Annotated in this window: 109 protein-coding genes and 1 tRNA gene (1 of these 110 running past the window's edge); 17 read left to right on the plus strand and 93 right to left on the minus strand. The window is 58.6% G+C overall.

What is annotated here, in order from left to right; translation table 11 throughout:
* Nucleotides 1-74: 74 nt before the first annotated feature.
* The 4 genes from EKM88_RS06170 to EKM88_RS06185 all read right to left on the minus strand — a co-directional run bounded on the left by EKM88_RS06170 (nucleotide 75) and on the right by EKM88_RS06185 (nucleotide 4,302).
* On the minus strand, nucleotides 75-2,825 hold the full coding sequence (locus tag EKM88_RS06170) for a DNA methyltransferase (RefSeq protein ID WP_125704269.1): 2,751 nt from the start codon (nucleotides 2,823-2,825) through the stop codon (nucleotides 75-77).
* Nucleotides 2,826-3,006: 181 nt separating this feature from the next.
* Nucleotides 3,007-3,327, minus strand: a complete 321-nt coding sequence (locus EKM88_RS06175; protein WP_125704271.1) for a helix-turn-helix transcriptional regulator — start codon at nucleotides 3,325-3,327, stop codon at nucleotides 3,007-3,009.
* Nucleotides 3,324-3,695: a type II toxin-antitoxin system RelE/ParE family toxin gene (locus EKM88_RS06180; RefSeq protein ID WP_060417023.1), complete on the minus strand. Its 372-nt coding sequence runs from the start codon at nucleotides 3,693-3,695 to the stop codon at nucleotides 3,324-3,326. Before EKM88_RS06180 ends, EKM88_RS06175 begins: the two co-directional genes overlap by 4 nt.
* Nucleotides 3,696-3,783: 88 nt before the next feature.
* Nucleotides 3,784-4,302: a helix-turn-helix domain-containing protein gene (locus EKM88_RS06185; protein WP_060417024.1), complete on the minus strand. Its 519-nt coding sequence runs from the start codon at nucleotides 4,300-4,302 to the stop codon at nucleotides 3,784-3,786.
* A 192-nt stretch (nucleotides 4,303-4,494) separates the two neighbouring features.
* Between EKM88_RS06185 and EKM88_RS06190 the strand changes: the two genes are divergently transcribed.
* The 3 genes from EKM88_RS06190 to EKM88_RS06200 all read left to right on the plus strand — a co-directional run bounded on the left by EKM88_RS06190 (nucleotide 4,495) and on the right by EKM88_RS06200 (nucleotide 7,352).
* Nucleotides 4,495-4,695 (plus strand): DUF3173 family protein, encoded by a 201-nt coding sequence (locus EKM88_RS06190; protein WP_060417025.1) that lies wholly within the window; start codon nucleotides 4,495-4,497, stop codon nucleotides 4,693-4,695.
* 213 nt (nucleotides 4,696-4,908) lie between these two features.
* Nucleotides 4,909-6,135, plus strand: coding sequence for a replication initiation factor domain-containing protein (locus EKM88_RS06195; protein WP_060417026.1), 1,227 nt, complete (start codon nucleotides 4,909-4,911; stop codon nucleotides 6,133-6,135).
* Nucleotides 6,136-6,233: 98 nt separating this feature from the next.
* Nucleotides 6,234-7,352, plus strand: coding sequence for a tyrosine-type recombinase/integrase (locus tag EKM88_RS06200; RefSeq protein WP_164512021.1), 1,119 nt, complete (start codon nucleotides 6,234-6,236; stop codon nucleotides 7,350-7,352).
* Between the two features lie 180 nt (nucleotides 7,353-7,532).
* On the opposite strand, the gene EKM88_RS06205 is transcribed toward EKM88_RS06200, so the two are convergent.
* Nucleotides 7,533-7,620 (minus strand) — tRNA-Ser (locus EKM88_RS06205).
* Between the two features lie 435 nt (nucleotides 7,621-8,055).
* On the opposite strand from EKM88_RS06205, the gene EKM88_RS06210 reads away from it, so the two are divergent.
* Nucleotides 8,056-8,463, plus strand: coding sequence for a hypothetical protein (locus EKM88_RS06210; protein ID WP_125704275.1), 408 nt, complete (start codon nucleotides 8,056-8,058; stop codon nucleotides 8,461-8,463).
* Between the two features lie 94 nt (nucleotides 8,464-8,557).
* Here the strand turns inward: EKM88_RS06210 and EKM88_RS06215 are convergent, their stop codons facing one another.
* From EKM88_RS06215 to recJ, 4 genes are all read right to left on the minus strand, one after another.
* Nucleotides 8,558-8,872 (minus strand): DUF960 domain-containing protein, encoded by a 315-nt coding sequence (locus EKM88_RS06215; RefSeq protein ID WP_125704277.1) that lies wholly within the window; start codon nucleotides 8,870-8,872, stop codon nucleotides 8,558-8,560.
* Nucleotides 8,873-8,888: 16 nt separating this feature from the next.
* The gene (ybaK, locus tag EKM88_RS06220) at nucleotides 8,889-9,404 is read right to left on the minus strand and encodes a Cys-tRNA(Pro) deacylase (protein ID WP_125704279.1); all 516 of its coding nucleotides are present in this window, start codon (nucleotides 9,402-9,404) and stop codon (nucleotides 8,889-8,891) included.
* Nucleotides 9,405-9,504: 100 nt separating this feature from the next.
* Nucleotides 9,505-10,032 (minus strand): adenine phosphoribosyltransferase, encoded by a 528-nt coding sequence (locus tag EKM88_RS06225; protein ID WP_125704281.1) that lies wholly within the window; start codon nucleotides 10,030-10,032, stop codon nucleotides 9,505-9,507.
* A 9-nt stretch (nucleotides 10,033-10,041) separates the two neighbouring features.
* On the minus strand, nucleotides 10,042-12,315 hold the full coding sequence (recJ, locus tag EKM88_RS06230) for a single-stranded-DNA-specific exonuclease RecJ (RefSeq protein WP_125704666.1): 2,274 nt from the start codon (nucleotides 12,313-12,315) through the stop codon (nucleotides 10,042-10,044).
* A 133-nt stretch (nucleotides 12,316-12,448) separates the two neighbouring features.
* Between recJ and EKM88_RS06235 the strand changes: the two genes are divergently transcribed.
* The 8 genes from EKM88_RS06235 (at nucleotide 12,449) to EKM88_RS06265 (ending at nucleotide 19,867) form a co-directional block, all read left to right on the plus strand.
* Entirely contained in the window at nucleotides 12,449-12,775 is a 327-nt protein-coding gene (locus EKM88_RS06235; protein WP_125704283.1) for a hypothetical protein, read from the plus strand.
* Between the two features lie 228 nt (nucleotides 12,776-13,003).
* Entirely contained in the window at nucleotides 13,004-14,788 is a 1,785-nt protein-coding gene (locus EKM88_RS06240; protein WP_125704285.1) for a helix-turn-helix domain-containing protein, read from the plus strand.
* 334 nt (nucleotides 14,789-15,122) lie between these two features.
* Entirely contained in the window at nucleotides 15,123-15,641 is a 519-nt protein-coding gene (locus EKM88_RS06245) for a hypothetical protein (protein ID WP_125704287.1), read from the plus strand.
* A gap of 46 nt (nucleotides 15,642-15,687) precedes the next feature.
* Nucleotides 15,688-16,575 (plus strand): DUF6574 domain-containing protein, encoded by an 888-nt coding sequence (locus EKM88_RS06250; protein ID WP_125704289.1) that lies wholly within the window; start codon nucleotides 15,688-15,690, stop codon nucleotides 16,573-16,575.
* 102 nt (nucleotides 16,576-16,677) lie between these two features.
* The gene (locus EKM88_RS06255) at nucleotides 16,678-18,228 is read left to right on the plus strand and encodes a zinc ribbon domain-containing protein (protein ID WP_164512022.1); all 1,551 of its coding nucleotides are present in this window, start codon (nucleotides 16,678-16,680) and stop codon (nucleotides 18,226-18,228) included.
* A 49-nt stretch (nucleotides 18,229-18,277) separates the two neighbouring features.
* Nucleotides 18,278-18,454 (plus strand): hypothetical protein, encoded by a 177-nt coding sequence (locus EKM88_RS13285; RefSeq protein WP_164512023.1) that lies wholly within the window; start codon nucleotides 18,278-18,280, stop codon nucleotides 18,452-18,454.
* 249 nt (nucleotides 18,455-18,703) lie between these two features.
* A complete protein-coding gene (locus EKM88_RS06260; RefSeq protein WP_164512024.1) occupies nucleotides 18,704-19,483 on the plus strand; it encodes a hypothetical protein in 780 nt (259 codons plus the stop codon).
* A 69-nt stretch (nucleotides 19,484-19,552) separates the two neighbouring features.
* The gene (locus tag EKM88_RS06265; protein WP_164512025.1) at nucleotides 19,553-19,867 is read left to right on the plus strand and encodes a hypothetical protein; all 315 of its coding nucleotides are present in this window, start codon (nucleotides 19,553-19,555) and stop codon (nucleotides 19,865-19,867) included.
* Between the two features lie 472 nt (nucleotides 19,868-20,339).
* Here EKM88_RS06265 and lepA read toward each other — a convergent pair whose 3' ends face one another.
* The 27 genes from lepA to EKM88_RS06400 form a co-directional block, all read right to left on the minus strand.
* Nucleotides 20,340-22,178, minus strand: coding sequence for a translation elongation factor 4 (gene lepA, locus EKM88_RS06270; RefSeq protein ID WP_125704297.1), 1,839 nt, complete (start codon nucleotides 22,176-22,178; stop codon nucleotides 20,340-20,342).
* 159 nt (nucleotides 22,179-22,337) lie between these two features.
* A complete protein-coding gene (gene dnaJ / locus EKM88_RS06275) occupies nucleotides 22,338-23,492 on the minus strand; it encodes a molecular chaperone DnaJ (protein WP_125704299.1) in 1,155 nt (384 codons plus the stop codon).
* Nucleotides 23,493-23,598: 106 nt separating this feature from the next.
* The gene (gene dnaK, locus EKM88_RS06280) at nucleotides 23,599-25,452 is read right to left on the minus strand and encodes a molecular chaperone DnaK (RefSeq protein WP_125704301.1); all 1,854 of its coding nucleotides are present in this window, start codon (nucleotides 25,450-25,452) and stop codon (nucleotides 23,599-23,601) included.
* Nucleotides 25,453-25,491: 39 nt separating this feature from the next.
* A complete protein-coding gene (grpE, locus tag EKM88_RS06285; protein ID WP_263853029.1) occupies nucleotides 25,492-26,052 on the minus strand; it encodes a nucleotide exchange factor GrpE in 561 nt (186 codons plus the stop codon).
* Between the two features lie 14 nt (nucleotides 26,053-26,066).
* The gene (gene hrcA / locus EKM88_RS06290) at nucleotides 26,067-27,110 is read right to left on the minus strand and encodes a heat-inducible transcriptional repressor HrcA (RefSeq protein WP_125704305.1); all 1,044 of its coding nucleotides are present in this window, start codon (nucleotides 27,108-27,110) and stop codon (nucleotides 26,067-26,069) included.
* A 200-nt stretch (nucleotides 27,111-27,310) separates the two neighbouring features.
* Entirely contained in the window at nucleotides 27,311-28,456 is a 1,146-nt protein-coding gene (gene hemW / locus EKM88_RS06295) for a radical SAM family heme chaperone HemW (RefSeq protein ID WP_125704306.1), read from the minus strand.
* Entirely contained in the window at nucleotides 28,456-29,403 is a 948-nt protein-coding gene (ribF, locus tag EKM88_RS06300; protein ID WP_125704308.1) for a riboflavin biosynthesis protein RibF, read from the minus strand. Before ribF ends, hemW begins: the two co-directional genes overlap by 1 nt.
* A 1-nt stretch (nucleotide 29,404) precedes the next feature.
* Complete coding sequence (gene truB / locus EKM88_RS06305; protein WP_125704310.1) at nucleotides 29,405-30,319, minus strand: tRNA pseudouridine(55) synthase TruB; 915 nt, start codon at nucleotides 30,317-30,319, stop codon at nucleotides 29,405-29,407.
* Nucleotides 30,319-30,993 (minus strand): TerC family protein, encoded by a 675-nt coding sequence (locus tag EKM88_RS06310; RefSeq protein WP_404819964.1) that lies wholly within the window; start codon nucleotides 30,991-30,993, stop codon nucleotides 30,319-30,321. Before EKM88_RS06310 ends, truB begins: the two co-directional genes overlap by 1 nt.
* 227 nt (nucleotides 30,994-31,220) lie before the next feature.
* Nucleotides 31,221-31,568, minus strand: coding sequence for a 30S ribosome-binding factor RbfA (rbfA, locus tag EKM88_RS06315; protein WP_125704312.1), 348 nt, complete (start codon nucleotides 31,566-31,568; stop codon nucleotides 31,221-31,223).
* A gap of 25 nt (nucleotides 31,569-31,593) precedes the next feature.
* Nucleotides 31,594-34,368, minus strand: coding sequence for a translation initiation factor IF-2 (gene infB, locus EKM88_RS06320; RefSeq protein ID WP_125704314.1), 2,775 nt, complete (start codon nucleotides 34,366-34,368; stop codon nucleotides 31,594-31,596).
* A gap of 22 nt (nucleotides 34,369-34,390) precedes the next feature.
* A complete protein-coding gene (locus tag EKM88_RS06325) occupies nucleotides 34,391-34,690 on the minus strand; it encodes a L7Ae/L30e/S12e/Gadd45 family ribosomal protein (RefSeq protein ID WP_125704316.1) in 300 nt (99 codons plus the stop codon).
* Nucleotides 34,687-34,986, minus strand: coding sequence for an RNase P modulator RnpM (gene rnpM, locus EKM88_RS06330; protein ID WP_125704318.1), 300 nt, complete (start codon nucleotides 34,984-34,986; stop codon nucleotides 34,687-34,689). Before rnpM ends, EKM88_RS06325 begins: the two co-directional genes overlap by 4 nt.
* An 11-nt stretch (nucleotides 34,987-34,997) precedes the next feature.
* A complete protein-coding gene (gene nusA, locus EKM88_RS06335) occupies nucleotides 34,998-36,149 on the minus strand; it encodes a transcription termination factor NusA (RefSeq protein WP_125704320.1) in 1,152 nt (383 codons plus the stop codon).
* A gap of 47 nt (nucleotides 36,150-36,196) precedes the next feature.
* Nucleotides 36,197-36,670, minus strand: a complete 474-nt coding sequence (gene rimP / locus EKM88_RS06340; RefSeq protein ID WP_125704322.1) for a ribosome maturation factor RimP — start codon at nucleotides 36,668-36,670, stop codon at nucleotides 36,197-36,199.
* A gap of 178 nt (nucleotides 36,671-36,848) precedes the next feature.
* The gene (locus EKM88_RS06345; protein WP_125704324.1) at nucleotides 36,849-41,189 is read right to left on the minus strand and encodes a PolC-type DNA polymerase III; all 4,341 of its coding nucleotides are present in this window, start codon (nucleotides 41,187-41,189) and stop codon (nucleotides 36,849-36,851) included.
* A gap of 130 nt (nucleotides 41,190-41,319) precedes the next feature.
* Nucleotides 41,320-43,029 carry a proline--tRNA ligase gene (locus EKM88_RS06350; RefSeq protein WP_125704326.1) on the minus strand — a complete coding sequence of 570 codons (1,710 nt, stop codon included), beginning with the start codon at nucleotides 43,027-43,029 and terminating at the stop codon, nucleotides 41,320-41,322.
* A gap of 34 nt (nucleotides 43,030-43,063) precedes the next feature.
* Nucleotides 43,064-44,305: an RIP metalloprotease RseP gene (rseP, locus tag EKM88_RS06355; protein ID WP_125704328.1), complete on the minus strand. Its 1,242-nt coding sequence runs from the start codon at nucleotides 44,303-44,305 to the stop codon at nucleotides 43,064-43,066.
* A gap of 19 nt (nucleotides 44,306-44,324) precedes the next feature.
* Complete coding sequence (locus EKM88_RS06360; RefSeq protein WP_125704330.1) at nucleotides 44,325-45,113, minus strand: phosphatidate cytidylyltransferase; 789 nt, start codon at nucleotides 45,111-45,113, stop codon at nucleotides 44,325-44,327.
* A gap of 17 nt (nucleotides 45,114-45,130) precedes the next feature.
* On the minus strand, nucleotides 45,131-45,880 hold the full coding sequence (locus EKM88_RS06365; protein ID WP_125704332.1) for an isoprenyl transferase: 750 nt from the start codon (nucleotides 45,878-45,880) through the stop codon (nucleotides 45,131-45,133).
* A 179-nt stretch (nucleotides 45,881-46,059) separates the two neighbouring features.
* Complete coding sequence (gene frr, locus EKM88_RS06370) at nucleotides 46,060-46,617, minus strand: ribosome recycling factor (protein WP_125704334.1); 558 nt, start codon at nucleotides 46,615-46,617, stop codon at nucleotides 46,060-46,062.
* Nucleotides 46,618-46,619: 2 nt separating this feature from the next.
* On the minus strand, nucleotides 46,620-47,336 hold the full coding sequence (gene pyrH, locus EKM88_RS06375; RefSeq protein WP_125704336.1) for a UMP kinase: 717 nt from the start codon (nucleotides 47,334-47,336) through the stop codon (nucleotides 46,620-46,622).
* Between the two features lie 94 nt (nucleotides 47,337-47,430).
* Nucleotides 47,431-48,150, minus strand: coding sequence for a GNAT family N-acetyltransferase (locus EKM88_RS06380; protein WP_125704338.1), 720 nt, complete (start codon nucleotides 48,148-48,150; stop codon nucleotides 47,431-47,433).
* Nucleotides 48,151-48,225: 75 nt separating this feature from the next.
* Nucleotides 48,226-49,098: a translation elongation factor Ts gene (gene tsf, locus EKM88_RS06385; RefSeq protein WP_125704340.1), complete on the minus strand. Its 873-nt coding sequence runs from the start codon at nucleotides 49,096-49,098 to the stop codon at nucleotides 48,226-48,228.
* 137 nt (nucleotides 49,099-49,235) lie between these two features.
* Complete coding sequence (gene rpsB, locus EKM88_RS06390) at nucleotides 49,236-50,018, minus strand: 30S ribosomal protein S2 (RefSeq protein WP_125704342.1); 783 nt, start codon at nucleotides 50,016-50,018, stop codon at nucleotides 49,236-49,238.
* A gap of 316 nt (nucleotides 50,019-50,334) precedes the next feature.
* Nucleotides 50,335-50,607: a GIY-YIG nuclease family protein gene (locus EKM88_RS06395; protein WP_125704344.1), complete on the minus strand. Its 273-nt coding sequence runs from the start codon at nucleotides 50,605-50,607 to the stop codon at nucleotides 50,335-50,337.
* Complete coding sequence (locus tag EKM88_RS06400) at nucleotides 50,600-51,331, minus strand: tRNA1(Val) (adenine(37)-N6)-methyltransferase (RefSeq protein ID WP_125704347.1); 732 nt, start codon at nucleotides 51,329-51,331, stop codon at nucleotides 50,600-50,602. The genes EKM88_RS06395 and EKM88_RS06400 overlap by 8 nt, the downstream gene beginning before the upstream one ends.
* Nucleotides 51,332-51,457: 126 nt before the next feature.
* Here EKM88_RS06400 and EKM88_RS06405 point away from each other — a divergent pair, with 126 nt between their 5' ends.
* Together EKM88_RS06405 and EKM88_RS06410 are read left to right on the plus strand one after the other, a co-directional pair.
* On the plus strand, nucleotides 51,458-52,111 hold the full coding sequence (locus EKM88_RS06405; RefSeq protein WP_125704349.1) for a lysophospholipid acyltransferase family protein: 654 nt from the start codon (nucleotides 51,458-51,460) through the stop codon (nucleotides 52,109-52,111).
* Nucleotides 52,112-52,145: 34 nt separating this feature from the next.
* Nucleotides 52,146-53,525 (plus strand): APC family permease, encoded by a 1,380-nt coding sequence (locus EKM88_RS06410; RefSeq protein WP_125704351.1) that lies wholly within the window; start codon nucleotides 52,146-52,148, stop codon nucleotides 53,523-53,525.
* Between the two features lie 169 nt (nucleotides 53,526-53,694).
* Here EKM88_RS06410 and EKM88_RS06415 read toward each other — a convergent pair whose 3' ends face one another.
* The 19 genes from EKM88_RS06415 to EKM88_RS06500 all read right to left on the minus strand — a co-directional run bounded on the left by EKM88_RS06415 (nucleotide 53,695) and on the right by EKM88_RS06500 (nucleotide 71,697).
* Entirely contained in the window at nucleotides 53,695-54,144 is a 450-nt protein-coding gene (locus tag EKM88_RS06415) for a GNAT family N-acetyltransferase (protein WP_125704353.1), read from the minus strand.
* Between the two features lie 103 nt (nucleotides 54,145-54,247).
* Nucleotides 54,248-54,664: a GNAT family N-acetyltransferase gene (locus EKM88_RS06420; protein ID WP_164512026.1), complete on the minus strand. Its 417-nt coding sequence runs from the start codon at nucleotides 54,662-54,664 to the stop codon at nucleotides 54,248-54,250.
* Between the two features lie 57 nt (nucleotides 54,665-54,721).
* Nucleotides 54,722-56,359 (minus strand): ABC transporter transmembrane domain-containing protein, encoded by a 1,638-nt coding sequence (locus EKM88_RS06425; RefSeq protein ID WP_125704357.1) that lies wholly within the window; start codon nucleotides 56,357-56,359, stop codon nucleotides 54,722-54,724.
* A gap of 13 nt (nucleotides 56,360-56,372) precedes the next feature.
* Nucleotides 56,373-58,043, minus strand: coding sequence for an ATP-binding cassette domain-containing protein (locus EKM88_RS06430; protein WP_164512027.1), 1,671 nt, complete (start codon nucleotides 58,041-58,043; stop codon nucleotides 56,373-56,375).
* A 337-nt stretch (nucleotides 58,044-58,380) separates the two neighbouring features.
* Entirely contained in the window at nucleotides 58,381-60,126 is a 1,746-nt protein-coding gene (locus EKM88_RS06435; RefSeq protein WP_225418452.1) for an ABC transporter ATP-binding protein, read from the minus strand.
* Between the two features lie 31 nt (nucleotides 60,127-60,157).
* A complete protein-coding gene (locus EKM88_RS06440; protein WP_125704363.1) occupies nucleotides 60,158-61,912 on the minus strand; it encodes an ABC transporter ATP-binding protein in 1,755 nt (584 codons plus the stop codon).
* 146 nt (nucleotides 61,913-62,058) lie between these two features.
* Complete coding sequence (locus EKM88_RS06445) at nucleotides 62,059-62,277, minus strand: YneF family protein (protein WP_125704365.1); 219 nt, start codon at nucleotides 62,275-62,277, stop codon at nucleotides 62,059-62,061.
* 81 nt (nucleotides 62,278-62,358) lie between these two features.
* Entirely contained in the window at nucleotides 62,359-62,604 is a 246-nt protein-coding gene (locus EKM88_RS06450) for a DUF896 domain-containing protein (protein WP_125704367.1), read from the minus strand.
* Between the two features lie 21 nt (nucleotides 62,605-62,625).
* Nucleotides 62,626-62,799: a hypothetical protein gene (locus tag EKM88_RS13290; protein WP_164512028.1), complete on the minus strand. Its 174-nt coding sequence runs from the start codon at nucleotides 62,797-62,799 to the stop codon at nucleotides 62,626-62,628.
* Between the two features lie 58 nt (nucleotides 62,800-62,857).
* A complete protein-coding gene (gene rplS / locus EKM88_RS06455) occupies nucleotides 62,858-63,205 on the minus strand; it encodes a 50S ribosomal protein L19 (RefSeq protein WP_125704369.1) in 348 nt (115 codons plus the stop codon).
* A 122-nt stretch (nucleotides 63,206-63,327) separates the two neighbouring features.
* Entirely contained in the window at nucleotides 63,328-65,421 is a 2,094-nt protein-coding gene (locus EKM88_RS06460; protein WP_125704371.1) for an ABC transporter ATP-binding protein, read from the minus strand.
* A complete protein-coding gene (locus tag EKM88_RS06465) occupies nucleotides 65,418-67,160 on the minus strand; it encodes an ABC transporter ATP-binding protein (RefSeq protein WP_125704373.1) in 1,743 nt (580 codons plus the stop codon). Before EKM88_RS06465 ends, EKM88_RS06460 begins: the two co-directional genes overlap by 4 nt.
* A 190-nt stretch (nucleotides 67,161-67,350) precedes the next feature.
* Nucleotides 67,351-68,115: a tRNA (guanosine(37)-N1)-methyltransferase TrmD gene (gene trmD, locus EKM88_RS06470; protein ID WP_125704375.1), complete on the minus strand. Its 765-nt coding sequence runs from the start codon at nucleotides 68,113-68,115 to the stop codon at nucleotides 67,351-67,353.
* Nucleotides 68,105-68,623 carry a ribosome maturation factor RimM gene (gene rimM / locus EKM88_RS06475; protein WP_125704378.1) on the minus strand — a complete coding sequence of 173 codons (519 nt, stop codon included), beginning with the start codon at nucleotides 68,621-68,623 and terminating at the stop codon, nucleotides 68,105-68,107. Before rimM ends, trmD begins: the two co-directional genes overlap by 11 nt.
* 69 nt (nucleotides 68,624-68,692) lie before the next feature.
* Nucleotides 68,693-68,941: a KH domain-containing protein gene (locus EKM88_RS06480; protein WP_125704380.1), complete on the minus strand. Its 249-nt coding sequence runs from the start codon at nucleotides 68,939-68,941 to the stop codon at nucleotides 68,693-68,695.
* Nucleotides 68,942-68,949: 8 nt separating this feature from the next.
* A complete protein-coding gene (gene rpsP, locus EKM88_RS06485) occupies nucleotides 68,950-69,225 on the minus strand; it encodes a 30S ribosomal protein S16 (protein ID WP_125704382.1) in 276 nt (91 codons plus the stop codon).
* A 98-nt stretch (nucleotides 69,226-69,323) separates the two neighbouring features.
* Nucleotides 69,324-69,779, minus strand: a complete 456-nt coding sequence (locus tag EKM88_RS06490; RefSeq protein ID WP_125704384.1) for a hypothetical protein — start codon at nucleotides 69,777-69,779, stop codon at nucleotides 69,324-69,326.
* 116 nt (nucleotides 69,780-69,895) lie between these two features.
* Nucleotides 69,896-71,332 (minus strand): signal recognition particle protein, encoded by a 1,437-nt coding sequence (gene ffh / locus EKM88_RS06495; protein ID WP_125704386.1) that lies wholly within the window; start codon nucleotides 71,330-71,332, stop codon nucleotides 69,896-69,898.
* A 23-nt stretch (nucleotides 71,333-71,355) separates the two neighbouring features.
* Nucleotides 71,356-71,697 (minus strand): putative DNA-binding protein, encoded by a 342-nt coding sequence (locus EKM88_RS06500; protein ID WP_125704388.1) that lies wholly within the window; start codon nucleotides 71,695-71,697, stop codon nucleotides 71,356-71,358.
* Nucleotides 71,698-71,863: 166 nt separating this feature from the next.
* On the opposite strand from EKM88_RS06500, the gene EKM88_RS06505 reads away from it, so the two are divergent.
* On the plus strand, nucleotides 71,864-72,178 hold the full coding sequence (locus tag EKM88_RS06505; protein WP_125704390.1) for a hypothetical protein: 315 nt from the start codon (nucleotides 71,864-71,866) through the stop codon (nucleotides 72,176-72,178).
* A gap of 118 nt (nucleotides 72,179-72,296) precedes the next feature.
* Here the strand turns inward: EKM88_RS06505 and ftsY are convergent, their stop codons facing one another.
* The 13 genes from ftsY to EKM88_RS06570 all read right to left on the minus strand — a co-directional run bounded on the left by ftsY (nucleotide 72,297) and on the right by EKM88_RS06570 (nucleotide 90,231).
* Nucleotides 72,297-73,298: a signal recognition particle-docking protein FtsY gene (gene ftsY / locus EKM88_RS06510; RefSeq protein WP_125704391.1), complete on the minus strand. Its 1,002-nt coding sequence runs from the start codon at nucleotides 73,296-73,298 to the stop codon at nucleotides 72,297-72,299.
* Nucleotides 73,299-73,315: 17 nt separating this feature from the next.
* Nucleotides 73,316-76,870 carry a chromosome segregation protein SMC gene (smc, locus tag EKM88_RS06515; protein WP_125704394.1) on the minus strand — a complete coding sequence of 1,185 codons (3,555 nt, stop codon included), beginning with the start codon at nucleotides 76,868-76,870 and terminating at the stop codon, nucleotides 73,316-73,318.
* Nucleotides 76,871-76,880: 10 nt separating this feature from the next.
* On the minus strand, nucleotides 76,881-77,585 hold the full coding sequence (gene rnc, locus EKM88_RS06520) for a ribonuclease III (RefSeq protein ID WP_125704396.1): 705 nt from the start codon (nucleotides 77,583-77,585) through the stop codon (nucleotides 76,881-76,883).
* Nucleotides 77,586-77,740: 155 nt separating this feature from the next.
* Complete coding sequence (locus tag EKM88_RS06525; protein ID WP_125704398.1) at nucleotides 77,741-79,531, minus strand: oligopeptide ABC transporter substrate-binding protein; 1,791 nt, start codon at nucleotides 79,529-79,531, stop codon at nucleotides 77,741-77,743.
* Between the two features lie 286 nt (nucleotides 79,532-79,817).
* Nucleotides 79,818-80,738: an ABC transporter permease gene (locus EKM88_RS06530; RefSeq protein ID WP_125704401.1), complete on the minus strand. Its 921-nt coding sequence runs from the start codon at nucleotides 80,736-80,738 to the stop codon at nucleotides 79,818-79,820.
* 18 nt (nucleotides 80,739-80,756) lie between these two features.
* Nucleotides 80,757-81,719, minus strand: a complete 963-nt coding sequence (gene opp4B, locus EKM88_RS06535; protein WP_125704403.1) for an oligopeptide ABC transporter permease — start codon at nucleotides 81,717-81,719, stop codon at nucleotides 80,757-80,759.
* Nucleotides 81,720-81,722: 3 nt separating this feature from the next.
* Entirely contained in the window at nucleotides 81,723-82,673 is a 951-nt protein-coding gene (locus EKM88_RS06540) for an ABC transporter ATP-binding protein (RefSeq protein WP_125704405.1), read from the minus strand.
* 3 nt (nucleotides 82,674-82,676) lie between these two features.
* Nucleotides 82,677-83,696, minus strand: coding sequence for an ABC transporter ATP-binding protein (locus tag EKM88_RS06545; RefSeq protein WP_125704407.1), 1,020 nt, complete (start codon nucleotides 83,694-83,696; stop codon nucleotides 82,677-82,679).
* A gap of 814 nt (nucleotides 83,697-84,510) precedes the next feature.
* On the minus strand, nucleotides 84,511-84,753 hold the full coding sequence (acpP, locus tag EKM88_RS06550; protein ID WP_125704409.1) for an acyl carrier protein: 243 nt from the start codon (nucleotides 84,751-84,753) through the stop codon (nucleotides 84,511-84,513).
* A gap of 84 nt (nucleotides 84,754-84,837) precedes the next feature.
* Entirely contained in the window at nucleotides 84,838-85,839 is a 1,002-nt protein-coding gene (gene plsX / locus EKM88_RS06555) for a phosphate acyltransferase PlsX (protein WP_125704411.1), read from the minus strand.
* A 73-nt stretch (nucleotides 85,840-85,912) separates the two neighbouring features.
* Nucleotides 85,913-87,952: an ATP-dependent DNA helicase RecG gene (gene recG, locus EKM88_RS06560; RefSeq protein WP_164512029.1), complete on the minus strand. Its 2,040-nt coding sequence runs from the start codon at nucleotides 87,950-87,952 to the stop codon at nucleotides 85,913-85,915.
* Between the two features lie 186 nt (nucleotides 87,953-88,138).
* Nucleotides 88,139-89,806 carry a DAK2 domain-containing protein gene (locus tag EKM88_RS06565; RefSeq protein WP_125704413.1) on the minus strand — a complete coding sequence of 556 codons (1,668 nt, stop codon included), beginning with the start codon at nucleotides 89,804-89,806 and terminating at the stop codon, nucleotides 88,139-88,141.
* 59 nt (nucleotides 89,807-89,865) lie between these two features.
* Complete coding sequence (locus tag EKM88_RS06570) at nucleotides 89,866-90,231, minus strand: Asp23/Gls24 family envelope stress response protein (protein ID WP_125704415.1); 366 nt, start codon at nucleotides 90,229-90,231, stop codon at nucleotides 89,866-89,868.
* A gap of 256 nt (nucleotides 90,232-90,487) precedes the next feature.
* Here EKM88_RS06570 and rpmB point away from each other — a divergent pair, with 256 nt between their 5' ends.
* Nucleotides 90,488-90,673: a 50S ribosomal protein L28 gene (gene rpmB / locus EKM88_RS06575; RefSeq protein WP_125704417.1), complete on the plus strand. Its 186-nt coding sequence runs from the start codon at nucleotides 90,488-90,490 to the stop codon at nucleotides 90,671-90,673.
* A 47-nt stretch (nucleotides 90,674-90,720) separates the two neighbouring features.
* Here rpmB and EKM88_RS06580 read toward each other — a convergent pair whose 3' ends face one another.
* The 14 genes from EKM88_RS06580 to EKM88_RS06645 all read right to left on the minus strand — a co-directional run bounded on the left by EKM88_RS06580 (nucleotide 90,721) and on the right by EKM88_RS06645 (nucleotide 105,598).
* A complete protein-coding gene (locus EKM88_RS06580) occupies nucleotides 90,721-91,581 on the minus strand; it encodes a hypothetical protein (protein ID WP_125704419.1) in 861 nt (286 codons plus the stop codon).
* 71 nt (nucleotides 91,582-91,652) lie between these two features.
* Complete coding sequence (locus tag EKM88_RS06585) at nucleotides 91,653-92,270, minus strand: hypothetical protein (RefSeq protein ID WP_125704421.1); 618 nt, start codon at nucleotides 92,268-92,270, stop codon at nucleotides 91,653-91,655.
* A 71-nt stretch (nucleotides 92,271-92,341) separates the two neighbouring features.
* A complete protein-coding gene (locus EKM88_RS06590; RefSeq protein WP_125704423.1) occupies nucleotides 92,342-93,007 on the minus strand; it encodes a thiamine diphosphokinase in 666 nt (221 codons plus the stop codon).
* A complete protein-coding gene (rpe, locus tag EKM88_RS06595; RefSeq protein WP_125704425.1) occupies nucleotides 93,007-93,651 on the minus strand; it encodes a ribulose-phosphate 3-epimerase in 645 nt (214 codons plus the stop codon). Before rpe ends, EKM88_RS06590 begins: the two co-directional genes overlap by 1 nt.
* Before the next feature lie 134 nt (nucleotides 93,652-93,785).
* The gene (rsgA, locus tag EKM88_RS06600) at nucleotides 93,786-94,694 is read right to left on the minus strand and encodes a ribosome small subunit-dependent GTPase A (RefSeq protein ID WP_125704427.1); all 909 of its coding nucleotides are present in this window, start codon (nucleotides 94,692-94,694) and stop codon (nucleotides 93,786-93,788) included.
* Entirely contained in the window at nucleotides 94,687-96,696 is a 2,010-nt protein-coding gene (pknB, locus tag EKM88_RS06605) for a Stk1 family PASTA domain-containing Ser/Thr kinase (RefSeq protein ID WP_125704429.1), read from the minus strand. The genes rsgA and pknB overlap by 8 nt, the downstream gene beginning before the upstream one ends.
* Complete coding sequence (locus tag EKM88_RS06610) at nucleotides 96,693-97,436, minus strand: Stp1/IreP family PP2C-type Ser/Thr phosphatase (RefSeq protein ID WP_125704431.1); 744 nt, start codon at nucleotides 97,434-97,436, stop codon at nucleotides 96,693-96,695. Before EKM88_RS06610 ends, pknB begins: the two co-directional genes overlap by 4 nt.
* A gap of 28 nt (nucleotides 97,437-97,464) precedes the next feature.
* Nucleotides 97,465-98,832 carry a 16S rRNA (cytosine(967)-C(5))-methyltransferase RsmB gene (rsmB, locus tag EKM88_RS06615; RefSeq protein WP_125704433.1) on the minus strand — a complete coding sequence of 456 codons (1,368 nt, stop codon included), beginning with the start codon at nucleotides 98,830-98,832 and terminating at the stop codon, nucleotides 97,465-97,467.
* On the minus strand, nucleotides 98,795-99,745 hold the full coding sequence (gene fmt / locus EKM88_RS06620; RefSeq protein WP_125704435.1) for a methionyl-tRNA formyltransferase: 951 nt from the start codon (nucleotides 99,743-99,745) through the stop codon (nucleotides 98,795-98,797). The genes rsmB and fmt overlap by 38 nt, the downstream gene beginning before the upstream one ends.
* 68 nt (nucleotides 99,746-99,813) lie before the next feature.
* Nucleotides 99,814-102,228, minus strand: coding sequence for a primosomal protein N' (gene priA, locus EKM88_RS06625; RefSeq protein ID WP_125704437.1), 2,415 nt, complete (start codon nucleotides 102,226-102,228; stop codon nucleotides 99,814-99,816).
* Complete coding sequence (coaBC, locus tag EKM88_RS06630; protein ID WP_125704440.1) at nucleotides 102,225-103,406, minus strand: bifunctional phosphopantothenoylcysteine decarboxylase/phosphopantothenate--cysteine ligase CoaBC; 1,182 nt, start codon at nucleotides 103,404-103,406, stop codon at nucleotides 102,225-102,227. The genes priA and coaBC overlap by 4 nt, the downstream gene beginning before the upstream one ends.
* A 561-nt stretch (nucleotides 103,407-103,967) precedes the next feature.
* Nucleotides 103,968-104,213 carry a DNA-directed RNA polymerase subunit omega gene (gene rpoZ / locus EKM88_RS06635; protein ID WP_125704442.1) on the minus strand — a complete coding sequence of 82 codons (246 nt, stop codon included), beginning with the start codon at nucleotides 104,211-104,213 and terminating at the stop codon, nucleotides 103,968-103,970.
* 28 nt (nucleotides 104,214-104,241) lie between these two features.
* Nucleotides 104,242-104,850, minus strand: a complete 609-nt coding sequence (gmk, locus tag EKM88_RS06640; protein WP_125704444.1) for a guanylate kinase — start codon at nucleotides 104,848-104,850, stop codon at nucleotides 104,242-104,244.
* A gap of 58 nt (nucleotides 104,851-104,908) precedes the next feature.
* Nucleotides 104,909-105,598, minus strand: coding sequence for a patatin-like phospholipase family protein (locus EKM88_RS06645; protein WP_125704446.1), 690 nt, complete (start codon nucleotides 105,596-105,598; stop codon nucleotides 104,909-104,911).
* A 91-nt stretch (nucleotides 105,599-105,689) separates the two neighbouring features.
* On the opposite strand from EKM88_RS06645, the gene EKM88_RS06650 reads away from it, so the two are divergent.
* Nucleotides 105,690-105,992, plus strand: a complete 303-nt coding sequence (locus tag EKM88_RS06650) for a hypothetical protein (protein ID WP_125704448.1) — start codon at nucleotides 105,690-105,692, stop codon at nucleotides 105,990-105,992.
* Between the two features lie 102 nt (nucleotides 105,993-106,094).
* Here EKM88_RS06650 and recN read toward each other — a convergent pair whose 3' ends face one another.
* From recN to EKM88_RS06705, 11 genes are all read right to left on the minus strand, one after another.
* On the minus strand, nucleotides 106,095-107,795 hold the full coding sequence (gene recN / locus EKM88_RS06655) for a DNA repair protein RecN (RefSeq protein WP_125704450.1): 1,701 nt from the start codon (nucleotides 107,793-107,795) through the stop codon (nucleotides 106,095-106,097).
* Nucleotide 107,796: 1 nt separating this feature from the next.
* Nucleotides 107,797-108,249: an arginine repressor gene (locus EKM88_RS06660; protein ID WP_125704452.1), complete on the minus strand. Its 453-nt coding sequence runs from the start codon at nucleotides 108,247-108,249 to the stop codon at nucleotides 107,797-107,799.
* Nucleotides 108,250-108,481: 232 nt separating this feature from the next.
* Nucleotides 108,482-109,306, minus strand: coding sequence for a TlyA family RNA methyltransferase (locus EKM88_RS06665; protein WP_125704454.1), 825 nt, complete (start codon nucleotides 109,304-109,306; stop codon nucleotides 108,482-108,484).
* Nucleotides 109,307-109,315: 9 nt separating this feature from the next.
* Nucleotides 109,316-110,173 (minus strand): polyprenyl synthetase family protein, encoded by an 858-nt coding sequence (locus EKM88_RS06670; RefSeq protein ID WP_125704456.1) that lies wholly within the window; start codon nucleotides 110,171-110,173, stop codon nucleotides 109,316-109,318.
* Nucleotides 110,166-110,390, minus strand: a complete 225-nt coding sequence (locus EKM88_RS06675; protein ID WP_125704458.1) for an exodeoxyribonuclease VII small subunit — start codon at nucleotides 110,388-110,390, stop codon at nucleotides 110,166-110,168. Before EKM88_RS06675 ends, EKM88_RS06670 begins: the two co-directional genes overlap by 8 nt.
* The gene (gene xseA, locus EKM88_RS06680) at nucleotides 110,383-111,735 is read right to left on the minus strand and encodes an exodeoxyribonuclease VII large subunit (RefSeq protein ID WP_125704460.1); all 1,353 of its coding nucleotides are present in this window, start codon (nucleotides 111,733-111,735) and stop codon (nucleotides 110,383-110,385) included. Before xseA ends, EKM88_RS06675 begins: the two co-directional genes overlap by 8 nt.
* On the minus strand, nucleotides 111,728-112,579 hold the full coding sequence (folD, locus tag EKM88_RS06685; RefSeq protein ID WP_125704462.1) for a bifunctional methylenetetrahydrofolate dehydrogenase/methenyltetrahydrofolate cyclohydrolase FolD: 852 nt from the start codon (nucleotides 112,577-112,579) through the stop codon (nucleotides 111,728-111,730). The genes xseA and folD overlap by 8 nt, the downstream gene beginning before the upstream one ends.
* Before the next feature lie 111 nt (nucleotides 112,580-112,690).
* On the minus strand, nucleotides 112,691-113,086 hold the full coding sequence (gene nusB, locus EKM88_RS06690; protein WP_125704464.1) for a transcription antitermination factor NusB: 396 nt from the start codon (nucleotides 113,084-113,086) through the stop codon (nucleotides 112,691-112,693).
* Nucleotides 113,087-113,530, minus strand: a complete 444-nt coding sequence (locus EKM88_RS06695) for an Asp23/Gls24 family envelope stress response protein (protein WP_125704466.1) — start codon at nucleotides 113,528-113,530, stop codon at nucleotides 113,087-113,089.
* A gap of 41 nt (nucleotides 113,531-113,571) precedes the next feature.
* Nucleotides 113,572-114,129: an elongation factor P gene (efp, locus tag EKM88_RS06700; RefSeq protein ID WP_125704468.1), complete on the minus strand. Its 558-nt coding sequence runs from the start codon at nucleotides 114,127-114,129 to the stop codon at nucleotides 113,572-113,574.
* Nucleotides 114,130-114,271: 142 nt separating this feature from the next.
* A protein-coding gene (locus EKM88_RS06705; RefSeq protein WP_125704672.1) for a M24 family metallopeptidase crosses the window boundary here: on the minus strand, nucleotides 114,272-115,343 show its 3' portion. It continues 8 nt past the right edge of the window; 1,072 of the gene's 1,080 nt are visible here — the last part of the coding sequence; the start codon falls outside the window, past its right edge; its stop codon occupies nucleotides 114,272-114,274.

Raw genomic sequence — 115,343 nt, forward strand, 5'->3', positions numbered from 1 at the left:
CGCCGACCTTGGGCAATTTCTTCGCCGAGTGGTGTCAAAAACTTCGCATTACTTGGTAAAGCTATATGCCGTCTTCAATCTTCTTCCGATGGATCCGATAATCCATAAATGGAATCAACGAACTTATCATTTCTCATGTGTGCTTTTCTCAAAGTAGCAGGCATGATAACAGGATCGTAGAGAGAGGCCAAACTTGTCTCGTTTGAACTATTCTCATCACGAGCAGCTAAGATAAGCTCTGCGTATCTATCCAGATATCCTCGTTCATGAGCATTAAGTGGCGGTATTGGAAACGTATTATAAACCAACGTGTTCGAATACCGAAAATCACTCTTTAATCTTCCTCCAACCATCCGAAGCCACGCTGTATGCATTTTGGATTCCAGCAACGCAAATATTGCTAGACTAGCATTAGATAGTTGAAAAGTGGCATCTGCCATGATGACGTTGCCTGTAAAATAACCCATGGGAACATACTCTCTTTGTATTGAAGAAACACGGGGAATTGCCATAAGTGGCCCAAGGTCAACTCTGTCTTCATCAAATTGAGCCGGGTAGTCTGACAAAGCTATTGTGCTTTTTTTAGAGCTTTTCTTCCGAAACTCTCTAATTCGTTCCAGCCTAGATTTAATTAGTGGAGTCGCAAGAACCGAGAGAGGTGCACCTTTGAGGTACAGAATTCGCCGCGGTGTGTTATGCAAAAAATCCTTAGCACCGTAGTAGTCAAAAATATAGCGAGAGCTATCCGCACACACTTGAGTAAGTTGTTGTTCTTCTTCCTGAGTTAAAATAAAATTTCCATCATCAGTGGGTGAACTACCTTTCGTCATCTCTGGGAGACCAGATAGCTGAATCCTACTAGCCTCGATGATTGTTTGAGGAAGGTTGAGCAGATACTGATTGATGTGTGGAACTATTTTCTCGATTGGATCCGAATTGATAGACTCATAAGTGAACAGATGTGAAGCATCTACTGTTGACTTCCTAAATCCGATGATAACAACATGCACCGCAGCACCATTGTTATCCCATTTGAAAGTTTGATGAGCAAAATTGATGTTAATTCCTTGTGCGAATAATGCTTTCCACAAAATTGTGGCTTGTTCGCCTTGACTAATTGAATTTGTCGCAACCAGTGCTGCTTGAATATTAGGGTTAGCTTGCATTGCTGATGCGGACTTAATAAACCAGCCACTTGCAAAATCAAGCTTTTTGTACCCTTTAATAGATTTAGTTGCGACTTCGTGTGACTTTTTCTGGTCAGCTGACTCAAGAGTATAGCCGAGGAACGGAGGATTACCAAAAATAAAGTCCAACTCATTAGAGTAGAGTGGCTTCATGTGAAGCTCTTTACCTTTTTGTGAGAATACTTCAAACCAATCATTGGTTAAAGAATCGGCCCTAATGATGTTGGCACCGGCATGAAGCGGTATGCGGCGTACTAGTTCTCCAAAAAGTTCACTCGCTTCAACATTCATGAGATGATCCATCAACCACATTCCAACTCTGGCAATAGAAACGGCGTAAGCCTGAATTTCAATACCATAAAACTGGCTTACTTCGACTTTTATGTTCGTTGTGACAAAGTCAAATGATAGCTGCATACCACCTTGAACCTGATCCTTGATTAGTGCGTCAAGAATTTCATGTTCAAGTCGTCTTAGTTCACGGTATGCAACGATTAGAAAGTTACCTGATCCACAGGCTGGATCCAAGAACTTTAGGTCGAGAATTTTTGAGTGTAACCGATTCAATGCCTTAGTTCGTGCGCCACCCGCGTTAGATGTGTGGCGGGCTACATCAAACTCACGTCGGAGATCGTCCATGAACAATGAGTCGATAACCTTAAGAATATTCTTCTCCGAGGTAAAGTGTGCGCCTAGGTCATGTCGTTTCTCTGGATCCAATGCACCCTCAAACATTGAGCCAAAGATAACAGGGCTAATAACTGACCAGTCTTGATGCGAGGCATCAATCAGCGATTGACGAACGTCTGCGTTAAATGTAAGTCCTAAATCAGTTGTGAATTTCGCAATGTCTAACGCAAACAAACCACCATTGATGTATCCAAACTCACGCTTCTGGCCAATCCAATCGTGATCACTAGTATTAAGCTGGCGGAATAATACCGTCAACTTCGATAGCAAATCGCTACCGTCTTCGGCTGTGTTCTCTAAAAATTCCTGAAAGACACCGTTACGTTCAAAGATGCTGGTGTCGTCAGCAAAGAGGCAGAAAACAATTCTAGTCATCAGCAGACTAGCCGCGTTAGGCTGAACTCCAACATCTAAGATATGCCTGTAGATTGTTGAGATTTTACCAGCGGCTTTCGCGTTGACGACAGCTTGGTCTTCTTGCAGCTTCTGTTCATAGCCAAGCAGGAATGAGAATTCATCAATGTCTTTGACAAAGTCTTGCAGTGTTGTCGTCCAAAAATCCTTCGTTGCTGGATCACGTAAATAAAAGTGTTCAAAATCACACGCCAAAATGTACTTGGGCTTGTTCGCATCGTCGAGAGCGTATGCATAGCGGGCTGCTTGTTCGTATCCAGCATTGGGATTGTTGACAATCTTCACGCCTTGAGATTCCATTTCAATAATCAGCAGTTTTGGTAGTAGCGAGTCAATCCGCTTATCGTGTCCGTCAATTTTTACCCGCCATTCATATCCAGCACGACTAACAGAACGTGAGATTCCAAAGACCTCATAAAAATCGGCCATAAATTCACGATCATGCTGCCGTTCGGTCACATGTCCCTGTTCCACTAAGGAAAGCCAGTTCTTTTGAAACGTTAGTGCTCGCTGTAATAATGCATTCTTTTCCATTTTCCATACCCCAATACTCTGGTTTGATGTTGCTGATGAACTGTCTGCGCAAAAAAGCCAGTGAGTGCTCAAGATGGTTTTACCACCTCTCCTAATCCCTGGCCTCAAGCGCCTGCCAAACAGGGACGCCGTAATCATAAGTTTATGACGTTGGTGCCGTCAATCAAATTAGGCATAGATTCTACGCCATGCTCGCCGGGCCAATCGTCAAGTTGAGTGGGCGACCCAGCGCATTTGCAAGTTTTGTTAACGTGTCAATGGAAGTGTTGTTACCATTTTCAATACGAACGATCGTTGTCTTAGGAACCCCGGACTTGTCCGCCAGCTTCTGTTGGGATAAACCAGCTTCCTCGCGCGCTTCGAGCAACGCCATTGCACTTGCCATTTTGTTTTTTTCTTCATTGTAGACTTCACGGTACGAGGAATCTTTCATCATTTCCGCGAAGTAGGCGTCGAGATTAGCGGTGTGTTCCATTGTGAATTCGTGCATGTCTTTACTCATTTGTCGTCTTCCTCCTTGTAGGTTTGATAGAACTCAGCTCGTAGGTCGATTGCATGATCAATTTCTCGCTGTGGCGTCTTGTTTGTCTTCTTAGAGAAGCCGTGGGTGATGACATAATCACCGCCAGATACGTGAAAATACAAACCGCGCTGATAGGTTTTTCCTTGTCGTGAACGCAACTCATATAAATTAGTTGTGAGCTTCTTGACCAGCAACCGTTGAGCTGCTTTTTGTAAGCCGAGCTCTTCCGTAGTATGGATGGCTAACTGTAGTTTTGCTCGTTCCTTGAGTGGCAGCGAGTCGAGAAATTCAATGAATTCCATGTGGCCGTTCGGCCGCTTGTAAGGTCTAAATTTTGGCTTTTCCATAATTATATTGTACCATATATTGAACCGGAAAACAAATATGTGACCGTGCTGTGGCGAATCAGATTACTTGCAAGAAACCACGAAAGTTCTATTTTTGACTGTTGATGATCGATTCGCGAGTTTCCTTTTCCATCTTGTCGAGGTACTCGGTCACATATCGCCGATCGAGCAAGTGCGCGACGTCACGGAAATGGTCGTTAGTCCACATGTACATCTGAATGATTTGATCCAGAGTAGCGCGCTCCAGTTTCTCATCTCCGGCTTTGCGGGCGAGTTCTGCTTCCGCAAACATCTTCTGAACCATTTCGACGTGATCGACCAAGCCGTTAACGGAATGGTCTTGGTGTTCAAGCTTCTCTGATTGCCAGCTACGCCAGTCCGCGTCATTGAGATATAAGTCGTTGGGAGTGACTTGCAATGCCTTACACAGCTGCATGATGGCTTTAGCAGACGGTGCCGAAATCGCCCGCTCAAACTTAGACACGCTTTGCTCGATGCTACCCATTGCATCAGCAAGTTCTTTTTGCGTCATGCCGCGTTCCATACGAATACGCTTAATATTTCTAGCGAGCTTCTTGTCGATACCTTCTTCACTTTTTCCGAACATGGGTTGATTTCTCCTTTGTGTGGCCTTACTTGAAGCTTAATGAAACCCATTGAAAGTGTCAAGAAAGAATTAAACGAAACCTGTTTGCAATTTACCTAAAGAGGTTGATAAGTCTCTTAGAAGATGGTATGATTCAGCCATAGCAGGTTATAAACCTATACATGTTAAATACAAACCAAAGAAGGTGATTATATGTTAGTCGACAAGAAGATGCTTATGCAGCTTGGTTTTTCCGGTTACAAAGCCGGTCAGATTATTCATCAATGCAAACTTAACTTGGTTGCAGACGGCCACTGCTTCTATGCAAACCGCAAGTGCGGCCAAGTCCCACTCCACGCTATCGTCAGTCTGTTAGGCTTCAATCCATTTGAAGATTTGGCAATGGTCACGTAACACCACGCCGCCGCGCGCGGCGTGCAGCGCAAAAGCCGCTAGCGCGAGCGGCGGCGGTCGGCGTTAGCCGGACGCCCAAGCCCCCGTATTCTAACAGGGGGGCACAAAATGACAATCACAATCCGAAACGAGGCAGAAAACACACGCGATTCGCCGCCCAACGCGGTAATCTACCGTTCACAGCTGGCGAAATCAGAGCACATGAGGTGAGCAATGGATAAAACAATGATGAATGGCCGCGATTACACTGGACACGGCTGGTTGGTGGAATTTTGCCGACAAATGAAAGCTGCTGGTATCAACCAGACGCAACTTTCGGCACAATTAGGCATGACACGATCTTACGTCAATCGACTATTAAATGGACGCTGCGTAATTACAGAAGAAATGCAACGGCGCCTGGGCCACGCACTTCTAGGCCTAACAAACCGTGATTCGATGTTTATTTTAGTCGATTACGTGCGAGTGCGATTCAATACACAAGACGCCGAGTATGTGTTCAAGAAACTATTTCCAATGAACAGAGATTTCTTCTCCTTAACGGAAAAGGCGTTTTACGGGTTCGACTACACGATTCAGCGTGGCGATATTTCGATCATGAGTACACGTCCGGGTGGCCCAAACGCCTATCTGGGAACAATGGTTGAAATGCACGGCTCAGGTTGCCGCCAACTAGAGGCGGTGCTTGTTCGAGATGGGCTAACTTGGTTCGACTTTTTTCAAGCCTGCGATGACCTAACCGGGATCTACAAACGGGTTGACTTCGCCATCAATGATACCGTCGGGATTATCGACATTCCCCACTTGATTCAAAAAGTCGAAAAAGAAGAGCTAGTGAGCTTGTTCAAAAGTAAAGGCGCAATCGAAACTATTAAGAAAGGTTGCGTTGGTAAAACCGTTCAATTCGGTTCGCCGCAAAGTTTGGTGCAAATGATTGGCTACCAAAAGGACATTGAGCAATATTTCAAAAATAAAATCGACTATCCAGAGGATTCTCCAATCCTCAACCGGTTCGAAGTCCGGCTTCGCGACCAGCGTGCTCAAAAAGCCATGAAAGAATTGCTGGCCTGCCAAGACGCCGAAGCAGTCGTCTTCGGGATCATCAACCATTACTTGCGGGTCGTCACGCCAGAAGGCTCAAAGAAATTGGCCGATTGTCCACTCGATCCAGACTGGCAAACGTTTATCGGCGATAACCGTAATCGCTTGAAGCTGGCAATGCGGCCAGAACCGATCACGATGGATAGCGTGCTGAACTGGCTGACCAAGCAAGTTGCCCCTAGCCTAAAAATGGTTCAGCAAGTCGATTCGTTCAACGGTACCGATATGATCGCGGACATGATCAACGATGCGGAATTATCGCCGCAACAAAAGACCCTACTCAAGGAGGTACTCGAACAAGCGCAACATGAAAACGAAAAAAAACAAAGCAACGAATGAACGTGATTGCACGCACCCGATACTTTGCCCTAGACAAGCCAAGTATATCATGGTCAACGACCAAAGCAAGCGTGCCTTCAATTATTTGGAGGTATGAAATGAGCATTACCCAAGCACCTAATGGCACGTATGTTGTCAGTGTCTCCTTTGGCACTGATCCCGTCACCGGCAAGCGCCGCCGCAAGAAGAAACAAGGCATTCATTCAATGACGGCTGCCCGCGAAGTTGAAAAGGAGATGATGCGAACTAGCGTCGACCGGCTGTTCAATCAAGAAACGGTCACCTTCGACGAATTGTTCGAGCGTTACGTGAATCGCGTGAAGATCCACATTAAACCGTCCTACTTGCAGTCGCAGCGTGCTGTGTACAAGCGCTATATCCAGACGTTCTTCGTCAATGCCGATATTAAGCGCCTGACCAGCGAGCATATCCGCGACTTTCAAGAATGGCTCACCGAAGAACGTGATTTGAGCAACAACACCAACAACAAGACCTTGATTGAGTTGAAGCTGATACTCGACGTCGCCGTTGAGGAGAAAGTGATCATCGAAAATCCTTGTGTTGGCGTGAAGAAGCTCAAAATTGAACGCAAGAAAATGGAGTTCTACACGCCAGATGAATTTCATGCCTTTACCAAGCTGATTCATCTGCCAGAGGAATTCGACTGGTATGTATTGTTCTCGCTGCTATTCTTCTCCGGCTTGCGAGTCGGCGAACTCTGTGCGCTGGATTGGTCAGATCTCGACTTCAAACGCAAAGAGCTGACTGTCAGCAAGTCGGTGTTCCGACGCGGCGGCGTGGATATCATTACCCCGCCGAAGTCCAAGGCAAGCAATCGTCGTATTAGCCTCAACCAAGGCATGATTGCTTTGCTCCTGCAATGGCGTGAACAGCAACAGGAACTCTTCAAGCACGACTTAGCCCTCGACTGGAGCGAAGATACGCCGATGTTCCAAGCAACGCTGATACGCCGCAACAAGCACACGATTCGCATGCGCTACAAACGTATCTGCAAGCGTGATCCCACGATGAAGCAGATTCGGATTCACGATTTTCGGCACTCGCACGTCGCCTTGCTGATCGACCAAGAAACAGAGTACACAATCATCAAGGAACGACTGGGGCATGCCAGCATCGTCACAACGATTGACACTTACGGGCATCTTTTCCCAAATAAGCAACGCGAAACCGCCGATGCCCTCGATAAATTCTTCTAAAAGAAAGGTCTGATTATATGAAATTCCGTACACGTTTACCACCAAAAACGGCGGTCTGATTTTTCGAACTGGTACTGCACTGGTACTGGAAGGCCGATTTCGACCCAAACAAGTGTTTGAAAGCAACAAAAAACCGCAACCCAGAAAGGCTGCGGAACGCTGATATACCAACGTTTATGAAGGAGAGTACGAGATTCGAACTCGTGCGCCGGTATTAGCCGGTTCGACGGATTTCGAGTCCGTTGCATTACCACTCTGCCAACTCTCCATAACAACAATGATGAGTATAGCAAAAATCACCGCCCCTTGCAACGCTAAACCGCGGCCGGGCGCACTTGATCACACCACGAAGATCAAATTCGCAAAGTCCTCGTGCCAATCAAAGGGATGGTCGCAACGCCACAAAGACTGATTGTCGCTTCAATCGACCATTTGGGCGACGCCTTCGTTGAGATGTTCCACGCCAAAAATATTTTCGGCGAACTGACTACTCGCCTCACCCACAACGGTTCACCCTGTTCATTAACGCGAGTGTTCTCAGTCCGCAAACACTTGATAGCGGATACAAGTCTGTTTTTTAATAATCTAAAACATAACAAACGAATTTTTATTTTTCTGTATTAATTATATTGACGATTAGTTTTGCAAACGCTACAATTAGTCTCGTAAGTTAAGTTAATTCGTGAGCAAGGGGGAGCAGCTGATGTTAACAAACCAATATGTCGCTTGTGTCAACCAGGAACTAGAACGCCTTCTCGTTTTTGAGACGGTTTTCAAAGAATATTTACACACCTGTAAGAACATCGAAAAAGGCAATTGTTATGCGAGTGAAAACTTCGACCGGCTGCGGCTGTATCTCAGCAAGAACATCCTGCGTTACAACCGCTTCGTTGAGCAGTGCGCACGGATCACTGCCCCAAGCGGCTACGAAACCTTTAACCAGCGCTTGATCGAAGGCCTGCGTGGCATCAAGAACGGTGTGACCATGACCCTGCGCGCGATCGAGCCTGACCGACTTAACACGCGATTGTTCGATGCCGGCATGGCCCAACAAGTCGAAGCGCGGGCCGATATCGATGCCGCCTTCGCCCAGATCGAGGTCTGCGTTTAACGCAACCTGTGTTCGCCTGCTTCGGGGGACGCAAGCAAACACCTGACACCCAAAAGAACCGGCCCAGACGTGAACGTCTGAGCCGGTTTGTCAGTTAGTCGCCTTCTGCCTCGCTTGGCAGAAGAATGGTTTGCGCCGTACCATCATCGTACGCCATCACCGTACTCGGAAAATCGGTGCGGTAATCGAACGGCAAATCGATGGCCATTTGGGTGTCGCTGCCGTCTTGGGAGAACGCGATGGTCAGCTTTCCTTTGGTGTTCAGCAGGTCAAAGCGTAGGAGCTTCCCCAGTGGGACCACGCCAGTGAGGTTCTGATCGATGATCATCCAGATGCTATCAATGATCTCCCCCGGAAGTTGGGCGATCACCCCGTAAGTGGCGAAGCGGCTGTGAGTGGATGCAAACATGTGCGTATCCCCCTTCTTATTCATCTGTAGTCGGCTCAAGGGCCGTGATATCCACGAATTTGGCGCCGACAAACTTGGCGAGCGCTTTGGGCGCGAGGCCGACAGAACGCCCAATTTTCCCCGCCGACACCAGGATCTCGGTTTCGTGCTCGGCTTCCGCCCCGATAAAAATCGGGTACTTGTGGCGCGCATGAATGCCGATCGGCGTGTTGGCCCCGTGTTCGTAGCCGGTCGTTGCGACCAAGTCTTTCAGTGGGACCATCCCCACCTTCTTGTTACCGGAGACCGCACTGAGCTTCTTGTAATCAATGTGGCGATCAAGCGGCACCACCCCGACCACCGGGCCGGTTTTGTTGCCGATCAGCACCAGCGTCTTGTAGATGCGGTGCTCAGGCACGCCGAGGTGCTCGACGGTCAGCTGGGCCACATCCCCTTCCGCGTGGGTCGGGAACTCATAGGATTGATAGGCGATGTTGGCCTTGTCGAGCATTTTCTCGACGAGCGTCTTATCGTCTTTTTTCTTCTTGGTCATGTCGCGCCCCTCCATATCCCTATCATCTCACTTGCCGAGAACCCACGCAAATCAAAGGGTCGTGGCAATGAAAAGGCCCAGCTCGCCGCCAGGCCCTAGATTACTTCCCTTGGTACGTTGTCAGCGTGAAGACGTCGTAGCCCTTGATCTTGTCGCGGCCGTGCAGGTCGGATAACTCCACCAAAAACGCGGTGCCAACCACGATACCCCCGAGCTTCTCGACTAGCTCGATGGTGGCCGCCAGCGTCCCGCCGGTCGCGAGCAGATCGTCACAGACCAACACGCGCTGGCCCGGCTTGATGGCATCCTTGTGCAAGTACAGGGTCGCTTGGCCGTATTCTAGGTCGTAGCTGGCGCTCACGGTTGCGCGCGGTAACTTGCCCTTTTTGCGCGCGGGGGCGAACCCCACACCGAGCTTGTAGGCCACGGGGCAGCCAACGATGAACCCACGGGCCTCGGGCCCAACCACCATTTCGACGCCCTTGTCCTTGGCGTAGTCCACGATTTCGTCGGTGGCAGCGGCGAATGCCTTGCCGTCTTGCATCAAGGGCGAGATGTCCCGGAAGACGATCCCGGGCTCCGGAAAGTCCGGGACACTTGCAATGTAGTCTTTAAAGTTGATTGTCATGTTATTGCCTCACATTCTGGTGGCCGTCAAGACCTGTTCAAGCGCTGGGCGCGCAGCAGTCTGCAGCGTCTTGGCCAGCGCCAGGAACGCCACGCGCTTTTGATACGCCACAGCATTGGTCAGCGGCTGCTTGGTTGGCGCCGGTGCGACGCGAATCAGCGCACCCTCTATTGTAACAAACCCGAGTTCAAAAAACACCTGCACGGCAAAGATTGCCTGGGTCGTGGTCAAGTGCACCGCCTTGGCCAAAGCCGGCAGGTGGTGCTTGTCAAAATCGGGGTGAGCGGTCAGAAAATGGAGCACCTGTCCGCACTCCTGTCGCGTTGGCAGCGCGACTAGTGCGGCGGGATCGGCGGTGAACACCACCCGCACTGGCCGCGCGACATGGACCATCACCGCTGTCAGGGTCGCCTCATCCGGCGGTAGGTCCACCAGCACCACGTCATGGGTCGCACTTGTCAGATCCTTGGCGGCCACCACTGGCCCCCCGAACTGGAACTGGCGCGTCAGTTGCGCCTGCACGCGTGCATCAAAAAAGACGTAGGTGAACGCACCACGGAACTGCTCGGCAGACGGTCGCGGCAGGCGCAGATCGATCACGGCCGGCGCCTGAAGTTGCCAGTCCGCCAGCCGCAGCTGTAAGCTAGTGCGGCCCTGCCAGGTATTGGCATCTAGGCGCACCGCCAGCTTTACCTGACTGGCTTCGCTGAGCGCAGCAGCCTGATCCCCGTAACCAAAGGCGATCACCGGGTTCCCGTCCGCCTGAAAACGCAGGTGGGCGCCGGTCTTGCCGATCGGTTTCACGTCACCCAGCGTCTCCGGGCGCAGACTGAAGGTCGGCTCCGGGTTGCCACTGCCAAACGGCGCCAGCTGGCGCAACAGCGTGTAGTTGGCCATCGTCAGCTCCGCCGGGCTCAACCGCGCGGCAATGGCGAGCACGGGCTTGGGCGTCTCCTTAAGGCTGACCGCCGCAGCCGCTTCCATCGCGGCTTCAAGCGCCGGAATGTTGGCGGTCGGCACAGTCAGCCCACACGCCATGTGGTGGCCGCCGAAGTGCGTCATCTCATCCCGGACAGCGTCTAGGGCGTTAAACAAATGGTACGCGTCGACCGAGCGGCCGGAGCCCTTGGCGCTGTCCCCGTCTTTGCTGATGTTGAGCACGAGCGTCGGCTTGCCGGTTGCCTCGACGATGCGGCTGGCCACAATGCCGAGCACGCCTTCATGCCAGCCTTGGTGAGCCAAAATCAGCGTGCGCCGCGCCGCATTTTCCGGTGTGTGCGCCAGCGCCAATGCCTCGTCCGCAATGGTCTGCACCAGCGCCTGGCGCTTCGTGTTCAGGTCATTGACGTTGGCCGCCAGCACCGCCGCTTCCTCATCGTCAAACGTCGTCAACAGCGTCACGCCAGGCGTCGCGTCACCCAACCGCCCCAACGCGTTCAACCGGGGCCCGAGGGCAAACCCGATGGTCGCCTCGTCCACGGTTGCCGGATCGACCTTGGCCACAGCCAACAACGCCGCGATCCCAGCCCGCGGTTGCGTGCGGATCATGGCCAGCCCCATCTGCACGATGATGCGATTTTCGTCGGTCAAGCCGACCAGATCCGCCACCGTGCCCATCGCGGCCAGGTCAATGCTTTCCACCGGCGCCGCCCCCAGCAAGGCCGTGGCCACCTTGAAGGCCACCCCCGCCCCGCTGAGGTCCCCGAATGGGTACGCCCCTTCCGGGTGGCGCGGGTGCACCACCGCCACCGCCTGCGGCAACACCTCAGGCAGCTCGTGGTGGTCCGTCACCACCACATCCATGCCCGCGGCCATTGCGGCATCGATCACATCCGCCCCGGCCACCCCGTTATCCACGGTGATGACCAGCTGCGTGCCGCTGCTTTGCAGGTAACGGTACACCGCGGCGTTGGGGCCGTAACCATCGGTGAAGCGATCGGGAATGAAAACCATCGGCTCGGCGCCCATGCTTTGGAGCGTCTCCTGCATGATACTCGTCGCGGTCAGGCCGTCCACATCGTAGTCGCCGTAGATGGTGATTTTTTCCTGCTGTTCGATCGCCTGCTGAATGCGGCTCACCGCGTTGGCCATGTCGTGTAGCAAAAATGGGTCGTGCAGTCGGCTGAGGTCCGGGTTGACGTACCCTTCGAATGCTTCCTGGGTCGTGATGCCCCGCTGGATCAAAAGCCGCGCCAAAAATGGCGGCACTTTCAAATCGGTCGCCACCTGCGTGATCTGCTCTGCCTCGGGTTGGGTTGCCAGTTGCCAGTCGTAATGCGCCACAGTCATCGTCCTTTCATACTAACTGGACTAGTATACCAGAAAATGCGGCGACCCACCGATTCGGTGTTATAATGAGGGCGTAATCACACCAGCCCGACTCCAATCAGCGACTGAGCAGATAGGAGAGATGAATATGGCAGCTACTGCCGAAGCACTGCGCGTCGCAGAAGACGCGATCAACACCCAAGGATTCGTCACCGAAAAGGAATTGCCCGACTTGAAGGACCGCGACTACACGCGCGAATTGTCCGCCGAGCTGACCAAGGCCCGCGAAAAGAAGCAGGAAAAAGGCTACATCTACGCGGAACCCTTCGATTTTGCCGGTGGCGAAATTGAAAATATCGTCTGGAACATGGACCAAATCAAGACCCGTGCCGACGCCAAGCAAACACTGGCCACCGACATGGGGCTGAAGATGCCGGAGACCACGCTGTCCGAGGTGGACAAAACTGAATTTTGATTTCTGAAGGCGGCTGTGGGGCCGCCTTTTTATTACGCCAGAACATTTTTGTCGCATTTCGCGCTCGCAAACCCGCCGCTTAACGACCCACTGCTCGCCAGCAAGGGCGCTGAGTTGACAGTGGATTTGCTTGGGGCGTTATAATGGGACCATAATTTTTATCTGCACCGGTTGCGTCGTTGCCGCCAAGCCCTGAATGCTTAGCCGATAACAACGGAGGAATGCTTGATGACAGAATCAATTGGCGCGTTTTTTCAACAGTTTCGCAAAGAACGGCATCTGACCTTAGATCAGGCCGCAAATGGCCTCAACCCTGCTTCGATCTCGTACTTTGAGCGCGGCAAAAGCGACATCAGTCTGAGTAACGCTACGAAGTTGATGTTCAACATCGGCATGGGTCCGTACGACCTCAACGACTTCCTCGCATCATCCGGCCAGTGCTTTCCGGTCATTTTATCCGATGTGATCGCAGACGACCGGGCGGCGATCCAAGCCAAGGTCGCGGCTTACCTCGCTGATTCCCCGTTTGCCCCCAACTTGCAGGCGCAGTACCAAGCGGCATTGCCTTGGCTGAACTGCACCTTAACTGACGACAAGCCGCTTCCGCCTGCCTACGAACAGCACCTAGCGCAACTGCTGGCATATCCGGCCTTTTGGCATGCGCCGGAGCAGTTTCTCGTTGTCGCCACCTTACCGTTTGCTAGCTATGAGCTTCTGAGCAGCGTCTGGGCGCAATTGGCCGCGTTGACCGGGAAGCAGCTCGGCTTCCAAAATAATAACCTTTGGCTGGTCGGTAGCATCGCCATCAGCCGTAACGATGCCGCCCTGCGGCAGCAAGTGGCCTCGGACCTACAACGAATCATTGAGATCCCTGCACTCGTTGCACACTTCAATAACGCGATGCCGCAACTCCAAGCAATCATTGACTTGGCTAAGGGCGAATCGATCGACCCCATCACTGATGCACTCGCACGGATGCAAGCCGCACCACTGGCCAGTTGGCTGACCCGCCTGGCAGCGCGTTGTCAGCGCGATCAGCCCTGCCACTACAACACGGCACTCAAACCAACGGACAAGGCCGCGCTAGCCGTCCCAGCAGACCACGCGCTCCTAGTCGGGCCGACTCTAGCACTACGGCGCAAGCAACTCGGGCTCACCCTGGCTGATGTCGCAGATGGCTGGTCCACGCCGGCCCAGTCCCGCTTCGAGCAAGGCAAGACCCAGCTGGCCTTTCTCAACACGCTGACGCTGTTGCGCCACCTTGGGCTACCCTTATCCTCACTTGAAATGAGCAGCGACTCGGTCAGCCTTTTTCGCCAGTACCACATCAAGCTCGAATACATGGGTCGCCAGGCCGATACCGCCGGCTATACCCGACAAGATTTCTTTACGGTCCTCGCCGAGTTCGCCGCCCTGGCGGCTGATTTCCCCGCCGGCTTGCGGATCATGCTCAATCGCGGGTTACGAACCGTGCTTCAGTGGCAAGACTTGGCCCTTTTTCCAGCAGACGACCCGATGTTTGCCGATCTGTCCGATGAAGAACAGACCGCCATCATCACCTACCTTCAATCGCTCGATCACCTCGGGTCACTGGAAGCTGAGGGCGTCTCATTTGCCGTCAACAGCATCACCCAACCATTCCTGATTCCATTTTTCCAAGCGGTAACCGCCGCCTTGCCGCGTCATACCTGGGCGGAACAAGCCATCTATGACATGGCTGCTAGTTTCGTCTTTGGTGCGGTGTTCTTCTCGGTGCCGGCAATAATCCCATTGGCGCGCAACTTCTTCACCCCGGATAAATGCCAGCCGTACTCCTGGTGGTCATACGGCGATATTGCGACGATCCGTACCTTGGGCGACAGCTACCTCACGGACTCACCAGCCGTGCGCGCTCAGGCCGCGCAACACCTTGCAGATGTTCGCCTGCTCAACCCATACGATGGCGCCGCAGCGCACCAACGCTGGTGGTTTGAAACATACGCCGGCAAGGGGCGGCAGGACATACAAGCATAAGCCTCCCCACCATTAGTTGTTCGGGGTAACAAATCACGCACTAGTATTGCATCAAACTGTAATACACGGTACAATGTCGGCGTATACAAATCGAAAAAAATCGGTTAGCTAACCAATTGGATAGAACGATGCAAGCACGAGTTGCATATTCCTAAGATTTTAGGAGCATGTAGACCAGGCGCGTCATTCCTCCTCACGGTTGGCTATTTTTATGCCTTCCGAACAATCCGGATTGTCGTTGCCGACACACATCGCATTTGGGTAATGCCTGTGACGCCAGAACCGCGTGCCATTATCAATTCACACTGGGTGAGAACAAGGAGAGGGTTGGATTATGGAGAAGAATACAAGCATTTATCAGAAGTTTCGGCTTTGGGTATGGCTAGCCGCTGCCGTCATTCTGCTGGCCATTGGTTTCGGGGTGTGGCGGAGCAATGCGAAGACGGACGTCTTGGCGGACTATCAGATTGGCTTTACCGGGAGTAACAAGGATGGTTCGGTGGAACTTTCCAAAAAAACGACGTACAAATTCATGAAGAACGTCATCGTCGCCGTGGCCAAGACGGATAAATTAAACAAAGATTTGATCAAGTACATGGATAAAACCGATTATGACAAATGGGACGAGGACACCTTTGACTCATTAGTTGGCAGCAGCAAAGCCGAGGGCACCAAATTCAAAACCAGCGTGACCACGGCATTGAAAATGGCGGAAAAACTGGCAATCACGCCTAGAGAGTCCCTTAAAAATGGCGACACCGTGACCGTCAAATTGAATATCACGCAAGCCCAGGCCGATCACTACAACATTGCGCTCAAGCCGCATACCTTCAAAGTCCAAGGCCTGAAGTAGAAGCAGCCAGCGCGCGCAGTAGCGCGTCAAGGAAAGGAAGATTTTTATGAAAACATGTCCACAATGTGGCTCTGAGCAGGCACTCGCCGCAAAATTCTGCACCAACTGCGGCTTTAATTTCGCCGAGGCGGCGGCAGAAGCCAAGCCTGTTGAAGCCAAGACCCAGCCGGTAGCCAAACCAGACGCAGCGTCGACTACGGCCGCCGCGCCGACCACCCCATCGTCAACAACGCGGTCGAATGAGTCACTTGATAAGGTCAAGCAGGCGGGGCTGAATTACTGGGCCTGGCTGCTTGCCGGAATCAAGAAGCCTAGCCGCTCCGATGGCACCGGGCACCCGTACTTTGGGCTCGCGTCACTGGCTTTGGTCACCCTCTTCACCACCATCGCGTTCCTCAAGCCGCTCGTTAGCGGCGCGAACATGGCCAACAACGCCTCCAGCTCGCTGGAGAGTCTCTTCGGGGGATCGGCCAGCGGCTTCTCCGAGTCCGTCAGCCAGACGACCGGTTCATTGGTCTTCGGCACCGGCTTCCGGCTGTTCATTCTGCTCGCCGCCATTCAATTCGTCTCCTTTCTCGGAGCCTATCTGGTGCACCGGACGTTGAGCAAGACCAAGACGCCGTTTCTCGCTAGCCTGAACAACTACGAACAACGCCTTTCCATCACCGTCCTGATTAGCGCCGCGGCCGCCCTTCTCAGCCTCATCGGTGGCGTCAGCATCATCTTCTTGTTGGTCCTGATGATTGCGCTGAACTTACTTTTCCAATCGGTTGCCTTTTATCAGTACGGCTTATCTTCTCCGGCTAAAAATGGCCTCGATTCGCTGTACCTGCTGGTGCTGATCACCTTGGGGATGACGCTGATCAACCTCATCCTCTTTGGGATTTTCGGCAGCTCACTGTTTTCAATGCTTTCGAGCACGCTCGGCCTTTAACGGTAATCGCCTGCAGCGTCAGATTGGACGCTGCGGATAAGGAAAGGAGTAGGTGGGCAATTCACCTTTTTGGCTAAAGGCGGAAAAGGTGAATTCCACTTGATGATGATCATGACAACGAGGTTCTATTACATGGCAGATCGCGGGGCCGGCGCCACCCCGAATCAATTTTGCCCTAACTGTGGCGCGCCGGTCGCGGCGACCGACACCTTCTGTCCGAACTGTGGGTTCGATTTGCGTCAAAGTAAAGCCGAAACGCCTACACCCAGTCAGACCAGCGCAAAATCGACCGCTACGCCAAAGCAAGCCGCACCACTGTCACAGACACCGACCCGGGCGAACCGGCCGCTGAGCAGGAAAAAGAAGCGGCTGATTGCCATCATCGGTGCGGCCGCGGTCCTTCTAATTGGGACCTACATCGGGCTTAAACAGTATTATTCCCCGACGCGCCAAATTGATCGGCTGGCTGCGGACATCCGCACTGGCTCTGCCGCCACTGTGGCCAAGGAGATTACCACGACAGACTCAGCGCTCAAGATTACCGCCGGCAAGGTTAAGCCCTTCCTCGCCTACCTACGGGCGGACAAACAACGGCTGAACCAATTCACCAACGGCTTACGCACAAGCGGCCGAACGGATTACGGCATGGTCCTCGCCGAACGCGGAAAGCACCTGCTGCTGTTTCCGAAATACGTGATTAGCTATGATAACCCCGCCTACGTGTCCCTTTACGTGGGCCGTACCGGGGTCACGGTAACGTTAGATGGCGCCAAAATCTTGACCTCGACCGCAAGCAAACGAAAGGCCAAAGCTGGCCCTATGCTGCCAGGGGTTCATACCTTCGTGGCGATAGGAACCATCAAGGGAAAAAAGGTTAAGTACACGGACAAACAGACCATCAGCCATTCCGGTTCTCAAGGCATCGCAAATTTCGACTTTGCCACAATCAAACTGATCGTCAATTCGAACCTGGAAGGCGGCACGGTGGTCGACAACTATGGCGACAAGCTGGGTACCATCAAAAATGGCAAGACGATCATCGGCCCGATTGCGTTACAAAAGAGTATGAGGTTCTGGGTTGAGAAACAATTTGACGGAGGCAAAGTCACAACGACCGAGTTTAAGGTGGATGACTTTTTCGGGGATGGACGAAGCGTGGATACGGAAATTAGGTTAAATAATGAAAACACCTTGACCACGAACGATTTCGACGTCACCCTCCGAGACATGTTCTACGACGTTCAGTATTTATCCTCCAAAGATACCGATAGCGAGGCGAAGCTGGGCCAATACTTCACCGACACGAACAGCGACGCCTACAAGTTCTGGCAAGGCATCGGCGATTCTTATGCGAAGCGCACGGACGTTTCGTCGATCAGCTTTGGCAGCAACGTTCGCTCCGTCGAGATGACCGATAAGGACACGTACAAAGTGGACTACGACGTCACCTACCACGTTTCTTACACGGACTATGAAAAAAACGAACGCATCCAAACTTTCAACTCAACGATGACCGTCGTCAAATCCGGCAAAGATGAGTACGGGGATGCTACGTATAAGATATCGGCGCTCGACCCGAAACTCACCAAGGTCTACGACAACAACGCCAACGAAGGCAAGGATTCAACCGGCGACTCGACACGTTCCTATTAACGCACTTAGAGGAGGCCATTAGCAATCATGAAATCGGGGAAGGATGAAAATGAACGACACACCACAATATGATTCCAATTTTGATGCTGCAGATCAGAAATTAAGCACGCTCGATCACGACGGGGAGTGGACCGCACCCACCTACCAGTGGAACGCGGAAAGCATTGAAAGACTGCACGCAATGCCCGTCGGCGAGTTGATTTCAAGACTGCAGATCCTCATTTAGGCAGTCAATTCGCAGAAAAACATTCGTGCCACCACCGCCAAGACTCACCAGGCAATCGTCGAGGCGCGCAACGTCGCCATCGAGGATGAAACGGCACGCTTCGATGCCTACAAAGATCAGACGCTGAATCCCAATCGTTACACCCACCCTGTCGCAGCAAAGAACGTTAACGCGAAAAAATCGCATTCCCTCAACATTAGTTGGTGGGCAATTATCGCCGGTGCGATTTTGTTTTACTGGCTCTTTACCGTGACAGAACGTTTGACGTTCACCAGCTATCTCGTTGCCATACCGGTTGGAATCTTCCAAATCGCACTATTTTTTGGACTAATCGCGGCAACAATCATCAAATTGGTTCAACACTTTCTCTCAACGTCTGAACTGGTCGCCGGGTTTCAGGAGCGCCGCGCGTACCACCGTGAGATCCGCGAAAACCAACGCCAAGTTCAAGAAGAAAGAAAACTGGACGACCTGGACCGCCAATTTCAAGAAGATAATCCACAACTTACCGACACCGATCTCCGAAAACGGTACCAGCTTGATGAAACTATCGATTCGTTGAATCTTGAGCCCACCTATGAACTCAATGAGTTGATCAAGCAAATCGGCCCGCGCGACGCCGATTACAGCTGGATTGTCCTGGACAACGCGCAATATTTCCCGCCCAAGATGCTGCACGACTTCCCCAGATTGGTCAAAATCCATCAGATTTTGATCGACGGCGGCGCCTCCAATTGGGCCGGCGCCTTGCAAGCACTAAAAGCAGACGAGGCGAACAAACGGATTTTCGCCCAGTTCAACCAGCTGCATGACGAAGTTGAGGAATCTTCCATCATCGCCTCGCAAGCCATTCAGGCCACTCAAGAGCAGCTTGAAAAAGCGATTGACAGCGTGTCAGCCAACGTCACCGAATATTCGAAAGAAGTTGACCAGTTTGCGAGCGATGCCGAAAGGGCGCGGGCGGCCTTAGCGGGTGCCATCTCATCGCTGGAGAGCAGAGCCGCACGGGATCCATTTATGCGGTATTAGCAAACTTCCGGGCCTTCAGCTTCAACGCTAGACGGAACCGAGGTGATCAGTGTGGCTCACCCTATTTTCATGGCACGCTACCAAGCCACCGGCGAGATTTGCTTCATGGACATCAGCTTCACCCACTTCGTCGCCCACGTGGCCGCCTACCTGCACACGGAGATTGAGCTGGGCGATGCCCGCATCATCCCCGCGGTCCGCGGGGCCTACGACGTTAACCGCTATCAGCTTCACCTCTGGCTGGACGGCGCGGCGACCAAGGTGCCAAGAACCCCTGCGGCCTGGCACTTCATGATGAACAAAGACCCCGGTGGCAGTGAGACGCTAAAATCGCTCGAAGCAATCATGGGGCTCAGCTTTACCGTCATGGCCGGCAAGAACTAGCCCAAACCAAGGCGGTGAAGGCTGCAATCATTCCCCTTTGTGATTATTAGATGAATGCACGTCGTTCATCTGATGATTACAGGGGGATTTTTTGTGCTCCGCGCCAATCATCGATGATTTTTACGAACCGGACGTCATTCAGTGGTGCCCGAAGGTTAGCCTGAATCCCTTCTTCAGCCGCTTCCTTAGTCAAAACCGCTTTGGGTCAAATTTGATCCTCCAGGAATCACTTGGCAATGCCAGACTGGCCACAATCGCCTTACGCCTGCCGATTACCGAAGATATGGGGAACGATACCATCTTTGACGGCCGACCCGAGACGTAAAAAAGGCTGAACCCCTCTCGTTGGCAAACGCCAAAACGAAGGAAATTCAGCCAGACTCTTTAAACTTGTTTGTGCCTCCGACAGACACCTGCGTTGGCAAACCAGACTAAGCCATCGCTATCTCCCCAGCAAAAGGCTTACCTGCCGCTACTTGCCCTTGGTATCGTCCTCGTTCATGTTCAAGATACTCATGAACGCTTCCTGCGGCACTTCCACGCTCCCCACGGCCTTCATGCGCTTCTTCCCGGCCTTCTGCTTCTCCAGCAGCTTGCGCTTACGGGTGATGTCCCCTCCGTAACACTTCGCCAGGACGTTCTTGCGGTAGGCCTTGACGGTGCTGCGCGCAATGATCTTGTTGCCGATGGCGGCCTGGATCGGGATCTCGAACTGCTGGCGCGGAATGGTTTCCTTCAGCTTGGCAACGATCGCGCGGCCACGCTCGAAGGCAAAATCCTTGTGCACGATGGTACTCAGCGCATCGACCGGGTCCCCGTTGAGCAGGATGTCCATCTTCACCAGCTCGCTTTCGCGGTAGCCGGTGATTTCGTAATCGAGGCTCGCGTAGCCCTTGGTAGAGGACTTCAGGTCATCGAAAAAGTCGTAGATGATCTCGGACAGCGGCAGGTTGTAGATGACGTTGACGCGGTACTTGTCGAGGTAGTCCATGGTGACGAACTCCCCGCGCTTGCGCTGGGCGATTTCCATCACCGCGCCCACGTAGTCGTTCGGAACCATCACGCTGGCTTTGACGAACGGCTCGCGGATCGCTTTGATCTCGCTGGGTTCCGGCAGCTCGGCCGGATTGTCGATGGTCAGCGTGGTGCCATCCGTCATGTTGACCTCGTAGTCCACGCTCGGTGCGGTCATGATGAGGTCCAGGTTGAACTCGCGCTCCAGGCGCTCCTGCACCACGTCCATGTGGAGCAACCCGAGGAAGCCGCAGCGGAAGCCAAAGCCGAGAGCCTGGGAGGTTTCCGGCTGAAATTCCAGCGCGGCATCGTTGAGCTGCAGCTTCTCAAGCGCCTCGCGCAAGTCGTTGAACTTGGCGTTATCGACCGGGAACAGCCCGGAGTACACCATCGGCGTAATCTTGCGAAAGCCCGCCAGCGCCTTTTGCGCGGGACGGTTAGCCAGGGTCACGGTGTCCCCCACACGGGTGTCCTGAATGGTCTTGATGCTGGCGGTGATGTACCCCACGTCGCCGACCATCAGGAAGTCTTTTTGGACGGCCTTGGGGGACATCACGCCGACTTCGGTCACTTCAAAGGTCTTGCCGTTGCTCATCAGCTGGATGGTGTCGCCGGGGCGGACCATCCCCTCCTTGATGCGCACGGCCAGCACGACGCCGCGGTAGGAATCGTAGACGGAATCGAAGATCAACGCCTCAAGTGGGGCGTCAATGTCGCCGCTTGGCGCGGGAATGTCCGAGACGATGCGCTCGAGCACCTCCGGAATGCCCAGACCGGTTTTGGCGCTGGTCAAAATCGCCTCGGAGGCGTCCAGGCCGATCATCTCTTCGATTTCTTCCTTAACGACGTCGGGCTGGGCGCTTGGCAGGTCGACTTTGTTGATGATCGGCACGATCTCAAGGTCGTCATCCAGCGCCAAATAAACGTTGGCTAACGTCTGGGCCTCGACCCCTTGCGCTGCGTCCACCAGCAGCAGCGCCCCTTCACAGGCGGCCAGGCTGCGGCTGACTTCATACGAAAAGTCCACGTGGCCGGGCGTGTCGATCAGGTGGAAGATGTAGGTTTCGCCGTCTTGCGCCTTGTAGTGCAACTCGACCGCGTTGAGTTTGATCGTGATGCCGCGCTCGCGCTCCAGGGGCATGTCGTCGAGGACCTGGGCCTGCATGTCACGCTTGGCGATGGTGTCCGTCAACTCCAGAATGCGGTCGGCAAGCGTCGACTTGCCGTGGTCGATGTGCGCCACGATCGAAAAGTTGCGGATGTGTTGCTGGCGGGTCAGCAGTTCTGCTTTGTCCAATCCAATAGCCTCTTTCTCTGTCGTTTCAGTGGTTTGGTTAACTTCTAGTATAACCGAAAAAGTGGGCCGGGACAAAATGTCTCGGCCCACTGTCTCGGACTGCTCTGGAATCGTTGTGCGGCATTGGGGCGCTAAACCCCAACCGGCGCAACTGCCACGTTACTTCTTGAAGGCGTCACGCACTTTATCGAACAGTGAGCCTTCATGCGGGGTCACGTCCTCACCGCTGGCCGCGGCAAACTGCATCAACGCATCCTTTTGCTTCTGGTTAAGGTTCTTCGGCGTCTTCACTGTCACGGTGACGATCTGATCACCGGTGCCGGTGCCTTGCAAGTGCGGCGCCCCCTTGCCCCGCAGGCGGAACTTGGTGTCCGTCTGGGTGCCGGCGGGGATCTTCAGCTCAACAGGCCCGTGAACGGTGTCGACGTTGATGGCATCCCCCAGCGCCGCTTGGGCGAAGCTGATGGTCATTTGCATATAAATTGTCGCCCCGTCACGCTGGAACTTGCTGCTTGGTGCGACCCGGAAGACGATGAACAGGTCCCCGTAAGGGCCGCCGTTGGTGCCGGCCTCACCGGCTTCACGCAACCGCATCTGCTGGCCGTCTTCGACCCCGGCTGGCACGGACACGTCGATGGTGTGCCGCTCCTTCTGGTGACCGGTGCCGTGGCAGTCCACGCACTTGTCCTTGATCTCTTTCCCAGTACCACCGCAGACATCGCAGACCTGCTGGGTCATCATTGCACCCAGCGGGGTGTTGCGCTGCACTTGGATGTAGCCAGCGCCGTGACACTTAGAACAGGTCACGGGGCTGGTGCCAGGCTTTGCGCCGCTCCCACCACAGGTGTGACACATCGCCTCGCGGTCATAGGAAATCTTGGTCTTCTTGCCAAACACGGCCTCCGTGAAGGTCAGGTCCATGCGGTACTGCAGGTCGGCGCCTTGCCGCGGGCCGGCTGCGGACTGGCCGCCGCCTTGCCCGCCGCCGAAGAACTGGCTGAAAATGTCATCAAAGCCGCCAAAGCCTTGCGCACCGCCGCCACCAAACCCGGAGAAGCCTTGGCCATAACCGCCCCCACCGAACCCTTGGGGGCCATCGGCAGAGCCGTACTGATCAAAGGCCGCACGCTTTTGCGGGTCAGAAAGGACTTGGTAGGCCTCGTTGATATCTTTGAATTTTTGTTCCGCGCCGGGCTCGTGGTTAATGTCCGGGTGGTACTTCTTGGACAGCTGGCGGAAGGCCCGTTTGATGGTCGCATCGTCAGCATCGCGGCTGACACCCAGAATGTCATAGTAATCTTTCTGCTCTGCCATATTGTCTCCTCAGTTCCGTAATTTCACTCAGTGCGCCTTAGGATAACACAGTTGAACTAAAAAGCCAAAGCCGCCGGGGCTTCGGCTTTTCAGTCACCGCAAAGGGCTACTTGTTATCGTTGACGTCTTTGTACTCGCCATCGATGGTGTCATCGTCTGACTTCTTATCGTCGGCTTGCGTGGCCCCTGCCGCGTCCCCTTGGGCACCGGCTGCTGCCTGCGCCTTTTGGGCTTCTTCGTACATCTTGACCGTCATGTCCTGAACGAGCTTGTTCAGGTCGTCGCGCTTGGCCTTCATGTCTTCGATGTTGTTTTCTTGTTGCGCCTTCTTGAGAGCTTCCTTGGCGTCTTCAGCCTTCTTGATTTCGTCGTCGGACACCTTGCCCTTGAGTTCGGTCAGAGTCTTGTCCGTCTGGAACAACAACTGGTCAACGTCGTTCTTCAAGTCAACTTCTTCCTTGCGCTTGGTGTCGGCTTCCTCGTTTTCCTTGGCTTCCTTCATCATGCGGTCGATTTCGTCATCGGACAGGCCTGACGAGCTCTTGATGGTGATGTTCTGGGACTTACCGGTGCCGAGGTCCTTGGCGGAAACCTGCACGATCCCGTTCTTATCGATGTCAAACTTCACTTCGATTTGTGGCACGCCACGTGGGGCGGATGGGATGTCGGTCAACTGGAAGCGACCCAGGGTCTTGTTGTCTGCGGCCATTGGGCGTTCGCCTTGCAGGACGTGGATGTCAACGGCCGGCTGGTTGTCGGCTGCCGTGGAGAAGACCTGGCTCTTAGACGTTGGGATCGTCGTGTTGCGGTCAATCAGCTTGGTGAACACGCCACCCATCGTTTCGATCCCCAGGGACAGTGGCGTCACATCGAGCAGCACCACGTCCTTGACGTCACCGGAAATGACCCCACCTTGCACGGCCGCACCGAGGGCAACGGCTTCGTCAGGGTTGATGGAGTGGTCGGGTTCCTTGCCGGTCCAGGACTTCACAGCGTCTTGAACGGCAGGGATCCGCGTGGAGCCCCCGTTCAGGATCACCTTGTCGATGTCAGCGTTGGTCAGGCCGGCATCGCGGAGCGCATTGTCGACTGGGATCTTGGTTTGCTGAACGAGGTCTTCGGTCATTTGGTCGAACTGCGCGCGGGTCAGTGTGCGTTCCAAGTGCAGCGGGCCGTTCGCGCCGGCAGAGATGAACGGCAGGGAGATCTGTGTAGAAGAGACGCCGGACAGGTCCTTCTTAGCCTTTTCAGCGGCATCCTTCAGCCGTTGCATCGCCATCTTGTCCTTGCTCAGGTCAATGCCGTTTTCAGACTTGAATTCCGCCACGAGCCAGTCGATGATCTTGTTGTCAAAATCGTCCCCGCCCAGGTGGGTGTCCCCGTTCGTGGACAGCACTTCGAACACGCCGTCGCCGAGCTGCAGGATGGAGACGTCAAAGGTCCCACCACCCAGGTCGTAAACCAGGACTTTTTCTTCCTTATCGGACTTATCCAGGCCGTAAGCCAGGCTGGAGGCAGTCGGTTCGTTGACGATCCGGGACACGTTCAAGCCCGCGATCTTACCGGCATCCTTGGTCGCCTGACGTTGGGAGTCGTTGAAGTAGGCCGGTACCGTCACAACGGCTTCGGTGACTTCTTCGCCCAGGTAGTCTTCGGCGAACTTCTTGATGTATTGCAGGATCATCGCGGAGATTTCCTGTGGGGTGTATTCCTTGTCGCCGACCTTCACGGTGTAGCCCGCTTCACCCATGTGACGCTTGATGGACATGATGGTGTCCGGGTTGGTGATGGCTTGGCGCTTGGCCACTTCGCCGACCTGGATCTCGCCGTCTTTGAACGCAACGACGGAAGGCGTGGTGCGGTTGCCTTCTGGGTTCGTGATGATCTTTGGTTCGCCGCCTTCAAGTACCGCAACGGCAGAGTTGGTGGTCCCTAAGTCAATCCCAATAACTTTACTCATGTTAGAATCCCTTCTTAATCGTTTTTTGTCTACTTAATTTTAATTGGCGACAACAACCATCGCCGGCCGGAGCACCCGGTCTTTAAGCATGTAACCCTTTTGAAGCACGGTGACAACGGTGTCCTTTTCGTGCTCGGCGTCAGCCGGGACGGTTTGGACGGCCTGATGCAGCGTCGGGTCAAACTTGCCGCTGGCATCGATCTCCGTGACGGCCGCTTCCTTGAGGGCGTTATCGAGGTGCGTGTACACCATTTCAACGCCCTTTTTCAGCGACTCAGCGCCGTCTTCCGTGACCGTCGTGTCAAGTGCCCGCGCCAGGTTATCCAGCACTGGCAACACGGCGGTCGCAAGCTTTTGACCATCGTACTTCAGCAACTGCGCCCGCTCCTTTTTGAAGCGGTTGTTCATGTTGCTGATTTCCGCGGCTGCCCGCAGGTACTTGTCCTCGAAGTCATCGCGCTCCTTGAGCAGCGCCTCGACATCGACATCTGCGGTTTGCACTTCATCCGCTAAGTCTGCCTGCATTTCTGCGGCGATCTCGTCTTTGAGTGACGGGGTTTCTTTTGCGTCGGTTGCCGGCGCTTTTTCTTTATCCGTCATGGGCCCCTCCTTTGTCATTGATCAAAATGGGTGTAATAGTTGGTCAGCCGCTTGGCGAGCTCCTCACGGAAGGTGGTCAACAGACCGATCATCTTCGAGTACGGCATCTGGGTCGGCCCGATCAGGGCGATCATGCCCGTCCCGTGCTCGCCCACGCTATACTTGGCGGTGATCACACTCAGGTTCGCCAAGGCGTCCGGCGTGAGCTCAGAGCCCAGCCGCACCTGCAAGTCCGACACCATGGCCGGATTCAGCAACTGATTGATGGCCCCTTGCTCAGGCTCCATCATTGCGAGCAGCCGCTTGATCTGGCCCACGTCGCCGTCTTCGACATAATCCATCAGGTTCAGTCGGCCCCCAACATAAAAGCGCTCGGCCGCCGCTTTTTGCAAGACGTTGCCGAAGATGTCGAGGAAACCGTTCGGGCTGGTCATGTACTTGAACAAGACGGCCGGCACGTCGGCTTGCAGCTTCTGCGCCACCTGGCCCAGCGGCAGTCCGACCAGCTGATCGTTGATGATGCGGATCGCTTTTTCGACCTCACCGGAATCCACCTCAGGCGGCAGCGTGAACAACTGATTCTCCACATTGCCGTTGCTGGTGACCAGAATGGCCATGACCTGGTGATTGCCTAATGGCACCATCCGAAAACCGGTCAGGCGAATGTTGGCCACCTCAGGGCCAAGGCTGATGGCGGTGTAGCTGGTCAAGTTCGACAAGATGCGGGCGCTTTGGGCCACGATCTCATCGATCTTGTAAAAATGGCCGCCAAAACCCTGCTGGATCGCGGCGATCTCGTTTGGCGTGGCGGCCGCCGGTTCCACCAGGTTGTCCAGGTAGTACCGGTAGCCCCGCGTCGACGGCACCCGCCCTGAGCTACTGTGTGTTTTAGTAATCAATCCCTGCTCTTCTAAGGCCGCCATATCATTGCGGATCGTGGCCGAGCTGACGTGGATCGGCAGCTCTTCCATTAACGTCTTCGATCCGACTGGCTGACCACTTTCAGTGAATAGCCGAATGATCTCCTTCAAGACGAGCAGTTGGCGTTTCGTCAACATATTCCCACCTCTTTTAGCACTGGCAAACAATGAGTGCTAACACAATGAATAATATACCAACTGCCATTAGCAATGTCAACCCGCTTCTGCCAAATCAGCCTTACGACTGAGGGCTGAACCGGGATTTGGTGGGCCGCGCCGCAACATCCAGCGCACCGCGGGACACCAAAAAGACCGCGACCGGATCGCGGCCCTTCAATTCAGATGAGCGGGTCCTCCAGCAAAAACTGCTGGAACACCTCGTTGCCCAGAAACATCCCTTGGTTCGTCAGGATCAAATGGTCGTCACGCTCGACCATCAGACGCTGGTCCTTGAGGGATTGGATCAATGCGCCGTACACATCCTCAATGCTGAGGTGGTACCGCGCGGCAAAGCGCGCACGGCTGACGCCGGCGCGGGTGCGCAGACCCAGGAATAACTCCTCTTCGATCTGCTCTTCCAGTGGCACCAGGTGATGCTCGATCACAGGCACCTTGTGGTCGTGTAGCGGTGCCAGGTACTGCTGAATCGGGCCGAAGTTATGGTACCGGTCGCGCCCCACATACCCGAACGCCCCCGCCCCGAAACCGAAGTACTTGTCGTTACGCCAGTACAGCAAGTTGTGCTGGCACTCAAACCCGGGCTTGGCGAAGTTAGCGATCTCATACTGCGCTCGCCCGTTGACCGCCATCAGGTCGATCGCATCCTGATACATGTCCGCCTCAACGTCCTGATTCGGTAGCTGCAAGCGCCCCTTGCGCATCAGGTTGTAGAAAATGGTCTTCTTCTCCAGGATCAGCGAATAGGTCGAGTAATGCGGCAGGTCCAGTTCAAGCGCGTGGCGCAAGCTGTGTAAAAAGTTGTCGCGGCTTTGGCCCGGCAAACGGAAGATCAGGTCGATGGACAGGTTGTCCAGCCCCACCGCGCGCGCATTGGCAATGGCCGTGTAAACATCGGCTGCCTGGTGCGTGCGGCCGATGCGCTTGAGGATTGCATCATCGAAGGACTGCACCCCGATCGACAGGCGTGTCACACCGTTATCCTTCATCACCTGCAATTTGTCTCGCGTCAGCAAGTCGTTGGGGTTGGCCTCGAAGGTGAACTCCCCGTGCTCAAAATGTAACTCGCGCCGGATCGCCACGATCAGCTTTTCCAGCTGCACTGGCGACAATGCGGTGGGCGTACCGCCCCCAACGTACACCGTCTCGATCGACTCGTTGGGGTGGCTCGCCATCACCAGGTGCATCTCGCGAATCAGCATGTCGAGGTAGTCGTCCACCGGCTGGCCCTCGATGAACACCTTGTTGAAGTCGCAGTAATAACAGATGTGCGCACAAAACGGGATGTGGATGTAGGCGCCGGCCATCAGTCCCTCAACTCCTTCAAGTAGGCCCGTGAGGCGGCCTCATCCTGCGCAAGCTGGGCCACCAAGCCCGCGGCGCCGGTGAACTGCACCTCGCCGCGGAGGTAGTGCAGCCAGCGCACCACCACTGGCTGGCCGTAGATGTCCGCATGAAAATCAAACAGGTTGATCTCAAGCGTGACCGGCCGCCCCGCCCCAAACGTGACATTGCGGCCGACTGAGGCCATCCCCGGCACCCATGCCCCATTCACCTGCATTAGCACTGTGTAGATCCCGATGCCCGGCAACCGCTCCGCGGTCGGCGTGGCGATGTTGGCGGTCGGATAGCCCAGCGTGCGCCCCCGGGCCTCCCCGTGAACCACAGTCCCCGTCGTCTCGTAGGCGTACCCAAGCAGCTGGTTGGCGGTGGCGATATCGCCGGTATCAAGTGCGGCGCGAATGGTGGTCGAGGAGATCTTCGCCCCATCGATCATCGCCGCCGGCACCGTGAGGACCTCGAACCGCCCCTGCGCATAGTCGGGGAGCGTCGTCATGTTGGCAACGGCCCGCTTACCGTAGGTGTAATCAAAGCCCGCCACCACCACCGCCGCGTTGAGTCCCACAAGGTACTGATCCACGAAGGCCTGCGGCGCCAAGGCGGCAAATTCCGGCGTGAAGTGCAGCACGTACAGCACGTCCACCTGGTTTTGCGCCATCAGGGCCACCTTGCGTTGCCGCGTCGACAGGTACTTGACCGAATCCGCCGGCACGTGCTGGTAGATCACGGCCGGATGCACATCAAACGTCATGACCGCCAGCTGCAAGCCGCGCGCATCGGCGGCCGCCCGGGCCCGCTGGATCACCGCTTGGTGCCCGCGGTGCACCCCGTCAAAAAAACCCAGCGCGAGCACCACCGGCTGCGTTGGCCGCAATGTCTGGTCTAATGGTGGCACAACATCAATTACTTGCATCTCAATCCCCTATTTCTGATCCCGTATTCGCTAAAAACATGATGGCTGGCCGATACACTGGGCCGGCCTGCTCGTACACAGCCTTGAGCACGTCTGCGTGCATCAACAGCACCCGCGGCGCGCTCAGTGGCAAGGTCAACGCGCGGCCGTCTTGCACCATCGCCCACTCTGCCGGCGTCAAGGCGTGCTGGGGCACGTCCTCAAAGACCGTCTCGATCGGGCGCAGCACCGCGGCCACCGCCGCCGGCGCCGTCTCACGGTCGAGGTCACGCAGATCCAGCGTCTGAGCCAGGGTAAACCCGCCGCTTTGCGTCCGCGTCAGTTGACTCATCACCGCTGGCACACCCAGCGCGCGGCCGAGGTCGACCGCCAAGGTGCGAATGTACGTGCCCTTGGACACTCGGGCCATGAAGCGCACCCGCTGCGTGCCCGTGACGGCGTCAAAAACCGGTTCTGCGGTCCGCGCAAAGGCGTAGATGGTGGCGGTGCGCTTGGGCCGTTCAACGGTTTCCCCGTGCCGCGCATAGTCGTAGAGCCGGCGCCCGTTGACCTTCACTGCCGAGTACATCGGCGGGATCTGCGTGATGGTGCCGGTCAGCGTGGCCATCGCCGCATCAATGGCGGCGGGGGTGAACGGCGCCGGCAGCGACACCCGTTCCACCTCAGCCCCATCGAGGTCCTCGGTTTCGGTCGCGAAGCCGACCGTCACTTCACCGGTGTACACCTTGCCCAGGTCCATCAACGCTGGCACAGCCTTGGTGGCCGCGCCCAACGCGATCGGCAGCACCCCGTCGACACTGGGATCCAGCGTGCCAGAGTGGCCGATTTTTTTCATGCGCAACAAGTAGCGCAGCTTGCTGACCACGTCTGCGCTGGTCATGCCCACCGGCTTGTATACGGGTAAAATGCCGTCCATCAGTTCGTCCTCCGCTTCGTCGTTCGCCTCTCATGCACGAGCCAGGTCACGCCAAACGCAGCGACCACGATCAGGCTGAACAGCCAGTTGGGCAGCTCCAGCCCGATCATCGGGAGACTCCCGGCGAGCTTAAAGGCGATGACGCCGATCAGCACGTAGGCCATCGTCTCAAGCTCTGGCACCTTTGTGATAAAGTTGGTGATCACCTGTGCCACGAACCGCATCGCCAAAATCCCAAGGCACCCCCCGATCAGCACGATCACCGGATTCGAATCCACCGCCAGCGCCGCCAGGATCGAGTCCACGGAGAACACAATGTCAAGCGCCTCGATCTGCAAGACTGTGCGCCAAAAATGCACGTGCTTAGCGCGTGCCTCGGGCTGGGCCGCGGCCTGAGGGTGCCGCTGTTCGTAGAAGTAGTGCAACGACATCCACAGCAGGTACACGGCCCCAAGCGCTTTGATGCCCCAAAAGCGCATCAAATAAGCGCCCAGGCCGATGGCGATGAACCGGAACAGGTACGCCCCCCACATCCCATACAACAAGGCGTGGTGTTGCAGCTTCTCCGTCGGCAAAGACTTTGTCTGCGCGGCAAGCACCACTGCATTGTCGACCGATAGCAGGCACTCCAGCACCGCCAGCGTCGCAATGATCATCCAGCCACCGGTGGTCATCACCGCCGCGTGCCAGTTACTGGCCTCAAAAAAAGGCACGTATAGTTTTTCTAAAACAGAAATCGTGAACACCTCGCTTATTCGCCCATTATACCGTTTAACCGAATGCCCTGCACCCCACGGCCGCAGTTCTTTCAATCTACCACGCCAACGCCGCCCGTTCAATCTCGCCCACGCAAAAAAAGAGGCTGCAACAAGTGCCACAGCCTCTTTTTGCGCGCCGATGCTTAATCTTTGCGTTTCATATCATTGAGGAGCTGGTCGATCCGCGCCCCGTACTGCACCGAGGTGTCCTGCACGAACTGAATCGTTGGCACCTTGAACAGTTTGATGCGCTGACCAACCTCACGGCGGATCAGGCCTTGCGCCTTATCCAGCCCAGCTTGGACCTCCTGCACGTGCTTCGCGTCGTCCTGCAAGACACTGTAATAAACCGTGGCCTCTTGCAAGTCGCCCGTCAAGCGCACGCCGGTAATCGTCACGCCTTTGACCCGGGGATCGTTGACGTCCTTCAGCAGGATGTCGTCGATCTCGCGCTGGATCTGCGTTTCTACGCGTCCGATACGATGTTTCATAGTGACCTCCTGTGCAACCAGTCGGCTACTTCACCGGAACTTCTTCCATGGTGTAGGCTTCGATCTGGTCGTCGACCTTGATGTCGTTGTAGTTTTCGATGGTCAGCCCCAGCTCAAAGCCTTGGTTGACCTTCTTCACGTCGTCCTTGAAGCGACGCAGGGAGCCCAGCTTGCCTTCGTGAACGACGATGCCGTCACGGATCAGGCGGATGCCGGCATCACGGGTGATGTAGCCGTTGTCGACGAACGCCCCAGCAACCGTCCCGATCTTGGAGACGCTGATGGTTTCGCGCACGGTCAGCGAACCGGTGACCTTTTCAACGAAGGTCGGTTCGAGCATGCCCTTCATAGCATCTTCGATTTCACCGATCGCTTTGTAAATGACACTGTGCAAGCGAATGTCAACATCTTCCTGATCCGCCTGCAACTTGGCCTGCGGGGTCGGGCGAACGTTGAAGCCGATGATGATGGCGTTGGAAGCCGAAGCCAAGGTGACATCGGATTCGTTGATCGCGCCAACCGCCTGGTGAATGATGTTCACGCGGACGCCTTCGACTTCGATCTTTTGAAGGGAGCCGGCCAGCGCCTCAACGGAGCCTTGCACGTCACCTTTAATGATGACATCGACTTCCTTGAGTTGGCCTTCCTTCATGGTTTCAAACAGGTTGTCCAAGGTCACGCGGTGCGTTTCCTGACGCACCTTATCCAAGGCGCGCTTGGCCCGTTCTTCACCGGCTGCGCGGGCAGACTTCTCATCGTCAAAGACCACGAACTTGTCGGCGGACTGTGGCACATCGTTGAGCCCGGTGATTTCCACCGGCATGGCCGGAACGGCTTCCTTGACGCGGCGGCCGCGGTCGTTGGTCATCACCCGGATGCGCCCGAAGGTGTTCCCGACAACGACTGGATCGCCGACATGCAGCGTCCCCTGCTGAACCAGTACGGTGGTCACAGGGCCACGGCCCTTGTCCAGTTTCGCTTCGATGACGGTCCCAATGGCCTTTTGCGCGGGGTTCGCCTTGAGCTCCAGCACATCAGCTTCCAGCAAGATCATTTCGAGCAACTCGTCGATGTTCTTACCGAACTTCGCAGAGATCTGGACGAAAATGGTGTCGCCACCCCAGTCTTCTGGGATCAGGCCGTACTCGGCGAGCTGTTCCATGACGTGGTTCGGGTTGGCGCCTGGCTTATCGATCTTGTTGACCGCCACGATAATCGGCGCGTTCGCCGCCTTGGCGTGGTTGATCGCTTCGATCGTCTGTGGCATCACGCCGTCATCCGCCGCAACGACCAGCACGATGATGTCGGTGATATCAGCCCCACGCGCACGCATGTTGGTGAACGCCGCGTGCCCTGGGGTATCTAAGAAGGTGATCAGCCGATCGTTCAAGCGCACCTGGTAGGCCCCGATGTGCTGCGTGATCCCACCGGCTTCGCCTTCGGTCACGTGGGTGTGGCGCAGCTTATCCAACAGCGTCGTCTTCCCGTGGTCAACGTGACCCATGATCGTGACGACCGGCGGCCGAGACGCTTGCACGTCCGTGTTCGTGGCTTCCGCTTCGAACAAGGTATCGATATCGGCGATGTCTTGCTCGATCTTCTCTTCTGCCTCGATCCCATAATCCGTCGCGATCAGTTCGATCGCGTCCTTGTCCAGGCTCTGGTTCTGGTTCACCATCACGCCAAGCATGAAGAGCTTCTTGATGATCTCGGCTGGCTCGCGGTGCAAAATCTTACCCAAGTCTTGGGCGTTCATTCCGACCGTATAAATCAGTTTTTCTGGCAATGGCCGCTCCTTACGTTGTGGCATTTCCTTCTTTGGCTGAGCCTGAGCGCGACGCTTGTTCTTCTTGTTACGCTTCTTGTTGAAGGCATTCCCACGGTTATTTTGGTTATTTTGCTGCCGGCCCTGGAACTGGGGCCGGGTGAATTCTTGCTTGCGGGCTTCGGTCGGCTTGGCTGGTGTGGCCGCGACTGGCGCTACCGGAGCCGGCGTTGACTGAACCGGTTTTGCAACGGCGGCCGGCTTTGGTGCTGGTTGCTCGCGTTGCTTCTCCTCGCGCCGCTTTTGCGACTGCTTCAGCTGCTGGATGAACTTCTCATCGTTCCCTGCCACCGGGCGCGGGTTCGAGTTCGCCTGTGTGGCACGGCCTGCGCGCGGCCGTGGGCTCGGCGCCCCACTGGCCTGGAAGCGATCGTTGCGGTTATCCCGGCGACCTTGTGGCTGGTTGCCTGAGCGCTGCTGGCCACCGCGGTTATCTCGCTGGCCCTGATTGTTCCGGTTATTGTTGGCCCCGCCGTTGTTGCGGTTGCCGCCTTGGCTTTGGCCTTGGCTCTGGCCGCCGCGGTTCCCTTGGCCTTGGGTTTGATTCTGGTTATTGAACCGACCGCCACGGGCTGGCTGGGTGTTCTTCGGCCGACGAATCGCAGACTTCGAGATCTTAGTCTTGCCGTCCGCCGTTTTTTGAACGGTGTGGTGCGTGCCTGGGGCAGGCTTTTCAGTCGCCTGCGCGCTAGCCGCTGGCTGAGCGGTCGGCTTTGGGGTCTCCGTTGGCTGAGCCGCAGGTTTGGTGACTGCCGCGGCCGGCTTCGGCGCTTCCGCCTTTGGGGCTGGCTTGGCTGCCGGTTGGCTGGCCGCCGGCTTAGCACTCAGCGCACTTCGCAGGCTGGCCTCTTGCGCGGGTTCAATGGTGGCCATGTGGGACTTGAAGCTGATTCCCTGCTTGGCTGCGGCATCGATGACCACTTTACTCGTGACGTTGACTTCCTTGGCAAATTCATAGACTCGTTTTTTGCCCATTTCTTCACGCTCCCTCTTAATCTTAGGTGAGCAGCTTTAATAGCTTTTTTGCAAAGCCGATATCGCAGACCGCGATCAGACTCCGCTTGGCGCCGATCGCGTGAGACAACTCCATGGTTGTCAGACTGTCTACAAGTGGAATCTCGTAAAAGCTACTTTTATCGGTAAATTTCTTCTTGGTGTTGGCACTGGCATCGCTGGCGACGAGCACCAGTTTGGCGCTGCTGTCGCGAATCGCGCCCAAGACGAAGGTTTCCCCCGTGGTGAGACGGCGTGCGCGCTGCGCCAGGCCCAGTAGGTTTAACGCCTGCTCTTTGGTCATTTGGTTTCGCCGAACAATTCTTGGCGCGCCTTTTGGTGATCCACATAGGCGAACAACTCATCATAAAAGCTCGGCTCGACACTGAGCGAAAACGCCTTGTCGATCAGATGCTTCTTCTTGGCGACCGTAATTGCGGCCGGGTCAAGCGCCACATAGGCCCCTCGGCCCGCGGCCTTGCCGGTTGGATCAATGGCGACCGTACCATCGGCGTTGCGCACGATACGCACCAGCTGCTTTTTGGGGAACATTTCCCCCGACAGCAGGTCCTTGCGCATCGGGATCTTCCGCTGCTTCATGTGCGTGCCTCCTATTCAGCGTCGCTGCGAGTTGGCGCAGCGTCAGCCTCTGGGGCGGCGGTCGTCTCGACTTCTGTGGCCAAAACGGCCTCATCCGCCTCTTCAAGCTCTTCGTCATCGACGAACTCGACTTCGGATTCCGGCTTGATGTCGATCTTGTAGCCGGTCAGCTTAGCGGCCAGCCGCGCGTTTTGGCCTTTTTTCCCGATGGCCAAAGACAACTGGTAGTCCGGCACGATCACCGTGCACGAGCGGTCGTTGTCTTTATCGTTGAACTGCACGGCGATGACTTGGGCCGGGTTCAGGGCGTTGGCGATGTAGTCCACCGGATCCTCTTCCCACTGCACCACGTCCATGTTTTCACCGGACAGCTCGTTGACCACGGCCTGCACCCGGGCGCCTTTAGGCCCGACGGTGGTGCCAACGGGGTCAACGGACGGGTTGGTCGAGCGCACCGCGATTTTCGTGCGATCGCCGGCTTCACGAGCAATTCCCGCGATTTCAACGACGCCTTGGAAAATTTCCGGCACTTCCTGTTCAAACAGGCGCTTCACCAAGCCGGGGTTGGTGCGCGAAACGAAGACTTGTGGGCCCTTGCTGGTGTTTTCGACTTTGGACACGAAGACCTTGATGCGGTCGTGGGCCTCGTAGTGCTCGTTGGGCATCTGGTCTTGCTTGCCCAACACGGCCTCGATCTTACCCAGGTTGACGTAGATAAACTTGTTATCGCGCCGTTCCACCTGGCCGGTCATGATCTCGTTTTCGTACTGGGAGTACTCGTCGAAGATGATGCTGCGTTCAGCTTCGCGCACGCGCTGCATGATCACCTGCTTCGCGGTTTGCGCGGCGATGCGCCCGAAGTTACGCGGGGTCACCTCAAAGCGGATCTCGTCGCCGACCTCATAGGCGCGGTTCAGCGCCAGCGCATCTTCTAAGCTGACTTCCAGGCGGGAGTCGAAGACCTGCTCGGTCACTTCCTTGACCGCGTAGACCGTGATATCGCCCTTCTTTGGGTCAAAGGTCACTTCCACGTTTTGGGCCTGGTTGTAGTTGCGCTTGTACGCAGACACCAGCGCCGCTTCAAGCGCGTCGATGACGATTTCTTTCTTGACGCCCTTCTCCTGCTCAAGCGCATCGAGGGCTTCGATCATTTCCTTTGACATGTTGTTCCTTCCTTTTCAACGCCCGCCTTCGCGGGTCCAGATTTCGCTTAGAACTCGATCGCAAGGCGTGCGTTCGCAATGCCTGCGCGCTCGAATGTCAATGTTTTGCGCCGCGCCTTGTCCTTGACCTCAAGCGTCAGGGTGTCGGCGTCAAGGGCTTTGAGAAAGCCTTCGAAGACCTTCTGACCGGCCTGCTTTTTGAACAGCGAGATGTGAATATACTCGCCCAGCGCGTTTTCAAAGTCACGCTGATTCTTCAGCGGCCGCTCCGCCCCCGGACTGGAGACTTCCAAGAAGTAGGCCTGCGGGATCGGATCTGGTGACATCGCGTCCAGCTTTTCGGATAAGGCCTCGCTGACCAGCACACACTCATTCAGCGTGATGCCCCCGGGCTTATCGATGTAGACGCGTAGATACCAGCTGCCGCCCTCCTTGACGAACTCGATATCGGCGAGCTCGAAGTGGTGCGTTTCCAGGATCGGATCAACAATCGTTTTGACTGTGTCGACAACCGTACTCAAACCATTCCCCCCTTTAATGCCTCCCGTGTTGGAGACGAAGTGATGACAGCTTTCAATCTGTGGGTTCCAATAAAAAGAGTGAGCATTTCTGCTCACTCCCTTCCACCGATTTATTTACTACTAATAATCTAGCACAAATTCAACCATCACGCAACTATCGGCGCACTTTTTGTTGCGCTTAGAACATACTGTCAAACAGGGATAGCTGGTTCTCGTCCGGCAGTGTGTCCAGCACGTGGTTTTCGGTCATGTAATCGATCAGGGTCTTGGACACTTTCCCACGGGTGGCGAGGTCTTCCTTGGAGAGGAATGGCCGCTCCTCACGCGCGGAGATGATCTGCTTGGCCACGTTATCGCCCAATCCAGGCACCGCACGGAACGGCGCGAGCAGCGTGTGGTCGTCGACGATGGTGAAGTCGTGGGAATCGGAGTGCTCGATGTCGACCATCTTGATCTTGAACCCACGTTCCAGGCATTCGTTGGCGATTTCCAGAATCGTCAGCAGACTCTTTTCCTTGGCCGAGGCATCGTTACCTTGGTCCGTGATGGCCTTCATCGCGGCCTTCACTGCGTCCTTGCCGTGGCTCATCGCCACGAGGTCGAAGTCTTCGGCGCGCACGGAGAAGTACGCGGCGTAGTACACCAGCGGCAGGTAGACCTTGAACCAAGCGATGCGCAGGCCCATCAGGTCATACGCGGCCGCGTGGGCTTTGGGGAACATGTACTTGATCTTCAGGCAGGAGTCGATGTACCAGTCCGGAACGTTCTCGTTGTCGCGCATGGCCTGCTGCCAATCGTCGGGGATCCCGCGCCCCTTACGCACGTGCTCCATGATGTTGAAGGCCATGGACTCGTCCATCCCCCAGTGAATCAAGTCCATCATGATGTTATCACGACAGCCGATCACTTCCTTGATAGTGACGACGCCTTGCGAGATCAGCTCCTCGGCGTTGCCCAGCCACACATCCGTACCGTGTGAGAGCCCAGAGATCTGCAGCAGCTCAGAGAACTTCGCCGGGTGCGTCTCCTCCAGCATCCCCCGCACAAACCGCGTCCCGAACTCCGGCACGCCCAGCGTCCCGGTTTTGGAGTTGATCTGCTCAGGGGTCACCCCGAGGATGTCGGGGCTAGAAAACAGCGACATTACACCGGGGTCGTCCATCGGAATGCTCTTTGGGTCGATGCCTGACAGGTCTTGCAGCATGCGGATCATGGTCGGATCATCATGCCCCAGCACATCCATCTTCAGGATATTGTCGTGAATGGAGTGGAAATCAAAGTGAGTGGTCATCCACGCCGCGTTTTGATCATCGGCCGGGTACTGAATCGGCGAAAAGTCATAGATGTCCTTGTCGGCCGGCACGATCAGGATCCCCGCGGGGTGTTGCCCGGTGGTGCGCTTGACCCCGGTCGCGCCCTTGGCCAACCGATCGATTTCGGCGTCGCGGATCATTTGGCCGGTGTCGCGCTCGTAGGCCTTGACGTAACCGTAGGCTGTTTTGTCCGCCACGGTGCCGATGGTGCCGGCGCGAAAGGCATGATCCTCCCCGAACAGCACCTTGATGTAGTTATGCGCTACGGGCTGGTAGTCCCCCGAGAAGTTCAGATCGATATCGGGGACCTTGTCGCCGTGGAAGCCCAGGAAGGTTTCAAACGGAATGTCCTGGCCGTCCTTGGCCATGTCGGTGCCGCAGTCCGGGCACGCCTTATCGGGCAGGTCAAAGCCGGACCCGTACTCCCCCTTCGTGAAGAACTCAGCGTGCTGACACTGCGGGCAGCGGTAGTGCGGCGGCAACGGATTGATCTCCGTGATACCGGACATCGTGGCGGCCAGGCTGGAGCCGACCGACCCCCGCGAGCCAACCAGGTAGCCGTCCTTGTTGGACTTCAGCACCAGCTGCTGGGCGATGTTGTAGATCACGGAGAACCCGTTGCCGATGATGCTCTTCATTTCCTTGTCGAGCCGCTTGGCCACGATTTCCGGCAGCGGGTCCCCGTACAGCTTGTGGGCCTGTGTCATCACATCGTGGGTCAGATTCTCTTCCACCCCGGGGATCTCCGGCGTGTACAGCTTGGTCTTGACCGGCGTGATGTCACCGTCGATCCAGTCGGCTACGGTGTGGGTGTTGGCCACCACCACCTGGTGCGCGAGATCCGCACCCAGCCAGTCGAAGTCGGCCAGCATCTCCTGCGTCGAGCGGAAGTGCACATCCGGCAGGCTGTGGCGGTTCAGCGGGTTGGCGCCCCCTTGGCTGTGGATCAGGATCTTGCGGTAGATCGCATCGGTTTTGTCAAGGTAATGCGCATCCCCGGTGGCCACCACCGGCTTGTTCTGCTCGGTGCCGATCTGAATGATTTTTTGAATGATGTCCTTAAGGTGCGCCTCTCCTTGAATCAGCTCGGCTTCACGTAGCGGCAGGTAGTTGGCCATCGGCTGCACTTCCAGGTAATCGTAAAACGCGGCCTTTTCGGCAGCCTCGGCGTAGCCCTTTTGCATCATCGCGGTAAAGACTTCCCCGCTGGCACAGCCCGAGCCCACCACCAGCCCGTCGCGCAGCTTCTGCAGGCGACTGCGTGGCACGCGCGGCATCCGGTAGTAGGTCTCAACGTTGCTCATCGACACGAGCTTGAACAGGTTCTTCAGCCCGGCCTGAGTCTTAGCCAAAATCACCGCGTGGGTCGGGCGGCTCTGCTTCCAGGCGTCCCCGCTGCCGATACGGTCGTTCAGCTGGTCAAGGCGCGTCATTTGGTACTTGGTGGCGGCCTCTTTCTCCAGCGCATACATCAGATAGCCGGTGGCCTCCGCATCGGCGTTGGCCCGGTGATGGTGCTCCAGCGAAATTTTGTACGCCTTAGTTAGGGTGTCGAGCTTGTGGTTCTTGCGCTCCGGGTGCAGCATCCGTGATAGTTCCAGCGTGTCAATGACCGGGTTTTGAATCTTAGCCTCATTCAGGCGCTGGTAGGCCGCGTTCAGGAACCCGACGTCAAAGGTCACATTGTGCCCGCACATGATCGCGTCGGCACAGAAATCCCGAAACAGGTGCAGCACCTCGGTTTCGGACTTCGAGCCGCGCACCATGTCGTCGGTGATGTGGGTCAGGTTGATGGTGGTTTCGGACAGCGCAAACCCCGGGTCGATCAGCTCCTCGAATTCCCCGATCACCTTGCCGTCCTGCATCTTCACGGCGGCCAGTTCGATGATCTTATCGTACACGGCAGAGAGCCCGGTGGTTTCAATGTCAAACACGACGTAGGTATCGCTGGCCAAGTCACGCGGGGCATCCGCGTTGTAGGCCACCGGCGTGCCGTCGTCCACCAGGTTGACCTCGACGCCGTAGATCATTTTCATCTCGGCCTTGCCAGCCGCGGTGTGCGCTTCCGGGAACGCCTGCAGCCCGGCATGGTCGGTGACCGCAATGGCAGTGTGCCCCCAGCTCTTGGCCCGCTTCACGTAGCTGCTAATGCTGGTCATGCCATCCATCGTGCTCATGTTCGTGTGTAGGTGTAGCTCAATGCGCTTGTCACCGACCACCTCATCTTTAGGGGCGGCGTGTTTGACTTCCTGCACATCCTGCGCGTTGACCGTCAGCTCGCGCGAGTAGTTATCCTCTTGGACGGAACCGCGAATGCGCAGCCACATGCCCTGTTCGATACGGCCGAACGCCGCCTCATCCTCGGGACCGTTGCTGAATTTTTTGACCAGAAAACTGGACGTGTAATCGGTCACCTTCAGCATCAGCAGCGAGCGCTTGGAGCGCAGCTGGCGAACCTCGACGTCAAACACGTAGCCTTCGATCAAGACGGACCGTTCTTCCTGCGTGATGGTGATCATCTGCGCTGGCGTGTCGTCTTTCTTCAGGCCGCGCCCGAGCTGGACTGGGCCGCTGGCGGCGTTCGGGTCGCTGGCCGCCTGCTGCTCGCGGGCCTGCACCACGGTGGCTGCGCGCTTGGCGAGTGCGGCCGCTTCCTGCGCTTTTTGCGCCTGAAAGGCCGCCATCTTCGCCTCAGTTTCACGGCTGTCCACGATGGCGTTGAGGCGTAGCCCACCGAAGCCAAGCTGCTGGTAAGTTTCCTCCAGCTTGCCCAGCCCCTGGTTCACAAGGAACTCGCGCACCGGCTCGTTTTCCGCCGTCAGCGTCACCCGGCCATCGGTCAGCTGGGGCGTCTGTTTGGCGCACTGCTCCTGCACGATGCCAGACGTGATGGCGGCATGGGCACACACATACGGCCAGTACGCGGCCAGCAGGTCTTGTGTGATCTCCGGCTGCGTGGCCTTGATGCGCAACGCGGTGGTCGCAATGCCCTTGAAGGCCGCGGTGAGGTGCGCCTCCAGCTGCGTGAACACCGCGTATGGCAGAATGTCTGCCGTGCCGATGGTGAACTCGTAGCGCGCGCTTTTGCTGTGGATCACCACGGCTTCCACTTCGGCGGTGGCAAAGCCCGGGTAGTTCGCAATGTCTGGTGGTAATTGGATCTGCTCGCAAAGCTTGGCGAACATGGCTTGTTTGGATAACGCCAAAACGCACACTCCCTTAATTTGTCATAGCCCAATCGTAACCCACGCCTGCCGGTTCGGCAAGCGGGGGCCGCCAGTGGGGCTGGAACCAAAAAATCCACCCGCATGCGGATGGACTGGCTTTAAGATCTTCTTAGTTCAGTTGATCCAGCAAAATTTTGAGTGAACTGGCGAGCTCTTCGGCTTTGACTTCAAGCGTCTCGCCAGTTTTGCGTAGCTTCAGCTCAACGATGCCATCGGTGGCCTTCTTGCCGACCGTGACGCGAACCGGCAAGCCGATCAAGTCGGCGTCGGCGAACTTGACGCCGGGCCGCTCGTTGCGGTCGTCGACCAACACGCTGAACCCAGCAGCGGTCAGATCCTTTTCGATGGTGGCGGTCAGCGTCTGCTGCTCGGCCTTCTTCAGGTTCACCGGCACCACATGCACATCGTAAGGCGCGATGGTCTTGGGCCAAACCATGCCGTTGTCGTCCAACGTTTGCTCCGCAATGGCGGACAGCAGTCGGGACACCCCGATGCCGTAAGAGCCCATGATGATCGGCTGGCTGCGGCCGTTCTCATCAAGGAAGGTGGCGCCCATCGCTTCGGTGTAGCGCGTGCCCAGCTTGAAGATGTGGCCGATTTCGATCCCGCGGGTGAACTTCAGCACGCCTTCCCCGTCCGGTGACAGCTCGCCTTCCGTGACGAAACGAATGTCAGCGAACTGTTCCGGGGTGAAGTCGCGGTCGAGGTTCACGTTCAAGTAGTGTTGACCGGCCGCGTTAGCACCGGCCACGAGGTTGACCAGGCCCTTCAGGCTGTTATCCGCGATCACCCGCACCGGCGCGGCCGCGCCAACGGGGCCGATGTTGCCGATCTCGGCGTGCATGGCGGCTTGTACCTGCTCCGGCGTTGCCAGGTCCAGGAAGTCGGCGCCGAGCAGGTTCTTCAGCTTCACATCGTTGACCTCGTAGTCGCCGCGCACCAGTGCGAGCACCGGCTGTTCATCGGCGATAAAGAGGACGGCCTTGATCAGCTGGGTGGCTGGCACGTCAAGGGCAGCCGTCACCTCGTCGATGGTCTTGGCGTCACCCGTGTCGACCGTTGTCAGGGCCGCGGCGTCTTCGTGAGACGGCTGCGGCACGGTCAGGCTGGTGGCCATTTCGAGGTTGGCCGCGTAATCGGAGGCATCGGAGTAGACGATCGTGTCCTCCCCGATCGGCGCGATGGCGGAGAACTCCTTAGAGTCCTTACCGCCCATCGCCCCACCGTCCCCGATGATCACGCGAAAATCGAGACCCAGGCGGTTAAAGATGTTGGTGTAGGCCTTTTCCATCTGCTTGTAGATGACGTCGAGATCCTCCTCGTTGGCCGTGAAGGAGTAGTCATCCAGCATGATGAACTCACGCCCGCGCAGCAAGCCGTAACGCGGCCGGTCTTCGTCACGGAACTTGGTTTGAATTTGGTACAGCACCAGCGGCATCTTCTTGTAGGAGTTCAGCTGGTTTTTCACCATGTCCGTGAAGGTTTCCTCGTGCGTCGGTCCGAGGATGAAATCGCGCTCGTGGCGGTCCTTGAACTTGAACAGGTTCGGGCCATAGGTCTCATAGCGCCCGGACTGCTGCCACAGCTCAGCCGGCAGGATGGCCGGCATCTGCATCTTCACGGCGTCGATTTTTTGCATCTCGTCGTCGATGATGGCTTCGATGTTTTGCAGCACCCGGTAAGCCAGCGGCAGGTAGGCGTAGACCCCGGCGGAGATCTGGCGAATGAAGCCAGAGCGCAACATCATCTGGTGCGACTTAGCCTCGGCGCTACTTGGGACTTCTTTAAGCGTGGGAATGAATAGACGTGATTGTTTCACAATTTGCCTCCAAAGCGTTGTTAGGGATCGCGGGTCAAAACGCCCGCATAATGTCGTTGATGGTGACGGCGATCAAAAGCGCGAACATCAGCCCGGCGCCGATCAGGGTGACCAGGCCTTCCTTGTCCTGCGACAGCGGCTTGCGCCGGATCATCTCGATCAGGTTCAAAAGAATTTTACCGCCGTCCAAAACGGGGATCGGGATCAGGTTCATGATGCCAAGGTTGATACTGAGCATCCCCAAGAACATCACAAGCGTGCCGAAGCCGCCGGCCGCCGCCTGACTGGTCATCGTGTAGATACCCACCGGCCCGGCAAGTTTGTTCAGAGAGAACTGCCCGGTGATCATCTGGCGCAGCACATGGAAAATCTGGCTGGCGATGTACCACGAAGTCGAGAAGCCGTACTGCACAGCGGTGCCCAGCGACCGGTCCACGGCAGGGGTCACCCCGATCAGCCCTTTTTGGCTGGGCGTGATGGTCAGCGTGGCCGTTTGGCCGGCCTGCTTGGCCACCACCGTCATCGCCTTGCCTTTGTTTTGGCTGACGATCGGGTTGAGGTCGGTGAACTTGCGAATCGCTTCGCCGTTGACGGACTGAATGGTCGCGTCCGCTTTCAAGCCGGCTTTAGCCGCCGGCGAGTTCGCCTGCACCTGCCCGATTTGGTTCGTGTTCAGGTTGGCGACGCCATTGGTCAGGGCAAACGCGAAGAACACGAGGATCGCCAAGATGAAGTTGTTCATCGGCCCGGCGAAGTTGACCAACAGGCGCTTCCACACCGGCGCGCTTTGAAACTGCACGTCAACCGGCGCGATCACCACCTCGGTGCCGTCGCCTTCGATCACGGTGGCATCATGGTCCACGTGCCAGGTCAACAGCTCGTCCTCATTGCCATTCGCGTAACCCTCAAGGGTGAGCGCGTGCACGAGGTCAATTGCACTGACCTGGACGGGAATGCCCCCTTGCAGCGTTGTTTTGTTGCTCAAGTTGATGCGCGTGACCACATTGGCTGCGTTCGTCTCAACACTCAGCATCGTCCCGGGCTTGATCTCGGTGTCCTCATCCTGCCAGCCCGCCATGCGGACGTAACCGCCCAGGGGTAGCAGGCGCAGCGTGTACGTGGTGTGGTTACGCCGCCAGGCCACAAGCTTTGGTCCCATGCCGATGGAAAATTCCCGCACCAAGATCCCGGCCCACTTGGCGAAGATGAAGTGACCGAACTCATGCACCAGCACCAAGATGACGAAGACGATCAAAAACGCAATGATTGTCGTCATAGGTTGCCCTCCTTAGGATTCAGACGATACCAAACAGGTGAAGCATTGGCAGGACCAACAGCAGGCTGTCAAAGCGATCCAGGATGCCACCGTGACCCGGCAGGATTTTGCCGGAATCCTTCACGCCGTAGTAGCGCTTCAGGGCGGATTCGACAAGATCCCCTAGCGATCCCACAATGCTCAGCACCAAGGCGATGCCCATCATCGGCCAAAAGCCGTAGAACTGCGGGAAAAACTGCAGGTAGATGGCGGCAAACACCAGTGCCCAGAGGTTGCCGCCCAGCGACCCTTCCCAGGTCTTGTTGGGGCTGATGGCTGGCCACAGCTTGTGCCGCCCAAACGCACGGCCCATAATGTACGCGCCCGAGTCCGTCAGCCACACGACCAACAGCGCGAACATCAGCGTGTCGAGCCCCGCATCATTGCGAACGGTGATCAGGTTGTGGAAGCCGGTGCCGATGTAAAACAGCGACAGGGTCGCGATGCCGACATCATCATACGTTGTCTTGTTCTTGCTGGCCACGGTATGTAATAAAAGCAGCACCACCACAACGTAGATCAGGTCTAAGCGCGTGATGAAGTGGGGCAGCCAGTCGAACAGGCGGTCCGGCAGTGTCACGATCAAAACGCCGAGACTTGCGATCAAAAAGTCCACCGACATGATAATGCGCTTGCGCATGATAAAAATTTCGGACATGGCAACGACCGCCAGCAGTGCCGCGGCGACCTCGAGCCACACGCCACCCAGGTACAGAATCGGGATGAAGATGGCCAGCGCCACCACTGCGGTAATGACACGTTGTTTCATAGAATCCTCCTCAAAAACTAGTGCAACCCGCCGAAGCGGCGGTCGCGGCTTTGATATTGAGCAATGGCGGCCGTTAAGACAGCCGGGGTAAAGTCCGGCCACAGCACTGGCGTGAACACCATCTCGCTGTACGCCAGCTGCCACAGCAGGAAGTTCGAGATGCGCTCCTCCCCGCTGGTGCGAATCAGCAGATCCGGATCGGCCAGCGGACCAAGCGGGGCTGTCATCAGGTGCGCGGCAATCGTGTCATCGCTGATGGCCGCAGGGTCCAACGTCCCCGCCTGCACGGCACGCGCAATCGCCTGAGTCGCCAACCGCAACTCATCGCGGCCCCCGTAATTCAGCGCGAAGTTCAGGATCATTCCTGTATTCTTAGCGGTGTCGGCCATCGCGGCCTGCGCCGCCTGCCGCGTTTTGGCCGGCAGCGCCTCAAGCTCGCCCATCACCTGCACCCGCACATTCTCCGCGATCAGCTCCGGCATGAACACGCCGAAAAAATCGACCGGCAGGCTCATGAGGTAGTTGACCTCGGAGTCCGGTCGCTTCCAGTTCTCGGTGGAAAAGGCGTACAGCGTGAGCGCCTTGATACCCATGCGACTGGCCGCCTTGGTGATGGTCTTAACGTTCTCCATCCCCTGCTTGTGCCCGGCGATGCGAGGCAAAAAGCGCTTCTTCGCCCACCGGCCGTTCCCGTCCATAATGATGGCGACATGCGCGGGGATGCGCGCGGGGTCCAATTGCGGCGTGACTTCTTTATCCGTGAACACGCAGGTTCCTCCTTGCGGCGCGTAGGGCGCACCAAACTCATTCTAGACGATTGTATCAAACCTTGCCCCTTGCAACAACACAAGGCGCCAGTGGCCAGCGGGTCAGCACCGCGTTCTTAACGAATCCTTTGCGAACACAAAAAGAGACGCACACGGCGTCCCTTATCGGTGAGGCGTGATCAGCCTTCCTTGATTTCTTTTTCTTTGTCCGCAGCGATGGCGTCGATGCGCTTGGTCGCGTCATCGGTGATCTTCTGCACGTCTTTTTCCGCGCGGTGCAGGTCGTCTTCGGTGATCTCGGACGCCTTTTCCTGCTTCTTGAGCTTGTCGAGCGCGTCGCGGCGAATGTTGCGCACCGCGATCTTCGCCTCCTCGGCGTACTTGCCGACTTCCTTGGCGATCTCCTGCCGGCGTTCCCCGGTCAGTTGCGGGATCACCAGGCGGATCGCGTTGCCATCGTTGGCCGGGTTGATGCCGAGGTCCGACATGTTCAGCGCGGCTTCAATGTTCTTGAGCGCCGTTTTGTCGTAAGGCGTGATCATCAGAACGCGTGGTTCCGGAATGGTGATCGCGGCCATCTGGTTGAGCGGCGTTGGGGCGCCGTAATATTCCACCTCAATGCGGTTCAACAGGCTTGCGTTCGCGCGGCCGGCGCGAATGTTGCCGAGTTCGCGGGCCAAGGCCTCTTCGGACTTGCCCATCTGCGTCTTTGCTGCTTCAATCGTCGCGTTTGCCATGACTATTTCCCCTTAATGGTCGTCCCGATGTGTTCACCTTCAACGACCCGCTTGATGTTGTCTGGTTCATTCAAATTAAATACGACTAACGGAATATCGTTATCCATGGACAGCGTGCTTGCGGTGGAGTCCATCACGTGCAGGCCTTTGTTGATGATGTCCAAGTGGCTGAGCTCGGTGAACTTGACCGCGGTCTTGTCCTTGTTCGGATCCGCAGAGTACACGCCGTCAACCCCGTTTTTGGCCATCAGGATGACATCGGCGTTGATTTCCGCCGCCCGCAGCGCACTGGTCGTATCCGTGCTGAAGTACGGATTCCCGGTGCCCCCGGCAAAAATCACAACGCGTCCTTTTTCAAGGTGACGGACGGCTTTGCGGCGGATGTACGGTTCAGCGATCTGCCGCATCTCGATGGAGGTCTGCACGCGCGTCGGCACGCCCAGGCTTTCAAGGTTATCCTGCAGCGCAAGGCCGTTCATGACCGTGGCCAGCATGCCCATGTAGTCCGCCTGCGCGCGCTCCATGCCCATCTCGGCCCCGGTTTCCCCACGCCAGATATTGCCGCCGCCGCAGACAATGGCGATCTGCACGCCCATGTCGTGGACCGTCTTGATCTGCTCAGCAATCTTCTTGATGACCGGCGGCTTGATGCCAAAGCCTTCTTCGCCGGCGAGGGCCTCCCCGCTGACTTTGAGTACGATTCGCTTGTATTTGACCATGTTCACGTTTCCTTCCGTTAATTGCTGATAACAGTTTACCATAATCCGAACGGCTAAACGAGTTGGAATACGCTCGGACAGTGAAGTTCCGCGCTCAGTCAAGTGCCTTCGTTGCCACCCACTCGCACCAGCCCAGCTTAAACCCTGCCCGCACGGCCACATTGAGCGATAGCACATGGGAGAACTGGGTGCCGTACACCGGTGTGATCTGCGGCTCATCCGCCTGGATCCGCGCCGCCAGCAGCTGCACAAGTGCCGCTGCGCCACCGTGCCCCGCGGCCGCAGCCGTCTGGTGGGCCACGCCAAACTCCCACGTGTCGCGGCCGTTTTGGCTGGCACCACAGGCCGTTTGCAGCTGACCATCGCGGTACAGCCCCACCCCCAGTCGCGCAGTGTCGTCGTCAGCAAACGCCAGCGGGACGTTGGCTCGCGCCTGCTCGGTTCGGGTCAGCCAACGCACGCCGGCCAACGTCGGCGCCTTCAGCGGCCCGCGCGGCACCCAAAACGGGCCGGCCAGGCTCAGCGTCAAGCCAAACGGGTGCAGGCATGCCGCCAAGGTGCGCTGGGTCGCCTGCTCCGCAAACCAAGCGGCATCGGTGTGTGCAAAGTGGTCGGCTAGCGCCTGTGTCACTGCGCTGTTGCTGGCGCGGACGAAGAGCTGGCCGGCATAGGCGACGATGTCCACCGCCCCCTGGGCCCACCAGCGACTGCCCGCTTGCGGCGGCGCTGTGATGAAGCGATTTTGCTTGGGGTGCACAAACCAGTCCTGTGGCGCGTTGAAGTCCAAAGCGAATTGTTGCGTTAGGTCTGCCATTTGGTTCTCCTCTGCCGCTCGTTTAACTGCGGCACGTATCAAAAAAGCGTGCCGCAGCACGCTTTTAGCGAGTCATTACTTGATCTGACCCATCACTTCGTCAACGAAGTTATCTTGCTTCTTTTCGATCCCTTCGCCGACTTCAAACCGCACGAAGCCCTTGACGGCACCGTTCTTGCTCTTGGCAAATTCTGCCACGGTCATGTCGGAGTCCTTGACGAATTCCTGATCGACCAAAGAGATCTCGGAGAGCCACTTGTTGACGCGGCCTTCAACGATGCGTGGGACGATCTTCTCCGGCTTGCCTTCGTTGAGGGTCTCTTCGGTGAAGACCGCCTTTTCGTGTTCGAGGTCCGCAGCCGGCACATCGTCGCGGCTCAAGAACTTCGGGTTGATCGCAGCCACGTGCATCGCGATGTCACGTGCGGCCTCTTCGTCCGCGCCTTCAACCGTGACCAAAGCAGCGATCTGGCCGCCGTTGTGCAGGTAGGCGCCAAAGTGGTCGGCATCCGTCTTTTCAACGAGCTGGAAGCGGCGGAAGCTGATCTTTTCACCGATCACGGCGGTCAGCGCCTTGGCGGCTTCGTCGATGGTCTGGCCGTTCAGGTCCAAGGCCAAAGCAGCGTCTTGGTCAGCTGGCTTGTTGGCCGCAACTGCCGCCCCAACCTGCTTCACGTAGTCCTTGAACTTGTCGTTGGCCGCCACGTAGTCGGTTTCGGAGTTCACTTCGATGATCGCCGCGGTGTTGCCGTCGATGGTGATGGCAGCCAGACCTTCAGCAGCCACGTTGCCCGCCTTCTTAGCCGCCTTGGCCAGCCCTTTTTCGCGCAGCACGTCGATGGCCTTGTCCATGTCGCCGTCAGCGGCAACCAAAGCCTTCTTCGCGTCCATCATGCCGACCTGAGTGCGGTCGCGTAATTCCTTCACTTGTGCAGCAGTAATAGCCATTGTTGTTCCTCCTGTGTGGTTAGTCTCGTACTTTAATTAAACCGAACTCGCGCAAAATGCGCAATGATTTTCACAAGAATAGCCGCCGATTGTCTTGCAACAGTATGCGAAACGATCGGCGGCCATTTTATAGCGTATTATTCGGCATCCTGGTTGTCGCCTTCAACGGCTTCAACGATGTCTTCGATGGAGTCAACTTTGGCGTCGCCAGCAACCTGCTGGTCTTCGCCTTGGTCTTCGCCCTGGTTGCCTTCAACGATCGCATCAGCCATCTTGGCCGTGATCAGACGAACCGCACGGATCGCGTCATCGTTAGATGGGATGATCACGTCGATGTCATCTGGGTCGGTGTTCGTGTCGACCATCGCAACGATCGGAATGTTCAGCTTTTGCGCTTCCTGAACGGCAATCTTTTCCTTGCGTGGGTCAACGATGAACAGCACGTCTGGGATGCGTGGCATGTCTTCGATCCCGCCGAGGAACTTGGTCAGCTTTTCCTGCTGCTTCTTGAGCAGGGCAACTTCCTTCTTCGGCAGCTTGTCGAACGTGCCATCTTCGGCCATCTTCTTGATGTCCTTCAGACGCTTGATCCGGGTCTGGATGGTGTTCCAGTTGGTCAGCGTGCCACCGAGCCAACGGTGGTTCACGTAGAACTGGCCGGCGCGGGTCGCTTCTTCAGCAATCGCGTCTTGGGCCTGCTTCTTCGTGCCGACGAACAGGAACACGCCGCCGTCTTGGGCTTCGTCCTTGACGAAGTTGTAGGCGTCGTCGACCATCTTAACGGTCTTTTGCAGGTCGATGATGTAGATCCCGTTGCGTTCCGTGAAGATGAATGGCTTCATCTTAGGGTTCCAACGACGGGTTTGGTGACCAAAGTGGACACCGGCTTCAAGCAACTGCTTCATGCTCAATACAGACATGTGTAGTCCTCCAATATGGTTTTTTCCTCTTCCGGGGCTCACCTCGCAAGCAGACTGCACAGCAGCACCGCGCCCGCGATCACACCGGAATGTGAGTTGTGTTTTCACACTTGGTCAATTATACCGACACGCGCACGAATTGACAAGCATTTTTCCTTGACTCAGGTTGAGTGACAATGCCCGGCCGCCGATCCAGCCAATGCCACTGCCGACTCCGGCGGATGGCGTTCAGTGCCGCACGCCCTTCAGCGTGGGGCACGGCACATTGGGTCACGCTGCTGCGCGGGTTTCACGGTCAGGCCCGGCCCCCAGGGATTTAGCCCTGCCGCCAGTCCACGTCATGCGCGCGCAGGAAGGCCTCCTTGGCCGCGCGCGATTGGTGTTTGAAGTGCCACTCGGCCGACAGTGCATCATGTTTTTCGGCAAAGGCCTCGGCAAAAAGCAGCCGCACCGGGCGGCGGGCGGCGGTGTACTTCGCGCCCTTGCCGGCGTTATGGGTGGCCACGCGCTGGCCGACATCATCGGTGAACCCGCCGTAAAAGGTGCCATCCGCACACAGTAGCACATAAAAATAGTAGGGTTTAGCCATAAAGCAGTCGTGCGACCTCCTCACTGTACTGGCCGTCTGCGCTGTACACGGTCAGCGGCGGCAGGATGCGAATCCCATCAGGCTTGCCAGAGCGAATGCCTTCGATCAGGACCATGTTCGCCTCTCGGTCAGCTTTCGGGTGAATGAAGCGCAGTCGCTTGGGGGCCAGCTTCGCCGCAGCCATGGTGCTCAAAAGCTCCTGCAGACGGTCCGGCCGGTGGACGAAGAAGGCCTTGCCCTGATACCTGAGCAACGCAGCAGTGGTCGCGCACACGGTCGCAAAATCCGTGGTCAGCTCGTGGCGAGCCAGCGCCAGGTGGGCGTTGGGGCTCTTCACGCTTTGCGCGCTGACTTTGAAGTACGGCGGGTTGCAGGTCACGACATCCACACTGTCCTTCGGCACCACCGTGGTGGCCTGCGCCAAGTCCAGCGTGTGCACGTCCACATGGGCCATCTGATTCAGCACCACGCTGCGCTGGGCCATGTCGGCCAGCCGTGGTTGCAACTCGATCAGCGTCACTTGACCCGTCGTGCGCGGTGCCACGAATAGGCCGACCGCGCCGTTCCCTGCAGCCAGGTCGACCACCCGACTCTTAGGCCCGACTTGAGCGAAGTCTGCTAGCAGCACCGCGTCCAGCGAGAACGCGAATACGTCTGGGCTTTGAATGATCTGGACCCCCGCGCCTTGCAGGTGGTCGATGCGCTCATCCGCGCGTAATTCCATGTGGTGGTCCCCCTTTTTCACTGCTTCCCATCATATCATGTTTCACGTGTTCGGCGGGTTACAGTTGGTCGATGCCGGTTTCAATGGTATAATTCTACGAGATATTTTATAAAGAAGGAAGACGCCATGTTCTTTACATTCATCCGCGGGGTGGCCCGCGTGCTCGTGTTCCTCATCAACGGGAACACCCATTACGAAAACCGCGAAGCGCTCCCTGACGGGCCTTACGTGCTGGTCGGTCCACACCGCACCTGGTGGGACCCGATCTTCTTCGCCTTGGCCGGTGCCCCGCGCCAGTTCGGCTTCATGGCCAAAGAGGAGCTGTTCAAAAACCCGGTGCTCCGCTGGATCCTGGTGCACGCCAACGCGTTTGGCGTCAACCGCGCCAACCCTGGCCCAAGCGCCATCAAAACGCCGGTCAAGCTGCTCAAGCAAGGCAAGCTGTCCATCATCATCTTCCCGTCCGGCACGCGGTACTCCAACGAGCTCAAGGGCGGCGCAGTGCTGATTGCCAAGCTCGCCAAGGTCCCGATCGTGCCCGCCGTGTACCAAGGGCCGGTCAAGTTCTCTCAGCTGTTTTTGCGCAAACGCGTCACCGTCCGCTTCGGCACCCCGATCACCGTACCCAGTGGCCGGTTGACCGAGGACGCGACCAAAGCGTTGGGCGACCAGATGCAGGCGGCGTTTGACGCCATCGACCAAGCCATCGACCCCAACTTTGCTTACGTCCCGGACACGACCAAATACGAGGCGGAAAAGCAGCAGGGCAAGCTCAAGTAACTCACGACAGAATTAGATAAGAGGACATTCACTCATGACTTTTTGGCACCGTTTGACGGCCAAACCCGACCTGGCTAAGACACTCAACGCCGATCACCAGCTGGCCCGCACCCTGACCACGCGCGACTTGATCGCGCTGGGCATCGGCGCGGTGATCGGCACCGGGATCTTCATCTTACCAGGCACCGTCGCCGCAACGACCAGTGGGCCAGCGATCACGCTGGCCTTTGTCTTGGCCGCCGTTGTCTGCAGCCTTGCCGCAATGTGCTACGCGGAGTTCGCCTCCGCCTTGCCTGTGGCCGGCTCCGCGTATGCGTACGGCAACATCGTGTTCGGCCAGGTCTTCGGCTGGATCATTGGCTGGGCACTCATTCTCGAGTACATGCTGGCGGTGGCCGCCGTGTCGACCAGCTTTGCGGCGTACTTCGCCTCCCTGCTGTCCGGCTTCGGCCTTCAGCTACCCCAGGCGCTGTCCGGGGCCTTTGACCCGCCGCATGGCACTTACTTGAACCTCGTGGCCGTCTTGGTCGTCTTGATCATCGGCTTCATGCTGTCGCGAGGCATGACCACCTCGATGAAAGTCAACCGCGCCATGGTGGTGGTCAAGCTCGCCATCATCGCCCTGTTCGTCATCGTTGGGGCGTTTTACATTCGGCCCCTCAATTGGCAGCCTTACCTCCCATTCGGCGCCAAGGGCGTGCTGGCCGGCGCATCGCTCGTCTTTTTTGCCTACCTCGGCTTTGACGCCGTGTCCGCGTCCGCCCCGGAAGTGAAAAATCCGCAGAAGACACTGCCACGCGGCATCATCGGCACGCTGGTCATCGCCACCGTGCTGTACGTCGCCGTCGCCGTCGTCTTGACCGGCATCGTCTCCTACACCCGGCTTGACGTGGCCGATCCGGTCAGCTTTGCGCTAGCCGCCATTCACCAGCCGCAGCTCGGCGGTATCATCGCCATCGGGGCCTTAGCCGGCATGTTCACGATGATGGTCACCATGATCTACTCCTCCAGCCGCCTGGTTTACGCGATCGGTCGCGACGGGCTTTTGCCAAAGTGGTTCGGCAAGGTGGTGCATCAGCTGCCGCTGAACGCGCTGTGGACCGTGACGCTGATCATCGCCATCATGGGCGGCCTCGTACCGCTCACCCAGCTGGTCAACCTCGTCAACATCGGGACCCTGATCGCCTTCGCCTTTGTCAGCCTCGGCATCATCCCCCTGCGGCGTCACGCGCAGATCGCCAACCCCGGCTTCAAAGTCCCAGGTTACCCAGTGGTCCCGATCCTCTCATTTCTCTTCTGCTTGCTGCTGATGAGCCAGCTGAGTCGGGAAACCTGGCTGATGAGCGGCGTGTGGTTCGCGCTGGGCATGTGCGTCTACTTCGCTTACGGCTTCCGGCACCAGCCCCAAGACTAGTGCCCTAGCGGCTGAGACTTCATTAACGGCCCAAGAATGAACCACGACTATTCCAGACACCAAAAGCGCCGCCGAGCCGTATAAGCATGGCCTCCTATAAAACCTAAATTCGGGTTTTACAGGAGGCCATGCTTATATTCTAGGCTAAAACCGCTTGTTGCCTCAGCCTCTACAGCACATGCTGATAGTGCAACCAGCCACTTTCGCGCGTGCCGACCTGCTCATACAGGTGCTGCGCGGTGGCGTTGCTGGTGCGCGTCACCCAGTCAACGGCCACACAATCCTGCGCTTGTGCCCAATCGAACGTTGCCTGCATCAGCAACCGTGCGATGCCTTGGCGGCGGACGCTGGGCGCAACGAACAAGTCGTTTAGCGTCACCGTCCGGCGCAGCGCCCGCGTTGAAAAGCCAAAGTACAGCAGCGCAAAGCCCACCGGCTGCGGCCCTTGAGTGGCAACCAGCAGGCCCCCGATCGGGTTCGGTTTGCTCATCGCGATCAGGTGCTCGCGCATCGCCACCGGGTCGACGGTCAGCGGCACCGGACTGCCAGCATAGTAAGTCTGCATCAGCGGCACCAACGCGGTCGCATCGTGCGGTTGGGCGGGACGAATGTCTGTCATCGGTGCACCTCCTTGTGGCTTCGAGTATATCAAGGAAGGACGTGACTGCCAACCAAACGGGCCCCTCAGTCGCCGCATGGTGGCGTGCGCTTGGCTGGCGCCGTCAGCGCAACGCCTTCATCATGAACACTTCGGTCACCTGCGCGTTGGGGTATGTCAACCGGCCAAACTCGGTGTAGCCGCGGGCTTGGTAGAAGGCCGGCGCTTGGTAATCAAACGTCTCAAGGTGGACCACGCCGCAGCCAAACGCCACCATCGCCGCCTCAACTTGCGCGAGCAGCGCCGTGGCTACCCCGCGCCGGCGATACGCAGGTGCGACCCACAGCGTCTCGATATAGCCGATGCGGTACGCGGACGCGTAGGCGTCGATCCCGCCCATCAGCGCGCCCGCCGCATCGTGGGCGCTGTAACTGAAGGTTTCAGGGCGCGGCTGCGAAAAAGGCCGCACCTGCTGGTTAAAGTCGTCGAGTTGTGCCTCGATCTGTGCCGTTTCGGCGCGAGTCGCTGGTTCAATGATCATTTCACTCATCCTTTCGATTAAGGCGGCATCGGTTCAACCGCCTGCGCTGCGCCATCGTCAGCCGCGCGCCGCTAAGCCCTGCAACTGTTGCTGAATCACAGGACTGCTGACCGCCCCAGTCGCGACCACTCGGCCTGCGTGCATCACGATCACGGTATCCACTGCCGCCAGCAGCGTTGGCTCAAACTGATGAGTCACCACCAAGAAGCCACCCGACTGGGCCACAATGCTGTGGCTGACCGTGGCCGCCTGCGGGCCGTCAAGCCCAGCCAGGGGTTCGTCGGCGATCAGGAACTCAGGCGCGACCAGCAACGCGCGCGCCAGCCCCAGACGCTTTTGCTCCCCACCGGACAGGTTGGCCCCTTCGGCGGACAGGGGCTTATCCAGTGGCAGTGCCAGTGCCGCGGCACTGGCGGCCTGCGCCACGGCCGCCGGACTGACCGTGTCATCGAACAGCCGAATGTTGTCGGCCAGACTCGCGGCAAAAATGTCCGGGGCTTGCGGCGCCACCGCGACTGTCGCGACAAAATCGGCGCAGCTCACCGGTTCACCGGCGGCCGTTTCGTAGCGCATCGTGCCAGCGGTCGGTTGCAGCGCTTCAAGTAGCACACTCAGCAGTGCGCTTTTACCCGCCCCCGACGCGCCGACAAGCAGGTAGCGCCGTGTGAGATCCAAGCGAAGCGTCACATCCTCGAGCACGGCGGTGTGGCCCATCGTTGCCGCCACACCGGTGAGCGATACCCGAGCGACGTTGGCGTGGCCCTGGCCCAACTGCGGCACTGGGGTCGCCAACTGCCGCGCGGCCGCCAGCCCACCGGGTAACTCCGCCAGTAGCCCGATCCCCTCCTCAAGCGGCTCACTGACAAAAATGACCAGCTGGCTGAAGGCCACGAGGTCCGCCAGGGTCAGCTGCCCGTTGAGCACGAACCGGGCGCCGATCACCCAGGTCCCAAGGTACATCGTATTACTAAATAGCTGACCCAGTGACTGCACCGCGCGCGTCACCGCGAGCTGTCGCGCCGTTGCCTGGTAAAGCTGCTGCGATGCCGCAGTTTGCTGGCGGTTGAAGCGTGCCCGCAAGTTAAACAGGGCCATTGTTGAAAACCCGTTGAGGCGGTCGGCCACCAGCGCGGTATAGCGCTGAACGGCTTCTAGCTGGGCCAGTTTGGCCCGGGTCAGCCAGCGCCGCGCCACGACCGGTAGCAACAACCCCGGGAGCACCAGCAGCAGAATCGCCACCGTTAAGGCGGGGGCGGTCCAAAGAATGGTGCCGACCGCCAAGAGGAACTCAACAATAAAGCCGTACAGCGTCAGCAGCTGCAAGTACCAGCCGGTCTGCACGGTGTCCACCTGGGTCGTGAGCCGCGCCAAGGCGCGCCCGTTGGCCAGCTGCCGGTGCGTGCTGAGAGACTGCGCCGTGAGCGCCCGAAACACACGGTTGCGTAGCTCACTGGCCGCCTGCGCCGCGATCGCTTGGCTCCAATAATGATCCAAGTAAAAGAACCCGCAGGCGACGATCAGGTACCCACACACCACTGCCACCAGCCACCCGTAAGAGCGGCTGAGCGTGCCCGTCAACACGGCGGTGATCATGCGGAGCACCTGGGCGAAGCCAATTTGCGTCAGTGCCGCGATCGGCGCGATGACGACATAGCCGAACAGCCGCCAGGGATGGTGTTTTGCATATGCGCGCATGGTTGTTCGCCTCCTAGCCCAACTTCAGTTCCGCCAGTGCCGCCTGCACCGATGATGCTGCCAGCGGCCCCACCGCCTGCACGCGCCCGGCCTTCAGCACAATGATCTGATCCGCGGCGGCAAAAATGGTGGGATTGAACCGGTGCGTGATGAACGCACACCCGGTCGGCTGAGCAAAAACGGCCGCCTCAATGTTGGCTGCGATGGCCGGGTCCAACCCGGTCGTCAGCTCATCATAGATCGTGTACGGGCGCCCACTCAGCGTGTTGCGCGCCAGCGCCAACCGCTGCCGCTCGCCGCCGGACAGCGCCGTCCCCTCGTGGCGCAGCGCCTGCGTCAGCGGGGCCGCTGTTTTCGCCAGAAGCGGCCCGAGCCCCGCCCCGGTCAGCGCCGCCGTGACCGCCGCAGCCGGTGTTGTCGCAAACAAGGTGGCATTATCCCGGAGCGTGGCATCGAACACATAGGTGGCCTGCGGCACGTACGCGATCTGGGCCGCCACCTGATCGAGCGTCAGCGATGTCAGCGGTTGCGCATCCAGGGTGATTTGGCCGCTCGGCATTGGAAAGTAGCCGAACAGCTGGCGCACCAAGGTACTTTTGCCACTGCCGCTCGCGCCGACAATGATGGTTTTGGCCGCCAGCTCAAGTGTCAGTGTCACGTCCGTCAAAAGCGCGCGCCCGCCCAGTGTCAGCCCAACATGCTGGAAGTGGATCGCGTGAACCGGTGCAAGTGGCGCCACCGGCTGCGCGGCTGGCGCTGCTTGAACCGCCGCATCCAGTTGCGTCTTCACCGCGCGTCCCGCGTTGTAGTCGCTGAGCATGCCCACGAACTCAAGCAGTGGGTAGGAGATGAAGACCATCAGCTGCGAAAACGCGACCAGGTCCCCCAGCCCCAAAGTCCCGCGCATCACGAAGTAGCCGCCCACCACCCACGTGCCGAGGTACTGTAGGTCATTGAGAAAATTCTGCACCGCGTTGATGCGCTTGAGCAGGCGATTGTTCGCGACACTGGCTGAGGCGAGCTGGCGGTTCGCATTCAGGAACAAGTGGCCAAACCGGGTCTGCGCCAGGCCGAGCCGCAGCGTGGCGTAGCCGCTGGCGAGGTCCGCCACCCGGTTGGTGAACGCCTCCGTGGCGGCCATCACCCGCCCTTGCGCCGCCTCGGTCGGTTTTTGCGTCAGGTATGGGACGAAAAACGTCGGCACGGAAAGCGCCAGCACCACCAGCAGCACACGCCAGTCCAGCCACAGCGTGCCCACCAGCGCGATCATCAGCTGCCACCCGAGATAGTAGCCGTTCAAAAGCGCCGCGTAGTACTGACCTTCGACCATGTCGGCTTCTTGGCCAAAGCGCGCCAGGTGAGTGCCCAGCGGCGTGGCCGTAAACTGTCCTAGCGACAGCCGCCCCACGGCCGCCAGTAAACTGGCGCGCAGCCGCGCCGTGGCATGCGTCAACAGCTTGCTGCGTTGCATATTGCGCGCGTAGTTCAGCCCATTGCTGATGACCATGTAACCGAGGACCACGGCACAAAGGCCCCCGAAGGACAGCGCGACCTTATGGGTCACGACATTGGTGATCAGCCGAAGGACCCAAGCCGTACTCACCTCCGCGGTGGCCGCAAGCGGGACAAGCAGCAGGTACCCGATGAGGCGGCGGCGTTGCTGCTTCAGATAATGTGTGTTCATATGATTTCTCCTGAATACGGGGCGCGCGACGGGGCGCATGATGGGGGCCCATCACTGGGGCCCTTCAACCGCCCCGTCGTGCTGGCACAAAAAAGACCTGGGATCTCCCCCAGGCCACGTGCCGGTTGCGATCGTCAAGCCAGACTAACCCCCGCCGATGGGAAGCCCCACCCGCGTTGCCGGTTAGTTCGCATGTTCGATCACTTCATCATGTTTGGCTGCCTCCCGTGCAATACTTCTTGCTCACAGGATAACATTCTAATGTTTCTCATGCAATATTAATTTTGTCAAAGGCAGCAAAAAAGGCCTGCCCCCCCCGGTCAGACCCTCATGCGGCTTAGTCGACATCCCCGTTTTGCAACCGATACATGTCGTAGTAGCGACCCTGTTGCGCCAGCAGCTCGTCGTGCGTACCGCGCTCGATGATGCGGCCGGCGTCGAGCACCAGGATCAGGTTGGCGTCCTTGATGGTCGACAGCCGGTGCGCGATGGCGATGGTGGTGCGCCCTTGCCGAATGCGGCGCAGGCCTTCCTGGATCACCGATTCCGTTTCCGTGTCGATGTTGGCGGTCGCCTCGTCGAGCACCAGGATCTTCGGGTTGGTGACCACGGTGCGAGCAAAGCTCAAGAGCTGCCGCTCACCGCTGGAAAACTGACTGCCCCCTTCGATCACGCGGGCGTGGTACTGGTTGGGCAGCTTCTCAATGAAGCGGTCGGCCTGCACAAACTTGGCGGCGGCCACCACCTGCTCATCGGTGATGCTGGTGTTGAACAGGCGGATATTAGACGCCACATCACCGTAGAACATGAAGGAATCCTGCAGCACCAGCCCGAGCTTGGCGCGCAGTTCTTCGATCGGGTAATCGTGGATGTCGACGTCATCGATCAGGATCTGACCGGTGCCAAACTCGTAAAAGCGCATCATGACGTTGATGATGGACGACTTCCCCGAGCCGGTGTGCCCGACCAGCGCCACGGTTTCCCCGGGGTTGGCCACGAAGCTGATGTCGTGCAGGATCTCGTGCACGCCGTCATAGGCAAAGGACACGTGCTTGAACTCGATTTTCCCGGTGGCGATCGTGGCGCTCGCGTCTGGGTTCTGCGCCGGCGCGTATTCGGTGTTGTCGAGGATACGGAAGATCCGGCTCCCAGCCACCACCCCGTCTTGGAAGAAGGACAGCGAGTCCATCATGTTGGTCATCGGGTTGAAGAAATTGGCGGTGTACGTGGTGAACGCGTAGACGACCCCAGCCTCCACGTAGCTGTGCAGGGAGATCAGCCCAAACAGCCACAGGACTGCCACCAGCGCGAGACTGTACAGCAGGTTGATGATCGGCGACAGCAGCAGGCTGTTGGTGCGGATCATCGCGTTGCGCGAGGCCAGATATTCCGAGTTCGTCGCCTCAAACTCGGTCGCGATCCGTTTTTCCTGCCGAAACTGCTGGATGATGCCGATGCCTTCGATGGACTCGTTCAGCTTTGTGTTCAGCTCCGAAAGCTTCTCGCGCATGTGGCGGTAGACCTTGCTGGAGTAGTGACTGTAATACCAGATCGCGATCAGGAGCACCGGCAGAAAGGCCAGCACCGTCATGGCGATCTTAGCATTCAGCAGGTACATGGTGACGAAGCTTGAGATGATCGAGAACAGGCCCACGATGACGCTCAAGATCACGTTCCAAAAGTCGGTCAGTGTCATCGTGTCGTTGGTGACCCGGCTGACGATGGAGCCGGCCGGGGTCTGATCGAAGTAGCGCATGCCCAGCGAGTGAAGTTTCTTGAACAGTTGCCGGCGCACGTCCTCCAGCCCTCGCTCGGCGCCCATCGCAAACAGGAACGTCTGGAAGAACTGGAAGAGCGCCTTGATGACGGTGCCGACCGCGTACAGGCCGCCGAAGGCAAAAATCACCGCGGTGGTCGCACTCATTTTGCTCAAGTAATCATCCATATAGCGCTGCAACACTTGTGGTAGCAGCACGTTCACGGCAGCGAGCAAGCCCGCAGCGATGATCGCGCCGATGAACTGCTTCTTGTAAGGCCGCGTGTAGCCCATCAGCCGCTTCATGATCTGCAGCTGCTCCTTCATTGGAATGCTTTTGGCCCACGCACTTTCGTATTTAGCCAAGGGTTTCACCTTCAATCTTTTGTTCCAGTTCCTGCTTAGCCCACATCTCGGCGTACCAGCCGTGGTTGGCGAGCAGATCCGCATGCGTGCCGCGCTCGATGACGTGCCCATCCTCCAAGACCAGGATCTCGTTGGCGTGCATGACTGAGCTCAGGCGCTGCGCCGCGATGATGGTCGTCTTGTCGGCACGCTGTTCGCGCAGGTTGGTCAGGATCTCGTTTTCGGTTTTGGCATCGACCGCCGACAGCGAGTCGTCCAAGATCAACAGCTCTGGGGTGGTGATCACCGCCCGGGCGATCGACAGGCGCTGCTTTTGGCCGCCGGACAGGCTGACCCCGCGCTCACCGACGAGGGTGCCATAACCCTCGGCGAAGTCCAGGATGTCGTTGTGCACGGCACTTTCGCGCGCCGCGTCCTCGACTTGGCCTTGATTCTTATCAAAGGCGCTAAAGCGAATGTTATCCGCCACGGTGGTTGAGAACAGGAAGTTGTCCTGCGGCACGTAGCCGATCGAATCCAGCAGCGCGTCCAGGGTATAGTGGCGAATATCGTGGCCGTCAAACTCGATCACGCCGTCGTACTGGTCGAACTCGCGCAGCAACAGCTTGAAAATCGTGCTCTTGCCGGCGCCCACCCGGCCCACGATACCCAGCGTCTGGCCTTCCGGCAGCGTGAAGTGAACATTCATCAGCGTGGCATGATCATCGCCGGGGTAGCTGAACTTATTGACCTTGAAGCGCAAGTCCCCGTGGGCCGGCGTGGTGATCGCATCCGATGCCTCGAGGATGGTGCTGCGCTCTTGCAGCAGCAGGTTGACCCGGTCGTAAGACGCGTTGCCGCGTTCCAGAATGTTGAACAGCCGGCCGATCGCAAACATCGGCCAAACCAGCGCGCTGACGTAAGAGACGAATGAGACCAGCTGGCCAATGGAGATCTGGCGGTTCAAAACCAGGTAGCCCCCGTAGACGATCGTGATGACATAGGTCAACCCCATGATGAGGCTGGTGGTCGGATCGAACAACGCATCCAAGAAGTTGACCTTCTTGTTGATGGTGATGGTTTTGTCGACGATCTGGTTAAAGTCGGCCGTATCCTCTTTTTCCTGGCCAAAGGTCTTGATCACCTTGATGCCAGAAACCGACTCCTGCGTCTTGTCGTTCAACCGCGAGAACGCCGCTTGCGACCGCGCAAATGCGGCGTGTAGCTTCATGCCCAACTTGCGCGCCATCACGGCCAGCAGGGGCATCGGCAGGATCGCCAACGACGTCAGGCGCCAATCCACGAAGAAGATCATCGCGATAATGGTCGTCCCGCCGGTGATGATGGAGTCAAACAGCGTCAGGATGCCGGCCCCAGCCACGTTTTGAATCGCGTTCAGGTCGTTCGTGGCGTGCGCCATCAAGTCCCCGGTGCGATGCTTCTGGTAGAACGTCGCATCCATCTTCATGAAGTGCCAAAACAGGCGGGTGCGCAGCGTTTTTTCGAGTTTTGCCGCGCCTCCCCAGATGGCATTGCGCCACCCGAAGCGAAACACATACTGCCCGACCCCTGCGGCCAGCAACAGGGCCAGCCACAACAGCAGGCGATCGCTGGTCAGGCTGCGCTTGTCCATCGCGTCAACCAAGCTCCCGATCACTTTGGGTGGGATCAGGTTCACCAAGGCCACCAGCGACAAGAACAGGACGCCTAAGCTATACTGCTTCGCCTCTTGCCGAAAGTACCAACCAAGTTTTTTGAAAATTCCCACAGTGCACTGCCTCCAAAATGAGATTATCCTAAATTATATAATTTTTTACTAAGCGAATGCAAACAACCTCATGAGAAAAAGGGGCGTTGTCGCATAAATAAAACGGTTCGGTCATTGTCTGACCGAACCGCTTCCCGAAGCGTGGATTACTTGGCGCGCTTTTGTGCCTGCTTCATCTGCTGCATCATCTGATTCAATTTCTTTTCAGAAGGCTTTTGGCCCATTGACATCATCATGCTGCGCATCATTTCCTCGTTCACAGGGGGATTATCGCGGAAGTATTTCTTCATGTAAGCTCGAGCACCGAAGAAGCCGGCAATGGCCCCCAACAGCACACCGAGGATCAATCCTAATGCAAATGGCATGCTTGTTCCTCCCCTCTTTTGTCCGTCACCGAACAAGTTTCAACTCTCTCATTGTACAAAAGCTCCGCGCAGTTTGAAAGCCTAATCTTTGCGTAAGCCGCGTTTCTTTTGGATCTCGCGCACCTTCTTGGGCGTCCATTCCTTGCCGGCTTTGTTGAACAGCGTTGTGGTTTCGATCTGTTCGCGAAAACCGGCCCGGAAGTCGCGCAGGTAAGCGTCACGCAAAGCCTTGCGTTCCTCGACCTCCGCCGGGGTAAGCCCAAATTCCTTGTCCTTGCGCGCCAGCTCGTTGATCCGATCCAGCCGTTCCTGTGGTTGTGCTGCCATGTCTGACCCCCCGTTTCTGATTTAGTTCAAGTGTACCATCTCAACGCGATACCCGCTCGCCTCTTGCTGAGGAAACGGGGCGCGCTGTAGCATCGCCAAGTATTCATTGGCGCGTGCCTCAGCGTGAAATGCCTTGATCAGGCGCACCGGCGCCCCTGCTTGGGCGTAATACACCACGTAGATGAGTTGATCCATGCGTCACTCCTGTCTGGTCGCAAACAAAAAGGCCGCTGCCGCGGCCTTTTTGATTTGATTAACGACGCTTCTCTTTGATACGAGCAGCCTTCCCACGCAGTGCACGCAGGTAGTAAAGCTTCGCACGCCGAACTTGACCGTGACGAACGACTTCGATCTTCTCGACCCGTGGGGTGTGAAGAGGGAACGTCCGTTCAACGCCAACGCCGCTAGAAATCTTGCGGACCGTGTACATGGCACTGATGCCAACGCCACGACGCTTGATCACAACGCCTTCGAAGATCTGGACACGTTCGCGTTCGCCTTCAACGATCTTGGCGTGGACACGAACGGTATCCCCAGGGCGGAAATCAGGAATATCGTCACGCAGTTGGGACTTCGTGATGGCTTCAATTACTGGGTTCATAAAAACTTCTCCTTTGACCGACATTCATAATCATCCCGACCAGCGGAACATCGTTGTTGTTGTGAGTTATCACAAGTCAATATTGTAGCATAGCCGCGCCGCGCTGTAAAGGCAGTGCGGCATCAATCGAACACGAACTGGTTGTGGTACAGCTCGGCGTAAAAGCCGTTGGCGGCCAGCAACTCAGCGTGCGTCCCGACTTCGATCACGGCCCCGTCCTTGAGCACCACGATCTTGTCGGCGTTCAGGATGGTTTTGAGCCGGTGCGCGATCACGAAGCTGGTGCGCCCCGCGATCGCGGCCTCCATCGCCCACTGGATCTGCTGCTCGGTGACCGTGTCCACGTTACTGGTGGCCTCATCGAGAATCAGGATCGTCGGGTCAGTGAGGATCGTGCGCGCGATCGACACCTGCTGCTTTTGGCCGACGGAGAAAACGGAATTATTCTCGTCCACGTAAGTGTCATACCCTTCAGGCAGCGCGGCGATGAACTCGTGAATGTGCGTCGTCTTGGCGGCGGTGATCACCTCATCCATCGTGGCCGCGGGCTTGCCGAAGCGAATGTTATCGGCGATCGTGCCGGAGAACAAGACCGACTCCTGCAAAACGATCCCGACTTGGCTGCGCAGGCTGTCGAGGTCAAAATCCCGCAGGTCTGTGCCATTGTAGCGAATCGCCCCGGCGTCCACATCGTAGAAGCGGTTCATCAGGTTCATCACTGTCGTTTTACCCGAACCGGTCGGCCCCACCAGCGCGACCATCTGGCCCGGGGCGACATCGATGCTGACGTCCTTGAGGATCGGATGGCCAGGCAGGTAGCTGAAGTCCACGTGATCGATCGCAATGCCTGCCCCAATGGTATCAAACGCCTTGCCGTTGACTGGGCGCACCTCCTCGGGTTCATCGAACATCACGTTCAGCCGGGTGGCCCCGGTCACCGCGAGCTGTAGCTGGCCAAAGGAGCTGGAGATCTGCATGATCGGGTTGTAGTACTGCTGGGCGTACTGAATGAAGGTCACGACCAGCCCCAGCGCGGCAGCCGTGGTGATGCTGGGGTCGTTCAGCGCGATCTTGGTGCCGAGGAAAATCACCAACGCGGTCGTCAGCAGCGAGAAGCCGTTCATCAGCGGGAAGATCATCCCCGACCAGGCCTGCGCAGCGAACGTGGTTTTTTGGACGGCATCGTTCTTCGTCACGAAGCCAGCGATGGTTTCTTCCTGCTGGCCCTCAACGATGATCGCCTTTTGGCCGGAGATCTTCTCGTCCATGTACGCATTCAGCACGCTGACCTCAGCCTGCTGACGGTCAGTATAGCGCTTGGCCTGAATGATGATGATGACGGCGCACAGCACCGCCACCGGCGTGGTCGCCACGGTGACCCAAGCCATGCTGACGTTTTGACGGAAAATCATGATAATAATGCCGATGAACAGCGCAATGTTGGTGGTCACGTTGACCGCCGCCTGATTCAGCGTGTTCTGGATGTTATCCAGATCTGACGTGAAGCGGGCCAGAATGTCCCCGTCCTCGTGGCGGTCAAAGTAGGCGATCGTCATGCGCTCCAGCTTGCCGAACAGCCCCTTGCGCATTCGGTTGGTGGCGTGGGCCACGATGCGCGTGAACAGCAGTGTGTACAGCAGCTGCGCCACCCCGGTCATCAGGTAAAACGCCAGGAGCAACCACATCGACCCCATGAAGTCCGCCTTGCTGGCCGCGCTGGACAGCGCCACCTTGTGCAGGCTGGCAATGGTCGTGCCCTTCGGCAGATGTGCCAACAGCGCCTGGGGCACGTTCGCGTCCGTCAGGTGTTGCCAGCTCGGCATCGCCGCAAGCTGCTGCAAGCTGTGGATCGTTGTCCCCTGCGGCAGACTGCTCAGCACCGCCTGCGGCACGTTGGCATCCGTCAGGCTCGCCCAGGCCACCGTGTGGCCGCTGGCCTGCGTCAGCTGGCTGGCAATGCCTTCCAGCGCCGTTTGTGCTTGCGGACCGCTGGCGGCCAGCTGCTTGAGCGCCTTGGTCGCTTCGGGTGCGTGCTGATGGGTGAAGTAGTCTCCCACGTAGGTGCTCAGGTGAGTGATGGCATCCCCCATCACTACCGGTGCTTTGACCTGCAGGTAGGTGGCTGCGAAAATCAGCACGGCGATGGCGGCAAACTGAAGCTTGTACTTCTTGAAGTACAGGTAGAAAAAGCGCGTTGCGCGCAGTGTATCACTCATGCGTCCACCTCCTGAGCCTTTTGAGTCTCGTAGATCTTACGGTACACGGCCGATGTTTGGATCAGCTCGTGGTGCGTACCTTGCGCCACCAAGCGCCCAGCATCGAGCACGAGGATCGTGTCGGCGTGCACCACGCTGGAAATCTTCTGCGCGATGATGATCGTCGTGGTTCCTTTTAGTTCGCGGTCAAACGCCTCCTGCACCAGCTTCTCGGACCGCGCGTCCAGCGCGGAGGTCGAGTCGTCAAGGATCAGGATCTTCGGCGCCTTGATCACCCCGCGGGTGATGGACAGCCGCTGCTTTTGGCCGCCTGAGAAATTGTTGGCCCGCTCTTCCACCGGCGCCTCGTAGCGCTCGGGCAACCGGTCGATGAACTCGGCGGCCTGCGCGATGCGCGCGGCGCGGTCAAGCTCCGCTACGCTGGCATTCGCCTTGCCTTGGCGCAGGTTGCCCGCGATCGTGCCGGAGAACAGGATCGCCTTTTGCAACACGATCGACACCGTAGCCTTCAGTGTGGCCTGCGACACCTGACGCAGGTCGCGGCCGCCAACGCGCACCGTGCCGCTGGTGGGGTCAAACAAACGCGGGATCAGCTGCGCCAAAGTCGACTTGCCGGCCCCAGTGGCCCCCACCACCCCGACCATCGCGCCGGCCGGCAGGCTGAAGGAGATGTCCTTCAGTGTCGGCGTGGCGTCGTTCGGGTAGGCGAAGCTCACGTGGTCGAATTCGACGGTGCCGGCCAGGTCTTCCTGGTCGGTGGTCGCAAACGTCATCGTGACCGGCGTGTCCAGTACTTCCTCGATCCGCCCCATCGACACGAAGCCACGGGACGCAAACATGGACATCATGCCGCCCATGATGATGGCGAACATGATCTGCATCATGTACTGAATGAAGGACATGATGCCCCCAAGCTGGTCCTGCGCCACGCTGGCCGACTGCGTCACAAAGGTCGACACCAGCCAGATGGCGGCAAAAATCGCCAGCTGCGAAATGATCGTGAACGCCGGGATCATCGTCGCGAAGGTGTACCCCACGGCGAGGTTGTGCCCCAGCAGCTCATCGGACGCGGCGTCAAACTTCGCCGCCTGGCTGTCCTCTTGGACGAAGGACTTCACCACCCGGGCCCCGCGCAGGTTGTCCTTGGCGATGCCGTTGATGCGGTCCATCAGCGATTGAAACGCGGCAAAGTGCGGGCCCATGCGCCCCATTGACACGGCGGTCACGCCGACGATCAGCACCACCATCACCACGATGATCCACCACAGGCGCGGCATCGTCATGATCGACAGGATGAACGCCCCAACGAACAACAGCGGCACGCGGATCAGCACCTGAAAGATCATCATCAACAGCATCTGGATCTGGTTGACGTCGTTGGTCATCCGCACGACCAGGTTCTCCGCCTTGAACTTCTCCACGTCCTCATACGAAAACGTCTGGATCTTGCGGAAGGTGCGCTCACGCAGTTCCGCGGATACCGACTGTGCCAACTTGGCCGCCGCCAGCGTGTTGAGCACCGAGCCGATCAGGCCAACGATGGCGACCCCGATCAGCCCAACGCCGTAACCGCCGACGCGGTCCACCTTCTTGGCCGTGGTCAGCGAAAGGTCCGCCATCACACTGAGAATGGCTTTCATGTAGCTGGGCTGCCAAAGCGCGGCGCCCACCTGCAGCAACATCGTCAACACCGCGGCCAAAACCAGCCACCGATGCTGACGCAAGGCGTTCATTATCATCTTCAATTCCTCCGTTGTTCCCGTTCGTCTTAGCGCGACGAATTGTGATTATACGCCTGCCGGGGTGGGTTGGCAATCGATTCAACTTATTTTTTGATTATCTGACTGGTGCACATAAAAAAACGCCCCTGAACAGTCGCTCAGGGGCGTCTCACCGACGTTGACGGCCATTTCGCCGCCACTTTATGCTTTAGTTAATGTCAGGTTCATCTGGTGCCACCTGCGTGCGTTCCTCGCGCCGCACCGCGGCCAACAACTTCTGCGCGGTAGAATCGAGCGGTAGGTCGGCCAACAGGTCCGGCCGCCGCTGAAGCGTGCGCCGCAGGGATTCCTTGAGCCGCCATTCGGCGATCAGCTGGTGGTTGCCGTTTTGCAACACCGCCGGCACGTCCATCCCGCGGTAGCTGGCCGGGCGCGTGTACTCCGGATAGTTCAGCAGCCCATCCTCAAAGCTATCAGTGGCGGCGCTTTCCTCGTTCCCCAAGACGCCGGGCAAAAAGCGCACGGTGGCATCGATCATCATCATCGCGGGCAGCTCGCCACCGGTCAGCACAAAGTCCCCGATCGAAAACTCATCGGTCACCAGCGTGCGGATCCGCTCGTCGTAACCCTCGTAGTGGCCGCAGATGAACACCAAGTGGTCTTCTTGCGCCAGCTCCTTGGCCGCCACGTGATCAAACTTGCGCCCGGCTGGGTCCAGCAAAATCACGCGCTTGGGCCCCGGGTGGGCGGCGGTTAGGTCGTCCATCGCCTCAAAAATCGGCTCCGGCTTCAGGAGCATCCCCGCCCCGCCCCCATACGGGGTGTCATCGACGTGGTTGTGCTTGTCGTGACTATACTGACGAAAGTCCACCACATTGAACTGCATCAAGTCGCGCTCAAGCGCCTTGCCGATGATGGACTGCGAAAGCGGCGCGAACATATCGGGAAACAGGCTCAGCACATCAATCCGCATCGTCGATCAGCCCCTCCGGTACATCCACGCGTGCCGTTTTGGTCGCCAGGTCGATGCTTTGGACTACGCTGTTCAAAAACGGCAGCAGAATATCAGCCTTGCCAACGCGCGGGATCACCCACACGTCATTGGGACCCGGCGTCAGGATCTCGCTGACCTGCCCGAGCACCTGGTCGTCTTGGTCGATGATGGTCAACCCGATGATGTCATGGTAGTAGTACTCGTCCTCAGCCAATGCCTGCTGGTCTTCCTCCCGCACGGAAAGCATCTGGCCCTTGAACGGCAACACCGCATTGATGTCGGCATAGCCCTTGAAGGTCAGCAGGTACAGCCCTTTTTGAGGGCGGGCGCTGGCAATGGTCACCGGGGTGTTTGGCGTGCCTTCAACCACCAGCGGACTCCCCTTGGCGAACCGCTCGGCTGGAAAGTCGGTGATCGGGACGACTTTCAGCTCGCCTTTGATCCCGTGCGTGTTCACGATTTTCCCCACGTGGTACAGATTTGACATAGTGCACTGCTCCTTTATCGATCGGTCTCAACTTAGCTTAACAAAAAAGGCCGGCGATTGCCGACCTTTTTAGTCATGCGGTGCGTCCATAATGTTCAGCCGCACGCGCTTGGTATATGGTGACTTGACGGCATAGACAATGGTGCGGATCGCCTGGGCGACCCGGCCGCCTTTGCCGATGACCCGCCCGACATCGTCAGGGGCCACCGTCAGGTCAAAAGCCATGTAATCCGCCGTTTCATGCGGCGTGATCACCACGGCCTCGGGGTGTGTGACAAGTGGTGCCACGATTGCTTGAATCAGTGCCGCAATGTCCACGGGAACCCCTATTTCTTAGCGAAGCGTGCTTCGTGATACTTCTGCATGATGCCCTTGCTGGAAAGCAAGTTGCGCACGGTATCGGAAGGCTGAGCGCCCTTTTGAAGCCATGCCAAGATATCATCTTCGTCCAGCTTCAAGTCAACTGGTTCGGTTAATGGGTTGTAGTAACCGACGGATTCGATAAACCGGCCGTCACGTGGGGAGCGAGAGTCCGCAATCACGATACGGTAGAAAGGCTTACGCTTGGAACCCATCCGCTTCAAACGAATTTTAACTGCCATTAAGTCCACCTCCTGTAAATTTCTCAACTTCAATATAATAGCAAAGCTTGTCGGGCGTGTAAAGAGTTTTTTCTTTACAACCGATATTTTTCGTTGTCTTAGTGTGGTCGCGCCAACCACGACCACCAGGCCAACGCGCTGAGAAAGAGGAACGCCCAGCCTAGGCCAAACCACAGGATCGTCACGTGAGCCAGCCGCACCAGCGTCTCCCCTGGCAACAGCACTTGCAAGACGGTGTTCAGCACGCCGAGGGGGAGCAATCCCTGACTGGCCTGGTTCACACGGTGGGCCACTTCATGCGCGCGACTTAACTCGTGCGCATTCAGCGCCCGCAACGGCTGGCCCGGGAAAAAGTCGGGGTGGCCGACCGCCCACCACCGCTCACCCAGGATAATGGCGGCCACCACGCCGAGGCCGAGCCAAAAGTCCCAGCCCACTTGGGGGCTGAGGCGAATGCCGTGCGCGGTGCTGCGGCCCAGCGTCTCAAGCGCCACCCAGGTCCCCATCAGCGCCAACCCAAAACGACTGCTCTGATACCAGATGTACTGTTTCATGGGGGTCACTCCTTTGCCCATCGCATTTGATAGGCTCAGTGAACCGCATCATTCAGCGCTTGTCAAAGAAGCTGTTTGGCGCACAAAAAGGCGCGGGAAGCCGCGCCTTTTTCGCCTTAAGACTTGAACCGCTTCATGTTCTTGAGGCGCTTTTTCTTGTTCTTCTTTTGCTTGCGGACCATGTTGTTCATGGCCATCTTGCCCAACTTGCCCTGGATGCCGCCGCCCATCAGGCCCTCCATCCCCGAAAAGTTGCCCTTGTACATCTGGCTCATCATCTGCTTGGACTGGTTGAACTGCTTGATCATGCGGTTGACTTCGACGATCGGCCGCCCGGAGCCGGCCGCGATGCGGCGCCGGCGACTCGGGTTGAGCAGGTCTGGGTCTTCCCGTTCCGCCGGAGTCATCGAGTAGACGATCGCCTTTTGGTGCGCAACGTCCTTGGGGTCGACGTGGAAGTTTTTCATCGCCGGGTTGTTGGCCAGACCGGGGATCATCTTCATGATGTCGTCAAAGGAGCCCATGTTGGACACTTGGTCCATCTGATCGAGAAAGTCGTTGAAGTCGAAGGTGTTCTCCTTGATCTTCTCGGCCACTTCCAGCGCCTGCTTCTCGTCGAAGTTCTTTTGCGCCTTATCGATCAGCGTGAGCATGTCACCCATGCCCAGGATGCGGTTGGCCATGCGGTCCGGGTAGAAGACGTCCAAGGCGTCCATCTTTTCGCCCTGCCCGATGAACTTGATCGGCTTGCCGGTCACCTGACGGATCGACAGCGCGGCCCCACCACGGGTGTCACCATCCAGCTTGGTCAAAACGACCCCGGTCAAGTCAAGCCGTTCGTTGAATCCTGCGGCCACTTCGGTCGCGGCCTGCCCGGTCATGGAATCGACCACGAGGAGGATTTCGTCCGGGTTAGCGATGGCCTTAATGTCGGCGAGCTCAGTCATCAGCTTCTCGTCGATCTGCAACCGCCCGGCGGTATCGATGATGACGTAATCATTGTGCTGCAGGTCCGCCTGAGCCAGCCCTTGGCGCACGATGTCGCGTGGATCCACCTCGGTGCCGAGTTCAAAGACAGGCACGCCAACGGACGCCCCGACGACTTGCAACTGGTCGATCGCGGCTGGCCGGTAAACATCGGCCGCGATCAACAGCGGCCGCGCCTTCTCGTTGTCGATCAGGTACTTGGATAGCTTGCCGACCGTGGTGGTTTTCCCGGCCCCTTGCAGCCCGACCATCATGATGACGGTTGGAATGTGCGGCGACTTGTTCAGCGGCACCGCCGCCTCACCCATCGTGGCGATCAGCTCATCGTTAACGATCTTGATGATCTGCTGGCCCGGGGTCAGGCTGTCGAGGACTTCCGCGCCTAATGCCTTCTCGCGCACCGCCTTGATGAACGTCTTGACCACGCCAAAGTTGACGTCGGCTTCCAGCAGCGCCAGGCGAATCTCGCGCATGGTGTCGCGCACATCGGCCTCGGTGACTTTCCCCTTGCGACGCAGGCCCGCAAAGGCCTTTTGCAATCGTTCTGATAATCCTTCAAATGCCATGGTGTTCCTCCTCTAATCCACGCCTAGCGGGCCGCTTGATCCGCGACTCGGGTCAACAGCGTGCTCAGCTTTGTATCCTTTGGGTACGCCGTGTGCACGTACCGCACCAGCTGGTCGACCGCCTGGTTTTGCGCCTGGTAGTTCGCCAGCAGGTGCAGCTTCGCCTCGTACTCTTCAAGGCTCGCTTCGGTGCGGCGGATGTTGTCGTACACCGCCTGCCGCGAAACGTCGAACTCCGTGGCAATTTCGCCCAGCGAGTAGTCGTCGCCGTAGTACAACGCCAGATAGCTGTGCTGTTTTTCCGTCAAAAGCGCGCCGTAAAATTCAAACAGCGAGTTCATCCGGTTATTCTTATCGATTTCCATGATGACCGTCCTTCATATTGTCCTTCCACTAGAATACCGGTACGCAGCCGGCGCGTCAATGCAACTTGCGGCCGACCGCCGCGTTTCTGTGGCGGCCTTCACAAAAACGATGTGTTACGCTTACAATCGTGTTAAAATGGGGATGCAATGAATTGGAGGGACAACTATGGTAGCAACGATTCTGTATTGGGGTGTCGTCCTCGCCTTGCTCGGCTGGGCCGCCTGGAACATTCTTTTCTCTGTCATCTACGTGCACAACCACGAAAACGGTAACCTGTGGTTCTTCGCGATCCTGAATACGCTGGGCCTGATCGCAGCGGTGATCTTTGCCGTTGTCATGTCGAACACCGCCTGGCAGAAGTACTGGTTCGTTGACTCGGTCACGAACGGGCCGCTCATGTTCTACATCATCATCGGTTACGCAGTCATGATCGTCTTGCAGCTGATCCTCGGCCGCGAGAAGAAGTCTGCCGCCGCATAAGCACCGCCAAGCCCGACTGCGTGTCGGGCTTTTCTTTTGCCTCAAGTTAAATACCAAACAGCCCACAAGTGCGCTTGTGGGCTGTTTGGTAAAGTCTCTAGTTGGCAACTGCGCGGCGCTAATCCTCCGCCGGTGCGTCGATCAGCCCCTTAAAGAGGCCGTAAACGAACTTGTTCGGGTCAAAGGCCTGCAAGTCGTCCATGCCTTCGCCCAACCCGACCATCTTGACCGGGACGTGGAGCTCGTTGCGAATCGCCAACACGATGCCACCCTTGCCGGAGCCGTCGAGCTTGGTCAGCACGATCCCTGTGATCTGGGTCGTCTGGTTGAACTCCTTGGCCTGGCTCAGCGCATTTTGGCCCGTTGTGGCGTCCAGCACCAACAGCACCTCCTGTGGGGCATCCGGCAGCTCCCGGACAATGACGCGGCGGATCTTGTCGAGCTCCTTCATCAGGTTCACCTTGTTTTGCAGGCGGCCCGCGGTGTCGACCAGCAGGACATCGACCTGCTCAGCCTTGGCGCGCTGCACGGCATCATACACCACGGCGGCCGGGTCGCCCCCGGCTTCGGTGGCCACCACCGGCACGCCATCGCGGCGGCCCCATTCTTGGAGCTGCTCGATGGCGCCGGCGCGGAAGGTGTCCCCGGCAGCCAACAGGACCGACTTGCCTTCTTCTTTAAGCTGGTGTGCGAGTTTGCCGATGGTGGTGGTTTTACCCGCACCGTTCACACCGACGAACAGGAAAATGGTCGGCCCGCTTTCGGCGTAATGCAGGGTGTTGTCCTCGCTGGCCCCGGCCTCGCCATAAAGGTCGACCAGCTTCGCAACGATGACCTGGGCCACCTCTGCGGGCTTCTTGGCGTTTTGAAGCTTCACCGATTCCCGCAGCTCGTCTGACAGGCGCACGGCGGTTTCGTACCCGACATCCGCGCCGATCAGCATTTCCTCCAAGTCGTCGAAAAAGTCCTCGTCCACCGTGCGGAAATTGGCAAACAGCGCATTGAGCTTGTCGCCAAAGGTGCTGCGGCTTTTTTCCAGGCCGGCGTCGTATTTGTCGACAACGGCGGGTTCTGCCTCACCGCCGCCAAAGGCTTTTTTGATTCGATCGAATAATCCCATAACTTCCTCCTTCGGGGCTAGGCCGGCGTCGCATCTTGGGTCAGCTGATCCAGCGACACGGCTACCATCTTGGACACCCCGGACTCCTGCATGGTGACCCCATAGAGCATGTTGGCCGCCAGCATCGTGCCACGCCGGTGCGTGATCACGATGAATTGCGTGTCCGAGCTGTAGTGCTTCAGGAACTCCCCGAAGCGGTTCACATTCACTTCATCCAGACTGGCCTCGACCTCATCGAGGATCGAGAACGGCACCGGCCGCACCTGCAGGATCGCAAACAGTAGCACGATGGCCGTCAAAGCGCGCTCGCCCCCGGACAGCAGCGACAGGCGCTGAAGCTTTTTGCCAGGCGGCTGCGCCGAGATCTCCAAGCCGGTGTTGAGCAGGTCGCTCGGGTCCGTCAGCGACAGATGCGCCGCGCCACCGCCAAACATCTTCGGAAAGATGTCGGTGAAGGCCGCGTTGGTCGCGTCAAACATTTCCTTGAAGCGGCCTTTGACCTCCTCGTCCAGCTCTCCCATGGTCGCCAAAAGCTGCTGCTTGGCGTCCAGCAGGTCGGCCTGCTGCTTGGTCAAAAAGTCGTAGCGTTCCTTGACGTTCTCGTATTCCGTGATCGCATTCGGATTGACCGGCCCCAACTCATCGATGCCCCGCTTCAGCAGCTTCAGCTGCGCGCGCAGCATTGGGAGGTCCGCTGCCTTGGCGGTGGTGGCGGCCAGCGCCGCCTCGTAGGTCAGTTGGTAGGTCTCGGCCAACGTGGCCAGCCGGTTTTCCAGGTTGATCTTAATGCGATTCAGGCTGACACTTTGCTGTTCGGAGTCCGCCATCGCCTGGTGCTGCTGGGTGTAGGTGGTGGTGATCTGCGCAGACACCTGACTCAGCTCGCCGCGGTTGGCAGCCTTAGTTTTGGTCAGCTGGTCCAGCCGCTGGCGGAGCTGCTTGGTGCTGGCCTCAAGCGTCGCGATCGTTTGGGCACGGTCTTTTTTGTCGGTTTCGTTTTCGGCTGCGGCCTGGGTGATCTTCTCGATCCGGTCGGTCAGCTTGGCCACCGCCTGACGGCTCGTGGCAGCAGTTTCCTGCCACTGCTTGAGCTGCGTGGCGGTGGTGCTCTGGTCGTGCTTGGCCACCGCCTGTTCGGTTTGCAGCCGACTCATGGTCGCCTGCGTCACCTCGGCCGCCTGACTCGCCTGCGCCAAAGCGGCCTTGGTCGAATCGATCAGCGCCTGCTGAGTGGCGAGCTCGGCGTCGATTTGGTCGGCCTGCGTGCTCAGCGTGGCGATCGTGCCGGCGAAGTCGTGGCCCCCGTCAACTGACAACTGCAACGCTTTTTGCTGGCGCTGCAGTTGGGTCAATGCGTCTAACTGGGCGTTATGTTGGGCCTGTTGGGCCGCCAAAGTCGCTTGAGCTTGTTGCCATTGCTCCCGCGCCGTCGTGGCCGCCTGCTGCGCCGCCGTCAGCGCCGCCTGCAAGTCGGTCACCTTCGTCTGCTGCGTGGCTAGCGCCGTGGTCATCTGACGCAAGCGGGCGTGCAACTGGGTCACTTCCTGCGTGCGCGCCAGCGGGGACACGCCGGTCTTCTTGGTTTGCCCCCCCGTCATCGCCCCGCCTGGCGTGAGGATGTCACCATCCAGCGTCACGATGCGGTAGCGGTGGCTGGATAGGTTCGCCAAGCGAATGCCCGCGTCCAGCGTCTCCGCCACGATCAGGCTACCCAGCAGGTTGCGCATCACCGTGCCCACTTCTTCGCGGAAGCGCACGAGGTCAGCCCCCACCCCGACGTACCCGGGTTGGTCGGCCAAGTCACGCAGTACATTGTCCGGGAGCGACCGCGGGCGGACCACCGCAGTGGGCAAAAACGTGGCACGCCCGGCGCGCGTCTGCTTAAGGTAACTGATGGCCTGCTTGGCCGCCTGCTCGGTGGTGGTCACCACCGCCTGCAGGTTGCCGCCCAGCGCCACGTCCATCGCCTGCTGGTACTCGGCAGGCACCGACAGCAGTTCCGCCACGGCCCCAATGACCCCTGGCAGCTGCGCCTTGTTTTTCAGCACCGCCCGCACGCCGGTGTAAAACCCGGCGTAGTCGTCTTTGAGCTCCTGCAGGGTCTCGTAGCGCGACTTGGCGCGCTGGTACAGGGTGCTTGCCTCATTCAGTCGCTGGTTGGCATCCGCATAGGCCGCCTGCGCCGCGGTTGCGGTTGCGGTCGCTTGCTCGTGGGCCTGCTTGGCCGCCGCTTCTGCCGTGGTCAGTTGCGCCAATGTGGTGTCCAGCGTCGTGACGTCTTCCTGCTGCGCGGTCACGCGCTGCGTCAGCTCACGGATGCGCCGGTGTTCCGCCTCGTTTTGGGAGGCCGCGACCTGCTGATCCTTCTTGGCTGCGTTGAGCTGGTTCTTGGTGTCCGCCTGCTGCCGGAGCAGGTCGATATACGCCGTTTGCGCCGCCTCAAGCTGGCGGTTCAGCTCTGCCGGGGTCTTGGCCCCCGCATCGAGGTTGGCCAGCTGCGCCGCCAAGTCACGGAGCTGCTTGGCCTGTTGGGTCTGCTGGGCCTTGAGCGCCTTAATGTGCGTTTCGGCCTCTTCACCACTCGCCACAGCGGTTTCGCGCTGCGTTTGAAGCTCACTCAGCGTGGCTTGCGCGTTATTGACGCGCTCGGTGGAGAGATTGGCCTCCCCGGTCAGGTTTTCCAGGCGCATCGACTCGGACAGGAGCTGATCGTTGACCCGGTTCAGCTGCGTTTCAAAGTCTTGGTCCTTGGCCGTGAGCGCCTCGGATTTCTCCTCCAGGTGCGCCGCCTGCGCGGTCAGTGCCGTCACCGTCTGCTTGGTCACTTGCGCCTGCTTGCGGGTGGCGTCCTGTTCTTCAGCTAGCGCTGCGATTTCCAGCGCCAGGATACTTTTGTGAATGCGCGTGTAGTCGGCCGTCTGGCGTTCGTAGTCGCGGGCCACCGAGGCCTGCTCGGCCAGCGGTGTGACCTGGTGGTGCAGCTCGGTGATGATGTCATTGACCCGGTCCAGGTTGTCGTCGGTTTCCTTCAGCTCGCGCTCGGCCTTTTGCTTTTGCTGTTTGTACTTCAAGACGCCGGCGGCTTCTTCCAAGATGCCGCGCCGGTCTTCCGGCTTGGAGTTAAAAATCGCCTCCACGCGCCCTTGCGAGATGAACGAGAAGGATTCCTTCCCCAAGCCCGAGTCCATGAACAAATCGACGATGTCCTTGAGGCGCACCGCCTGGTTGTTGATGAGAAAATCGGACTCGCCATCACGATAAAGCCGGCGACACACCGTGACTGTCGCCGGCTGATCGTGCAGGTACCCGTCTGAGTTATCAAACGTCATCGCCACTTCCGCGCGATTGAGCGGGGGCCGCGCCGCAGTGCCGGCAAAGATGACATCGCCCATCTTCTCGCCGCGCAGGCTCTTGGCGCTTTGCTCGCCAAGCGTCCAGCGGATGGCCTCGGTGATGTTGCTCTTGCCGCTTCCGTTTGGCCCGACAATGCCGGTCAGCCCGGACACAAAGGCGATTTCGGTTTTATCCGCAAAGGATTTGAAGCCGTTGATTGTGAGGTGTGTTAATTGCATAGGCGCTCACTCACTCCGTCCCGGCCTGCAGCCGAGTCAGTGCATCGGCCGCAGCCGCCTGCTCCGCCGCTTTTTTATTCTTGCCGATACCCGAACCGAGGACCTGGCCGTCAACGGTCACGTCCACTTGGAACTGCCGGTCGTGCGCCGGCCCCACTTCGGACATCAGGTGATAGGCGATGAGCACCTCACCGTTTTGCTGCACATACTCCTGCAACGCCGTCTTGTGATCCATGTTCGCCGCGAATTGGCCCGCCGCGATCTTGGGAAAAATCACCTGTTCGGCAAAGCGAATGTTGGCCTCACGCCCCTGATCCAGGTACAAGGCCCCGTTGAAGGCCTCAAACAGGTCCTCCAGCAGCGTCTTGCGCTGCCGTGCACCGGCATTTTCCTCACCCTTGCCCAGCTTGACGTACTGGTCAAAATGGGCCTCTTGCGAAAAAGCAGAGAAGCTCTTCGTTTGGACGATCGCTGCCCGCATCCGGGTCAGCTTGCCTTCGGGTAGGTCAGGAAAGTGACGGTACAAGTAATCGGACACGGTCAGCTCAAGCACCGCATCCCCCAGGAACTCAAGCCGCTCGTTATCGCGCAAGCCGAGCTCCTTGTGCTCGTTCACATATGAGGAGTGAGTGAAGGCTTCGTCAAGCAGGCTGAGGTCATGAAACTCGATGCCGTAACGATGCCGCAGTTCACTCACGAATTCTGATGCAACCATTGTGATTCCCCCTCCGTGCGCTGGGCGCACTATTCCTAACCATTATACAAGTCAACTGCCACAATTACCACCAACTGGGCGATTCTCGGGTGCTGAGACACGCCTGATGGCAACAAAAAAGCACCCGCTGAGCGGATGCTTTTTCACCGAGCAGATTACTTGGCGCGGCTTGCGCTGGTAACCTGGATATCTTGCCATTGCGTGCCATCGGAGCCGTACGCAATGTTGAAGTTCTTGACACGGTTGTTGACCGGCGTAACCGCCATGCGGTACTGCAGCGGCACAACGTACGCTTCGTCAAGCATGTAATCCTGCCATGCCTTGAAGGCCTTGACACGGTGTGCCGTGTTCAGGGAAGCTTGAGAATCGATATCGTTCAACAGCTTGGTGTTTTCAGCTGTCACGAAACGCGCCATGTTGTAAGGTGCTTCTTCAGAGTACAGGTCAGCAGGTGAAGGTTCGGAAGACAGACCCCATGCCGCCTGGAAGACGTCGATGTCCTTGCTGTCTTTTTCAACCTTGTCGTAGAAGTTGTTGTAGTCGAGCAGACGACCAGAGGTCAACTTAACGCGCAGGCCGATCTTCTTCCATTGCTGGATGTAGTCTTGGGCGATCGCTTCAGCAGCGTCGCTCCCGGCCATGGAGGCGAAGTTGATGGTCAGCTTCTTGCCGTCTGGGTCGGTCCGGTAGCCGTCCTTGCCCTTCTTGTAACCCGCCTTGTCAAGCAAGCTGTTAGCCTTCTTGATGTTCAGCGTGTAACCCTTGGCATCGGAGTGGAATTCACCGAAGATCGGTGGGATCAGGGTCGTTGCGGTGGTCCGCAGGCCGCCTGGGTAGAACTTCGCGTTGATGTCATCGTTGTTCAGCGCGTAGGCCATCGCCTGACGCAGGGACTTGTTGTTCATCTTCGCGTTCTTGTCCAACACGTTGACGGACTTGTCGTTGTCAAACTTCCCGACCTTGAAGGCCAAGTAGGTGTAAGACAGCTCTTCCTTGCCCAGGTTTGTGTAACCGCTGATCTTCTTCCAGTTGTCGTACGTGGCAGTTGGCATTTCAAGCGCCAAGTCGTACTTGTGGTTCTTCAAAGCGGCCGCGATGGAGGAGGAGGAAACCACTTCTGCGGTGACCTTGTCCAGCTTTGGCACACCCTTGTAGTAGTACTTGTTCGGGGTGTATTCAACCGACTGACCCGCAACAATCTTGCTCATCACGAATGGGCCAAAGAACAGTGGCGTCTTCAGGATCTTGTCGCTGGCGGCCATGTCCTTGAACGGCACGTCCTTCAGGTAGTGGTAAGGTGCAGCGGATTCGAGGAAGTAGCCGTTCCCGGACTGGGTGAAGGAAGGCTTCATTTCCTTGAAGTGAAGCACAGCAGTCTTCCCATCAGGGCCATCTGGCATTTCAAACCCGGAAATCGAGTCGGACTTGCCATCGTGGTATTCCGTCAACCCTTCAAGGTTTTGCAAAGCCCCGGTGTAACGTTGGGTTTCGGAATCCTTGTTGGCCACCTGTTCGTAAGCGAACAGATAGTCTTGCGCGGTCACAGGTTCGCCATCGGACCACTTGACGTTGTCCTTGATCTTAACGGTCGCGGTCTTCGCATCGTTGTCAAACGTGATCGTTGCCGCCCCGTCCTTGGTGAACTTGAACGAGCCGTCGGTGGAGAACAGCGATTCAGCGGCTGGAGACATGAAGTCCGCGTCCGTCTGGTCATCGTAGTATTGCTCGCTCCAGATCCCCTTGATCGGTGAATCCGTCACAACCGCCACATTCAAGGTGCCACCCTTAATGGCTGCCTTGCTGCTCTTGTACGCGGTCGAGAAGCTGACGCTCTTCGCCGTGCTTGAATCGGTGTTGTTACTTGTGCTCTTACCACCGCAGGCAACCAGCAGGATGCTCAGTGCAGCGGTAAGGGTCACATATCCAAATGCGGATTTCTTCTTCATGAAGTTTCCCCCTTAAATATAGCCAACCCTCAACGGTCCAGAAATCGAAACTGTTGAACGCTTTCTGTGAACAAAATGATAGCTTAATTAAAAACTATTGTCAACGCTAATTTTCACAATTTTTACTCATTTTGCTCATAATTCGTTCAACAGCTCATTATACGCGCCAGCGAGCCGCGCCGTCACGTCATGTCCATCGACATGCGTTAACGGCGAGCCACCTGGGCTCGCCGCTAAAGTATGCCGCGCATCCTCAGATGCGCCGCAGACAATTCTAATGTATGGATCACCCACGCCGCTGACGGGAATCCGCCGCGCGCTTCAGGGCTTGGCCGACAAAGTTGATCGACATGGACAGCACCAGCAGTAAGAGTGCGGCCGGTAACCAGACCCACCACCGGTCGATGATAATTTCCGGTTGCGTCGCGTACCCGATCAACGTCCCCAGCGATGGCGTGCCGTTGGGCAGGCCAAAGCCCAGGAAGGCTAACCCAGACTCGATCCCGATCGAGCTGGCCACGGTCAGGGTCAGGTCGGTGATGATGATCGAGGAGATGTTCGGCAAAACGCCCCCGAACATGATCTTCAGATTTGACGTCCCAGACGTCTTAGAGGCCATGACGTAATCACGCCGTCCCTGTGACAGGACCTGGGAGCGAATCAGCCGGGTCGTGGCCGTCCAGGAGAAGATGGTCATAATAAGGACCAGCTTGACCCCGTTGTAGTTCGGCACGATCGACACCAGCACGATGATGATCAGCATGGACGGTAAAACCATCCAAAAGTCCACGACGCGCATGATGATGTTGTCGATCCAGCCCCCGAAGTAGCCGGAGACGGTGCCCAAGAAAATCCCGATGATTTCGTTCAGCAGGGCCACCGAGACCCCGATCCCAATCGAGTTCCGTGCCGCCATCACAAGGTATGGCAGGAGATCACGGCCCCCTTCATCGGTCCCCAGCACGAAGCCGTTGACGCCTGGTGCCAAGTAGCGGTTCATGATGTCCACTTCGGCAATCGTGTCGTGGTTCAAAAACGCCGCCCAGATGACACAGCCCAGCATGATGACCACTGCCAAGACGAAGGAGACGATGGCCACCTTGTCCTTCAAGAATTCGCGCAGGATCACCCGAAAGGCGGATGGCGATGGTTTGATTTCAGCGGTGGCCGCTGTCACGACAACCTGGTTTGCTTCTTTATTATCCATGGTCATTTCCTCCTTTCACTACTCAACGCGAATGCGCGGATCCACAATGCTCATGATGATATCCGAGAGCAGGTTCCCCAGCAGGGTCAAGAACCCAAACAAGAGCGTCAGTGCCGTGATAACCGAGTAGTCACGCGTCCCAATCGATGAGATGAACAGTTGGCCCATCCCTTGGTAGGAGAAAATGGTTTCCACGTAGATCGACCCGCCCAGCAGGCCGGTGATGGAGTTCCCCATGAACGCGGCGATCGGCAGCAAGGAGTTGCGCAGGATGTGCTTGGAGAAGACCACGCGTTCCGGCACCCCTTTAGAGCGTGCGGTGCGCACGAAGTCTTCGTTCGTGTTGTCGATGACCCCTGCCCGCAGGTACTGAATGGTCCCTGAGGTGGAGAGCAAACCGGCGGTCAGCCCTGGCAGCAAGATGTGCTGGAAGCGGCTCAGCCAGTATGCTGGCGTGCCCGCGTCCACGTTCAAGGACACATACCCTGAGGTCGGGAACCAGTCCAGAATGTACCCGAAAATCAGCAGTGAGAACAACAGGAAGACGAAGCTCGGCACAGCCAGCAGAATGAACGTGTACACCTGGATCGCCTTATCGCGGTTACTGTCTTCAAATCGCCCAGCGATCACACCCAGCGGGATCGAGATGGCATAGGAGATGACCAGCGTGAACAGCGCCAGCCAGAAGGTGTTGACCGCGCGGTCCCCGATCAGCCCAGTGACCGGCCGACGGTACGCGTAGCTGTTCCCCAGGTCGCCTTGGAACAAGTTGCCGACCCAGCGGAAGTACTGCGTCCACCACGGATCATTCAACCCGGCCGCCGCGCGCAATGCGTCCAGCTGCTTCGGGTCCGTTTGCGGGGTGATCATCCCGGTGAATGGATCCCCTGGCATCATCTTCGCCAGAACGAAGACTAAGACACTCAGCAGGATCAGCTGCGGGATCATCACCAAAAATCGTCTCAGAATGGTTTTCCACATAGTCTACGCCTCCCCGTCTTTCTTCAGCTCTGGCAGTGCCGCCCAGTGTGACTGGCTGATCTGTTGCAGGTCGTAGACACGGCCGTTCTGGTCGTAGTAGCGGTTCTCTTCATCACGGAACTCCGCTTCAATGGCCTTGCGGTGTTCGCGGTTCGCCTCACGGTCCGCCGGCTTAACGTCGGGGATCGCAGACAGCAGTCGCTTGGTGTAGATGTGACGTGGATCATTGTAAATGTCGGCTTTGCTCCCGATCTCGACGAAACGCCCGCGGTGCATGATCGACATTTCCTTACACATGTGCTTCACGACCCCTAAATCATGGGAGATGAACAGGTAAGAAATGTTGTACTCCTGCTGGATACGCTTCATGAAGTTCAGCACCTGCGCCTGAACGGACAGGTCCAGCGCGGACACGGGTTCATCGGCGATGATCAGCTTGGGGTTCGTGGCGACCGCACGGGCCACCCCGATCCGCTGACGCTGCCCACCGGAGAATTCATGGGGGTACTTGTACATCGCATCAGATGGCATGCCGACGATATCCAAGAGCTCCTGCACGCGCTTGCGCTCCTCAGTCGGGGTCAGGTTTGAAAAGTTCCGGATCGGTTCCGCAATGATGTCTTCAATTCGCTTGCGGGGATTCAGACTGGACAAGGAGTCCTGGAAAATCATCTGAACGTCTTTGTTGTACTTCAGGCGCTTGCGGTTGCTGGCCTTGGTAATGTCTTCGCCCTTGTAGAAAATGTGCCCAGACGTGACGGGTTCCAAGCCAACGATGGCCTTCCCGATGGTGGACTTCCCGGACCCGGATTCCCCGATCAGCCCGTAAGTCTCGCCTTCTTCAATGTCAAAATTAACCCCGTCAACCGCCAGCACGTGGTCGGTGACACGGTTCCAGAACCCGCTTCGGATCGGGTAGTGGATCTTTAGATCTCTGATTTCAATTAATGCCATATGCTACCCCTCCGACTGTGTGGCGTCTTCATCCTGGAAGTGGAACGTCTTGTAGCAGGTGCACTGGACAAAATGGTCCGGCCCTACTTCATGCATAGTCGGGGTCGCCTCGTGCGCCGTTTCAGGCACCCAAGGGATACGCTCGGCAAACCGGCACCCCGTCATCTGCATATTCTTCAAGGATGGCACAACGCCCTGGATCACGTGCAACTCATCATCATCGGCGTCCGCCTGAGGCATCGACCGGAGCAAGCTACGCGTATAAGGGTGGGTCGGGTGGGCAAAGACGTCCTGAGCCGTCCCCAGTTCAACCATCTGCCCAGCGTACATGACCGCGACCCGGTCCGCCGTTTCGGCCACGACACCCAGATCATGGGTAATCAAAATAATACCAGAATGCGTTTCTTTTTGGATGTCACGCAACAGGTCCAGGATCTGCGCCTGAATCGTCACATCCAGCGCCGTGGTCGGTTCATCGGCAATGATGATCGGAGGCTTGCAGGCAATCGCGATCGCGATCACGATACGCTGCCGCATCCCACCAGAAAGTTCGTGCGGATACTGCCGGAAGGTGCGCTGAGGATTCGGAATGCCGACTTGCGCCAGCAGCTCCAGTACGCGCGCATCGCGTTGTTCCTTGGTCATCTTGGTGTGATAAACCAAGGTTTCGGCGATTTGATCGCCGATGCGCATCAGCGGGTTCAACGCCGCCAATGGGTCCTGGAAAATCATCCCGATATCGTTGCCGCGAATCCGGTTGTAAATCGGCTCGTTCAAGCCAACCAAGTTCAGGTTGTTGTACAAGATGTCGCCTGTGACCTTCGTGTTCAACGGATTGTGCAACCCGATGATACTAGTGGCCAGCGTACTTTTGCCCGACCCGGATTCCCCAACGATTGCGAGAATTTCGTCTTTCCTCAATGTCAGATTAACATCGTCGACCGCATCATAAAAATCGTCGCCGACTCGAAATGCCGTGTGCAGATGCTGAATATCTAAAAGCAGATCTTCTGGTTTTTCCACATAGACTCCCCCTTTGCTGACTCCGAATCGCGGAACAAAACTCGAAGATGAGAGCAAGATTAGACTTCAAATGAATTTATGGTTCATTATATAAAAGAGTCCGCCGCATTGCAAGAGGGTTGCCGGCTTAGAAAGCCTTTTCTTGCCCTGAGCAAGCGAATTAATCGAGCGCGCCGAATGCTCACCATTCTATAATTATGACACGGAAATCTCTTTTTGTATTCGAATCACGGACACGTGTTTAACTTCAGCTCACGGAAGGGCCAAAAGGCATGGGACACGATGCGTCGTAAGCGGCGCTGGCGACACCATAGCGACGCATCATGATGGGACCCGAGATTCTCTACCTTGCTAACTGCTTTCTGGTCTTCGTCAAGATGCGTGGGGCAACGCGGAAGCGGCTAGCCACGCCTAAGCACGGGCGCAAGTGGTCTCCTAGGTCTTCAAACCGTGTCATCTTGGTCACAGACTTTCTGTCTTGCTTACTTCTTTCCAGGCTTCGTCGAGCTGCGTGGCTATGTTGGTGCGGTCCAAGCCATCCTGCCACTCGCGCCTAAGTACGGGCGCAAGCCATTTCCGAGGTCTTCTGACCGTGTCATCTCGGTCACAGACTTTCTGTCTTGCTTACTTCTTTCCGATCTTCGTCGAGCTGCGTGGCGCAACGCGGAAGCGGCTAGCCACGCCTAAGCACTCGGGGCCAAATACGCCCCAAGCACTTAGGCGAAACTACCCGTTCCGCTAAGTGCGCGCCACTCCGCTCTGGTTGACAAAAAAGCTGCCACCCACGTCATGTGGGTGACAGCCGATTGTTCGCTTAATTTTGGTGGTTCAAGACGTACTGGACGGCATCGCCGACGGTTTCGATATGTTCGGCTTCTTCGTCCGGGATCTCCGCACCGAACGTGTCCTCGAGTTCGAGAACAAATTCGACGGTGTCGATTGAATCGGCATCGAGGTCTTTCTTGAAGCTCAGCTCGTTGGTGATCTTCGCAGCTGGGATCTGAAAGTGATCCTCGATCAAGCGCGCGATTTTATCAAAAACTTCTTGCTCAGTCATGACACGGCTCCTCCTTATTTTTTCGACGCCATCAAGCATACCTGATGGCACCCGATTTGTCTAGGCCAATGAGGCAACTGTCATTTAGGCCTCAGACTGGTGAGCCGCGAAGTAGGCCACACTTTTTTGGATCGTCTGGTTATCGATCATTGCCGCGATCTGCTTGATGGTGTAGTACACCGCGGCCGCGTCTGAGCCGCCGTGCGCCTTGACCGCAGGCGCCTTTAACCCAAGTAGCACCGCGCCGCCGTAGCTCGACACATCGAACGTGTTGGCGATGCCCTTGATGTCGTTCTTGAGCAGCAGACCCCCCAGTTTGGCCTTCACGCCGCTGTCAAGGATGGCGTGCTTCATCAGGTGCATGATGGTCTTCGCGGTGCCTTCAATGGCCTTCAGCGCCGCATTGCCGGTGAACCCATCGGTCACTACTACATCCGCCTCACCGCGTAAGAGATGATCGGCTTCGATGTTGCCGATGAACTGGATGCCGGGCAGCTCGCTGAGCAGCTGATAGGTTTCCTGATGCAGCGCGTCGCCCTTGTTCGCCTCGGTCCCGTTGTTCAACAGCGCCACCCGTGGCGTCGCAACACCTCGCAGGTCATGCGCGTAAAAGTTGCCCATGACCGCATACTGGACGAGCTGCGCGGCGCGGTTGTCCGCATTGGCCCCCACATCCAGCATCACGAAGCCCTGGCCATCCACTGTTGGCAGCGTCGGCATCAGCCCTGGCCGATCGATCCCCGGAATCCGGCCCACAATGAAAAGCCCGGCAGCCAGCAAAGCCCCGGTTGACCCCAGTGAGAACACCGCATCGGCTTCCCCGTTCTTGACCGCCTGCGCGGCCAGCACCATGCTCGCCTGCTTCTTGCGGCGAATAGCGCGAACCGGTTCATCCGTACTTTCGACCTTTTCGGTGGTGTGCACCAGCGTGATGCGGGTGTCGTCTTGGATCAGCGGGCGCACCTTGGCCTCATCCCCGTACACCAAAAACTCGCACGCGGGCATCTCGTTTCGGGCGCGTTCAACGCCTTGAATCACAACTTCTGGGGCGTGGTCGCCACCCATTGCATCTACGGCAATTTTCACTAATGATCACTCCTTCGTGTGCAGTGCTTATGATTACTTTGCGCTATGCGGCCTTTTTTTGCAACTGTCGCGGTCAGTCGAGCTGGCCGGTTTCCTGCTGCCGCAACGCCAAGTATGCGCGAAGCGGCCCGTACTCCGCGGCACTGAGCGTGGGGTCCTGCTTGAACAGGGCCGCGGCGCTTTGCTGGGCGGCGGTCAGCGTCGGGTAATCCGCCACCGGATCGGCCACCTTGAACTCCGGCAACCCACTTTGCTTGTCGCCAAAAATATCGCCGGCCCCGCGCAGCGCCAGGTCCTTCTCGGCCAGCTTGAAGCCATCCGTGGTTTGCACCATGGTTTCCATCCGCGCCACGCCGGTTTCGTTCTTCGGGTCGGCGATCAGGATGCAATACGCCGCCGCCTGCCCCCGGCCCACGCGGCCGCGCAGCTGATGCAACTGGGCCAGGCCGAACCGGTCGGCATCAAAGATCATCATCACTGTGGCGTTGGGCACGTCCACGCCGACCTCCACCACCGTAGTAGACACCAAGAGCTGGATCTCATTGGCAGCAAAGGCGCGCATGATGGCCTCTTTTTCCGCCGGTTTCATCTGCCCGTGCAAAAGCGCCACCTTGGCCTGCCCGGCCAGGGCCTGGCTCAGCTGCTCGGACAACTGCTCAGCGTTTTGCAGGTCGATTTTCTCCGACTCGGCGATCAACGGCGTAATGGCAAACACCTGGTGCCCGGCCGCCAGCTCGCTGCGCACGCGGCTCATCGCCCCACCCAGCTGATTCTTGCGCACCCAGGTGGTGGTGATGGGCTGGCGCCCCTTCGGCAGCTCGGTGATGTTTGAGACGTCCATCTCCCCGTACGCGGTGATGGCGAGCGTACGCGGGATCGGCGTGGCGGTCATTGCCAGCAGGTCGGGACGCAAGCCCTTTTCCTGCAGCACCCGGCGCTGGTTGACCCCGAAGCGGTGCTGCTCGTCGATCACCACCAGCCCCAGGTTGGCGTAGTCCACGGCCTTTTGGATCAGCGCGTGCGTACCGATCACCAGGTCGATCGCCCCGGTTTTGAGTCCGGCCAGAATGGGGCGGCGAGCCGCTGCGCTGGTCGAGCCAGTCAGCAGCGCCAGTTCAACCGGAAAATCGGCGAACAGCTGCGTTAGTTTCGCAAAGTGTTGCTCCGCCAGCACTTCCGTCGGCACCATCAAGGCGGCCTGGTAGCGTGCGGTGATGGCCGCATACATCACGATGGCGGCCACGATCGTCTTCCCGGAGCCCACGTCCCCTTGTAGCAAACGGTTCATATGTTGCGGGGCGCGCATATCTGCGCAGATTTCGTTGACGACACGCTTTTGCGCGGCGGTCAGTTCAAAGGGCAGCGTCTGGATCAGCGCCCGCAGCGCAGTGTTATCGTAGGGGATCGCCAACCCATTGGCCGGGCTGGCATTATCCTCCCGCAGGGCCTGGATCTGACACTCAAACAGAAAAAACTCGCGGAAGATCGCACTGCGGCGTGCGGCCTTGGCTTCTGCGCTGGATTCTGGGAAGTGCATGCCGTGAACGATGGCCGCATCCGGCAGCAGGCGAAAGCGCGTGCGCAGCGCCGCCGGCACCACGTTGCCCATTGTGGCTGCCTCGCGGTCATACGCCGCGCGTACCAGCTCCACCAGCGTGCTTTGCCGGACGTGCTTGTTGACGGGATAGATCCCCGCCAAGGACGGCGCGTCTGCTGTTTGCGTCGCGAGCACCTTCATCCCCGTCATCGTATGGCGCTTGGCATCCCACTTCCCGTACACCGCTGCCTCGGTGCCTTCCTCGAACTTGTCCTTGAGCCAGGGCTGGTTGAAAAACGTCACCAAAACCACGGCGTGTGCCACCTGCAGCTTCAAGTTCAGGCGGTTCTTGCGCGCCCCAAACCGCGTCACCACCGGTGGCGCAACGACCACGCCCTTCAGCGTGATCTTCTCCTGATCCGCGGCTTCCGCGAGGTCTTTGACCTGCAAATCATCGTAGCGAAACGGGAAGTAAAACAGCAATTCCCCCACCCGGGTCAGCCCTAACGTCGCCAGCTGCTCCGCGCGCTTGGGGCCAACCCCGGGTAATTCAGTCAACGGGTCCATCAATCCCACGGTGCCACCGCCTTTCTCTCGCGTGATGCTGTCTTTTATTATAGTAGAAACGCACGCCGGCTTCAAAAGCCGCGCAGGCCTCAAGTCAGTGGCGCCTGCAGGCACGCCCGGTGGCCGGATTAGTCACGCTCGCCGCAACCAAAAAAATCTCCGACCGCCATCGGGCAGCCGGAGATCGTGTCTGACTTATTCGACGGACACAAGGTACGGGTAAACGGGCTGATCGCCGTCATGGATCTCGACTTCGACATCCGGCGCGGCGGCTGTAACGGCGGCTTCGATCGCCGCGGCCTCGTCGCGCGAGCCGTCTGCCCCGATAATCAGGGTGATGATCTCGGCATCATCATCGAGCATCTGGCTGATCATGTCGATGGTGGCCTGCTGTCGGTCGCCCTCAGAGACCTTGATCTTGTTATCGATGATCCCCATCCAGTCATTCTCGTGGATCTCAAGTCCATCGATGGTGGTGTCGCGAATTGCCTGCGTCACAGCCCCCGACACGACATTGCCCAGTTCATCGGTCATCGCTTCCTGGTTATCCGCCAGCGTAAGCTCCGGGTTGAACCCGAGCATTGCGGTCAATCCCTGGTTAATGGTGCGCGACTTGACGATCGCCACATCCACCACGGCGGCCTTGGCCGCCTCTTCCGCGGCCATGAAAATATTGCTGTTGTTCGGCAACACGAGCACCTGCTTGGCGTGCGCCGCGGTGATGGCATCGAGGATGTCGTTGGTGCTTGGGTTCATCGTCTGCCCGCCGTTCAAGACGTGGGACACGCCGAGGCTCTTGAACAGGTCCCCCAACCCGGCACCGGCTGCGATGGCAACCACCGCGATCTCTGCCAGGGGCTGCGGCTTCTCGGCCGCCTGTTCTTCGCGCTCGATGATCGATTCATGCTGCAAGCGCATGTTATCGACCTTGATCTTTTCCAGAGTCCCGAACTGCTGCCCGTACTTGAACACTGTGCCCGGATGTTCCGTGTGCACGTGCACCTTGACCACCTCGTCATCGGCCACGACCAGCGTGGAGTCGCCGAGCTGGTTCAGGTAGGTGCGGAAGGTCTCATAGTCAAACGGCTTCGGGTCTGGCCCAACACCCAGGTTGACCATCATTTCCGTGCAGTACCCATAGACAATGTCTTCCGGGTTCAGCTGCGTCTGCGCGCCCTGGTGGTGCGTCGCGTTGACCATCTCGCCCATCTCAGCTTCGTCCGGCACATAGGCATCGTCTTCTAACTCGCCGCTTAAGCCTTCCTTGAAGCCTTCGTAAATGAAGACCAACCCCTGACCCCCGGAATCGACCACGCCGACTTCCTTGAGCACGGGCAGCAGATCCGGCGTCTTCGCCAAGGCGCGCTTGGCTGCCTTGACCACAGCGGCCATCACAACGACTGCATCGTCAGAGCCGGCCGCGGCCTTCAGCCCAGCCTTTGCGCCTTCGCGGGCAACGGTCAAAATGGTGCCTTCGACCGGCTTCATCACGGCCTTGTACGCGGTCTCAACGCCGCTGGCAAACGCGTCGGCCAGATCCTGCGCCGACAGGCTATCTTTGTCCGCCACACTCCTGGCGAAGCCGCGGAACAATTGCGAGGAGATCACGCCGGAGTTCCCACGCGCCCCCATCAAGAGGCCCTTGCCCAAGTGCTTGGCTAACGCCCCAACGTGATCGCTGTCACTTTCCAGCACCGCCTTGGCCCCGGTTTGGAAGGTCAGGTTCATATTCGTCCCGGTATCGCCATCTGGCACGGGAAACACGTTCAGCGAGTTGACGAACTCAGCATTTTTCTTGATGCGATGCGCCGCGACGCGAATCATATCTTGGAACTTCGCGGCTGTGATTTCGGTTACTTCCACTGGAATATTGCCTCCAAGCTGCTTGGCTTCATCCGCCAAGCGCAGTTATTATCAGGGTGTCAGTCAACGCTTTGAACTCGGACGCCTTGCACGATCACGGTGACCTCATTCGCCGTCACGCCGAGCATGGTTTCCAAGTTGTACTTGACCTTGTCTTGAACGTTGCGGCAGACTTCGGAAATCTTGGTGCCATAGCTTACCACGATGTTCACTTCCACCGTCACGCCGTTGTCAGCCTGCCGAACGACCACACCGCGCGCAAAATTCTCGCGCTTCAAGATGTCGTTCAGGTTGTCGCGAATCTGGTTGCGACTGGCCATCCCCACAATGCCGTAGATGTCTGTGGCGGCACCGCCAACCACTGTCGCGATGACGTTGTTGGAAATGTCGATGACCCCATACTTGGTTTTAATTTTGACCGCCATGTGCTGACCTCCTATTGACTAACGTGCGCGCCGGCCGCTGCCTGCGCGGCATTTCTAAACTAGTTTAGCATAGCGCGGCATGTTTAGCTAGCGCCCAGAAGCCGCGATATCGGCCCGACTGGCGTGATTGTGCGCCAGCTTGGGAACCCTGTCAAGTAAAATAACTTGGCAAAACTTCTTGCATTCCCGCGGTGCCTATGATAAGTTAGTTGAGTGAAAAATTCGCAGCTTGCGGATAAGCAAGGAGGTCCGAGAAATGGCAAAAGACGTAATCACGGGGCGCCACACCGTATTTGGCAACAAGCGTTCCCACGCTTTGAACTCCAGCCGCCGCACCTGGAAAGCTAACCTGCAAAAGGTTCGCATCCTCGTGGATGGTAAGCCAAAGCGCGTTTGGGTATCTGCCCGCGCATTGAAATCAGGTAAAGTGACTCGGGTCTAGTCCCGGGGCAAAAAAATGGCGTCTCACCAACCGGTGGGACGCTTTTTTTATGGCTTCGCGTTGAAGCGCCACCGCAACAGCTGGCGGAGCACCGTTTTGAGGCTTGCCTTGGGTGGCTGTACCGGGGCTGGCTTGGGCGGCACCGGCTTTGCGGCGGCGGGTGGCACCCCCACCCATGTCGACTGCACCGGCGTGTAAGTCACAAAAACCGGGGTCTCAGGCGCGTCTGGCACCCGCTGGGCTTCGACCTGCCGCTCATAACCCAGGTACGCCGGATACTGCGTGATCGGCTGGCCCGCCAACCCCAGCACGGTGTGCCCATCTGCCAGCACCGCCCCCGCGGCATCCATCGGATACAAGGTGTAGGCCAGCACCCGCGGCAGGTAGGTGACCGTAACGAAGCGGTGCACCGGCCGGGTGAAGCCCGGGGTCAGTGCAATGGCTGCCACATCACGGTCAGGAACAAACCCGGCCACCGCGGGACTGATCAGTGCGGGGAAGTCTGCCGCCGGGGCATAGCCCATCACGCGATCCTCCCCAACCTTGCCGGCCAGCACTTGCACGCTAACGCGCTGCACCACAGCAGGTGGGGTCAGCGCCCCTGCGCCGACAAAGGTGATGGTGCGGGTGACCGTAATGGTGCGGGCCACCGCCTCGGGCATCACGACCAAACGCCCAGGCGTGTACGTGGCATCGCTCAGATCGCGCGTCGGGTTCGCCAGCTGGAGCATCATGCGCCCCTGTGCGGTCAAGGTGATGGCGTGTCCCCCCACCGTCAGCGGCCCTTCGATCGCAAAGTCACCAGGCGCCCACAGCGGTGCATTCAGCCCCACCGGCATGCGCACCGGAAATACCGCTGGTGGTGTCTCCCCCGCCAGCAAAGCATGTGTGCCAATCGTGATGGCCATCTTGTCACCTCCTGTACCTGGGCGAATTGACGTCAAAACCGCGACACAGCCTGTCGCCGTCTCGCGGTTGCCTAAAAGTGCGTCTGGCGATCGAACTGATCGCCCGGATACACCCAGAATTCATAAGTCTGAGTCAGCTTAGTCCCGTGCTTGACGAACCCGCCGACTCGCTGGACGGTAATCCCAGCACGCCCCGTTGTCTCACCGAGAAACTGGTAGACGACCAGCGCGTCACTCAGCTCATCGGCGTGCTGGCTGTAGTAATCGTTGACCAACTGCACCGCGGCCCGGGCTTGGGCCGTTTCACTGACGCTGGTCGCCGCGCTGGCAGTTTGGGCACTGGTGCTAGCCTGTGATGACGTCGCGGTCGTGGCGCCGGCTTTGGCAGTTGAAGCCGGTGCGGCGTGTGACGAAGACACCGCCGCGCGCGGCTGAAAGCGTGGTGCCAGATGCGGCCAAACGCGATCGTAGGCCAGCACGGCCACCAAGGCCATAGCGACCACCACCATGAAGAACCGCGTTCCGCTGATGAGCCGGGTCAGCTGGCCGCGCTGCCGGCGGCCACGTAGCGTGCGCGCCGCGTGCACGTAGCGAAAGTAATACACCACAATGGCCAGCACGAGCAAGGCGACCAGCCCTAACTCGCGCGCCAGGAGATTTTGACTTAAGCGACTCACCCAATTTTCCACCCGAATGCCTCCTGCCCTTAATGCTTCAATTATAGCAAGAGACCCACAAAAGGGAAACGGAAAGCCCAGGATCAGTTGTCCCGGGTCTGCCCGATGCGATCGCGGGACTCGATCACCGCCACCACCCCACGGGTCCATGTCAGGGTCACTGCCGTGCCGGCCACGAACTCGTTGGAGGCCCAGGAAAAGGGCGTTGTGCTGGACCAATCGGCCAGTGGGTACTTGGCGCCGCGGATGCTTAAGTGTGACACGGCCGTCAGCGGCACCACACCCAAGTAGCGGTAGGCGGTGTCCGGGGTCAAGTGATGCGTTCCGGGCTGATAGAAGCGGACCCGGTTTTGCGCATCCAGCAGTTCGATCCGCTCGGTGACGGTCGCAAAGCGCGGCTGGGTGGGCAAAAACAGGTTGCTCAGCAGGTGATCTAACCGCCCCCCCGTGGCACCGACCAGCCGCACGCGTGATGCGCCGGCCTCAAATGCCAGCCGCACCGCCATTTCAGTGTCCGTTTCATCCTTTTCCGCCGGCGCCGTGTGCACGGTGGCCACTGCGCCAAACACCCGCGCGCGCTCGGCTGGGGTCAGCGAGTCAAAGTCACCCACCACAAAGACAGGCGTCACGCCAGCGTTCAACAAGCGCAGGCTACCGCGGTCCACGCCGACCCACGCCCCATCAAGGGCCGACCATTGTGCTGGCAGGGCAACATTTGGCCCGCCCACCATCAGGTTCAGCGGTCCCATCAGGCGCGCCGCAGCTTCGCCATTTGCGCCGCCGGATCAGCGGCTGCGTAGACGAAGGACCCTGCCACGAGGATGTCCGCCCCGGCCTGCAACACGGCCGGTGCGGTGACATCTGTGATGCCGCCATCCACTTCAATCGCGTACGTATACCCCTGCTGGTCACGCAAGGCACTGAGCTCGGCCACCTTGGCCGTCATCGCGGGGATGAACTGCTGGCCGCCGAACCCGGGGTTCACGGTCATCACGAGGACTTGATCCACAATGGGGAGCACCGCCAGCAGCGCACTGACCGGCGTCCCCGGGTTGATCACGACCCCGGCCTTGCAGCCCGCCGTGCGAATCGCCTGAAGCGTGCCGTACAGGTGGGCAGTGGCCTCGGCGTGGATCATCAGCGTGTCCGCGCCGGCCTCAGCGAAGGCTTGCACCCACTGCCCCGGCGCATCCACCATCATGTGGACATCCAGGCCGAGATTGGTGACCGGGCGGATCGCGGCGACCATGCTCGGGCCAAAGGTCAGGTTCGGAACAAAGTGACCATCCATCACATCGACATGCAGTAAGTCGGCGCCAGCGGCTTCCACGGTGTGAATATCACGCGCGAGATTGGCAAAATCCGCGCTCAGGATCGAAGGGGCAATTTTCATCAGAGGGTCCTCCTTGGATTGACGCACGCCTGATCGCCGCACGCCTCGTTACCACAAGAATAGCGCAGACCATCGGCCTGCGCTACTGTTTTGCTTGCTTTTGCTTAAAAAAATGCAGTATCACTTAATTCTGATCACCGCTTCGTGTACGTGGGCCGCTGTCCCGCCAACTCCGTGCGAAATTGCAGGTAGTTCTCGTAGCGACTCGCCATGATGGCCCCGCTCGCCACCGCGGCCTTGACCGCGCACTGCGGCTCAGCCACGTGCTGACAGGACCGGAACTTGCACTGGTCAGCGACGGCAACAAACTCCGGGAAGCGGTCGCGTAAGTCGTCAAGCGTCACATCCAACAACCCGAGCGAGCTGAAGCCCGGTGTGTCCGCCACAAGTCCCCCGGCCGCCATGAACAGCTCAGTCGTCCGCGTGGTGTGCTTCCCGCGGTTGAGCGCCTTGGAGATCTCGCCCGTAGCCAGCTGCAACCCCGGCACCAAGTGGTTGATCAGCGTCGACTTGCCGGCCCCGGTTTGCCCGGTAAAGATCGTCAGGCGGTTGGCAAACGTCTCGCGCACGGCTGCCAGCAGCGCCGGGGCAAACGGCGGCTCGCTGTGAAAGGTGCGGTAGCCGATGCGCTCGTAACCCGCTAAGCTGGCCGTGATCTCGGCCAGTCGGGCCGGGGCCACCAGGTCGGTTTTGGTCAGGTACAGCTCCGCGTGGATCTGCTTGCCTTCCAAATACACCAGAAAGCGGTCCAGCAGATTCAGTGAGAAGTCAGGCTCAGCGGCTGCGACGACCAAGATGGCCTGATCAATGTTGGCCACCGGCGGGCGCACCAGTGCGTTGGTGCGCGGCAGCACCTTCAGGAGGTAGCCCTCGTCTGCCGCCTGCGCCCCCGGCTGAAACTCGGCAAAGTCCCCGACCAACGGCGTGATTTTGCGCTGGCGCAGGTTCCCTCGGCCACGGGTACGGTACACGGTCGCGCCCACCTTCACGTCATAGAACCCACTCACTTGGCGAATGATCTGACCCGTTAATGTCTCACTCAATATTGTCCTCCGAGGCGACCACCTTACCGTTATTGACGATGCGATAGGCGCCAGTCGTGTTGGCGTCCAGCGTAAAGGTCAGCGTGACGGGGGTATCGCTGGTGATCGTTAGGTTCTTGTACACGCTTGCGATGTTGTGCGTCTTGTCTTGCAGGTAGATCTGCACCGTGTTGGTGCCGCTTTGGGTCGCGTCCGTCCCACTCTCGCCGCTTGGTGCAACGTAGCTGACGGTCACCGTCCGGGTGGTGGTGTGCGTGCTAGCGCTGCTGGACGAGCTGGAGGAACTGGAACTGACCGGTTCAGTGCCCTTAGACAGGGTCACGCTGAAGCGATCCCCCTTGACCATCGTGCTACCAGCAGCCGGCGACTGACTGATCACTGCCCCTGCCGGCACGCTGCTACTGAACTGCTCGGCCTCAAAGGTCACCGTCAGGTCGTGGCTGTCAGCATAGGCCGTGACATAAGCCTTGGTTTGCCCCGCAAAGTTTTCCAGAGCGAATGTCTTGGTGCCGCTGGAAACGGTGAAGGTGATGGTGGTGTCAGCCGGGACGACCTTTTTACCCGCCGCCACGTTTTGCGCCATGATCTGGCCAGCAGGCACCTCATTGGACGTTTTGCTGGTTTTCTTCACCGTGAATCCGCGGTCGCGCAAGTCGCTGGCCACATCGGCGTAGTCCCGACCCACGTAATCGGTCAGGGTCACCTTGCTGGGGCCACTCGATAACACCACGTCGACTGCACTATCCGTTTTGACGCTGGTGGCGCGAGTCGGGTCGCTGCTGATGACATGGTCCTTTGCCACCTTGCTCGATGCCTTATGCGACACTGTGCCCAGCTTAAGGTCGGCAGCCGTCAGCGCGCTCACCGCCTGACTGCGCGTCATGCCTCGTAGATCAGGCACCGCCGCATCCCCACGATTGCCCGAAAAAGCAAAGATGAGCACGCCGCCGATCACCACAAGCACGAGCCCCAGCAGGTAAAACGGCCAGAAGCGTTGCCAGTGGCCTTTTTTGGCCGCTGGCTTGACGCCGGGCGCCTTCGGGGCTGCGTGCACGTCAGGTTCCTTTGGCACGGCAGGGTTTTGCGGGGTGACCGCCGCGGCAGCCATCTGCGGGATGATTTTGGTTTCGTCCAAGCTGCCATCTGTCGGCACCACGTACTTGGCCTCGTGGGCGCGCGTTGGAGACAGCGCCGTTTTGAGGTCTGCCGCCATGGCCATCGCGCTGGTGTACCGGTTGGCTGGGTCCTTGGTGGTCGCCTTGAGCACCACGTTTTCAAGTGCTTGCGGCACACGCGGATCGAAGTCGCGCACCGCTGGCATGTTCTCTTGGAAGTGCTTGAGCGCGATGGAAACGGCCGAATCACCTTCGAACGGCACCGTGCCGGTCAGCATTTCAAACAGAATGATCCCCAGCGCGTAGATGTCGCTTTGGCGCGTCGGCATCGCCCCGCGCGCCTGCTCAGGCGACAGGTAGTGCACTGAGCCGAGCAGCGAATTCGTCTGCGTCATCGAGTTATCCGACAGCGCCACGGCAATGCCAAAATCGGTGATCTTGGCGTTACCGTCCGCGTCGATCAGGATGTTTTGGGGCTTGAGGTCGCGGTGAATGATGTTGTGGTCATGCGCCACCTGCACCGCCGACAGGATCTGCTGCATGATGTCGACCACGCGCTGATACGGAATCGGGAAATGCTCGACAATGTACTTCTTGAGGTCCGACCCCTGCACGTACTCCATGACCAGGTACTGCTGCCCGTGTGCCTCGCCCACGTCATAGATCGAGACGATGTTCGGGTGCACGAGCTCGCTGGTGGCCATCGCTTCACGCTGAAACCGCCGGATGGTATCCGGATCGTTTTGCAAATCAAGGCGAAGCACCTTGACCGCCACATCACGGTCGAGAATCAAGTCATGGGCCAGGTAGACGTTGGCCATCCCACCTTCGCCGAGGGTCTTCAGCAGTTTGTAGCGTTCGTTCAGAATGTATCCGGGTTCGATCAAGGCTGCGCCCTCCAATCTTGGTGAATGATCAGCGCGGTGATGTTGTCTGGCCCACCGGCTGCGTTAGCTTTATCGATCAATTGGCCGGCCTTTTCGCCAATCGGCACGGGCTGTGCGAGGACGGCCGCGATTTCCGCATCGCTGACCTGATTCGTCAGGCCATCCGAACACAGGAGGAGGTAGTCATCGTACTCCATGTCGTAAATGGTCACATCCGCATCAACGTCCGATGACACCCCAAGGGAGCGCGTAATGACGTTGCGCTGTGGGAACTTCTCGGCCTCTTCAGGGGTCAGCTCCCCGGTTTTGACCAACTCGTTGACCAGGCTGTGGTCTTCGGTGATCTGGATCAGGTGCTGATTGCGGTACAGGTACCCGCGCGAGTCGCCGATATTGGCCACCACGAAGCGGTTCCCCGAGATGATCACTGCCACCAAGGTGGTGCCCATGCCGCTCAAGTCGGCGTACTGCTGGGCCTTTTCCAGAATGACCGTATTCTCCTCTTGCAGCTCAAAAATCAGCCAGCGCACGATGGTCTCAACGTCCGTCGTCTCCGTTTTTTCAAACGCGTAGCCGATGTGCGACACGGCCATCTCCGCGGCGACATCGCCGCCAAGGTGGCCGCCCATGCCGTCGGCGACGATCGCCAGCGTGGTGCCTGCCGCATTGGCAAACAAGCCAACGTAATCCTGGTTGTTTGGCCGTTTGCGACCAATGTCTGTTCGATACGTGTATTCCATAACGACTCCTAATTGACCCGTTGGGGGATTAATCTGACTGCTTCACCAAGCTGGCGATGAAAAAGCCGTCCGTGTTGTAGTCATCCGGGAACAGCTGCAAGGCCGGTGCCCCGTGTGCGCGGTCAAGGGGCTGCGCCAGCGGCACAGGCACTTGGGTGAACTCGGGGTGCGCCGCCAAGAATGCAGCGACCACGGCCTGGTTCTCTTCTTCGACCATCGTGCAGGTGCTGTAAGTCAGTCTTCCCTGTGATTTTAGCAGGGGTGCGACTGCATTGAGCAATGCCAGCTGAATTTTTGGCAAATTCTCAAGGTCTGCCGGCTGCTTCTCGTAGCGGATCTCCGGCTTACGGCGAATCAGCCCCAGTCCGGAGCAGGGCGCGTCGACTAAGATCCGGTCGAAGCTGGCCGTCGCAAAGTGGTCTCCGACCTGGCGCGCGTCCATGGCCTGGACGTGCACGCGGTCGGCCAGCCCGAGGCGCTTGGCGTTTTGGTCGATCAGCTTCACCTTGTGGGGGTGCAGGTCCAAGGCGACCACCTCGCCACCCGCGGCAGGATCCAGAAACTGCGCGATGTGCGTGGTTTTCCCCCCCGGGGCGGCACAGGCATCGAGCACCCGGCTGTTCGGTTCAAGCGCAAGGCTTGGGGCGACCAGCATCGAGCTTTCGTCCTGTAGCGTGAAGGCGCCGACCACAAACTCCGGCAACCCGGCGAAGTGCCCACCCGGCGCGACCAGCCCGTCCGGTGAAATCGCGGAGTCACGCAGCGCAGGGAAGCGCTCGGACAGCTCGAACTGCAGCTCATCACGCGTCCCCTTGGTCGTGTTGACGCGCAGGCTGGCCTCCGCCGGCTGGTTGATCACCGCCAGGATCGATTCAGTTTTGGCCTGCCCGAGCTGGGCAACCAGCTTCGCCACCAGCCACTGCGGGACGCTGGCGGTGATGCTTAACCGTTGCAATGGGTCATCGATCTGCTGCGGGTCCCGAACCCCCTGGCGCTGCACGTTGCGCAAGATCGCCGTCACGAACTTGGCGATGCCGGCGTGACCCAACTGCTTGGCGATCTGGGTGGACTCAAAGAAGATGGCGCGCTCGGGCACCTTGTCGAGGTACACCATCTGAAACAGCGCGGTGTCCAAGAGCACACGGACCCAGTCGTCGACCTTTTTACCGGCCAAGAACGGTTCCAAGTAGTAGTCGAGCGTCAGCTGATGCTGAATCACCCCGTACACCAGTGTGGTCGCCAAGGCGGCATCGCGCGGCTCAAGGTGCGCCTGACGCAAGCTGGCGTCCAGCGCCAGGTTGGCGTAACTCCCCTGGGTGCGGACCTTGGTTAGAATTTGCACGGCCAGCGTGCGCGGATCAGTTGGTTTCGCCAATGATTTGGGCTCCTTCTTCAATGTGTTGACCGGCACCGTTCAGGTACGCGGCGATCGACTGCTTCGCCTTACCGGCCGGCTGCAGCTCATCGATGGCAAATGTTGTGTGGTCACCGGCGGCCAGCACAAGGCGCTTTTTCGTCCGGGTGATCACGGTGCCCGGAGCGGCCGTGGTGGTCGCCTCAAGCGGCGTGATCGCCCAGAGCTTGGTCCGCACCCCGGCCATGTCGACCCAGCCGCCCACGGCGGGACGCAACCCGCGCACCCAGTTGTCCAGCTGTGGCGCCGGCAACGTAATGTCCAAGTGCTCTTCAGCCTTCTTTAGCGTTGGCGAGAACGTCACCTGATCCACCGGCTGCGGCGTCTTGGTGGCCGTGCCCGCAATGACCGCTGGCAGGGTCGCCAGCAGCAGGTCACGCCCCAGTAAACTGAGCTTTTCGAACGCGGTCCCGGTGTCATCCGCCCGGGTCAGCGGCAGCTTGGCCTGCGCGTACATGTCGCCGGCATCCATTTCGTGCACCATATCGATGATGGTGACGCCGGTTTCCGCATCACCGTTGATGATGCTGTACTGGATCGGCGCGCCGCCACGGTACTTCGGCAACAGCGAGCCGTGCACGTTGAGCGCCGCAATTTTGGCCGCGGCCAAAAACGAGTTAGGCAGAAACTGCCCGTAGGCGGCGGTGATGATCAGGTCTGGCGCCATCGCCACGGCCTGCGCGAGCTCAGGCGAGCCGCTCAACTTCTCCGGCTGCAACACCGGCAAGCCCAAGCGCGTCGCAGCCTGTTTGACCGGTGACGGGTGAACCACCTGCTTGCGTCCCACCTTGCGGTCCGGCTGAGTGAAAACCGCCAGCACCTGATACTGCGCGGCTAATGCGTCAAGAATTGGCACGGCAAACTCCGGCGTGCCCAGAAAAATCAGTGATGTCATTGAATTACCTCGATTGCTAGTGACGTTATCCTGCACCGGTTCCATTATACACGGCGATCCCCAGCGGCTCACATAAAGCTCTGCGGCTCGCGGTCAATGCCGACAAAAAAACCGGTGCGGCTGGCCGCCTGCGTGTCGTTAAGCACCTGCATCAGCGTGGCATCAAGTGCCGGCTCCCGCTTGTACTTGATGACCAGCTGGTAGAAATAGCGGTTCTTCAGCCGCGCGATGGCCCCAGGCGTTGGCCCCAGCACGATGGCTTGAGGGGACAGCGCCTGGCGTAGCGTGTTGGCTAAACTGTAAATTGCCTTGGCCGCCTGATCCTCTTCGGGGTGGCTGACGGTGACACGCACCGTGAAGTAGTACGGGGGGTAATCCCCCCGGTGGCGAATCGCCATCTCCTGGCGGAAGAACCCCTCGTAGTCGTGGGCTTGCGCGTAGCGAATGGCGTAGTGTTCCGGGTTAAAGGATTGAATGAACACCTCCCCCGCCTTATCGGCGCGCCCGGCGCGCCCGGCCACCTGCGTCAGGAGCTGAAAGGTGTGCTCGCTGGCGCGAAAGTCCGGCATCCCCAGCCCCGTGTCCGCGTTGATGACGCCGACCAGCGTGACGTTCGGAAAGTCCAGCCCCTTGGCGATCATCTGCGTGCCCAGCAGAATATCGGCTTGACCTGCGCCAAACGCATCCAGGATGCGGGCATGCCCGCCTTTTTTACGCGTCGTGTCGACGTCCATGCGCAAAACGCGCGCGGTCGGCAGCAGCTCATGCAGCGTCTGTTCGACCTTTTGTGTGCCGGTGCCGTAGTAGCGGATCTTCTTGGAGCCGCAGCTCGGACACACGCTGGGCACCGGCTCCTCGTGCCCGCAGTAGTGACACCGCAACGTATGCGAGTCCATGTGCAGGGTCAGGCTGATATCGCAGTTGGGACACTGCACGACAAAGCCGCACTCGCGACACATCACAAAGCTCGAGTAGCCGCGGCGGTTGAGCATCAGCACACTTTGCTCCCCGCGCGCCAGCCGCGCTTCCAGCGCCGTCAACAGCTCAGCTGAAAAATCTTCCTTGCCGCCGTGCTTGTACGCGTCTCGCATGTCGATGATATGCACCGGCGGCAGCGGATGGTCATTGATCCGATGCGGCAGATGCAGCAGCGTGTACACGCCTTTGGCCGCGCGGGCGCGCGATTCCAGACTCGGCGTGGCTGAGCCCAGGATCACCGGGGCGTGGTGGGTCGCCGCCCGGTGCAAGATCACATCGCGCGCGTGGTAGCGCGGCGCATCGTCTTGCTTGTAGCTCGTTTCGTGCTCCTCATCGATGATGAACACGCCGATGTTGGTCAGAGGCGCAAAGGCAGCACTGCGCGCGCCCACAACGACCTGCGCCTCGCCGCGCTGGATCCGCCGCCATTCATCGAACTTCTCCCCGTCGGACAGTCCGCTGTGCATCACCGCCACGGCCGCGCCAAAGCGGCCCTTGACGCGGTGCACCATCTGCGGCGTCAACGCGATTTCTGGCACCAGCATCATCGCGGTGCGGTGCATGGCCAGCGCCTTGGCGATCACTTGCAAGTAGACTTCGGTTTTGCCGGAGCCCGTGACCCCTTCAAGCAAAAACGTGTCGTTTTGCTTGGCCACCACGGCCGCCGTGACAGTGGCGGTGACGGTCGCCTGCTCAGCGGTCAGGGGTAGCGGCTGGGTCAGCGGTTGGGCGTCCAGCTCGGCGTATGGTGCGCGGTAAACCTCGCGCGCCTCAAGCGTCAGCCAGCCGCGCTTTTGCCCCGCCACGAGGTCCGCGCGGTTCAGCGCCCCGTCCGCAACAACGGCGCTGACCGCCGGCGTCGTGCCGGCCGCCTGCCACTGCGTCAACGCATCCAACAGGCGGTGCTGCTTGGTGGCGTTCGCGCGCAGGGTGGCGCGGGCGGCGGCAAAGTCTGCGGTGGCGGTAGGGACCACGTGTTCCACCTGCTTCACCTTCGCGCGGTCCTTGCGCCGGTATGCCAGCGTTAGCGCGTCTTGTGCCAACAGCCGTATCACGCTGGCCGTGGTGGCCTCATCCAGATCAGCCAGCAATAAGGCGGACTGGTCGCCCAGCAAGGCCTTGGCCTCTGCCGTTGGTGCTGGCCCCAGCACCACGTTTTTTTGCGTGTCCACCTTCAGCATCGTCGGCAGCATCGTCTGAATGCACGTGATCCAAAACGCAAAAGTCTGCGCCGCCAGCCAGTGCGACAGCGCTAAACCCTCGGGGTTCAGCACCGGGGTGTAGTCCAGCACGGCGAGGATCGGCTTGAGCGTGCCGGCATACTCGGCCACGGGCCGAATGCCCACCACCATGCCGGCTACCTGCCGCTTACCGCGGCCAAACTGGACCCACACCCGCATCCCCGGCTGTAGCTGCGCAGCCAAGGCCTGCGGCACCGCGTAATCAAACGGCTTGTCCGTCTGTAGGGTCGGCACATCGACAATGACCTGAGCCACTGTCGTCATGCGCGCACCTGCTGAATGTGGCGCAGAATCTGCGCGGCGATCGTCACTTTCGGCGCCTCTGGTAGCGCCACTGGGGCCTGATCCGGGGCCAAAAGCGTCACCGCGTTCGTCGGCTGATTGAACCCAAGCCCGGCACCCACGCGGTTGGCCACCAGCAAGTCGGCACGCTTTTTGGTCAGCTTCGCCGTCGCGTTGGCCAGCAGATCATTGGTTTCCGCAGCAAAGCCGACCACGACCTGATGCGTCTTCGTGGCGCCCAGCTCCGCCAGAATATCGGGGTTTTGCGCTAAGGCCAGCGTCAAGCCATCGGCGCCATGCTTCTTCAGCTTGTGGTCCGCCTGCTCAACGGGGCGGTAATCCGCCACCGCCGCAGCCATGATCGCGATGTCGACCGCAGGAAATGTGGCTTGTACCGCGGTGCGCATCGCCGCAGCATCCGCCACCGGCACCACGGTCACCTGCGGCAGCGTCGGCAACGTTGCCGTCGTGATCAGGGTAACTTCGGCTCCGGCCGCCGCCGCCACATTGGCCAGCGCCGTCCCCATCTGGCCCGACGAGTCATTGCCGATGTAGCGCACCGGGTCGATGCGCTCGCGCGTGCCTCCCGCGGTCACCAAGACGCGCTGCCCGGTCAGGAAGGCAACGGGCTGAACAGTCGCGATGAAGGTCTCGATCACCGGCAGATCCGGCATCCGTCCCACCGCCGCGTACCCCTCCGCCAAAAAGCCAGTCGCTGGGGGCAGTACCTGCCAGCCGGCCTGCTGCAGGTGTGCGACATTGGCCTGCGTTTGGGCGTTCAGCCACATCTGGTCATTCATCGCTGGAACCAGCAACTTCGGGCCGCTGAACGCCAACAAGGTCGTGGTCACCACGTTGTCCGCCATGCCCACGGCCAGCTTCGCGATCGTGTTGGCCGTTGCCGGCACCACCACCGCCAGATCCATCCAGTGCGCCAGCGCCACGTGTGCGACGTGCTCCGGCTGGGCAAACTCATTGCGGTCGGTCAGCACTGCGGCCTTGCTGACGGTGGCCAGCGTGGCCTCCGTCACGAAGGCCTTAGCGGCATCGGTCATCACCACGCGAACCTCATTGCCGGCCCGTACCAGCGCCCGCACTAAAAGGGGCACCTTATATGCGGCGATGCCGCCTGTCACAAAAATTCCAATATGTTGGGTCATTTTTGCCACCTCCATCGCGCCATTCTATATCTGGCGCCCATCAAATCATGCAACGGCTACCACGCCCATCGGACTTGTTCGGTCCACCGCCATTTCGCGTCCTATTATACCAGAACCGCCAAGCACACGGTGCCCGATTGCCAGCAACTTTGTCAAGCGCAGTGGGCATCAGGCGGCGGTCTTTCGCCGCCTTCAGGTTGTCATTCACTGCGTTCGAACCACCTGATCAAATTCATCCTGCCACTCGCGCCTAAGGGCGGGCGCAAGTGTTCTACAGGCGTTTTGCACCATGCAGCCTTGGCAACGGGCTTTCTGCCTCGCTTACTGCTTTCCGGTCTTCGTCGAGCGCAGTGGCGCATAAGGGTGCGGCCTTTCTACGCATGTCAGGTTGTAACTCACTGCGTTCGAACCACCTGATCAAATTCATCCTGCCACTCGCGCCTAAGTGCGGGCGCAAGCGTCAGGCTGCCTTAGCCCAACCCTTATAATCGCGCCACTGCGCTCTGGTAACAAAAAACACCCGCGGCCACAGGCCAACGGGTGCGCATGAACCAAGGGCGCTTACGCTTCGTGGTCCAGCTTTTCGGCGTCGCGCTCCAAGAGCTTGGACGCCGGGTCGATGATGACGTCACCGGCAACCACTTCTTCGAGTGCCTGGCCAACGGTTTTCTTGGACTGGTACGCGGACAGCATCTTGATGCTGCCGGGCATTTCCAGTTCGTGGGCGCGCTTGGCGGCCAACACCGCCAGAGAGTAACGCGACGGCACCTTGGCGAGTAGCTTATCAATGGATGGGTAAATAATCATGATTGTCTCTCCTTCATTGCGGTAACGGTTAGTTCACCATATTCTTGTAACGGTTAATGACGCGCGGCACGCGCAGGTGTTCGCTTTCGATGATGCGCTCAATGCGCTGAACGGCCTTTGGCACCTCATCGTTGACCACGGCGTAATCGTAGTTGGCCATCATCTGGATCTCTTCTTTGGCCTGGTTGATCCGCTTTTCGATGACCTCGGCGGAGTCCGTGCCTCGCCCGGTCAGGCGATTCTTGAGTTCCATCAAGTCTGGGGGGGTTAAAAAGATGAAGACGCCATCCGGACACTTCTCGCGCACCTGCATCGCGCCTTTGACTTCGATTTCCAACAGCACATCACGACCGGAATCAAGGGTCTGGTTGACGTACTTTAACGGGGTGCCGTAGTAGTTGTCTACGTACTTGGCGTACTCAAGCATCTGGCCGGCCGCGATGTCGGCTTCGAACTCGGCCTTCGTGCGGAAGTAATAGTCAACCCCATCCACCTCGCCGGGACGCATCTGACGCGTGGTCATTGAGACCGAATACTGAAAGTCTCGGTAATCCCCTTCGAGCATGGCTTGCCGCACCGTTCCCTTCCCGACCCCACTGGGCCCAGACAAAACGATGAGCATTCCCCGTTCCTGCATGCTTTAACCTCTTTCGTAAACTGTATTAGACCCATTATGCGGTGTTTTCACCAAAATTTCAAGACTCCGCTGGCGATTGCGGTCCAAAGCGGCGCAAAAAGTCTTGGCCCGCCGCCGTCCTTAGCCAAGCGTGCCCCGCCTGCCAGCCCTCACTCAGAAGCGCCGCCCGGTGCCGCGGACTAAAGTCGAGCAACCCCCTGCCGGTTTCTTTTGGGGCAAACACCACATCCGCTTGCCCGCACACAGGCCCCCACCCGTTGGCAGCGATCGCCAGCACCGTCGTGGCCCCCAGCAGGCGCGCCTGCGTCACCGGCAGATCCGCCGCCAAGCCCCCATCCCGGTAGCGAGTGCCCGCGATGGTCACCGCATGCTTGACGCCGGGTAGCGCCATCGTCGCCCGCAACCAGTCCTTGAGCCGTGGCCCAGCCAGCATCACCACATGCGCACGACACCGGCGGGTGGCCACCACCGCCAACACCGGCCAAGTGCATCGCCGGGGTTGCGCCATCAGCGTGTCGATGAGGGGGTGCAGGCTCGCCGCGCGCCACGGCCACCGCGCCAGCGGCTGCACCCACCACTGACACAGCGCTTGGGGGGAGAGCCTGGTGGCCGCCACCCCGTTGAGCGCCCCGATCGAGGTCCCGAGGAGCAGATCCGGCACCACACCCGCCTCAAGCAACGCGGCCAGCACCCCGGCCTGATAAGCGCCGCGCGCGCCGCCACCCCCTAGTACGATTGCAATTGTCATGCGCTTCACCACCTTTTTGATCGAAAGGGTTGCGTTTCAGAACGTTTGTTCGTATAATGAGGTCACAAACAAACGTTCGGAGGTCTCCACCATGGAAAATCACGCCCACACCTTACAAGCCGTTACTCAGAATTTGATTCGCTCGACCCGCGACTTCTTTGAGCTGACCGAGCCCGTTGTCGTGATGCCACAGTTCCAGCTACAGGCCTTCGCTGAACAAGCCCACACCAACCACTACCGCATCGCCGCCTTCTTCACCCAAGAGGAGGCACCGTTAGTTGGTCACCTGACGCGCCAGCTGGCAGACGGCCGTTATCTGCTTCAAGCATACCGCAGCAACGTCGTCCGTGTCGTCTCACTGACTCAGCTAACCTACCTGCAACGCGTGGATTAACTGTTCGGGTCCCGGTCCAGTCAGCGCCACCCCCGTTAGGCTACTCGCCGCGCGCCAATCGCGCCAAAAACCCCGATGTGTACGCACACATCGGGGTTTTTGCTATGCGCGCAACGCACGCTTGGTTTCATCTGCCAGCGCGAGTAGCTCCTCAGCATGCTCCACGGCCAGGTGGGTGATGGTTTCACCAGCCAGCATCCGCGCGATTTCCAGCACCCGCGCCGCGTGGTCCAGCTTCTGCACGGTGGTGGTGGTGCGACCCTTCGCCACACGCTTTTCGATCACGTACTCGTGGTCGGCCATGGCGGCCACCTGCGGCAGGTGGCTGATGCACAGCACCTGTGAAGCCAGCGCGATTTGGCTGATTTTGTTGGCGATGGCTTGGGCAACGCGACCCGAGACACCGGTGTCCACTTCATCAAAGATGATGCTGGTCACCCCGTCGGTTTTGGCGAAAATGGTCTTTAGCGCCAGCATGATCCGCGACAGCTCCCCGCCGCTGGCAATTTTCGCCAGTGGTTTGGCCGCCTCACCGGGATTCGTCTGAATGTAGAACTCCACGTTATCCAGGCCGTCTGGGCGCAGCTCGCCCGCCTCAAGTGGCGTGAACTGCACCGAGAAAACGGTCTTGGCCATGTACAGGGCGGCCAACTGCTCGTGGATCGCCGCCACCAGCGCCGTGGCCGCCTGCGCACGCGCGGCGTGTAGCTTCGCCCCCAGCGCAAGCAGCGCGCTGCGTTGCGCGGCCACGCGCTTGTCCAAGCCCTCCTCGTCAGCCTCCGTGGCGGTCATACTGGCAAGTTCCCGGGCAGCCTTCTCACCGTAAGCCAGCACGGCGCTGGCACTGGCGCCATACTTGCGCTCCAGCTGGGTCAGTAAGTCGAGCCGCTTTTCCACGGCGTCCAAGCGGCCCTCGTCCCACGATAGGTCATCGATCTGCCGCGACAACTCGGTTTGCGCGTCCTGCAGGCTGTAGTAGGCCCCGGCAATGCTTTTGGCAATGGTGTCAAACGCCGGGTCAAGGCTGGCCACCCCCTGCATGTTGCCCATCGCTTGCGCAATCAGGTCCAGCGGGTTGGCCTCCTCGTTGCTCAACAGGCCGTAGCTGTCATTGAGGGCATCGGCAATGCGCTGATAATTGGCCAACCGCTCACGCTCGGCCGAAAGCGCCTCATCCTCACCCGCCGTTAAGGCCGCCACCTCGATCTCATCCACCTGAAAGCGTAGCATGTCGAGCCGTTGCGCCCACTCCCGCTCGTTTTGGTGCTTTTTTTGCAGGGCCTGCGCGTTTTTGGTGTAGGCCGCGTAGTCACTTCGGTACTGGGTCAAAAGCGGGCCAACGGTGGCCGCGGCAAACTGATCCAGCAAGCCCAAGTGGGTCTCGGGGTGAATCAGCTGTTGGTGCTCGTTTTGGCCATGAATGTCGACCAGCGTCTCCCCAATGGCGCGCAGGGTGGCGGTGTTGACCAGGGTGCCATTGACCCGGCAAAGGTTGCGGCCACTGGCGTAAAGCTCCCGCGCCAAAAGCACTGTCCCGTCATCCGGGGCTAGCCCATACGCCGCCATCACCGTCGCGGTGCGCGGGTTCGAGGTCGCGTCAAACAACCCCTGCAGGCTGGCCTTGCTGGCGCCGGTGCGCACAAAATCCGCACTGCCCCGCCCGCCGGCCAGTAGGCTGACCGCATCGATGATGATCGACTTGCCGGCCCCGGTCTCCCCGGTCAGCGTTGTCATGCCGGTCGTGAAGCTCAGCTCCAGCGATTCGATGATCGCAAAATCGTGAATCACGAGTTCTTGCAGCATATTATCCCACCATTTCGTCCAGTGACTGCAGGACCGCCGCCGCTTGCTCGGCCCCGCGACAGATGATCAGGATCGCGGCATCACCGGCGATCGTGGCAAAGATCCGGGGATCCTCCAACTGATCGATCAGGTTCCCGATCGCCGGCGCCGTGCCTGGCGACATCACCACGTGCACGAACTGGTCCATGCACTCGCCGCGCAGGTAGGCGCCTGCCAGTGTGCGGCGCAGTTTATCCAGTGGCGCCAGTTGCTTCTCCGGGGGCAGGCTGTAGCGATACTGCCCATCGGCCATGGGCACCTTCACCAGCTGCATCTCCTTGATGTCGCGCGAAATCGTGGCCTGCGTCACCGGAATGCCGGCCGCGGCCAACTGCGTCACGAACTCCCCTTGACGTTGGATGATCGTCTTTTGCACCAGCTGCCTGATGCGCGCCTGCCGTTCATTCTTTTGCATCCTGCCACCCGCTTTCTCAGTCTATGGCCATAGCATAACGCATTCTGAATATTTTTACCATATCAGGCTTGAGACTGTCTTTTTATACAGATTTAGTCCGTCAAGTCGCCGACTGAGGCGTCTCATCACAATAAATATACATGCCCCATCGTCATGTGGCTGGGGTAATAGCCAGCGCTAGAACCAAAAAACGGCATGGGTCGCCCCACACCGTTCTGCGTTGTCCTTGCGGTCAGTGCCCGCTCGGCCGCAGCTCCGCATACGCGCGAGCTAGCGTCTCCGACACAGACACGGTATCCGCCAAAACGCCCACCGCGCCGCCGTTTTGAAGGTGGATCAGAAACTCAATGTTCCCTTCACCGCCCTTGATGGGGCTGAAGTCCAGGCCGAGCACGTTGTAGCCCGCACCCAGCGCAAAATTGACGATCATCTCCAGCACGGCCTGGTGCACAGCCGGGTCGCGCACGATGCCCTTCTTGCCGACATTGGCCGGCCCGGCTTCGAACTGCGGCTTGATCAGCGCGACCGCGTGCCCGGCCGGCTCAAGAATGGCCTTGAGCGGTGGCAGGATCAGCTTCAGCGAGATGAAGGACACATCCGTCATCGCAAACTCCACCGGGCCAAGCGTGAAGTCTTCCGGTTTGCTGTAGCGGAAGTTGACGCGCTCCATCACGCTGACGCGCGGGTCCTCACGCAGCTTCCAGGCCAGCTGGTTGTAGCCGACATCGAGCGCGTAGCTCAGCTTAGCACCATTTTGCAGGGCGACATCGGTGAAGCCACCGGTGGAGGCCCCGATGTCCAGCACGGTTTTGCCCGTCAAGTCGAGGTCAAACACCGTCAGCGCCTTGGCCAGTTTCAGCCCCCCGCGACTGACGTACGGCATCACCTTGCCCTTCACGTGCAGGACGGCCGCCGCATCGATCTTGACGCCCGGCTTGTCCAGCCGCTCATTATTCTGATCGTACACCTCGCCGGCCATCACCGCCCGCTTGGCCTGCTCACGCGACGTGAACAACCCTTGCTCGACCAACAGCACATCAACACGTTCTTTTTTCACACGGACTCCTTAATCAAAATACGAGAGAAACGCCTGCAACTGCGGCGCTGGGACGGACAGGTGACCCACGGCTTCACGGGCCAGCATCAGCTGCGTGGCCAGCGCCTTCCTGGCGCCGGGCAAGCCCAAAATGGCCGGGAACGTCGCCTTGTTTTCGGCCACGTCCTTATTGGCGGTCTTGCCCAGTGCCGCACTGGTCTTGGTCACGTCGTTGATGTCATCTTGGATCTGAAAGGCCAGCCCGAATGCCTGGGCGAAGCGGCGCAACGCCACGGCATCCTGCTCGCCGACGTCGGCCAGCGTGGCCCCCATCATCACGGCGACTTCGATCAGCGCACCGGTTTTGAGCGCCTGCAACAGCCGCAGGTGGGCCACATCGATCAGCTGATTTTCGCTGGTCATGTCCATCACCTGTCCTGCCACCATCCCGTTGGCCCCCACGGCCTGCGCGAACTGCTGGGTCAGCGTGACCACGGTGGCAGCCGGGGCTTCCGTCATGCTGAGCATCGCAAAGGCCTCGGCCTGCAGCGCATCCCCCGCCAGAATCGCCATCGCCTCACCAAATTGCTTGTGGCTGGTCGGCTGACCGCGGCGCAGGTCATCGTTGTCCATCGCCGGCAGGTCATCGTGGATCAGCGAGTACGTGTGCAGGTACTCCAGCGCTGCTGCCGCGGGTAGCGCCGTATCAACGTCGCCGCCAAAGGTGTCCACGGTGGCCAACAGCAGCAGTGGCCGTAGCCGCTTGCCACCGGCTTCAAGCGAATAGCGCATCGCCTCTGCCAAGGACGCATTATGTAAGGCGTCAAGCCGCGCCGTCATGGTCGCGTCAAGCGCCGGCAAAAAGCTTTGGGTGCGCGCGTTAAGCATTTTTCTCCGGCACGAACGTCACGGTCGTCCCGTCCTCTTTCACCATCTGGGTCACGGTTTGCTCCGCTTCCTTCAGCGTCTTTTCGAGTTGCTTGCTCAGCGTCACGCCAGTCTTGAACTGATCGAGGGCCTGCTCCAGGGGCACATTACCCTGCTCCAGGTTTGCGACGATCTGCTCCAGTTGGGCCAGGTTCTCTTCAAAAGTTGGTTCAGCCATTCTCGCGCTTCCTTTCTGTTGGGGCCACCACCACTGGGACGGTCCCGTCTTGCACATGCACCGTGACTGAGCGCCCCGGGGTAAAGTCCGCCACCTTGCGCAGCATCGTGCCATCTGGGCCGGTCACGTAGCTGTAACCACGCGCCAGCGTATGCAACGGGCTGAGGTGATCGAGCGCCTCAACGGCCGCGGCAAACGCCTGGCGGTTGCGCCCGGTCAGTGTCTGCATCGCGTGCGTGAGGCGTGCTTGATCAGCGGCCACGCGCTGCGCGGTCGTGGTCAGCTGGCCTTGCAGTCGCCGGGGCTGCAACGACGCACCGGCGACCGCCACACGGTGCTGCCAGTTGGTCAGCTGCACCGTTAGCCGCTCTTGCAGCTGATTTTTCAGCAGATCCACCTGCTGCGCGTACTGGTCGTACAGGCGAGCCGGTTGAGTCAGCACCACACTGTGCTGCACGCGCAAGAGGCGGTCTTGTTGCGCCGTCAAGCGGTTGCGCATCGCCGTCACCAGCCGCAGTCGGTCCTGCGTGAGGCGGTCCAAGGCATCCACCAGCGTGATCGGGGTGACCAGCTCCGCCGCCGCGGTCGGCGTGGCCGCGCGGTGGTCCGCAATGAAGTCGGCGATGGTCGTGTCGGTTTCGTGACCGACGGAGCTAACGATCGGCATCGGCATGGCCACCAAGGCACGCGCAACGCGCTCCTCGTTGAACGGCCATAGGTCCTCGATCGACCCACCGCCGCGGCCGATGATCAGGGCGTCAAATCCGCCCATCGCCTTGACCCGATTCAGCTGCGTCACCAAACTGTCGGCCGCAGCCGTCCCCTGCACCACCGCCGGAAACAGCGTCAGTTGTAGGATCGGATAACGCCGCGCCACCGTGGTCATGATGTCTTGGATCACCGCGCCACTGGGGCTGGTGATGACGGCCACACGCTTCGGAAACAGCGGCAGGGGCCGCTCGTTTTGCGTGAACAGCCCTTCAGCGCCCAGCTTTTGCTTCAGCTGTTCCAGGGCCTGATACAAGGCGCCCACGCCATCGGGCTCCATGGACTCAATGACGATCTGGTACTGGCCGCTGGCATTGTACAGCGTCACGCGCCCAACCACGCGCACCTTCATCCCCTCCTCGGGGCGAAACTTCAGCTTAGCGAAGGCCGCCTTGAACATGACCGCACTGATTTTGGCGTGGTCATCCTTCAAGGAGAAGTATTGGTGGCCCGGCCGCAGCCGGAAGTTTGAGACCTCACCGGTCAAAAAAACGCGGTTGAGGTACGGATCTAGGTCAAACTTGCGACGCAGGTACTGCGTCAGCGTGCTGACCGAGAGATAGTCTGGTTCAGGCATTCAATCGCCTCTTTGCGAGTTCTACAGTTTGCATCATCAAAGCCGCGATGGTCATCGGTCCAACGCCGCCAGGGACCGGAGTGATCGCCCCGGCGATCGGCGCCACCGCAGCGTAATCGACGTCACCGACGAGCTGGCCGGCGGCGTTGCGGTCCATGCCGACATCGATGACAATGGCGCCGGGGTTGACCATCTCTGCCGTGATGAACTCCGGCAGGCCGGTCGCCACCACGAGGAGGTCCGCCTGGCGCGTCACCGCCGCAAGGTCTTTGGTCTTGCTGTGGGCAATCGTGACGGTCGCATTATGGTTCAGCAGTAACCCGGCCATCGGGCGCCCGACGATGTTGGAGCGTCCGACGACCACGGCGTTCATGCCGGTCACATCGATGTCGTAATGGGCCAGAAGCGCCATGATGCCAAACGGCGTGGACGCCACAACACCTGGCGTGTGGGTCCACAGGCGGCCGACGTTGACCGGGTGGAAGCCATCCACGTCCTTGTTCGGGTCGATCGCTTCGATCACCGTGTCGGCGTCGATTTGGGCCGGAAGCGGCAGCTGGACCAGGATGCCGTCGATGCTGGCATCGTGATTCAGCGCATCGATGACCGCCAGCAGCTCGGCTTGGGTCGTGGTGGCCGGCATGGTTTTTTTGACCGAGTTGATCCCCAGCCCCTCGGCGCGACGCTGCTTATTGCGCACGTAGATGGCACTGGCCGGATCGTCCCCTACCAGCACCACGGCTAGGCCCGGGGTCACCCCTTGGGCGCGCATCGCGCTCACCGTATCCTTTAAGTCTGCCATCAACGTGTTCGCGGTTTGTTTGCCATCAAGAATTGTCGTCATGGTGGTCCTCCTCCGTATTATAAATGATTATATGCTCAGGTACAAAAACTTAAATATTGGGGGTAAAACACGAAAGAGGCTGGAAGTGACTTCCAACCTCTCTCACGCGTTTTAGGCTTGGACGAATTGGCCCAAGATCCCGTTGACGAACTTTGCGGCCTGCTCGTCGCTGTACTTGCGTGCCAACTCGATCGCTTCGTTGACCGCGACCTTGTCCGGCAAGTCTGCTTCGAACTGCACCTCATAAAGCCCCAGTCGAAGCACGATCAGGTCGGGCCGGGTCAGCCGATCAAGCCGCCAGCCGGCCTTCAGCTTGCTGGTGATGGCCGCGTCGAGCGCCGCCTCATTGGCCAAAACGCCATCGATCAGGCCCACCATGTAGGCGCTGGCCGTCGTATCGGCCGGCAGCACATCGGCGTAGACCTGCTCGCGGTCCGCCTCCGGGTTACCGTCCAGGGCGAAAAGCGCCTTAAAGGCGGCTTCTCGTGAATCATGTCTGCCTAGCATTTAGTCGTCATCCTCGGTTTCGTTGTCCTCATCATCGTCTTTGAACAGGTCGTCTGGGTCGAGTTTGGCCGCCTTTTCCGGCACCACTCCGACAACATGCACATTGACCTCATCCAGCGTCAGGTCGGTCATGTACAGGAGCTGTTCGCGCAGGGTTTCCTGCATCGTCATGGCCACTTTCGGGACCGACACACCGTAATCCAGGTAAACGTACACATCCGCACTGAGCCGCGTGCCATCCACCGTCAGCGCCACGCCCTTCCCGTGGTTTGCGCGGCCAAACCACGCGTTGATGGAGCTTGCAAGGGTCCCACGCATCTGGTAGACGCCGTCAACGGAGACGGCGGCGATGCCCAAGATGACCTCCAAAACTTCGGGCACGATCTCGATCGTCCCCTGTGCATCCGTGCGATTGGCAAGTATGATATTTGTTTCTTCAGCCATTAGGCATCCTCCTCATATCGTCGTGCGGTGGCTCGCGCGAGTTAAGCGCGCGAGATGTAGCTTCCGTCCTGCGTGTTGATCGTCAGCATGTCGCCTTCGTTGACAAAGAACGGCACATTGACCACCAGCCCGGTTTCCATTGTGGCCGGCTTGGTCCCACCGCTGCTGGTGTTCCCGCGCACGCCCGGTTCGGTGGCGGCAACGGCCAGATCCACCGTGTTCGGCACTTCAACGCCCAACGTTTCCGCACCGTGCATCATGATCTTCACTTCCATGTTTTCTTTCATGTACTTCAGCTCGTTGCGAATCTCATCCCCTGGCAGGGTGAGCTGCTCGTAGCTTTCCATATCCATGAACACATAGGAGTCGCCATCCGCGTAAAGGTACTGCATCGTCTTCGTGTCGATCTGCGCCTTTTCGACCTTTTCCGTCGAACGGAAGGTCTTTTCCTGAACCGCGCCAGTACGCAGGTTCTTCAGTGTGGAGCGAACGAAGGCAGAGCCCTTACCCGGCTTCACGTGCTGGAATTCGACGATCCGCCAGAGCCCGCCCTCCACTTCGATGGTCAAGCCGTTTTTAAAGTCGTTAACAGAAATCATTATGGTTCCTCCATTGTCGTTTGTCCATTACCTTTAACTATATCAATCCTGTGGGTGCGGCGCAACACGCGCCGGACCCACAGTCAAACGACAAGGTGGGGATGCCCCCGTTCATTCGCCCAAGGGCCACTGCGCGTTTGGGTCACGGGGTCACCTGCACAATCGGGAGCTCGGCCGGGGCTGGCGTGCTCAGCAACTGCGCGCCGGTGGCGGTGATCAGCAGGTCGTCTTCGATCCGCACCCCGCCAATCCCCGGCAGGTAGATGCCGGGCTCATCGGTTTCGACATTGCCCGCAACTTGGCCGACCTGGTTGTAAATGCCCCAGGCACCTGGCCCCTCATGGATCGACAGCCCGATGCCGTGGCCGGTCCCGTGGCCAAAGTACTGGCCGTAGCCCGCTTGATCGATCAACCCGTGCGCGTAGTCGTTGATGGCCTGGCCAGTGACTCCCGGGGCCATCAGCTCAGCCACGCCCCGGTTCGCGGCGTACACCACGCGGTAGATGGCCTTGATCTGCGGATCCGGCTCCCCCACCGCGAAGGTGCGGGTCAGATCAGACACGTAGCCGTGATAGACACAGCCCCAGTCCAGGGTCACCACATCGCCGGCTTCGATCACCTTCGTCGTCGCCGCACCGTGGGGCATCGCCGAGCGGGCGCCACTGGCGACGATCGTCTCAAAGGAGGTGCCAGAGGCCCCGAGCCGGCGCATGAAGAAGTCGAGGTCAAGTGCGACCTCAGCCTCGGTCATCCCGGGCCGAATCGTTGCGAGGACGTGCTGGTAGCCCGCCTCCGCGATCTCGATCGCCTTTTGGATCAACGCCAGCTCGCTGGCGTCCTTCACTTCCCGCAGCGTGCCCACAAAGTTGGTCGTGGCCACCCACTCGCTCGTTTCGGGCAGCTTGGCGAAGCTGGCATACACCAGCGTTTCCGCCTCAAAGCCGATTCGGTGCAGGTCGTGCTGTTCCGATAAATCCCCCGCTTCTGCAAATAGCCCATGTTGGTGCAGGACCAGGGTGGCGTTATGCACCTCCACCTTGACCTGCTCCGTGAACCGTGAGTCCGTGATCAGCCATGCCGTTTTGGCGCTCACAAGTAGCGCACTTTCATCCCCGGTGAAGCCGGTCAGGTAGGTCACATTGACCGGATCGGTCACCAAGATCGCGTCCAGCGCCTGAGTCTTAAGTTTGGCCTGCAGTCGGGTCAATCGCGTT

The organism is Lacticaseibacillus daqingensis (assembly GCF_003946115.1).
GTDB lineage: Bacteria > Bacillota > Bacilli > Lactobacillales > Lactobacillaceae > Lacticaseibacillus > Lacticaseibacillus daqingensis.

Coding starts and splice junctions, on each gene's coding strand:
- EKM88_RS13285 (WP_164512023.1), top strand. CDS start 18,278: ATGAACGACACACCACAATATGATTCCAATTTTGATGCTGCAGATCAG.
- rnpM (WP_125704318.1), bottom strand. CDS start 34,986: ATGAAGCAGCGGAAGATCCCGATGCGCAAGGACCTGCTGTCGGGGGAA.
- rseP (WP_125704328.1), bottom strand. CDS start 44,305: ATGACGACAATCATTGCGTTTTTGATCGTCTTCGTCATCTTGGTGCTG.
- EKM88_RS06310 (WP_404819964.1), bottom strand. CDS start 30,993: ATGACCACCGGTGGCTGGATGATCATTGCGACGCTGGCGGTGCTGGAG.
- smc (WP_125704394.1), bottom strand. CDS start 76,870: ATGCAATTAACACACCTCACAATCAACGGCTTCAAATCCTTTGCGGAT.
- EKM88_RS06460 (WP_125704371.1), bottom strand. CDS start 65,421: ATGAGTGATACACTGCGCGCAACGCGCTTTTTCTACCTGTACTTCAAG.
- EKM88_RS06675 (WP_125704458.1), bottom strand. CDS start 110,390: ATGGCTGAACCAACTTTTGAAGAGAACCTGGCCCAACTGGAGCAGATC.
- pyrH (WP_125704336.1), bottom strand. CDS start 47,336: ATGGTCAAATACAAGCGAATCGTACTCAAAGTCAGCGGGGAGGCCCTC.
- EKM88_RS06245 (WP_125704287.1), top strand. CDS start 15,123: ATGGAGAAGAATACAAGCATTTATCAGAAGTTTCGGCTTTGGGTATGG.
- nusB (WP_125704464.1), bottom strand. CDS start 113,086: ATGCTAGGCAGACATGATTCACGAGAAGCCGCCTTTAAGGCGCTTTTC.
- priA (WP_125704437.1), bottom strand. CDS start 102,228: ATGACGACAGTGGCTCAGGTCATTGTCGATGTGCCGACCCTACAGACG.
- EKM88_RS06570 (WP_125704415.1), bottom strand. CDS start 90,231: ATGGCGGTCAAAATTAAAACCAAGTATGGGGTCATCGACATTTCCAAC.
- ribF (WP_125704308.1), bottom strand. CDS start 29,403: ATGCAAGTAATTGATGTTGTGCCACCATTAGACCAGACATTGCGGCCA.
- EKM88_RS13290 (WP_164512028.1), bottom strand. CDS start 62,799: ATGGATCAACTCATCTACGTGGTGTATTACGCCCAAGCAGGGGCGCCG.
- EKM88_RS06410 (WP_125704351.1), top strand. CDS start 52,146: ATGACTTTTTGGCACCGTTTGACGGCCAAACCCGACCTGGCTAAGACA.
- EKM88_RS06505 (WP_125704390.1), top strand. CDS start 71,864: ATGGTAGCAACGATTCTGTATTGGGGTGTCGTCCTCGCCTTGCTCGGC.
- xseA (WP_125704460.1), bottom strand. CDS start 111,735: ATGCCTGAACCAGACTATCTCTCGGTCAGCACGCTGACGCAGTACCTG.
- EKM88_RS06265 (WP_164512025.1), top strand. CDS start 19,553: ATGGCACGCTACCAAGCCACCGGCGAGATTTGCTTCATGGACATCAGC.
- EKM88_RS06695 (WP_125704466.1), bottom strand. CDS start 113,530: ATGGCTGAAGAAACAAATATCATACTTGCCAATCGCACGGATGCACAG.
- rpe (WP_125704425.1), bottom strand. CDS start 93,651: ATGAAAATTGCCCCTTCGATCCTGAGCGCGGATTTTGCCAATCTCGCG.
- EKM88_RS06590 (WP_125704423.1), bottom strand. CDS start 93,007: ATGGGACCGCTGAACCTGATGGTGGGCGGGCCAAATGTTGCCCTGCCA.
- recN (WP_125704450.1), bottom strand. CDS start 107,795: ATGCTGCAAGAACTCGTGATTCACGATTTTGCGATCATCGAATCGCTG.
- EKM88_RS06645 (WP_125704446.1), bottom strand. CDS start 105,598: ATGACAATTGCAATCGTACTAGGGGGTGGCGGCGCGCGCGGCGCTTAT.
- hemW (WP_125704306.1), bottom strand. CDS start 28,456: ATGGCCGGCGCCTACATCCACATCCCGTTTTGTGCGCACATCTGTTAT.
- EKM88_RS06610 (WP_125704431.1), bottom strand. CDS start 97,436: ATGGAATACACGTATCGAACAGACATTGGTCGCAAACGGCCAAACAAC.
- rpmB (WP_125704417.1), top strand. CDS start 90,488: ATGGCAAAAGACGTAATCACGGGGCGCCACACCGTATTTGGCAACAAG.
- ftsY (WP_125704391.1), bottom strand. CDS start 73,298: ATGGGATTATTCGATCGAATCAAAAAAGCCTTTGGCGGCGGTGAGGCA.
- truB (WP_125704310.1), bottom strand. CDS start 30,319: ATGGACGGCATTTTACCCGTATACAAGCCGGTGGGCATGACCAGCGCA.
- EKM88_RS06580 (WP_125704419.1), bottom strand. CDS start 91,581: ATGGCCATCACGATTGGCACACATGCTTTGCTGGCGGGGGAGACACCA.
- EKM88_RS06185 (WP_060417024.1), bottom strand. CDS start 4,302: ATGTTCGGAAAAAGTGAAGAAGGTATCGACAAGAAGCTCGCTAGAAAT.
- fmt (WP_125704435.1), bottom strand. CDS start 99,745: ATGACATCACTGATTTTTCTGGGCACGCCGGAGTTTGCCGTGCCAATT.
- acpP (WP_125704409.1), bottom strand. CDS start 84,753: ATGACTGAGCAAGAAGTTTTTGATAAAATCGCGCGCTTGATCGAGGAT.
- dnaK (WP_125704301.1), bottom strand. CDS start 25,452: ATGAGTAAAGTTATTGGGATTGACTTAGGGACCACCAACTCTGCCGTT.
- EKM88_RS06430 (WP_164512027.1), bottom strand. CDS start 58,043: ATGAACACACATTATCTGAAGCAGCAACGCCGCCGCCTCATCGGGTAC.
- hrcA (WP_125704305.1), bottom strand. CDS start 27,110: ATGTTGACGAAACGCCAACTGCTCGTCTTGAAGGAGATCATTCGGCTA.
- EKM88_RS06380 (WP_125704338.1), bottom strand. CDS start 48,150: ATGGCAGACCTAACGCAACAATTCGCTTTGGACTTCAACGCGCCACAG.
- tsf (WP_125704340.1), bottom strand. CDS start 49,098: ATGGCTATTACTGCTGCACAAGTGAAGGAATTACGCGACCGCACTCAG.
- rpsP (WP_125704382.1), bottom strand. CDS start 69,225: ATGGCAGTTAAAATTCGTTTGAAGCGGATGGGTTCCAAGCGTAAGCCT.
- EKM88_RS06190 (WP_060417025.1), top strand. CDS start 4,495: ATGTTAGTCGACAAGAAGATGCTTATGCAGCTTGGTTTTTCCGGTTAC.
- EKM88_RS06530 (WP_125704401.1), bottom strand. CDS start 80,738: ATGGATAATAAAGAAGCAAACCAGGTTGTCGTGACAGCGGCCACCGCT.
- rpoZ (WP_125704442.1), bottom strand. CDS start 104,213: ATGATTATTTACCCATCCATTGATAAGCTACTCGCCAAGGTGCCGTCG.
- EKM88_RS06415 (WP_125704353.1), bottom strand. CDS start 54,144: ATGACAGACATTCGTCCCGCCCAACCGCACGATGCGACCGCGTTGGTG.
- ybaK (WP_125704279.1), bottom strand. CDS start 9,404: ATGACCAAGAAGAAAAAAGACGATAAGACGCTCGTCGAGAAAATGCTC.
- EKM88_RS06450 (WP_125704367.1), bottom strand. CDS start 62,604: ATGGCAGCACAACCACAGGAACGGCTGGATCGGATCAACGAGCTGGCG.
- EKM88_RS06170 (WP_125704269.1), bottom strand. CDS start 2,825: ATGGAAAAGAATGCATTATTACAGCGAGCACTAACGTTTCAAAAGAAC.
- EKM88_RS06500 (WP_125704388.1), bottom strand. CDS start 71,697: ATGGAAATCGATAAGAATAACCGGATGAACTCGCTGTTTGAATTTTAC.
- EKM88_RS06215 (WP_125704277.1), bottom strand. CDS start 8,872: ATGTTTGCATCCACTCACAGCCGCTTCGCCACTTACGGGGTGATCGCC.
- EKM88_RS06250 (WP_125704289.1), top strand. CDS start 15,688: ATGAAAACATGTCCACAATGTGGCTCTGAGCAGGCACTCGCCGCAAAA.
- EKM88_RS06325 (WP_125704316.1), bottom strand. CDS start 34,690: ATGACCAAAGAGCAGGCGTTAAACCTACTGGGCCTGGCGCAGCGCGCA.
- EKM88_RS06200 (WP_164512021.1), top strand. CDS start 6,234: ATGAGCATTACCCAAGCACCTAATGGCACGTATGTTGTCAGTGTCTCC.
- EKM88_RS06175 (WP_125704271.1), bottom strand. CDS start 3,327: ATGAGTAAAGACATGCACGAATTCACAATGGAACACACCGCTAATCTC.
- efp (WP_125704468.1), bottom strand. CDS start 114,129: ATGATTTCTGTTAACGACTTTAAAAACGGCTTGACCATCGAAGTGGAG.
- rimM (WP_125704378.1), bottom strand. CDS start 68,623: ATGTCAAATCTGTACCACGTGGGGAAAATCGTGAACACGCACGGGATC.
- EKM88_RS06650 (WP_125704448.1), top strand. CDS start 105,690: ATGGAAAATCACGCCCACACCTTACAAGCCGTTACTCAGAATTTGATT.
- EKM88_RS06465 (WP_125704373.1), bottom strand. CDS start 67,160: ATGATAATGAACGCCTTGCGTCAGCATCGGTGGCTGGTTTTGGCCGCG.
- frr (WP_125704334.1), bottom strand. CDS start 46,617: ATGGCAAACGCGACGATTGAAGCAGCAAAGACGCAGATGGGCAAGTCC.
- EKM88_RS06540 (WP_125704405.1), bottom strand. CDS start 82,673: ATGGCATTAATTGAAATCAGAGATCTAAAGATCCACTACCCGATCCGA.
- EKM88_RS06240 (WP_125704285.1), top strand. CDS start 13,004: ATGACAGAATCAATTGGCGCGTTTTTTCAACAGTTTCGCAAAGAACGG.
- trmD (WP_125704375.1), bottom strand. CDS start 68,115: ATGCGGATTGATGTGCTGAGCCTGTTTCCCGATATGTTCGCGCCGCTT.
- rpsB (WP_125704342.1), bottom strand. CDS start 50,018: ATGTCTGTATTGAGCATGAAGCAGTTGCTTGAAGCCGGTGTCCACTTT.
- EKM88_RS06360 (WP_125704330.1), bottom strand. CDS start 45,113: ATGAAACAACGTGTCATTACCGCAGTGGTGGCGCTGGCCATCTTCATC.
- EKM88_RS06660 (WP_125704452.1), bottom strand. CDS start 108,249: ATGCAAAAGAATGAACGGCAGGCGCGCATCAGGCAGCTGGTGCAAAAG.
- coaBC (WP_125704440.1), bottom strand. CDS start 103,406: ATGACCCAACATATTGGAATTTTTGTGACAGGCGGCATCGCCGCATAT.
- EKM88_RS06525 (WP_125704398.1), bottom strand. CDS start 79,531: ATGAAGAAGAAATCCGCATTTGGATATGTGACCCTTACCGCTGCACTG.
- gmk (WP_125704444.1), bottom strand. CDS start 104,850: ATGCAGGAACGGGGAATGCTCATCGTTTTGTCTGGGCCCAGTGGGGTC.
- EKM88_RS06405 (WP_125704349.1), top strand. CDS start 51,458: ATGTTCTTTACATTCATCCGCGGGGTGGCCCGCGTGCTCGTGTTCCTC.
- dnaJ (WP_125704299.1), bottom strand. CDS start 23,492: ATGGCAGAGCAGAAAGATTACTATGACATTCTGGGTGTCAGCCGCGAT.
- grpE (WP_263853029.1), bottom strand. CDS start 26,052: ATGACGGATAAAGAAAAAGCGCCGGCAACCGACGCAAAAGAAACCCCG.
- EKM88_RS06235 (WP_125704283.1), top strand. CDS start 12,449: ATGGCAGCTACTGCCGAAGCACTGCGCGTCGCAGAAGACGCGATCAAC.
- EKM88_RS06395 (WP_125704344.1), bottom strand. CDS start 50,607: ATGGCTAAACCCTACTATTTTTATGTGCTACTGTGTGCGGATGGCACC.
- EKM88_RS06255 (WP_164512022.1), top strand. CDS start 16,678: ATGATGATCATGACAACGAGGTTCTATTACATGGCAGATCGCGGGGCC.
- EKM88_RS06425 (WP_125704357.1), bottom strand. CDS start 56,359: ATGCGCGCATATGCAAAACACCATCCCTGGCGGCTGTTCGGCTATGTC.
- EKM88_RS06445 (WP_125704365.1), bottom strand. CDS start 62,277: ATGCCATTTGCATTAGGATTGATCCTCGGTGTGCTGTTGGGGGCCATT.
- rnc (WP_125704396.1), bottom strand. CDS start 77,585: ATGGTTGCATCAGAATTCGTGAGTGAACTGCGGCATCGTTACGGCATC.
- EKM88_RS06180 (WP_060417023.1), bottom strand. CDS start 3,695: ATGGAAAAGCCAAAATTTAGACCTTACAAGCGGCCGAACGGCCACATG.
- infB (WP_125704314.1), bottom strand. CDS start 34,368: ATGGGCAAAAAACGAGTCTATGAATTTGCCAAGGAAGTCAACGTCACG.
- EKM88_RS06400 (WP_125704347.1), bottom strand. CDS start 51,331: ATGGAATTACGCGCGGATGAGCGCATCGACCACCTGCAAGGCGCGGGG.
- EKM88_RS06490 (WP_125704384.1), bottom strand. CDS start 69,779: ATGAAACAGTACATCTGGTATCAGAGCAGTCGTTTTGGGTTGGCGCTG.
- EKM88_RS06420 (WP_164512026.1), bottom strand. CDS start 54,664: ATGATCATTGAACCAGCGACTCGCGCCGAAACGGCACAGATCGAGGCA.
- rbfA (WP_125704312.1), bottom strand. CDS start 31,568: ATGAAACATCGTATCGGACGCGTAGAAACGCAGATCCAGCGCGAGATC.
- opp4B (WP_125704403.1), bottom strand. CDS start 81,719: ATGTGGAAAACCATTCTGAGACGATTTTTGGTGATGATCCCGCAGCTG.
- EKM88_RS06435 (WP_225418452.1), bottom strand. CDS start 60,126: ATGAAGGAGCAGCTGCAGATCATGAAGCGGCTGATGGGCTACACGCGG.
- EKM88_RS06225 (WP_125704281.1), bottom strand. CDS start 10,032: ATGACAATCAACTTTAAAGACTACATTGCAAGTGTCCCGGACTTTCCG.
- ffh (WP_125704386.1), bottom strand. CDS start 71,332: ATGGCATTTGAAGGATTATCAGAACGATTGCAAAAGGCCTTTGCGGGC.
- EKM88_RS06210 (WP_125704275.1), top strand. CDS start 8,056: ATGTTAACAAACCAATATGTCGCTTGTGTCAACCAGGAACTAGAACGC.
- EKM88_RS06670 (WP_125704456.1), bottom strand. CDS start 110,173: ATGCTTAACGCGCGCACCCAAAGCTTTTTGCCGGCGCTTGACGCGACC.
- folD (WP_125704462.1), bottom strand. CDS start 112,579: ATGACGACAATTCTTGATGGCAAACAAACCGCGAACACGTTGATGGCA.
- EKM88_RS06195 (WP_060417026.1), top strand. CDS start 4,909: ATGGATAAAACAATGATGAATGGCCGCGATTACACTGGACACGGCTGG.
- rplS (WP_125704369.1), bottom strand. CDS start 63,205: ATGAACCCAGTAATTGAAGCCATCACGAAGTCCCAACTGCGTGACGAT.
- nusA (WP_125704320.1), bottom strand. CDS start 36,149: ATGTCAAAGGAAATGATCGAAGCCCTCGATGCGCTTGAGCAGGAGAAG.